Here is a 115343-nt window from a genome sequence, read left to right as displayed (position 1 = left end):
ATCACATCACGGAGGCGGACGTCCTCCAAGCGAGTCGGCAGTTCTCCGCGTGGAAGCTCAAGGACCTGGCCTTGGAGTACCTGGTCGCGCACCCTTTCCTCAAGCACCTCTTCCCGCTCTTTCAGAACACCGGCTATGTGGTTACCCGTGTCGCGCTCAGCAGCCGTTTTATGTCGGCGACCGAGACTCTCCATCGCTTGTTCCCCGCTTACGCGGACGCGCTGACGCTCTCTGGGGTCATCGACATTCTGTATGGGGTGGGCTTCCTCGGAGTCCGGCGCGGAAACGACGTGGTGTTCGCAGGCAACGATGATCTACCAGCGCAACCGCACGAGACTGAGTTCCACGTTCACCCGTGTTTCCGTGAAGCGCTCGGCGCAACCAGTGCGATCGACCTCCGCCACTATGAGCCGCTTCTGGCCAGCGATCGCATCGCCTCCGGCAACATCAGTTTCGCAGCGTCGGCAACAACTGCCCTCAACCGTGACGACCGGCTAGTGCGGGAGCTCATCCGATCCTGCCATTCCATCCTCGCCCAGGTTGGACGCGCTGTGGGCCTGGCACACGATGCCCGGGACGAGATCACTCAGCAGATCAGCCGGGTGCTCGATGACGCCAACGGCATCTCCGCGGGCGACAGCTCCCTTGATGTGGATGCCCATCTCCTCACCACTGCCCACTACTTCATCACCCTGGCTGCACAACTTCTCGCGAGCGGTCTGGATGAGACGGCTGGTGCTGGAGGTGTCGCCCACCGGATCGAGGAAGAGGCCCGCCGTCTGCGTCGTCTGGCAGGCGGCTCTTACGGCAGCTCGGGTGACTCAGCGGGAACCTGAACTGCCAACAAGGGGTGATACGCGTGAAGGCATTCCGGGACAGGCCGTCGCATCATGACGGCAACCCGTCTAGGGGAGAGGGCAGGTATGCGGGGCGTACTGCTCGCTGAGCGGTTTCGGATCAGGAATCGCCTTGGCGCGGGCGGCATGGGCGAGGTCTGGTCCGCCCAAGACGAGCGGATGAAACGTGCGGTAGCAGTCAAACTCGTCCATGCGCTGCCTCGCATCGACGAGGCGGAAACTCAGGCCAGGTTCCAGCGCGAAGTGCAGCTGACAGGGCGGCTCTCCCACCAGAACATCGTCACGGTTCATGACTGGGGTGAAGTGCCGGTCAGGGGGCACCAGACGCTTTACCTCGTAATGGAACTCATCCCTGGTGTCTCCCTCCGCCAGCAGCTCAAGGAGTCCACGCCTCCCTGGCCGATCGCCGTCGGTTGGGCCGCACAGATTGCCCAGGCGCTGCATGTCGCGCATGGCCAGGGCGTCGTCCATCGGGACATCAAGCCAGCTAACGTACTTCTCACACCCGAAGGAACGGCCAAGGTTCTGGACTTCGGTGTCGCGAAGTTCATAGGCGACACCATGAGCGTCCATGCGCTCACTGCCACCGGCGCCACGCTGGGTTCCCCGCCGTATATGTCTCCGGAACAGGCCGAAGGCGTCCAGGAGATCGACCATCGGAGCGACCTCTACTCCTTGGGCTGTCTCCTCTACGAGGCAGTGACCGGCCGCCCGCCCTTCACTGGCACCAGCCCCGTGGCAGTGCTCCGCATGCACCTGGACGAAACTCCGATCGAGCCGCGTGATCTCGTCAAGGACCTCCCCGAACCGCTGAACGACCTCATAATGAGCCTGCTCGCCAAACGGCCCGAGGCCCGCCCGCTGGACGCAGCTGCCGTTCACGACACTCTGAGCACACTGTTAATCGATCACGCCACCCGGCTACCTGGTGGCAATCTGCTGGACGTCGTCCAGCTGGGGCATGCCGACTCCCTCGCCGCACGGGTCCTCAAGAAGTCTTGGCAGGTCTGGCTGCGGACACGGAAGGACAGCGAGGCCAAGGTGGAGGAAGCCGAAGCCCTCTTCGCGGAGGCCGACGCCTACTTCGAGGACACTCGCGCCAAGGCTGCACAGGCAGCCGCCAAGTTCGAGGCTCACCTCGCCAAACGTCGCGAGCAGGCCAAGCAGGCTGACCGCGACCTGGCTACCCGGCAGATCGTGGCCGATCAGCGTCTGGCCGAGATCGAGACTCGCGCTGCGCGACTCTACGCGGAGGCTGAGGAGTCGCGTGCTGATGCCGAGCGCCAAGCTCAGCGAATCGTGGAAAATGCCCGGCGGCAGGCCGAAGACATCGTCGCCGCCGCCAATTCTGAGGCCCTCCAGATCCGTATCGATGCCACGCGTGAGCACACGGTCCGTACCAGCCATTCCACGAAGAGCACAACGAATTCGCCCTTCGGCTTCGAGCTAGTGCGGCGGGGCTACGACTGCGGGCAGGTAAACGACTACATCACCAGACTCGTTGCCGCACGCGATCATGCGCTGAGCCAAATCGCCAAACTGGAAGAGCTCATCGCAAAGCTGGGACAGGATGGCGGCCGGGCCGCGGATGCGCGGCGCCGGGTCACAGACATCATTGCCGAGGTCCATGCTCGTGAGCATCGAGTCGCAGCCCCTGGTTTTGAGTTAGTGCGGCGGGGCTATGACCGCACACAAGTAGACGACTACATCACCAGACTCATTGCCGCACGCGGCCGCGCGCAGGTCCGTATCGCTGATCTTGCAAGGCGAATCGAGGAGCGGCCCTCGTCACCACAAATGTGATCATCCAGTGGGTTGGAGCAGCCTTCGACTTTGCCTCAATAGCTCGGGGACACTGGCAACATCCTCGCTCGATCCCTGCAAGGGATCTCGGACATCGCCCAAGCCGGTCATGGACCGTCGTAGACCCAAGCATGGCCGGTCTGGCGATACTGCTCCACGGGGATGGGTGCGACACCTCTACTCATACGTGCCGTGTACAACAGTCCGTCGAGGTGGTCGATCTCGTGGTGCACAAGGCGGGCGAGGCCGCGTTCGTACACGGTAGTCACGGTCTCACCGGCCAGGGCCGTGGTCTCGACCGTGATCTTCAGGGGACGGGGTACGAGGCCGCGGACGTCGAAGAAGCTCAAGCAGCCTTCGTACTGCTCGTCCAACTGGTTGGAGCAGGTGATGATCCGCGGGTTGAGCAAAACTATGGCGGCGGCGTGACCAGGCGGCTGGACAATAGCGGCGGCGCGTCCAATGCCGATCTGCGGGGCGGCGATTCCCATGCCCTTGGCGAAGGGGTGGACTTGGCCGATTCGCGCCATGGCGGCGAACAACTCGTCCACGACGTGCTCGGCCACGTCTCGCTCGGCGGGCAGGTCGAAGCCGCGGGCCGGTTCGGCGAGGATGCCGGCGCCGCGCTGGACGACCCCGAGGTCTCGCATCTGCTGACTGGGCCGCACGTCAATCACCTGAACTCCCCTTGATCTGTGTCGTGTTCGGGCTGTGCCCGGAACCGCCATTCCAGACGGTACCGAGCGTGCAGGGCGGGTGTGGTCGTGATCCACGCGAATTGCCGTAGGTCGCCGTCGTCGCTGCGTACAGGAGGGGTGCGTAGAGGGGTGGCTTCGGCGGTCATGGAGGTCTCGGTGCCCCACACCGCCGGGTCGAGGTCGGCGGGGAAGACGAGCTGCACTTCGAGTTGCTCGGTGGGGAGGCGTACGGCCCTCTGGAACCAGTTGCCCCACTTGTCGTCGCCGACGGTGTAGGCGTACTCGATCCACACGGACTCGCCGGGGTAGAGGGGGAAGCGGCCGTGTTCGTTGTCGAAGAGCAGCCAGACCTCCTTGAAGGCGTCGCGGTCGTGCTTGGCCTGCCAGCGCATCGTCTCGCCCCGGCAGGTGGCGGTGAGGTCGAGTTCATCCCAGGTCAGCGGGTGTGCTCGGTAGTGGGCGTTCGACCGCTCGGGGTCACCGGGGTAGCGGTCGACCGAGATGCGGATCAGGTAGCGAGTCACCGGCTCCTCGCCTGTGTTCCGCAGCAGCCGCCGCATCGTGAGCCGGTAGCAGCGACCGTCGTACTGGAGCCGGGCGGCGTCATGCTCGACGACGAGGGCGGAGCCGGTCGCGTACGGCTGCTCGGGCCTGCGCGGAGGCGGCGTGGCTGCGGGAGGACGCCGGGCCTGCCCCTCCCTGGCCTTGGCCTGCTCGTAGTCGCACCATCGTCGCCAGATCGCCTTCCCTGCGTTCAGGGCCTCGTCGGCGAGCCGGGCGAACTCCTCACGGGGCCGGTGGCGGCCGGATTCCACGTGGCTGACGTACGACGGGTCGAAGCCCATGGCCTGCGCTAAGGCCCGCTTGGACATGCCGCGCACTTCCCGCCACCGCGCGACCTCTGCCGCGAAGTTCTCGGCCGCCCGTTCAACGGTGATCTCGTCTTCCTGCGCGTCCATCGAAGCCCCGCCCCGCGTCCTCGTTGGTGAGCATGAATGAACCGTGAGTGATCCCAGTTCATCATCCCGTCACGGCTCGCGTCGCCGGTTTCCTTCCCTCACCGACCCGGATCGACCCTTCCGGGCAGATGAGGGAGGCGACGCATCATGCGCGTGCTGTACCTGCTCAACATCTCCAACCCTGACCGGCTGTCCGCGGATTCGGGATGGATCTTCGCGGACCTTCTCGCCCCCGCTCTGGCCGATGCCGGTGCCGAGGTGACCGTCGCGGCTCCGGCTGCGGCCGGGGACGCCCGCTGCGGCTTCCACCAGACGAAGGTGCCGGGGACGAAGTACCGCGCCCGCTTCTCCGCGGACATCGACGAACTGGTGGCGCTGATCCGCGCCGAGAAGCCGGATACCGTCGTGGCCAACCAGATCGAGGAGGCCCCGGCGATCCGCACGGCCCTGTTGGAAGCCGGGTCGGACGCGTTGCTGGCCGGCTACTGCCACTACCTGCCGTTCTCCTTCAGCGGTGGTGGTCAGCTCCTGCTCGATCCGTCGCTAAACGACGTGGGGCTGGGGCGCCCGGTGCTGCTGGCGTTCGCCGCCGGGCTGGCGGCCTGTGACCGGGTGATGGTCCACTCCTCGACGGCTGCCTCATGGGTGTCGGCCGCCGCCGCCCGCACGACGGTGGACATGGGGGACCGGTTGCGAGTGGTCCCCGCGCCGCGTGACGAGCGGCTGGTTCGCGACCCAGCTGCGGTCCAACGTCGGCAGGGCGCTGCGGCGATCGGGGTCTACAACCACAGGCTCTACGCGCACTACGGGACCGAGCGGTTCGTGCACCTGGCCCGCGATCTGGTGGCCTCCGGTGCGGTGCATCTCCAGGTCATGGACCTGTTCGGCCGGCGCCGGCCGGCTCGTACGGGACTGGACGACAGCCCCGAGCGGATGCGCGACGAGCTCGCCGCCCTGCCGCACGTCAAGGTCGTCTCCGACCGGGGTGACCGCGTCCGCTACAGGAATCTGCTGGCCGACGCCCGCTTCGGCATCGCCCCGTTCAGGCCCAGCTGCCCGTGGTCCATGAGCGTGATCGACTGCCAGGGCATGGGCCTGCCGGTCATCGCCCCGCGCCTGGGCTGGCTCGCCGAGCACATCGACCCCGAGCTGTGCTTCACCACTCCGGCCGAGGCCGTTGCCTTGGCCGAACGCCTGGCCACGGACGACGAGTTCCACGCCGTGCACGCCAAGCGCGCTCACACCTCCACTGCCGACTTCGCTCCCGCCCTGGTCGCCGGCCGCTACTTGGAGGCCCTCTCGTGACCGAATTCGATGCGGTCTTCCTCTCCTACGACGAGCCGATGGCCGACCGCCTGCACTCCCGGCTTCAGCGGACCCTCGGCGGCACGGTCAAGCGTCTGCACGGCGTGCACGGGATGCGCCGGGCCTACCGGCTGTGCGCCGAGGTCGTCGACCGCGAGCAGTTCTTCCTCGCCGATGGCGACTTCGCCATCGACACCGGATTCGCCCCGGCTGCCGTCGAGCCGCTGGGCGAGGGCGTGTCCATGCGGGTATGGCGGGCGATCAATCCCGTCAACGGCCTGACCTACGGCTACGGCGGGCTGAAGCTGATCCGCCGCAGTGCCCTGCGCGAGATGGGCGAGGCGGTGGATGTGCTGGCCGCGCTGCCCGGCCGTGTCGAGTTCGCCGAACAGTCCGCGGGTGTCACTCGGTTCAATCAGAGCCCTTTCCATGCCTGGAAGGCCGGCTTCCGCGAGTGCGGGATGCTCGCTCGCGGCAGTGAGTACGGCATGGCGGACGAGGACGCCCGCCACCGGGTAGCGGCGTGGATCAACAGCCGGGATGGGGAGTTCGCCACCTACGCCACGGCAGGGGCCCGTGAGGGCGTCGCCTTCGCTCGCGCGGCTGCCCACGATCCGAAGGTTTTCGACCACCTCAACGATCCGTCCTGGCTGCGGAGCAGGTTCGCCGACGCCCACGGGGATCAGGCCGTGGCCGGATGACCAGCGGCCCCCTTGTACTCATCGAGCCGTACGCCGACCGCTTGGGCGGGCACCATCAGCGCACGCTGGTGGCACTCGCCCAGGTTCGGCCCGGCAGCCTGGTCATCGCTCCGAACGGGATCGCCCGTGACGCGGTCGCAGCCCTGCGCGAGGCAGGCGCCCGGCTGGTGACCACACCGACTGGGCGCTTGGCGACCGTGCTGCTGGCCGCCTCCCGGCTCGCGGCCAGGCTCTCGGCAATCGGGCAGCGGGTCTTCTGCTCGCGCCGCTGGCCGCGCCATCTGCGGCGACAGCCGCACCAGGTCACCCTGGTGGCTCGCTGCCTGACCGAAGCATCCGCCCTGCGGACCGCCCGCCACCTGGAACCCGGCGCCGAGGCGGTGGTGATCATGACCGCGAGCGAGGCCCTGCACGGGGCCGCCGCCCTCCTCAGCGGCCAGCCGCACCTGCGGTTCGTCCACGAGCAGGTCACCACCGAGGACGCGGCCGTGCGGCTGCTCGGCCGGCTCACCCGCCGAGGCGAGGGGCGGACTGTCGCGGTGTACCCGACTCAGGCCGTCGCTGATCAGTGCGCCGCGGCCTTCCCTGAGCTGCCCGGAGTGGTGAGGGCCTTCGCGGTCGACGACAGCCGCCGCCTGACCGCCGCCGAACGCGAGGGCAGCCGGGCGGCCTTCGACATCCCCGCCGCCGAAGCCGTGGTGTGCCTGATGGGCGGCTGGTGGCCATACAAGGACATCGCCACCGTCAATGCTGCACTGATCCGCCTGACCGAGCCGCTACATCTGGTGGTCACAGGCCAGCCGCTCGACGCAGCCGTACTGGAACGGTGGCGGGACCTGCCTAATCTTCACCTGCATATCGTGGTCGGCCCCGTCGCGGAAAGCGTGCTGCGGCTGGTGTACGGCGCCGCCGACGCTGCCCTGGTCGCCCGACATGCGGGTGTCGGCAAAGAATCCGGGCTCGTGATGGATGCCGCCCGCCTTGGCGTCCCCCTGATCGTCTCCGACCACGACCCGCATCTCACTGCCCGCCTACGCGGCCAACCCTGGGCCCTGACCTTCCCCGCCGGCGACCCGGACAGTCTCGCCAACGCTCTGCACGCCGTGATCCGCCAGCCACCCGCACGGCCCGGACCCGAGGCGCCGGGGCTGCTGGGGATGTGGACCGCCACCGAGCAAGCCGACTTCCTCGTCCGGACCTTCGCCTCGCTGCGTACGAAGGAGTCCCGATGCTGACCACGCCTCCCGCTCTGATCGCCGTCATCGGTCCCGTCGAGCCACCTTTGCTGACCGCCTGGATCCGCCACTACCAGCGGCTGGGCATCGAGCGAATCCTGCTCGCCTTCCACTTTCCCGATCACGTCCCCGACGCCCGTCGGCATGAACTCCAGTCCGCCAGCCGCGAGCTGGGCATCATCCCCACCGGCACCAGCACGGGCCCGTGGCACGAGCACACCAACACCCAGCTCCGCGACGCTCTTCGCCACAAGGCCGGACCGGGCTGGCATCTGCTCGCCGACGCCGACGAGTTCCATCAGTACCCCGCCCCTCTCCCGGAGGTCATCACCCAGGCCGAGAGGTCCGGCCACCGCGTGGTCGGTGGGCTGATGCTCGACCGCGTGGCCGCGGGCGGACATCTGGCCGGTTGGGGCCCCGAAGACGGACTCGACCTCGCCTATCCCCTCGGAGGCCACCTCACCCACCGGCTCCTGCACGGCGACCCACGAAAGATCGTCCTTGCCCGCCACGACGTCACCGTGGCCTCCGGCAACCACCGGGCACCCGGTCACCGGCCGGACACCGACCGCATCTGCGCAGTGCACCACTTCAAGTGGCGCTCGGGCATCCTGGACGACCTCCGTCGCCGGGTCGACCACTTCACCTCCGGCACCTGGCAGGAACAGACCCCAGCCGTCCGAGACGAGGCCCGCCGCCTGCTCGCCCACGTAGGCCAGCACCGCGGCGTGATCAACACCAGCGATCCGCGGTTCGCCTTCCGCCGGGTCAGCCTGGACCGGATGCCCTCCAGCTGGCCCGCCGAGGCCCACAGCATCTTCACCACCTGGCGGCCGTACACGCACACCGGCCAGGATTAGAGAGAATGCCCAGGCTCGCGGATACGTCGCGGAAGGGATGACCACGTGCCCCTCGCCGTTCTTCTGGTCGGCCTGACCGGCTCCGGGAAGACCACCGTCGCCAAGGCTCTGGCCGACCACGGCTACATCCGGTTGTCCGTGGACGAGGAGGTGCACCGCCTCCACGGCCGGTACGGCGTGGACTATCCCGAGCACACCTACTTCGAGCGCGAACGCCCTGTCGTCGAGGCGACCCGGGAGCGCTTCATCAAGGAGATCGAGGCCGGTCACGACGTCGTCCTCGACCATGGGCTGTGGCGCCGTAGCGAGCGCGACGCCTGGAGGCAAGCCGCCCGTGAAGCGGGCGGCCACCCCCTCGTCGTCTACCTCCCCGCCGACCGGGAGGAACTGCTCCGGCGCCTCACCGAGCGCAACCAACGTGAGGACGCCAATGCCCTCACCGTGACACCCGAAGCACTCGACGACTTCTTCGCCCGCTTCGACCCACCGGCCGAAGACGAAGAGGTGATCGTCTACACCGGCGATCTGGACGAGCTCGTGGCCGCGCTGTCCTCGGCCAGGTCGAGCTGAAGAGGCAGGCCGTGTTCGTCATCGACGTCGGCGGCGATCCGCGAGCTGTTCGCCCATCGCCGCGGGTGCGGGCTGTGGTGTGGGCGTGGTGCGTGCGGTAGGTGCGGTGCGGCGGGTGCTGCTGGCGCGGGCGGCCTGTGCGCGCCTGTTCGGCTGGGCGGTGATGCGCCAGTTGAGGACTTCGGCGGGCCGTTCGGCGGTGTCGAGTTCTCGGTGGGCGGCCACTTCGGCCAGGAGGTGGCGGGGGCGGTGGCCGGCGGTCTCGGCGCGGGCGAGGGTGGTGGCCAGGGCGGGCCAGGCGGGGTCGGCGAGGATGCGGTCGGCGTGGTCGGGGACAGCTGCCCGCACGTCTGCCTCGAATCGCCGGGCTGTGTCAGGGCGGGGCGCACGGCGGGTGAGGTCCGCCAGGACCGGCTCGGCCGCTTGGCGGTAGCTGTCCTGCAGGTGGTGGACGGTTTGTTCGGCTGCGGCGGCTTGCTGCTCGTGGCCCCGCTGTGCGTGCCACTTGGCGGCGGCGCGGGCCACGTGCAGGGCCGCGAAGACCACAGCGATGGCCAGGCCGCCGGGAAGGTTGGGGGCGTAGGCGAGTTCCTTGGCGGCTCGGCGCAGTTCGGTGGCGGCTTGGTGGTCGGCCCGGATTGCCGAGCGGCGGGCGCGGTTGAACGCCTGGGCTGCCGCTTGTAGTTGCTCCTGGTGCGGGCCGGGTGTGGCGCGGGCGAGGTTGTGCAGGGTGTCACCGAAGGCTTCCAGGTGCCCTTGGGCCACGGCATCGTCGCCCGCATCGAGAACCGTGCGAGCCGTGCGCACGGCGGATTCGGTACGGCGCCACGAGTCGGCCGGGTCCGCCACCTGCTGGGGTCGGTCGGCCACCTCCTGGGTGGGGAGGCGTTCGGTCAGGCGGTTGTAGGACAGGTCGGGGGCGAGTTTGGAGCCGCCGTACCAGATGGTGTCGCCGGGTGCGGCCAGGCTGTAGCCGTCCACTTCGCCGGTCTTGGCGCTGATGCGCGGCTTGACCTGGATGCCGAGCGAGCCCAGCACGGTGAAGTACTCGTCGATGCTGCGTACGGAGGCGGCGACCGCGTACGCCTGCTCGCGCAGCCACTCCCGCGCGGTCACGTCCTGCCCCTGGCGCTCAGCCTTGGCCCGCTCTGCCCCGGTCGGCGTGCGGGGAGCGGTGAGGTCACCGGACTTCAGGCGGCGCAGCCCGAACTCGGCCTCGATCTTGCGGCATTCCTTCTGGGCCCGCCAGCCGTCCCGGTTCGTCCGAGGCCGGCGGCCGTCGGCGCGGACGGTGGTGGCCAGGATGTGGATGTGGTCATCCGCGTGCCGTACCGCGATCCATCGGCAGGCTTTCTCGTCGCCTTCAGGGGCGATGCCGGTGGCGTCGACGACGCGGCGGGCGACCTCGGCCCACTCGGCATCGGTCAGGTAGCGATCACCGGGTGCGGTTCGTACCGGGCAGTGCCACACGTGCTGCGGTGGCTTCTTGCCGAGTTCGCGGGTGCGCAGGTCGACGTGGTGGTCGAGGCGCTTGGCGAGCTGGGTGTAGGTGACCTCGGGGTCGCGGCCGGGGTCGGGGGCGCCGGCCATGTCCCAGGCGGCCACGATGTGAGGGTCGGTGTGCTCGTCGCGCCGGCCCTTGCCGAAGAGATAGTTGATCAGTCCGCGGGTGTCGGAGCCGGTGGAGACGTCAGGCACCATGAGCGGCCCCTTCCTCTATGAGCTGGTCCATCAGCCGGTAACTGGCCTCGGCGGCCTGCTCGATGTGGTCGAGGACGCCCTCCGTGCGCTCGGGTATCGCACCGGAGTGGATGGCGCCCGTGATCTGGTTGAGGTTGGTGCCGATCCGGTTCAGCGCCTTGGTGTGCGCCTCGATGGCTTCCACCAGAGGGCGGATGGGGTCGTCCTCTGGGCTGCCGGCCATGTTCGCCTTGCCGAGCGCTACCGCGAGCGCGGCGTCGCCGACGAACCCGGCGAACGTCAGACGGCGCCGCTCGGCTGCCTCATCAATGATGCGAACCGCAGTCGGGGTGAAGCGGATCTTCTTCTCCCGGTCGCGGTTCTCGGTGGTGCGCTTGCGGTTCATCCGCGCGGGCAGTGCCGGGGCGTCGGGGTCACGCCACGAGAGCTGCTCGACAGGCGGTTCGGTGTGCGAGGTGGCGGAGTCAGCGACGGGGTGCTCGGCGGTCTCGACGGCGGTCATGGCGCTGGTCTCGCCCACCCCTGCTTCAGGCTCGGGTGCCCGCTGGCGCCCGGCCCCCTCGTCTTCCGCCACCTCTGGGGCGGGGGCAAGCGCGGACGAAGCCCCTTTAGGGGCTCGTTCGCTCCAGCTTGCTGCTGTTCGTCGCCCCAGGCCGAACCATCCCCGGCGGCGGTGCGGAGGGGTGCTGTCAGTGGGGTTGTCGTGCATGGTGGTGCTCCAGTGGCAATGGGGGGGTGGGGCTGTGTCACGTCCGTTGCATGCGTCGCATGCCTGGTCAGGACAGGTACGGACACGAGCCCAGGTACGGAGAAGTGCGTCCCGGCGAGAAAGTCCGTCCCCGCGCTGACCTGCGCGGGGACGGTTGCGACGCAGTGCTACGGACTACGCCCCTGGTGGGATCAGAGAGTTCGCTTCGGCCCGGCGGGACCGGCTAGCGGGCCGACGGGCAGCGAACCCGCCGGGGCGGCAGGCGCCTTGCCCTGGGCCGGACGGGCAGGCGCACCGCCGTATGCGGGCTCGGGTGTCGCCTCGGTGAGGTGGGGGCAGTGGCGGGCCCAGGCGTCCAGGAACCGGTTGCGTGTGTACGCCTTGGCCTGCCTGCCGCCCGCGAAGCGGTAGTTTGCTGGACGGATGTCGAAGTCCCGCAGCAGGAAGCCCAGGTGGTGGGCGTTCAGTCCCTTATTGCCGTGCTCCGCCCACGGGGCATCGGCGTCCTGGATCAGAGCGGCGACCAGGTCCTGGCTGGACAGGACCTCGGGATTGTTCGCCCGCTCGAAGATGCGGTGGATGTCGCGCAGCAGCCGCACCTTCACGTTGGTCTGCTCGTCCTGGACCGCCTCGAAGCGGGTCATGGCCACGCACGCGGCACGGGCCTGGGCAGGCCAGTGACCGCCGGCCAGGTCGGCGATGATGACCAGCGGCTCCCAGGTATCCGCCGCCCGGTCCTCCGCCGGCATCTGCGGCACCATACGGGCCGCCGTGCTCCGCAGCGGCCCTAGCCAGGCGGCCAGCCGGCCGCGCAGCGCGTTGAGTTCAGGTGCTGCGTACCGCGAGCGGAACGGGGCGACCTTCTCGCCGGGCTTGCGCTTTTGTATCCGCAGCACGACCGACCGGTCTGTGATGGTGTCGGGCAGGTCACCGATCCCCGCGATCGCGGCCATCGCGAAGGTGGGGAACGGGGTGGGCTTGTGTTCCGGACCGGAGATTCGCCAGGCGGGCCGGTTGCGCTGATGGCCCGCGTTCAGCAGACCGCGCAGGATCTCGCTGTCGCCACTTGCCTTGGGGCCGAAGATGGTGTCCGCCTCGTCCACCAGCAAGGTGGGCGGGATCTTGCCGATGGTGCGGAAGACGACCGCCGGAGAGGTGTTCACCGTCATCATCGGGTCGTGGACGGTCTCGTAGAGCACGTCCAGCACGCGGGACTTGCCGCACCCCTTGGTCGCACTTATCACCGCTAGGCGGGGCGCGTGCTGCAGAGCGGTCTGGATGTGCGTGGCCGCAACCCACAGAGTGACCGCGGTCAGCGCCTCCTGGCTGGGCAGCACCACGTACTTGCCGATCGCCGCCCGCAACTCATCCAGCAGCACCGCCCCGCCACCAGCTGCCTTGACGCCGGCACCTTCATGGTCCCCGATGCCCGATCCCTCATCGGGGACCGAGGCGTTGTGCTGCACGGTCTCCTCCACGGGACCGCCGGTCCCCAGCGACTGCCGCGGATCAGGCTCACGGTCCCCGTTGCGGTCCCCTGGTGCAACGCCCGCATCTTGGGGAGCGGTCCCCGTTTTCGCGCCGCTGTCCTGCACGTTTCCAGCGGACGTGGAGATCGGGACCGCGGCTATCGGGGACCGGGAACCGGGCACATTGCGGGGACGGTCCCCCGCCGCCGCGTCAGCGGCACGCTGGTTCCCGCGCGCTTCCACGCCCGCCGATCGCTTCGCACCTTCCGGTGCAGGGGACCGTGTATCCGCCTGGTCCCCGCGACGCTGGGGGATGCCCTGGCCGGGGATTGCGGCCGTGGGCCAGATCGTGGGGGATGTGTCCGTGGTGTTGGGGGACATAGAGTCCTCCATAGACGTTCCTCTCTGGCAAGGGGCAGGACGGGCTAGGTCCCGCCCCTTGCAGGCTCGTTCGTTCAGGGATGGGTGCTGTGCAGGGGAATCTCCGGCCCTCGGCGTTGGCGCGCCGAGGGCCGCGCTGCTCCGGCGCCGGCTATGCCGTGAGGTCGTACGCGGACTGGGCAGTAAGCCACTCGTCCACCTCCGCCCAGCGGTAGCGGAGGTGTCGGCCGACCTTGAGGGCGTTCGGGCCGATCCGGCGATGGCGCCACTGGTAGAGGGTCTTCACCGGCACGCCGAGGTAGACCGCGACCTCCTCCGGCGTGGCCAGCGGCGCACGGCCCGCACCACCGGCTTCGGTTGACGGGCGGGGGTTTCGGGGCATGGGGCTCCTTCACGGGAATTGCGGGATGGACAAGACAGCCACAGGTTGTCTGCGGCGTCCAGCGGCATTGTGCGGAAATTCCACGGCCGCACCAAACGGCCCTTCGCCGAGTGGGACCAAAACCGTAAACCCGAATCCCCGGTTGCCGAAATCACGCCGGGAAGCGAGGGGCTCTGCCCGATTTCTTCCCGGATCATCTCCACCCCGCGGGGCATGCCAGCCAGCGCCGAAGCACCAGGCCAGAACCACCACGATCCCCCAGACCAGAGTCCATCAGACGCCTCCCCGCTTTCGCGGCGCGGGACCATACCATGGAAATCCGGCTTCGCCGAGCCGCCTAAATAACCGGCGCCAACAAGTTTTCCAGGATGCTTGAGTAACCCCTTGCCATGGCCGGTCTTTTCGAGTTACAGCTATCCGTCATGGCTACCCGACCAATTGAAATAGGCCCCGCCGGAATCCGAACCGCGCGCCATATCGAGCGCCTGCGCCTGGCCCGCGGCCTCTCCCAGCAGCAGCTCGCCGAGCGCTGCACCGCCCTCGGGCGCCCGCTGACCAACACCGCCCTCAGCCGCACTGAACGCGGCCGACGTCGCTGCGACGTAGACGACCTCGTCGTCATCGCCACCGTCCTCGGTGTGCCGCCAGCTGCCTTGCTGCCCTCGTGGACAGCCCACGGCGTCGTCTCTCCCTCCGCAGCCCGGACCCTCAACCGCATACAGGGGGCCCTCCTTGGCTGACGTGTACGACCGATGGCACAAGACCTTCCCCAAGGAAGGCGACGACGAGTGCCCGGAGCACAAGGGCAAGGTCCCCACGGCCGACCACGGCAAGGGCAAGCGCTGGCAGCTGCGCTACCGCGACCCGCTCGGCAAGCAGCGGAAGGAGAACTACGACCGCAAGGTCGACGCCGAGGCGGCTGCGGCAGCCGTCGACAACGACCTGCGCCAGGGCAAGTACGTCGACCCCACGGAGGCGAAGAAGACGCTCAAGGCGTACGCACGCGAGTGGCTCGGCGACGCGACCGCCGGTATCGGCACGGTGGACGCGTACACGGGCATCGTCCGCAACCACATCGAGCCGCACCTGGGCCACCTGGAGCTGCGCGCCCTCAACCGCCCTTCGCTCGTCCAGAGTTGGGTGAAGAAGCTCCAGGGTGCGGGCCTTGAGGCGTCCACCATCGGCCTGGTCAACTCCGTGCTCTCTGCCATGCTGGACGCGGCTGTTGAGGACGGGCTGTTGCCCAAGAACCCGTGCAAGTCCAGCTCGGTCAAGCTACCCAGCAAGCCGAAGCGGAAGATCGTCCCGTGGAGCCTGGACCGCGTGCACGCGGTCAACGCCGCGCTGCCCCACCGCTTCCAGTGCGGCGGCAAGCTGGCGTTCGGCTGCGGCCTGCGCCAGGGCGAGGTCTTCGGCTTCGACGAGGACGCGCTCGACTTCGACCGCGGCGTGGTCCACATCAACCAGCAGATCAAGCTGGTCCGTTCGACGATGGTGTTCGCCCCGCCCAAGGGCAACCGGCTTCGCACCGTCCCCATGTCGGACCGGCTCGCTGCCGCGCTCAAGGCCCATATGAAGAAGTACCCGCCGGTGCTTGTGACCCTGCCATGGATCAAACCCGACGGTGAACCGCGCACGTACCGGCTGCTCTTCACCGACGAGCAGGGGCGCGCGTACCACCGCAGCGTCTTCAACCAGTACGTCTGGAAAGGCGCCCTCGCCGACGCCGGAGTCATCCCGCCGCGCGAGAAGGGCTCACCGCGCTACGCCGCCGCTCCCGACGACGGCATGCACGCCTACCGCCACGCCTATGCGTCCGTCCTCCTCGACGCCGGGGAGAGCATCAAGGCGCTGTCCGAGTACCTCGGCCACTCGGACGCCGGCTTCACGCTGCGCACGTACACGCATCTGATGCCGAACAGCGAGTCCCGTACGCGGCGGGCGATGGATGCGGCGTTCGCCCCAGCGGGCACAGACGCCCCAACCGAAGCGCCCGCGAACGCCGAGGGCACGTCAGCAGAGGCTCCCTCTTCCGGCGTGTGCCCTGCGTGTGCCCTGGCTGCCTGAACGCGGGTGTCAGGATGCGGCGTTGGCGGCCCGAAATTCTCACCGGGTTGACCGTTTCTGCAGGTCAAAGCCCAGATCCTGCCTTGCTCCCCTTACGAAGCCATGGGGAGGGCGGCGCCTTCACGCCACTTGAGGATCTTGTCGAAGCTGACCACCGCGCCGGCTCGGCCGGTGCGGTTGCGGTACTGGACGTGGTCGGTGAGCGCCTCGATCAGAAAGAGCCCCCGGCCGTCCTCGGCGTCGCCGGGGGCCTGCGCGGGGGCGGGGACGGAGACCGGCGGCAGGGCGCGGTCCGCGGCGGTATGCGGCGGGGCGGGACGGCGGAAGCCGGGGCCGGAGTCGGTGACCTCGATGCGACAGGTGTCGCCGTCGATGTAGGCGGTGACGCGGTAGTCGTCGGTGGCGTCGCCGCCGTGCTCGACGGCGTTGGCACAGGCTTCGGAGAGGGCGACCGAGAGGTCGTAACAGATGTCCGGGTCGACGCCGGCGGTCTCCATCGCCCCCAGCAACAGGCGCCGGGCGAGCGGCACACTCGCGGCCTCACGCCGCAGATGGAGGGACCACCAGATGCTCATCGCTCCTGCCTCCTGGCCGCGGCTCGACATACCGATACCTATTGCCGGGCCGCAAGGTCGGTAAGCATCTCCGGGACGTGATACCGCTCATTCGGCGGATGCGAAAAGTGAGCGCACAGGTGTAGGCGTGATACCGGGTATGCGCCTCCGCGCGCCCGGTGCGGGACTCCGAACGCCCCTGGCGGGCGCCCCCGTGAGCCCGTCGCGCCGTAGCCGGGTGAAACCCTGCCGTACGCGGCGAACAGGGGCAGTGGGATGATGGCGCCCGCCATGACTGCCCCCTCCGTCCCGACAGCGCGAGCAGCCGCCGATCTGCGGCTGCTCCGGGCCGCGGTGTTCACCGCGGTCTGCGTCACGCTGTCCGCGGCCGGACACATGGCCGCGTCGTGGGCGACGGTGCCGCTGTGGACGCTCGGTCTCGCCGCGGTCGCGGTGTTCGCGGTGGCGGCCCCACTGGCCGGCCGGGAGCGCTCGCTGCCCGGTATCGCGGCCGGACTGGCGGTCGGCCAACTCGCGCTGCACGCGCTCTTCGCCATGGGCCAGCACCCGATGCCGGTGCTGTCCGGGCGGCCGTCCGGCCTCTCCGACGAGGCGGCGGTGGCGCTGGCCCGGCACCTGACGTGCGGGCTGGACGGCGTCCGGCTCGACGGCGGCACGGCGCGGCGGCTGATCGGCCCCGGCGGGATGGACCTGGCCGGCAGTGCCGGGCTGACCGGAGGGACCGGCGGGCACGCGATGAGCGATGCCGGCGTCCCGATGATGTCGCACTGCCTGGCGCCGTCGATGCCCATGCTGCTCGGGCACCTGCTCGCCGCGCTGGGCCTGGGCTGGCTGCTGCGGCGCGGCGAGGCCGCCCTGTGGCGGCTGGTGCGGCTGTCCGCGCCGGCGGCGCACGAGGTCGCGGCGCGGGCGCTGGTCGGCGCGGTGCGCCGGTCGCTCGCGCTGGTCCGGGTGCTGCTCGCGGCCCTCGGCGCGGCGCAGGAGGAGGGGCGGCGCGCCCCTTCGGCGCAGGCGGACGAGCCCGGTCCGCAGGGTCCGGCGCTCCGGCACAGCGTCATACGACGCGGCCCGCCGGTGGCCGGCCGTCTCGGCCGCCTGGCCCTCGCGGTCTGACGCCACGCGCAGCACGCTCCCGGAGGTTCACCGGGGGACGGACGGCGGCGCGCGGCGGCAGCGTGCGCCGGGTTCGGGCCCGGCCACACCGTCACCCGCAGTCGTCCCGTCCTCTCCCCGTGGAGCGTTTCCCCATGGCCAATAAGTCCGGTATGTCAGAGATTTCGGGCGGAGTGTCATCCTCCGCCGTGCCCGTTGCGCCCGCCGCGCCGTCGGCGGGCGCGGCCCGTCGGCTGGTCCGCCGGCTCCCCGTCGCCGGCGGGATCGCCGCCGGCAGCGTGCTGCTGCTGGCCGGCCCGGCCTTCGCGCACGTCACCGTGCAGCCGGGCACCGCCCCCAAGGGCGGCTACGCCACCGTCAACATCAAGGTGCCCAACGAGCGCGACGACGCCTCGACCGTGAAGGTCGAGGTCTCCCTGCCGACCGACCACCCGCTGGCGTCCGTCATGCCGCAGCCGGTGCCCGGCTGGAAGGTGGACGTCACCAAGTCCAAGCTCGCCAAGCCCCTGGAGATGGAGGGCGAGAAGATCAACGAGGCGCCCTCGAAGATCACCTGGACCGCGGACGGCAAGGGCATCGAACCCGGCCAGTTCCAGCAGTTCCCGCTCTCCGTGGGCAAGCTGCCCAGCGACACCGACCAGCTGGTCTTCAAGGCCCTCCAGACGTACGACAACAAGGAAGTCGTGCGCTGGATCGAGCCGGCCAAGGAGGGCGGCCCGGAGCCGGAGAGCCCGGCGCCGGTGCTCAAGCTCGTCTCGGCCGACGCCCAGGGCACCGGCCAGGGCCCGGCCGACGGCAAGAACGGCGCCAAGGACGGCAGCACGGACGCCGCGGCGGCCACCAGCGACACCACCGCGCGGGTGCTGGCCGTCGGCGGGATCGTCGTCGGCATCGTCGGCGTCGCCGTCGGCGTGCTCGCCGGCCGTCGCCGCAACGCCTGATCCCCCCGCCGCCGGGCGCGGCCGGGCCGGCGCACCCCACGCACCGGTCCGGCACCCGTCGGCACGACCCTCCCGACGCACACCGCCCACGGGCGTCGGGCCACCAGAACACCCCGAACCCACCGGCCCCGAGCCATGGAAAGACCGGTACACATCCGTCATGCGTAGAAGAAAACTGCTGTTGTCCGCCCTGGGGGCGGCCACCGCCCTCGGCCTCACCCTGACCGCCTGCGGCAGCGGCGACGGCGACAAGGCCGTCGCCGAGGTCTCCGGCGGGACGGCGGCCAAGCCGATCGTCACCCTCGACAGCCCGTCGGAGAAGCCGGACCTCACCCTGACCGACACCGACGGCAAGCCCTACGACCTGCTGGAGAAGACCAAGGGCCACCCGACCCTGATCTACTTCGGCTACACCAACTGCCCGGACGTCTGCCCGACGACGATGGCCAACATCGCGGTGGCCGTGAAGCAGCTGCCGCAGGCCGAACGCGACGATCTGCGGGTGGTCTTCGTGACCTCCGACCCCGAGCGCGACACGCCGGCCCAGCTCAAGAAGTGGCTCGGCGGCATCAACAAGGACTTCATCGGGCTCACCGGCCCGTTCAACAAGATCCAGCAGGCCGCCCGGGGCGTGAACATCGGCATCGAGGCCCCGGTCAAGAAGAAGAACGGCGACGTGGTCTCCACCCACGGCGCCCAGGTCCTGCTGAGCTCCCCCAAGGACGACAAGATCCACTGGATGGGGATGCAGGAGGCCACCTCCGACAACTACACCGCCGCACTTCCGAAGATCATCAAGGGACAGAACCCGTGAACCGCCGCACCACCGCCCTCGCCCCCGTCAGCCGCCGAATAGCCCTCGGCGCCGCGCTCGCCCTCACCGCCGGCCTCGCCCTCACGGGCTGCGGCGGCGCGGACGGCAAGCCCCAGCTCTCGGTCAGCGGCGCCTACATGCCGCAGCCGATCACGGCGCAGATGGCCGGCGCCTACTTCGTGGTCAAGAACACCGGCTCCACGGCCGACAAGCTGACCTCGGTCACCAGCGACCTGTCCAAGGACATCACCCTCCACAAGACCACCGGCAACAAGATGGAGCAGGTCGACTCCCTGCCGGTGCCCGCCAACGGGGAGCTCACGCTCAGCGCCGGCGGCAACCACGTGATGTTCATGGGCCTGACCCACAAGCCCACCGCGGGCCAGAAGGTCACCGTCGAACTGCACTTCGCCACCGCCGACCCGGTCAAGGTCGAGGTCCCGGTGAAGCCCGCCGACTACCGGCCGGGGAAGTGACGGCCGCGGCAGCACCGACGAGATAACGCGACGGGCCCCCGAGCGGGCCCGGTGAAGGAACGGACACCTCATGCCAACGGGAAGGGGAGCGAGCATCATGGCCCTCACCGGCATCCGGCCACGACGGCTGCTGGTCGTCCTGGCGGTGCTGTGCGGCGTGTTGGCCGCGGGCATCGCACCGGCCGCCGCCCACGCCGCACTGACCGGCAGCGATCCCGCGCCGGGCTCGGTGGTGGCACACGCCCCCGAGCAGGTCGCGCTCACCTTCTCCGAGGGCGTGGCGATGGGCGACGACTCGCTGCGCGTCCTGGACCCGCAGGGCAGGCGGGTGGACCGCGGCAAGCTGCGCGACCTGTGCAGCGGCAGCGTCGTCAAATACGGGGCGGGGCTGCCGCCGGGGCTCGCCAATGGGACGTACACCGTCGCCTGGCAGGCCATCTCGGCGGACAGCCACCCGGTGTCCGGTGCCTTCACCTTCTCCATCGGGGCGCCGTCCAGGACCGCCGCCGCCGTCCCGCAACAGCAGGTCGGCGGCGGGCTGGTGGGCGCCCTCTACGAGATCGCCCGCTACCTCGCCTACGCCGGGTTCGTGCTGCTGGCCGGCGGCGCGGCGTTCGTGCTGGCGTGCCGGCCGGCCGGCGCCCGGGTGCGGTCGGTGCAGCGGCTGGTGGTCCACGGCTGGGCGCTGCTGACCGGCGCCACGCTGGCGATGCTGCTGCTGCGCACCCCGTACACCGGCTCCGGGAAGCTCGCCGACGTCTTCGACCTCGGCGGGCTCCAGCAGGTGGTGCTGTCCAAGCCGGGGGCCGCGCTGCTCGCCCGTCTGCTGCTGCTCGCCGCGGCGGCGCTGTTCGTGGCGGTGCTCTTCGGGGCGTACGCCCGGGCCCACCGGCCGGACGGCGACGGGCCGGAGGAGGACGGACCGGAGGGGGACGGACCGGACGGCGACGACACGACGGGCGCGGTCAAGCGACGCAGGGACCTCACGCTCGGCCTCGCCGTCGGCGGGGCGGCGGTCGCCGCCGGGCTCGCCACCACCTGGGCGATCGCCGAGCACGCCTCGACCGGGTTGCAGCCCGCCGTCGCCATGCCCGTCGACGTCCTGCACCTGCTCGCGGTCGCCGCCTGGCTCGGCGGGCTGGCGGCCCTGCTGGTGTCCCTCTACGGGGGCCCGCCGATCGAACGGACCGCCGTCCGCCGCTTCTCCCGGATCGCCTTCGGCTCCGTCCTGGTGCTGATCGCCACCGGCACCTACCAGTCCTGGCGCCAGGTCGGCTCCTGGCGCGCGCTGACCGACACCTCCTACGGGCAGCTGCTGCTGGTCAAGGTGGGCCTGGTCGTGGTCATGGTGGCCGTCGCGGGGCTGTCCCGGCGGTGGACGAACCGGCTGGCGGGCACCGCCGGCACCTCCACCGCCGGCACCTCCACCGCCAGCGCCACCGCCGTGGCCGTCCCCGCGGCCGTCCCCGCCACCGGAGCGGACGCCGAGGCCGAGGCCGACGCGACCCGCCCCGGCGCCCCGACCGCCCCCGCCGACCCGGACCGGGCCGCCCAACTCGCCCGCCAGCAGGCCGCGTTGGCCACTGCCCGCAAGAAGCGGGCCCGGGACGCCGACCCGGTGCGACGGGGCCTGCGGCAGTCCGTGCTGACCGAGGCCGCGATCGCGGTGGTGCTGCTCGCGGTCACCACCGCCCTGACCACCACCGAACCGGCCCGCACCGAGGAGGCCGTGAAGGCCGCCACGGCCGGCCGGTCCCCCGACGCCAACCAGCCGCGGGTGCTGACCGTCCCGTTCGACACCGGTGGCCCGGGCGGCAGGGGCAGCGCCCGGATCGACCTCGACCCCGGGCACAGCGGCGGCGGCAACGAGCTGCGGCTGCGGATCTCCGACCCCTCGGGCAAGGCCCGGGACGTCCCCGAGGTGAAGGTCTCCTTCACACTCGACGCCAAGAAGCTGGGGCCGCTCCCGGTCGCGCTGCACCACAGCGGGACCGGCCACTGGACCGCGAGCGACGTCCAGCTCCCCGTCCCGGGGCAGTGGCAGCTCTCACTGCTCGTGCGGACCTCCGACATCGACCAGGTGACCGAGACCAGGAACGTGACAATCAACTGATGAGCAAGCAGCAGGACATCACGGACGCGGCGACGGACGGGCTCCCCGCCGCGGGCGCCACCCTGGAACTCTCCCGCCGCCGCCTCCTGGGGACCGTCGGCGCGGCCGGCGCGGCCGGGCTGGTCGTCGGCGGGGCCGGCGGCGCGCTCGGCGCCTCGGCCGCGCAGGCCGACGCCCCGCAGGCGCTGAGCGCGATCGGGACGACCGAGGTCCCGTTCCGGGCGGCGGGCGCCAAGCACCAGGCGGGCATCACCACGCCGTTGCAGGCCAGCGGCCACCTCGTCGCCTTCGACCTGGCGCCCGGCGCGGGCCGCAAGGAGGCCGCCGCGCTGCTGCGCCGCTGGTCGCGGACGGCCGAGGAGCTGATGGCCGGGCGCGCCCCGGACGCCGACACCGGCGTGGCACTGGACGCCGGCCCGTCCTCGCTGACCGTCACCTTCGGCCTGGGCCGCAGCTTCTTCGACCGGACCGGCCTGACCGCGCGCCGCCCGGTCCAGCTCGACCCGCTGCCCACCTTCTCCGCCGACGCCCTCGACCCCCAGCGCAGCGAAGGCGACCTGTGGGTCCAGATCGGCGCCGACGACGCGCTGGTCGCCTTCCACGCGCTGCGCACGCTCCAGAAGGAGACGGCGGGGGCCGCCCGGCTGCGCTGGCAGATGAACGGCTTCAACCGCACCCCGGGCGCCACCGCGCACCCGATGACCGCCCGCAACCTGATGGGCCAGGTCGACGGCACCAACAACCCCAAGCCGTCCGACCCGGACTTCGACCGGCGGATCTTCGTCGGCGCGAACACCGCGCAGGAGTGGATGCGCGGCGGCTCGTACGCGGTGGTGCGCCGGATCCGGATGCTGCTGGACGACTGGGAGAAGCGTTCCCGCACCCAGCAGGAGCGGGTGATAGGACGGCGCAAGGACAACGGCGCCCCGCTGACCGGCGGCACCGAGACCACCCCGATGAACCTGGACGCCACCGGCCCCGACGGGCTCCCGGTGATCCCCGCCAACGCGCACGCCCGGATCGCCGCCCCCGAGGCCAACCAGGGCGCGGCGATGCTGCGCCGCCCGTTCTCCTACCACGACGGCTTCCGCGAGGACGGCGCCCCGGACGCCGGCCTGCTCTTCGTCTGCTGGCAGGCCGACCCGCTGCGCGCCTTCACCCAGATCCAGCGGAAGCTGGACCGCGGCGACGCGCTCTCGCCGTTCCTGCGGCACGAGGCCAGCGGCCTGTACGCGGTGCCACCGGCCCCGTCGTCCGGCGACTACGTGGCCCAGCCGCTGCTGGAGGGCTGACCCGGCCCGGGGCGGGGGACCACTCCTCGGAACGCGTCCGCCCGCCCCCGGGCCGCTCGGTATCGTGGCAGAGGCAGGGCGGAAGACGGCGGGACACTCCCGCAGGCGCGCGAGGGAGTCCACAGCATGTCGGCCAGTCGCTACACCTATCTCGGTCCCGCGGGCACCTTCACCGAGGCCGCGCTGCGCACCCTCCCCGAGGCGGCGACCCGGGAGCTGGTGCCGATGGTGTCGGTGCCGGCCGCGCTGGACGCGGTGCGGGCCGGCGAGGCCGCGGCGGCGCTGGTGCCGATCGAGAACTCCGTCGAGGGCGGGGTGACCACCACCCTCGACGAGCTGGCCTCCGGCGAACCGCTGATGATCTACCGCGAGGTGCTGCTGCCGATCACCTTCGCGCTCCTGGTGCGCCCGGGCACGGAGCTGACCGACGTGAAGACGGTGACCGGGCACCCGGTCGCCCAGCCCCAGGTCCGCAAGTGGCTGGCCGCCCAACTCCCGGACGCGGTCTGGGAGTCGGCGGCCTCCAACGCCGACGGTGCGCGGCTGGTCCAGGAGGGCCGCTACGACGGCGCCTTCGCCGGTGAGTTCGCGGCGACGACGTACGGCCTCGCCCCGCTGGTCACCGACATCCACGACGCGCAGAACGCCGCCACCCGCTTCGTCCTGGTCGGCCGCCCGGCCCGGCCCGCGGCTCCCACCGGCGCGGACAAGACCTCGGTGGTGCTGTGGCTGGCCGCCGACCACCCCGGTGCGCTGCTGGAGTTGCTCCAGGAGTACGCGGTCCGCGGGGTCAACATGATGCGGATCGAGTCCCGGCCGACGGGCGAGGGCATCGGCCGCTACTGCTTCTCGGTGGACTGCGAGGGCCATGTCACCGATCGCCGGGTGGGCGAGGTGCTGATGGGCCTCAAGCGGGTCTGCCGCGATGTGCGGTTCCTCGGCTCGTATCCGCGGGCGGACGAGGTGAGCGCGAACGTGCGGCCGCAGGTGACCGACGCGGCGTTCACCGACGCCTCGGACTGGCTGGCCCGCTGCCTGGACGGGCGGGGCTGAGCACACCACCGCCCGCTCTCCTCGGGTTACAGGCTGTGACCTGCGCCTTCGGCAGGGCCGGAGGGGCCGGTCCACGGCGCCATCCGACTGCCGCTCCGGTTGTCCACAAAGTTATCCACAGGCTCGCTTCTCGACCTGTGGGTAAGTCGACATGCGAGTCGGACAGAGTCGACATATCCCTCTAGCGACCCCACACCCGTCCACAGCCCCGCACAGGGGATCACCTCGGACCTCGTCAGCACAATTCCAGCAATCAATCCTTTAGAGCGAGGTAATCCCACACGAAAGAGTGCGTGAACACGGTTTGGGCCGAGAATCCATAGGTGGCCATTTCGGGCACAGAATGATCAATTCCGGCTTCCACAGATCTCACACACAGCCTGTGGATAAGAATCCCCAAGCCCCTCCCCCTGTGGACAACCCGGGGGACAACCTGGGTACGACCCCGTGGGCGCACCCCGGGCCGCCGAGAATCCACCGCCACGAATGCCCCCTTTCACACCTTGGGCGAGGAAATCCGCAGGGCCTCACTATGCGTCACGACGGCCACCTGGAAAGAGTTCCGGCGGGTCGGAAAACGCGATTCCCCGCAATGGAATAAATAACCCCAAAACGGGCAAATGGGTGCGGCCGTGAATATCACGTCGAGTGCCGGCTGCCGGCCCCGGTAGCCTGGTGGGGTGATTGACCTTCGCCTGCTTCGTGAGGACCCCGACCGTGTGCGCGCCTCCCAGCGCGCCCGTGGAGAGGACGTCGCGCTCGTCGACGCACTCCTCTCCGCCGACGAGCGGCGCAGGTCGTCCGGCGTCCGCTTCGACGAGCTGCGCTCCGAGCAGAAGGCGCTCGGCAAGCTCATCCCCAAGGCCGGCGGCGACGAGAAGGCCGAGCTGCTGAAGAAGGCCGGCGAGCTGGCCGCCGCCGTCAAGGCCGCCGGCGCCGCGCAGGACGAGGCCAACGACGAGACCCAGGCACTGCTGCTCAAGCTCGGCAACCTCGTCCACCCCGACGTCCCCGTGGGCGGCGAGGAGGACTTCACGGTCCTGGAGACGCACGGCACCGTCCGCGACTTCGCCGCCGAGGGCTTCGCGCCCAAGGACCACCTGGAGATCGGCGAGCTGCTCGGCGCCATCGACGTCGAGCGCGGCGCCAAGGTCTCCGGCTCGCGCTTCTACTACCTCACCGGCATCGGCGCCCTGCTGGAGCTCGCGCTGGTCAACGCCGCGATCGCGCAGGCCACCGAGGCCGGCTTCACGCCGATGCTGACCCCCGCCCTGGTGCGCCCGCGCGCCATGGAGGGCACCGGCTTCCTCGGCCAGGCCGCCGAGAACGTCTACCACCTGGAGCGCGACGACTTCTATCTGGTCGGCACCTCCGAGGTCCCGCTCGCCGCGTACCACATGGACGAGATCGTCGACGCCGAGCAACTGCCGCTGCGCTACGCCGGGTTCTCGCCGTGCTTCCGCCGCGAGGCCGGCACCTACGGCAAGGACACCCGGGGCATCTTCCGGGTCCACCAGTTCGACAAGGTGGAGATGTTCTCCTACGTCGCGCCGGAGGACGCCGAGGCCGAGCACCGGCGGCTGCTGGACTGGGAGAAGCAGTGGCTGACCAGCCTGGAGCTGCCGTTCCAGGTGATCGACGTCGCCACCGGTGACCTGGGCGCCTCCGCCTCCCGCAAGTTCGACTGCGAGGCGTGGATCCCGACCCAGGGCAAGTACCGCGAGCTGACCTCGGCGTCCAACTGCAACGAGTTCCAGGCGCGCCGGCTCTCGGTCCGGATGCGCGAGACCGTCGACGGCAAGCCGAAGGTCAAGCCGCTGGCGACGCTGAACGGCACGCTCTGCGCCGTCCCGCGCACCATCGTGGCGATCTTCGAGAACCACCAGCGGCCGGACGGCTCGGTCCACGTCCCCCAGGCGCTCCGTCCGTACCTGGGCGGCCGTGAGGTGCTGGAGCCCGTCGCCAAGTGATTTCCTCTGCCCCGGCGGGTTCGCCGCTGCCGTACAAGCTCATCGCGACGGACCTCGACGGGACGCTGCTGCGTCACGACGAGTCCGTCTCCGAGCGCACCCGCCGGGCGCTCGCCGCGGCCACCGCGGCGGGCGCGGCGCACATCGTCGTCACCGGCCGGGCGGTGCCCTGGACCCGGCACATCCTGGACGCCCTCGATTACCAGGGCCTGGCGGTGTGCGGGCAGGGCGCGCAGGTCTACCACGCCGGCGAGCGGCGGCTGTTGACGTCGGTGACGCTCGACCGCCAGCTGGCCGGCCTCGCGCTGTCCAAGATCGAGGCCGAGGTCGGTCCGCTCCACCTGGCGGCGAGCCGGGACGGCCTGGCCGGCGAGGTGCTGGTCGGCCCGGGCTACCAGGTCCAGGAGGGCCCGCTGCCCAACGTCCCGATCCACGACCCGGGCGAGCTGTGGTCCGCCCCGCTCAACAAGGTCTACATACAGCACCCGACGCTGGACGACGACGCGCTGGCGCGGGCCGCCCGCCAGGTCGCCGGGGACCTGATCGGCGTCATGGTCGCCGGGCCCCGCATCGTCGAACTGCTGCCGCTGGGCCTGACCAAGGCCACCGGGCTGTCGCTGGCCGCCCGCCGGCTGGGCATCACCGCCAAGGAGACCCTGGCGTTCGGCGACATGCCCAACGACGTCCCGATGTTCGCCTGGGCCGCGCACAGCGTGGCGATGGCCAACGCCCACGACGAGCTCAAGGCCGTCGCCGACGAGATCACCGCCTCCAACGAGGACGACGGCGTCGCGGTGGTGCTGGAGCGGCTCTACTCCTGAGGACCCCCGGGCGGCGGCCCCGGATCGTCGGCGCCGTCGGTGCGGGGAGCGGTGTCCGCCTCCCACTCCTCGACGCGCGCCGCCGGGGTCAGCGGCCAGCACGCGAACCCCATCGACAGCGCTATGGCGTGCCCGAAGTCCGTGAAGGTCGCGCCGGTCACCAGCGGCACCCCGAAGAAGACCAGCACGCCGACGAGGTAGCCGTAGCGCCAGGGCGGCGGCAGCCGGTAGGTCAGCACCCCGGCCGCGGCGGCCAGTCCGTAGGAGACGCCGATGTCCACGACGTGGGTCATCGAGCGCGGCAGCCGGTGGCCCTCGATGGCGAGCAGCACCAGTTCCTGGCTGGCCAGGGTGGCCGCGACGTGCGCCGCGCCGACCGTCAGCAGCCAGCGCCAACTCCCCATCCACCGCTCGACGTTGGCGTGCACCAGCTCGAACATCACCGCGTAGAGCAGGAACGACCCCGGCTTCTCGATCCAGAAACCGCTGATCAGCAGCGAGGTCAGCGGATGCTCGTTCAGCTCGTGGATGTTGCTGCTGTTGCGGTGCAGCAGGAACTGCTCCAGCCCCTCGGAGGCCGAGGCGATCACCAGGCTGGTGATGCCGATGATCAGCAGCCAGATGTGGGTGCCGGGCGTGGACCGGACCCAGTCCCACACCCAGCTCCTCGCCCGGCCGGCCAGGGCCCGGGGCGACGGTGGTTTCATCGGCGGCTCCTCGGAGCGGCGGGGGAGAACGCGAGATACGGGCCCGGCCCCTTGAGGTGCCGGATGCGGGGCGAACTCTCCATCGTCCGCACGCCCGGCAGCGCCGCGACCCGGGTCGTCAGATAGGTGTAGAGCGCGCTGGTGTCCCGGCACAGGACGGACGCGAAGAGGTTGTTCGGTCCGGTGGTGGCGCCGGCGAAGGCGACCTCCGGGTGGGTGGCCAACGCCTCGCCGGTGGCGGCGAGTTCGGCGGGTTCGACGGACAGCCACAGCGCCACCATCACCCCGTACCCGAACAGCCGCAGATCGTAGTCGACGTCGTAATACAGCACGCCGTCCGCGCGCAGCGCCGCCAGCCGGCGGCGGACGGTGGTGGGCGACCAGCCGGTGACCGCGGCGAGCTCGTCGAGCGGGGCCCGGCCGTCCCGGCCGAGCGCCTCGAACAGCCGCCGGTCGGCGTCGGAGAGCACCACCGGCTCGGCTCGGCGCCGGGGCGGGGGCGGGCTCAGCCGGGCGGCCTCCTCGGCGGTCAGCGCACCGGACTTGCTGATCATGCTCTGCGGGCCGCCGTAGAACTCGTGCAGCAGGCAGTGCGCGGCCACCCCGACCACGCTCGGGGTGCGCGGCAGCTTCTGGAGCAGCAGCGCGTCGCTGTGCTCACTGCTCGCCGAGCGGCAGACCGCGGCGATCTCGGTGCCGCCGGACATCAGACTGACCCAGGAGGTGTCCGGGCGGCGGGCCAGCGCCTCGGCGACCGGCAGCGCGGCGTCCGGCGCGCACTGCACCCGCACCAGCCACTCCACCTCGCCCAGCGCCCGCGGCTCAGCCAGCCCCAGCACCCGGAACGCGCCGGAGCCGCGGTGCCGGGTGTAGCGCCGGGCCACCGTCTGGTCGGAGACGCCGAGGACCGCGCCGATCCGGCTGAAGGGGGCCCGGCCGTCGGTCTGCAGGGCGTGGATCAGCCGCCGGTCGAGCTCGTCGAAGGGCGCGGGCCGGCCCGCGGTTCCGTCGGTTTTCACCGCCTGAGGCTAACCCGTGTCGGAATGCGCCGCCGGGAGCGCCGTGGCTGGGGAACGGGCGGCGTCGCACCGAGAGTGGTCATCGGCCGGGCGCCCTGCCCGGAACCCACACCGGAGTACCACCCGACGGAGGACTTGATCATGCGGTACGCACCGGGCAACGCTCCCGGCGGGGACGGCGGCCGTAGCGCCACAGGCAGCAGGAGGCGCGGCGAGCGCCGCTCCGGCGGAGCCGGCGCTCGCGCCGGGAAGTGGTGGCCCCTGATCGCCATCACGCTCGGCAACTTCATGCTGCTCGTCGACGTCACGATCGTGAACACCGCGCTGCCCCGGATAGCCGACGGCCTCGGCGCCTCCTTCACCTCGCTCCAGTGGGTGATGGACGGCTATGCGCTGGCGCTGGCGGCGCTCCTGATGATGGCGGGCTCGGCGGCCGACCTCTATGGCCGGCGCCGCCTCTACGTCACCGGGCTGGCGGTCTTCGCGCTCGCCTCGCTGGCCTGCGGGCTGGCCCCCGGCGCGGAGCTGCTGGTCGCCGCCCGGGTCGGCCAGGGCATCGGCGCCGCGGCGATGTTCGCCACCAACACCCCGCTGCTGATGGCCGCCTACCAGGGCCGGGACCGTGGGGTGGCGTTCGGCGTCTGGGGCGGCACCAGCGGCGCGGCGGCGGCGATCGGCCCGGTCCTGGGCGGGATGCTCACCGAGTGGACCGACTGGCGGGCGATCTTCCTGGTCAACCTGCCGCTGACCGCCGTCGCGGTCTGGCTGACCCTGCGGTACGTGAGCGAGTCCTACGGCGACCTCGGCGCGCGGATCGACTGGCCGGGCGCGGCGTCCTTCACGGTGTGCGCGGGCGCGCTGACGTACGGGCTGATGCGCGGCGGCGAACACGGCTGGACCGAGACCGGGACGCTGGCCGCGCTGGCGGTCGCCGTCCTCGCCCTGCTGGTGTTCGCGGTCGCCGAGCGGCGCGCCGCGCACCCGCTGCTGGACCTGCGGCTGCTGCGCCGCCCGTCGTTCGCGGTGCTGATGGCGGCGGCGCTGCTGATGCAGGCGGCGGCCTTCCCCTACCTGACGTTCGTGGGCCTGTGGGCGCAGGACATCCTCGGCCTGAGCCCGATCGGGGCGGGTCTGGCGGTGACCCCGTTGGCGCTGACGTCGCTGCTGGTCGGTGCGCTGGGCGGCCGGGCGCTGCAGCGGCTGGCGCCGCAACTCCCCCTCGGAATCGGCCTGTTGCTGATCGGCGCGGGCGGCCTGCTGCACGTCGTACTGCTCGGCTCCGGCGCGAGCTGGCCCGCGCTGGTGCCGGGCCTGGCGGTGAGCGGACTCGGCGTCGGCGCGGCGATGCCGGTGCTGGTGTCGGCGGCACTCGGTGCGGCCCCGCCGCAGCGGGCCGGAATGGCGAGCGGGGCGGTGAACACCTTCCGACAGCTGGGGTTCGCGTTCGGGATCGCGGTCCTGGGGACGGTGTTCGGCACCGCGCTGCGGGACTCCGGGGCGCGCTCCGGCGGCCGGGACGCGCTCGCCGCCGGCTACCTCTCCGGGCTGCGGGACATCACCCTGATCTCCGGCCTGGTGGCGCTGGCCACCGGTCTGCTGGTGCTCGCGGTGGTCCGGCGCGCGCCGGGGGCGGACGGCGGACGGCCGGGAGCGGCGGACGGCGCGGACGCCGGGCCCGCCGACGCCCGGCCGCGGGCCCAGGCGCCGGCGGGGGCCTGACGCCGGCGGTACCCGCGGCCCCCGCGGACGGGGCCGTGCGGGCAGCATCGCAAGAGGGCGGGTCGGCACCCGGAACCGCACGGCCGTCCACGGTTCCGGGTTGCCGCCCTGGGGCCCTGGAACGATCGTCCCGGGGCGGCACACCCAAGTCAATCCTCGGGTTTCCTTGCAAACTCCTTAGCCACAACTTGGATTGGCGGGCGGCGGCACCGTAGCGTGACGGGGTGACTCTCGACGATCTGCGCGCCTTCGTGGCGGTCTGCGAGGCGGGCAGCCTCAGCGCCGTCGCCCGCGACCTCGGCTGCACCCAGTCCGCCGTCAGCCAACGCGTCAAGCGCCTCGAACGAGAGGCCGGCGTCGACCTGTTGGAGCGCCGGCCGCGCGGCGTGGCACCGACCGCCGCCGGCCGGATCCTGCACCGCGCCGCCGCCGACGGCCTGGGCGGACTGGACCTGGCCCTGCGCCGGTTGGCCGACCTGCGGCGGGGCGACGGCGGGACGGTCCGGGTCACCACCGGCGCCACCACCGTCCGGCACTTCATGTCCGACGCGGTGGTCGCCTTCCGGGACCGTCACCCGCACGTCAACCTGGAGTTCCACACCGAGAGTTCCAGCCGCCGCTGCTTCGAGGCGGTCGCGGACGGCGACTCCGAACTGGCCTGGATCACCATCGGCCCGCCCGTCCGGGGCATCGAACAGCACCCGGTGATCGGCCTGCCCTGGGTGCTCGCGGTCCGGGCGGGCGATCCGCTCGCCGCCCGCGACCGCATCGAACCGGACGAGCTGGCCGGCCTCCGCCTCATCCGGCTGCCGGAGAACTCCACGTCCCGTATGCGCCTCGACGGACACCTCGGCCACCGGGACGGCGCCCCGGCACCGGATCCCGCGGTGCCCGGCCCCAGCGCCACCAGCGTCGCCGACTGGGACACCGCGCTGCTCCTCGCCGAACTCGGCGTCGGCCCCGCCGTCGTCCCCCGCCTCCCCGGCCACCGGGCCACCGCCGACCACCCCGGCCTGCGGCTGGTGCCGGTCCCGGCGCTGCCGCCGCTGACGACCGGCTGGGCGGTGCGGCAGTGGGCCGCGCTCAGCCCCGCGGCCGTGGAGTTCGCCGAGACCGTGAACCGGCATCTGGTGGGCGGGACCTCGGCCGCCGCGACCGTGCGCCGGAACCCGGCCTCGGCGCTCGGCAGCGCCCTCCCCGGGCCCCGTCCTCAGGCCCGGACGACCGGTTTCTGAATCTCGGTGACCCACTTCCCCTTGTCATCCGGGCACTCCAGATACGGCTCGCGGGCATACCCGGCCGAGACACGGCCGTACCGGGCGAAGTCTCCGAGGGTGGACATGACGCCTTCCAGTGGAGTGGTTTCCACAGTGTCAAGGTCAAGGACGGCCGCAACCCCACGGGGGGCATAGCGGACGCAGTCACGGTCCGTTGCCCGCCCGGGACCGCTCCGCGACCGGAATGCGCCACTCGGCGACGTGCTCCGGCCAGCGGCGGCATCATCGCGTCAAGTCCGGTCCGCAAAACGTCAACGAAGCGTCATGGAGCGGAGGGACGCCCCCCGGGCCGGGCATAGCGTCTGTGCCGAGCCCCGGCGCACGCCTAGTCCATCGGTCCGGGGCCGCCGTCCCGTCGAGGAGCAACGCCGTGTCCCACCATCTCCACGCGGAAGACCCCGAGCCTGCTGATCGTGTCCCGGCCGGGCCTCTCTTCGTTCCCGTCCGGCCGGGACCCGCGGGCTGCACCGCCCGCCTGTTCCGCACCCCGCTCGGCGGCCGCACGGCCGTCGGCTTCACCTCACCGCAGCGGCTGGCCGAAGTTCTCGGCGGCGGCCAGCCCTGGGTGCGGCTCTCCGAGTCCGCGCTGCGCGCGCTGGCCGAGCCGGTCGGCGCGACCACCGTGACCGTCGATCCGCGCTTCACCCCCGAGGCTCCCCGTGAGCCCCGCCGCACCCCCGACGCCGCCCGTGACCCTCGGTTCGCGCCCGGCGTCGTGCGCACCACCCGTGACCCGCTGATCGGCCGCGACGCTCCCCGTGAGCCGCTTTTCACCCCCGACGTCCGCCGCGAACCACGGCTCGCCCCGGGAGTTCCCCGCGCCTCCCGCAGCAGCCACCTCCGCCCGGCCGTCTGAGGAAGGGGCACCCACCATGACCCACACCACGCTGCCCCGGACCACCCGGACCACGACGCCGCCCGCACCACGGACGACCGAGACCCGACCGTCCCCCGCGCCGTCGGCCGCGACCCCCGACCAGGGCCCGGACCCGCTCGACATCTGGCCCGCGTCCACCGTGCCGCTCCCCGACGAGGACCTCGCCGTCGGCGGCGTCCCGCTGACCGAACTCGCCGAGCGCTTCGGCACCCCCGCCTACGTCCTGGACGAGGACGAGGTGCGCCGCCGCTGCCGCACCTACCTCCGCGCCTTCCCCGACGCCGACGTCTACTACGCGGCCAAGGCGTTCCTGTGCCGCGCCATGGCGCACTGGGTCGCGGAGGAGGGCCTGGGCCTCGACGTCTGCTCCGCCGGCGAACTGGAACTCGCCGTCACCACCGGCTTCCCGCCCGAGCGGATCGTGCTGCACGGCAACGCCAAGAGCCCGGCCGACCTGCAGGCCGCGCTCCGGCTCGGCGTCGGCCGGATCGTCATCGACAGCACCTCCGAGATCGCCCGGATAGCCGCCGCGGTCCCGGCCGGCAGCCGGCAGAAGGTGCTGATCCGGGTCGTCCCGGGGATCGCCGCCGGCGGGCACGCCAAGATCCGCACCGGCACCGACGACCAGAAGTTCGGGCTGTCCCTAGCCGACGGTTCCGCGCAGCACGCCATCACCCGCGTACTGGGCCAGCCGCGCCTCGAACTCGTCGGCCTGCACTGCCACTTGGGCTCCCAGATCACCGCCGTCAAGCCCTACCTCTCGGCGGTGCGGCGGCTGGTCGGCCTGCTGGCCCGCGTCCACGAACAGCACGGGATCACCCTCCCCGAACTGGACCTGGGCGGCGGCCACGGCGTCGCCTACCGGCCGGGCGAGCCCGCCCTCGACATCACCGGACTCGCCGGCAAGATCCGCGCCGAACTGGCCGGCGGCTGCGCGGCGGCCGGCCTCCCGGTGCCACGGCTGGCCGTCGAGCCGGGCCGCGCCATCGCCGGCCCGTCCGGCGTCGTCCTCTACCGGGTGCTCTCCGTCAAGCGCACCGGCGTCCACACCTTCGTGGCGGTGGACGGCGGGATGAGCGACAACCCGCGGCCGGCGCTGTACGGGGTGCGCTACGCGCCCCGGCTGGTCGGGCGCCACTCGACCGTCGCGACCGAGCCGGTGACCGTCGTCGGCCGGCACTGCGAGGCCGGCGACATCCTCGCCTCCGACGTCCAACTGCCCGGCGACATCCGCCCCGGCGACCTCATCGCCGTGCCGGTGGCCGGCGCGTACCACCTGTCGATGGCCTCCGGCTACAACCTCGTCGGTCGCCCGCCGGTCGTCGCGGTCACCTCGGGCCACGCCCGGCTCCTGGTGCGCCGGGAATCCCTGGCCGACATCCAGGAACGCGACATCGGCCTGTGAGGGGCTGAGGGGGCGGGGGCTGGCCGGTTCGGGTTCGAGCCCCGGCCCCTGCCCCACCCGGGGGGGGGCGGCTGCCCGTTGCCCGTGGGTGGGGGCTGCCCGTTCCTGCCACTGGTCCGACGCCTCCCCTCCCGATGCCTCCCCTCCCGATGCCTCCGCGTCTCGCCGCAGGGCCCCACACGGTCCGGTGTGGGGCCGCACGCCGACCCATTTAGCTGCACCGTGAAACAAATGGTTGTAGGATGACTGGGCAACCGGGCAAACACGCGCGGGCGGAACCAACAGGAACGGGCACGGGACCACGGCGATGACGCTCAAGGCAGCAGGACGGCAATCCCTCGTCGACACGGTCGTCGAGGCCCTCCGCTCCCAGCTGGCCGCCGGTGAGTGGCAGGTCGGTACCCGCATCCCCACCGAGCACGCCCTCGCCGAACAGCTCCAGGTCGGCCGCAACACCGTCCGCGAGGCGGTACGCGTCCTCGTCCACGCCGGGATGCTGCGCTCGCGCCAGGGCGAGGGCACCTTCGTCGTCTCCACCGCGGACCCGGCCGAGATCATGCGCGGCGTCCAACGGGCCGGCATCCGGGACGTCCTGGAACTGCGCATCGCCCTGGAGGCGGAGGCCGCCCGGCTGGCCGCGCTCCGCCACGAGCCCGCCGACCTGGAACGCATGCGGGCGGCCCTGGACGCGCAGGTCGAGCTGGAGGACTCCGAGGGCCGGCCGCACTCCGGAAGCCTGGAGCTCTACGCCGACCACGACATCGCCTTCCACAAGGCCGTCGTCGAGGCCGCGCACAACACCGCGCTGACGGCGACCTACGGCTGGTTCAGCAGCTCCGTACGGGAGGCGCTGGTCACCGCCCTCGACGACCAGGCGATGCCGAAGGTCGTACACGGCGACCACCGCGCCGTCCTGGACGCGATCGCCCACGGTGACCCGGACGCCGCCGAACGCGCCACCCGCGCCCTCCTGGAGAAGCCCAAACGGGCCGTCGAGGCCCTCCTCGCCGGCGACTGACGCCCGAACCCGGCCTTCTCCGCCTTCTCCGCCTTCTCCGGCCCTCTCCTCCCCGCTTCCCCTCATCCCCTCCCCCGTACGAAGTGCACGATTGGCCAGGTACGCACGCATGTCAGGGACCGACTCGACCGCCCCGGTCGACCTCATCGACGCCGAGGAAGACCTCATCCCGGCCCCTCAGGTGGCCGCCGCCCGGCGCCGGCTGCGGACCCATCCCGCCCTCCTCCTCACCGGCATCGTGCTCGCCGCGGTGAACATGCGCGCGGCGCTCGCCGGAGTCTCGCCGCTGCTCAGCGAGATGGCGCAGCACTTCCATCTGGCCGCCACCGCCAGCAGCCTGGTGACCACCATCCCGCTCGTCTTCATGGGCCTGGGATCGGTCATCGCGCCGCGGGCGGCGCGCCGTTGGGGCACCGAGGCGGCGCTGTGCGGTGCGTTGGTCGCGCTGTGCGGCGGCATCGTGCTGCGGATCGCACCGCCGGTCGCCGCGCTGTTCGCCGGCTGCGCGGTGGTGGGCGCGTCCATAGCCCTGCTCAACGTGCTGATGCCGGGCCTGATCAAGCGGGACTTCCCGGAGCGGGCGGCCAGCATGACGGCGCTCTACTCGACCGCGATGATCCTGGGCGCGACCGTCTCGGCCGCCTCCGCCGTCCCCTTGGAGAACGCGCTCGGCAGTTGGCAGGGCTCCCTGGTCTCCTGGTCGCTGCTGGCCGCCGTCGCCGCCCTCGTCTGGCTCCCGCAGGTCGTGATCGCCCGCCGCGGCACGCACCACGGCGAGGCCGCGGCGACGCCCGCCCACACCACCGGGCGCGGCCCGAAGCTGACCCGCTCCCCGCTCGCCTGGCAGGTGACGCTCTTCATGGGCTCGCAGTCGCTGATCGCGTACGTGATCATCGCCTGGATGCCGACGATCTTCACCGACCACGGCATGGGCAAGAGCGAGGCGGGGCTGGTCTTCGCCTTCAGCACGCTGGTGCAGATGGTCGGTTCGTTCGTGGTGCCGATGCTTGCCGGTCGGATGCGGCGTCAGCGGCTGCTGGGCGTGGCGGTCTCCGCCCTGATGGCCTGCGGTGTCACGGGGTTGCTGATCGCGCCGGTGGCCGGTGCCTGGCTGTGGGCGGCGATCCTCGGCATCGGTCAGGGCGGCGCCCTCGGCCTGGCCCTGACGATGATGGTGCTGCGGTCCGGCGACGCACACACCGCGGCCCGGCTCTCCGGCATGGCCCAGACCGGCGGCTACCTCCTCGCCGCCGTCGGCCCGCTGGCCCTGGGCGCCGTCCACCAGGCCACCGCCGGCTGGAGCGTGCCACTCGTCCTGCTGCTCGCCGTCTGCGCCGGCCTCGCTCTCCTGGGCCTGGGCGCCGGCCGCGACCGCCGCATCGGGGAGACCCTGGTCGGCTGACGGCGGCTGCTGACGGGGCGGGCGATGGGCCCCGCGGTCGGACCTCGACAGTCGAAGCCCGGTGGTCGGGGTCCGGCGGTCGGGGTCCGGCGGTCGGGGTCCGGCGGTCGGGCCGCGGCGGTCTCGGCGGTCTCGGCGGCCGGACGGTCGGGGCCGCGGCCCGAGAGGCCGACTGCCGACCGCCGACCGCTAACCGCCGCCCGCTGACCGCCGTACGCCCCGGCCGCCCCACCAACGGGCTATCGGCACACGCGCCACACGCCGCACGCCCTGCCGACCCGCGCGCGTATGCCGGGACCGGTCGGGTGGGCGGGCGACGCCCGTCCCGGCCCCGCCACCAGCCATGATCCACCGTGATCCGGTGCGACGGGATGGCCCCACATCGCATCCGGCTGCCCTACCGTGCCCCCATGAGCGATGTTCAGCACGCCGGTCGCCGGCCCGGACCGCGGTTCTCCCGCGTCGGCTGGCTCGTCCTTGTCGCCGTTCTGTGTGTCGTGGTCGTCCTCGCCGTGCTGTTCGTGCCACGGCTGCTGCGCGAGCGGCAGTACGGGCAGCTCACGGTCCCGGAGGGGCAGCGGGCCTCCCAGATCTACGCGGCCGTCGACCAGGCCCTGAAGGTGCCCGAGGGGACCACCGCACAGGCCGCCAGAACCGCGCACCTCGACCTGCCCGCCGAGGCGAAGGGCAACCCCGAGGGCTACCTCTTCCCGGCGACCTATCCCCTCCGCAAGGACACCACCCCGGCGTCGCTGCTCTCGTACATGGTCAAGACCGCCGACCAGCGGCTCACCGCCGACCGCATCACCTCCTACCGCACCGTGGTGATCGCGAGCATCGTGCAGGCTGAGGCGGACCGGCCGGCCGACATGGGCAAGGTCGCCCGGGTCATCGACAACCGGCTCGCCAAGAACATGCCGCTGCAGATGGACTCGACGATCAACTACGCGCTCGGCCGCAGCACGCTCCGCACCAGCCACGCCGACATCCGCACCAACAGCCCCTACAACACCTACAAGTTCGAGGGCCTGCCGCCGACCCCGATCGACAACCCGGGCGCCGACGCCCTGAAGGCGGCGGCCGCACCACCCGCGGGTGACTGGCTCTACTTCGTCACCGTCAAACCGGGCGACACCCGCTTCACCGCCGACTACCAGGAGCACCAGCGGAACGTGCGGGAGTTCAACGACGCGCAGAAGAACTCCGCGTCCGGCGCCTCCACCTCCAGCGGCCCCGCTCCGGGCGGCTCCGCTTCGGGCGGCCCGGCTTCGAGTGCGTCCGCTTCGGCTGGCTCCGCCAACAGTGCCGCCACCGGCGGATAGCCCCGCCCCGTCCAACCGCGCCTCCGGCCGACCGATCGGGCCGTCACCTTGTCCCGGTCGCTCGGCCGAATGCCTTCCCAGTTGGCTGCCTTCCCAGCCAACTGCGTCTCCCGGCCGCCGGGGGGCCGTCCGCTCCCCGGCGGCCGCAGCCGCCTACTCCTCCCCGGCCAGCGTCAGCGCCTTCAGCCGGCGCGCCGCGTACCAGGTCGCCAGTCCGGTGACGGCCACCAGCAGGCAGAGCGCGAGCGGCAGCTGGACCGCGGAGTTCAGCGCCCCCTCGGCGCCCACCTTCTGCCCCACCGCGAGCGCCCACTGCTGAACGCTGAGGGTCCGCGCCCCGGGGACGATGTTCCCCACGAACGCCTCCCAGACCAGGGCGTAGACCAGGCCGAGGACCACGGCGTGCCGGGTGACCGTGCCGAACAACAGGAACAGAGCGCTGTAGGCGACCGAGGCGACGGCGGCCGCCACCGCGTACGCCACGGCTATCTGCTGGCTGTTGCCGTTGAGGATGAATCCGGCCACCAGGACCGGTATCGCCGAGAACGCCGCGGTCACGCCGATCGAGACCAGCAGCTTGGTGAAGATGATCGTCGAGCGGCGGACCGGCTTGGCCAAGAGGTAGATCACCGAGCCGTCGTCGATCTCCGGGCCGATCGCGCCCGTCCCCGCGATCACGCCGATCAGCGGAACCATCGTGCCCAGCGCGAACCCGCCCAGGATGCCGCCGGCCGTGGCGTCATCGGCGCCGGTCAGCGCCCGGACGATCACCGCGATCGCCACCAGGAGGGCGGGCAGCGCGAAGAGGATCAGCGCGCGGCGCCGGCCGAGCAGCGCCCGGTAGGTGAGCCGGGCGACGGTCGGGTGGAAGAGCGTGGCCTTGGGCGCGGCGGCGGGCGCCGGCGGGGCCACGGGAGAGGTCGTGGACATGCTGCCTCAGGGCTCCTTTCTGGCCTCAGGCCGCTACGAGGTACGAGAAGACGGATTCCAACGACTCGTCGGAGGGCGAGACCGTCAGCAGGCGGATGCCGTGGTCGCGGGCGACCCGCGGCAGCAGTTCGGTGAACCGGCCGAAGTCGACGGCCTGGATGCGCAGGGCGCCCTCGACGACGTCCACCTCGATGCCGGCCGTCGACGGGTTGGTTATCAGCGCCCCGGCCAGCGCCCGGTCGTCGTCGGACCGGACGAGGTAGCGGTGCGGGCGGTCGGTCATCAGCCGGCGGATCTTGCGGAAGTCGCCGGAGGCGGCATGCCGGCCGGCCACCACCACCTCGATGTGCGAGGCCAGTTGCTCGACCTCTTCGAGGATGTGCGAGGAGAACAGCACCGTGCGCCCCTCGTCGCCCATCCGCCGCAGCAGTTCCATCAGCTGCATCCGCTGCCGCGGGTCCATGCCGTTGAACGGCTCGTCGAGCAGCAGCACCGACGGGTCGTGGACCAGCGCCGAGGCCATCTTCACCCGCTGCCGCATGCCCTTGCTGTACGTCGAGATCTTGCGGTCCTGGGCGTACTCCATCTCGACCGTGGCCAGCGCCCGGGCCGCCGCGGCCCGGCCGAGACCGTGCAACTCGGCGTTGGCGAGCACGAATTCACGGCCGGTGAGGAAGTCGTACATCGCCTCGCGCTCCGGGACGATGCCGATGTGGCGGTAGCTCGCCGCGTTGCGCCAGATCGTCGTGCCGTCGAGGGTGACGGTGCCGTTGGAGGGGGCGAGGAAGCCGCCCATCATGTTGATGAGGGTGGACTTGCCGGCGCCGTTGGGACCGAGCAGGCCGGTGACACCGGGGGCGATGGTCATGGTGATGTCGTTGACGGCGACGACGTTCCCGAACCAGCGCGAGACATGGTCGATGCGAAGAGTGCTCATGGGCGCAGCCCATTCCTTGAGGGGTGGTGGGTGGCGGGAGACGGCGACGGGAAGGGGCGGCGCGCGGCGCTTCGTGCCGGGCGGGCGGTCACAGCCCGGCCTTCCGGTAGCGGCGCATCAGCAGGCCGTAGCAGCCGGCGATGACGAGCAGCGAGACGAGGAGGTAGACGAATCCGGCGCCGGTGGTGGGCTCCAGTCCGTTGGGGAAGGAGCTGGTGCCGCCCAGGAACGTGGCCTGCACCCCGTCGACGAGGGTGATGGGCGAGAACAGCCCCAGCCACCCGACGGCCGGTTCGCTGCCCTGGAGGCTGGCGATGCCCTGGATGGCACTGACCGCGCCGTAGGGAATGGTCAGCACGGCGATCACGGCGGCGACCCCGAAGCCGCGACGCGGGGTGAGCGCCGAGACGACCAGTCCTATCCCGGCGAACAGCACCGAGAGCAGCGCGACGCAGACCAGTCCCTGCCCGAACCCCTTGGTCTGGTCGACGAAGTCCAACTTCCCCAGCAGCGCCCCCACATAGAGGATCACCAGCGGGGCGGCGGTCAGGATGAACAGCGCGCTCGCCATCGCCGCGAACTTCGCCACGACGTAGTCGACCCGCTCGATCGGCCGGGAGAAATACAGCGGGATGGTCTTGAAGCGCAGGTCGCGGGAGACGGACTGCGGGGCCTGGGACGCCAGGTACAGGCCGATGACGGCCTGGAGGTAGATGGCGTACCGGGTGTAGCCGATCGGAAGACTGCTGGCCTTGGTGAACATCGTCACCGCGACCATGATCCCGGCGGGCATACACATCACCGCGAAGAGCAGCATCGGCAGCACCTTGCTCTTCGCCGACCGCCCGAGGCCGTACGCGCCGCGCAGGCTCTGTGAGAACAGCGACCGCCGGGCGTAGGCGCGGCCCAACCGAGGGCCGTCGTAGTGGCGGTAGCCGATGTTGTGGATGTAAGCGCCACCCGGCGTGGTTTCCGTACTCATCCTGCGTTCCCTCCGCCCACGGTGGTGGGGCGATCGGTGTTCTGCCCGGCCGTCGCGTCTCTGTCCGCCGGTGCGCCGCCGGCCTGCGCCGGTGCACCGACCGCCGCCTGCGCGTCCGCGTCGCGGAACACTTCGGCGATCTGATGCCGCCGCTGCTCCATCCGCACCAGACCGAGCCCGAGCCCGGCCACGGTGTCGCGCACCAGGTCGTACGTCTCGTCCCCGGTCGCCTCGACGAAGAGGACGTGCCCGGGGGAGGCCAGTCCCTCGGCGCCGGGTGCGCCGGTGGTCACCGCTGCGCCGGCCGCGGCCAGCGCAGCGCGCAGCGCTCCGGTGCCGTCCGGATGGGCGTCGGTGTCGGTGACCTCCACCGCCAGCGAGGTGGTGACCTTGGTGAACTCCGTGGTGGAGGACGAGCGCAGCAGCTTGCCGCCGTCGACCACGACGACGTGGTCGCAGGTGCGCTCCAGCTCCCCCAGGAGGTGGGAGGTGACCAGGACCGAGATCCCGAAGTCGGTGTGGACGCGCCGGATCAGGCCGAGCATCTCGTCCCGGCCGACCGGGTCCAGGCCGTTGGTGGGCTCGTCCAGGAACACCAGCTGGGGATCGTGCACCAGCGCCTGGGCCAGCTTCACCCGCTGCTTCATGCCGGTGGAGTAGCCGCCGATGGGGCGGTACCGCTCCTCGTAGAGCCCGACGTGGCGCAGGGTGTCGGCGGTGCGCTCCCGGGCGGCGGTCGGCGGCAGGCCGGCCATCCGCGCCATGTGCACCACGAACTCGGTGGCGGAGACGTCGGGCGGCAGGCAGTCGTGCTCGGGCATATAGCCGACCCGCTCACGAATGGTGCTGCCGTCCTTGGTCACGTCCAGTCCGAGGACGTGGGCGGTGCCCTCGGTGGCCGGAGCCAGACCGAGCAGGATCTTGATCAGGGTCGACTTTCCGGCACCGTTGGCACCCACCAGGCCCGTTACGCCGGGGGCGATGTCAACGGAGAGCCGGTCCAGGGCGGTCACCCTCGGGTACCGCTTGGTCAAGCTTTCGGTCACGATCACAGTCACGTGTTCGAAGGTAGTGGCGCCGGGCACCCCCGTCGTCAACCCCAGCGGTGGTCTTCGCGTAGCCCTCCGGTACGAGATGCCCGTAGGGGTTCTCCTGCTTCAGCGGCACAGAGGTCGGGGGCGGGCCGTGTCGTTGGCCTCGTCCGCCGCACACCTCTTGACGCAGCCGCCAACCATTGTCACATTCATCACTGGCAAGTTACGGGCACGTACCGCGATGAACCGCTTACGGACGGACGGTTGGCGATGGCCTCAGTCACCTCAGCGACCGCAGCAGCGACGGGAGAACTCACCGCCGAGCTCAAGGGATTCCGGGAGGTACAACGACTCGCCTACGCCTGCGCGGAAGCCGTGGCCGCCCAGCTCAAGCCCGGGGTCACCGAGCGCGCGGCGGCGCGGATGCAGCGCGAGTGGCTGCACGAGCGCGGCGTACGGGACTGGTTCCACCTGCCGTTCGCGTGGTTCGGCGACCGCACCGCGTTCGTGAACTTCCGTGTACCGCTGCAGTTCTTCCCCACCAACCGCGAACTGGAACCGGGCATGCCGTTCATCCTCGACATGGCCCCGGTCCACAACGGCTGCACCGCCGACATCGGCTACTCCGGCTGCCTGGGGCTCAACCCCGTGCACGACCGGCTCCTCGCCGACCTCGAAGCCCACCGCGACCTGATCCTGCGCGAGGTGCGCGAACGCCGCCCGCTGCGCGAGATCTACGAGGACGTCGACCGGCTCATGGTCCGGCAGGGGTACGCCAACCGGCACCGCGCCTATCCCTTCGGCGTCATCGCGCACAAGGTCGACCGGGTGCGGCAGCGCCGCTGGTCCCCCACCCTCTTCGGGTTCGGCACCCAGTCCCTCAAGGGCCTCGCCTCGGACGCGCTGCACGGCCACCGGGAGGGCTGGTCCCCGCTGTGGAGCCCGTACACCTTCTCCGATCACCCGCCGCAGCCCGGGCTGTGGGCGGTGGAACCCCACCTCGGCTTCCGGGGCACGGGGGCGAAGTTCGAGGAGATCCTGGTCGTCACGGACTCCAGGGACCCGCAGGAAAGCGCCTTTTGGCTGGACGACGATCTGCCGCACGTGCGGCGCTGGCAGGAGGAGAGGGCCGCGTGAAGACAGGACCTGGACGGGACGGACAGCAGCGCCGGGGCGCCGGAAGGCCGGCGCCGACCGGGACCGGGCTCCCCGAGGCCCAGGAGCGCTGGGTGCGCACCGGTGGCATCGAACTGTGCGTCGCCGAGCTCGGTGATCCGGACCGGCCCACGGTGATGTTGGTGCACGGCTATCCGGACAGCAAGGAGGTCTGGTCCGAGGTCGCCCGCCGCCTGGCCGACCGCTTCCACGTGGTGCTCTACGACGTCCGGGGCTGCGGTCGCTCCACCGCGCCGCGGCCGCTGCGCGGCGGCTTCACCCTGGAGAAGCTGACCGACGACTTCCTGGCCGTCGCGGACGCGGTCAGCCCAGACCGGCCGGTCCACCTCGTGGGCCACGACTGGGGCTCCGTCCAGGCGTGGGAGTTCGCGACCGTACGGCGCACGGAGGGCCGGATCGCCTCCTTCACCTCCATGTCCGGGCCGTCCCTGGACCACTTCGGCCACTGGATCAAGAAGCGGCTCGGGCGCCCCACCCCCGGGCGGGCCGCCCAGCTGCTCAACCAGGGCGCCAAGTCCTGGTACGTCTACCTGCTGCACACCCCCGCTCTGCCCGAACTGGCCTGGAAGGGCCCGCTCGGCAAGCGGTGGCCGGGAATCCTCCAGCGGGTGGAGAAGGTACCCGGCGGCGACTACCCCACCGCGTCACTGCCCACCGACGCGGCCCACGGCGCCTGGCTCTACCGCGACAACGTCCGCGCCCGGCTCCGCCACCCGCGTGCCGATGCCTACGCGCACTGCCCGGTCCAGCTCATCATCCCGACCGGCGACGCGTTCCTCTCCCAGCGGCTCTACGACGACCTCGACCGGTGGGCGCCCCAACTGGTGCGCCGCACCCTCCCGGCCAAGCACTGGGTGCCGCGCACCCGCCCCGACCAACTCGCCACCTGGATCGGTGAGTTCGTCACCGCCAAGGAGGAAGGCGACCCGGCGAAGGACGTCGCGGCCTCCGGTCCGTACGCCGACCGCTTCGGCGGCCAGCTGGTACTGGTGACCGGCGCGGCCAGCGGGATCGGCCGGGCGACCGCGTTCGCGTTCGCGGAGGCCGGCGCGCGGATCATCGCCGTCGACCGGGACGCCGAGGGCGCGGCCCGCACCGCCGACATGGCCCGGCTGATCGGCGCCCCCGAGGCATGGGGTGAGACCGTCGACGTCTCCGACGAGGCGGCGATGGAGAAGCTCGCCGACAAGGTCGATGCCGAGTACGGCACGGTGGACGTGCTGGTCAACAACGCCGGCATCGGACTGTCCGGCTCCTTCCTGGACACCACCTCCGAGGACTGGAAGAAGGTCCTGGACGTCAACCTGTGGGGCGTCATCCACGGCTGCCGGATCTTCGGCCGGCGGATGGCGGACCGCGGCCAGGGCGGCCACATCGTCAACACCGCCTCGGCCGCCGCCTACCAGCCGTCCCGGATCCTGCCGGCCTACAGCACCTCCAAGGCAGCCGTCCTCATGCTCAGCGAGTGCCTGCGCGCCGAGCTGGCCGGACAGGGCATCGGCGTCACCGCCATCTGCCCCGGGCTCGTCAACACCGGCATCACCGGCACGGCCCGCTTCACCGGCGTCTCCGAGGAGGAAGAGAAGCGCCGCCAGGCCAAGGCCGCCCGGATGTACGGGATGCGCAACTACCCGCCGGAGAAAGTCGCCGACGCCATCCTGCGCGCGGTGGTCCACAACCAGGCGGTGGTCCCGGTCACCCCCGAGGCGCGCGGCGCCCACCTGCTGTCCCGCTTCGCCCCACGGACGCTGCGCGCCCTCGCCCGGCTCAAGCCGCCCGTGTGACCGGCCCGCGCCCCCACCCCGCACGCCCGCACCACGGTCCGCACCCGGTGTACGGCCGGGCCGCACACCCCGGCCCGGCCGCCCGCCCCGCCCAGGTCAGGAGAACCGCGCACGTCAGGAGCCGCTGATGAGCACACCACGCCCCCAGGAACACCACCCCATCGCGCCCCGTCGGGTCGCCTTCGACTGGCGCGAGACCCCGCTGCACTGGATACCGGACGAGCCCACCGCCACCCATGTGATCAATGTGCTGCACCTGCTGCTCCCCGCCGGCGAGCGGTGGTTCGTCAAGGTCTTCAAGGAAGCCCTCCCGCTGGTCCGGGACGAGCACCTCCTCAAGGACGTGAAGGGCTTCATGGGCCAGGAGGCCACGCACAGCGTCCAGCACGCCCACGTCCTGGACCACCTGGCCCATCAGGGCCTCGACACCACCCCGTACACCCGGCACGTCGACTTCCTCTTCGAGTACCTCCTCGGGGAGCGGCCCCCCTTGGGCGTCCCGATCCCCGAGCCGGAGTGGCTGCGCTTCCGGCTCGCCCTGATCGCCGCCATCGAGCAGTTCACCGCCGTGCTCGGCAGCTGGGTCCTGGGCGCGGACGGCCTGGACCATGCCGGCCCCGATCCGGTGATGCTCGATCTGCTCCGCTGGCACGGCGCCGAAGAGGTCGAGCACCGCGCGGTCGCCTTCGACATGTACCAGCACACCGGCGGCGAGGACCCCGCCCGCTACGCCCGCCGTGTCCTGGCCATGGCCGTGACCGCCCCCGTCCTGCTCTACCTCTGGTGCTGGGGCGCGACCTATCTCCTGCGCCACGACCCTCGGCTGTCCGCCCCCTCCCGCTATTCGCTGCGCGCGCACAACCGCGCCGTCCGCAAGGGGCTGTTACCCAGTTGGAGGCAACTGGGCGCGGCGATCCCCCGCTACGTCCGACGCTCCTACCACCCCTCCCAGGAAGGCTCGCTGCGTGCCGCCGTCGCCTACCTGGCCTCCTCCCCGGCCGCCCGGACCGCAGCCGGCGCGATAGGTCGCGCGGCCCTCCCGTAACGGCCTCCGTGTCGGGCGGCATCAGCCGGGCCGCGTCCGCCGTCACGGACCGCCTCCGCCCGACACGCGCCCGACCGATCGCCCCGGCTGACGTAGGGGGACCGCCCGCGTCCCGGCCGGCGTGCCAAGCCGTCCCGTGGTCCGAGCCGGTCGCACCGACCGTCCCGTGCGGGCGGCCACCCCGCCCCGACGCCGATCAGGCGGCCGTATCGTGGCACCGCCGCACCCGGCCCGTGGCGGTACCGACGGTGGCCGGCCACGGCCCGTGGCACGCCCGGCCCCGGCACGGCCTCCGTGGGCCACCGCCTCGTAGCAGCCACCCCGTGATGGCTGACCGGTAACGCGGCCTCCTCGATGAGGCGGCCGTCCCGTAAGGAGCACCACAGTGACGCCCGAGCAGCCGCCGACGGCCGAGTACCGCATCGAGGACCTGGCCCACCTCAGTGGCGCCACGGTCCGCACCATCCGCGCCTACCAGGACCGGGGGCTGCTACCCCGCCCCGAGCGTCGCGGCCGTGCCAATGTGTACGGCGACGCCCACCTGACCCGGCTGCGACAGATCACCGACCTGCTCGACCGCGGTTACACCCTCGCCAGCATCAAGGAACTCCTCGAAGCCTGGGACGCCGGCCGTGACCTGGGCGGGGTCCTGGGTCTGGTCGCCGAGATCGACGGACCGTGGACCGACGAGAAGCCGACCCGCATCACCCGCAACGACCTGAACGCCGCCTTCGGCGGTACCCCCAACGAGCAGGCGGTGACCGAGGCCGTCGAGCTCGGCGTCCTGGTGCGCGTGCCGGGCCGGGACGACGAGTTCCTGGTCCCCAGTCCGCAGGAGCTCGCGGTCGCCTCCGAACTCCATGCGGCGGGTGTGCCGCTGCTGGCGATCTCCGGCCACCTGCGAGAGCTGCGCGGCCAGGTCGAACACATCGCCTCCCGCTTCCTGGACTTCACCGCCGAGCACGTCTTCCAGTCGTTCCTGAACCATCCGCCCACCGAGGCGGAGACGGCGGAGGCCACGGCCCTGGTGCGTCGTCTCCGTCCCCTGGCCCAGCAGACCATCGACGCCGAACTCGCCCGCGCCATGCGGACACTGGCCACCCGATACATCCACCACCACCTCGCCGAGGCCCTGTCGTCGGGAACGGCGGGCGCGTCGGGGCCATCGGGGCCGTCCGGCCTGCAGGAGCCCGCCGGACTCGTGCCGGAGCCGGAGCTCCTCCCCGGGGCAGCGGTGGCCTCCGGGCCCGCCGCGGACCCCCGTCCCGCGACCGGCTCGGAGGCCGTGCTGCTCCCCGTCGCGGCCGTTCAGGCCGTACGTGACCTGGTGGGCCCGGAGAACACGGCCGCTTTCATCGCCGCCGCCGCACAGCGCGAGGCGCACGCCCGCGCCATGGACGCCCTGGCAGCGGCGGCCCGGGGCACCCGGCCCGCCGCGGAGGACACCCCCGGGCACTGACCCGTCCGGGGCCCCTTCCCCGGACGGCTCTCCCCCCACGGCCGGCCCGCCCGGGGCCCGCCTCGCCTGCTTCCCTCTCCAGTTGTCAAGGATCACGCCGGGCGGCCCGTCCGCCCGGCCACCCCGGCGGGTCGCCTCAACCCGCCGGATCCGGCAGCCAGTTGCCGTGGAATCCGTACGGCACCCTGCACGGCAGGGAGACCGTCGCCACCGGGCCGGCGGTGATGTCCTCGGCGTCGAGGATCACGAGGTCGCTGGTGTCGGTGGTGGCGTCGTAGACGTAAGTGATCAGCCAGCCGGGACCGCCCGGACGGTCGTCGGCGGGGGCGAACGCCGCCTCGCCCGGGGTGCGCCCCGGGCCGAAGTCGTAGCGGGCCACCCCGCCGGTCCGCAGGTCGTAGCGGAGCAGGGCGCCGGGTATCGCACCGGTGCCCGGTGCCTCCGCGGCCGTGACATGGCCGAACCGGGCAGGCAGCCCGGCCAGTCGGTCGTCTATCCGGGGGAACTCGCCCAACTGGTCGTCGATTTGCTCCTCCGCCACCGTGCCCGCGGCGAGGTCGATCGTCCAGCGCCACAGGCAGGGCGGCGCATGACCGGCCAACGTGGCGTAGCGGGAGACATAGAGGACGATCCGCTGGTCGCCGTCGTCATGGGCGTTCAGCGAGTGGAAGACATAGCAGGGGTCGATCTCCAGCCAGCGGACCTCGCCATGGGGGTCGTCCCGGCGCAGTACCCCGAGGCGGGCCCCGTACTCCGGATCCCAGCGGTAGGGCATGCCGGCGTGGTCGCGGTCGTGGACCATCGGCAGGTCCATGAAGATCACATGGCGTGCCGTCAGTTGAAAGTCATGCATCATCGTGGCGCCGGGCACGTCGATCGGGCGGCTGACCACCAACTCACCGGCCGCGTCGGCCCGGTGATACGTCAGATAGGGCGCGCTGGAATGGCCGTACCCGAAGAAGTGCAGCTCGCCGGTGGTGGGACAGGTCTTGGGGTGGGCGGTCATGGCGGTGGCGAGCCGGCCGCCGAAGTCATGGGGGCCGAGGGTCTCCAGCTCATGTCCGGGCCGGCAGTCGATCTCGTAGGGGAAGGACGACTCGACCAGCGCCAGCGTGCGACCGGCGTGCCGGACGACATGGGTGTTGGCGGCACCGGCGGCCAGATTGCGGCGGCCCGACCCGTCACCGAGGCGGATGCCGTCGGTGAAGGTCGAGGTGCGGACCCAGCGATTGCGGTACGAGACGGCCCGGCCGCCCTCCAGGCGCACACCGTGGACCATGCCGTCGCCGAAGAACCAGTGCCGGCTGGCGGCGTCCTGCGGGTTGGGGCCGTTGCGCAGATACCAGCCGGTGAGCTCCGGCGGGATGGTGCCGGCCACCGGGAGGTCGTAGGCGGTCAGTTCGTCGGTGACCGGCGCGAAGTTGCCGGCCAGATGCGGTGGCGGTGCGGAGGATTCGGATACCGCAGTGGATGGGGTGGCGGTCATGAGGCCATACCTCCTTGGGCGTCGAACCGGGCGCCGGACTGCTGCAGGAAGCGGGCGCGGGCCCGGTCGGGATACGTGGCGGTGAACCGGACAGGAAGAACGAATCCGGCGACCTGGACGACGATCGAGAAGACGGTGCCGAGGTCGTAGGCGGATATGGCGACCTGGGCGAGCGCGGACAGGGTCAAGGACAGCGCCCAGGCCTCGGTGATCACGATGTTGATGCGCCGGAACAGCGGGGTGTCCCAGACCTCGGGCGGGGCCATCCGCCGGGCGATCGCCAGGGTGAACGGGCGCCGGACGGCGATCGACACCCAGGAGATGAGCGCCAGCCAACCCACCGACATCGCGCCGCTGTAGAGCTGGAGGGCGCTGTCGGGGCGCATGAAGGCCAGCGCGGAGAGACCGAGGAAGTAGACGATGGTGCCGTACTCCAGCAGCCGGTTCTCCAGCGAGAGTCCCGTCGCGCGGTCCGCTATCAGCAGCACCACCGAGGCCACCAGTCCGGCGAGCGCCCCCCACTGCCAGCCGGCGGTGGACACCCCCGCGAAGACCAGCCATGGAACGAAGCTCCGCAGGTAGTTCATGATCCCCCCATTTCGGTTGCGCCCGATCACCACGGACGGCTGCTCGACGGTGCGACGGGCCGACGAACGCGGCCACAACGCGTGCTGACTTCGGGCTCTCCCCGCCCCAGCGACATTCCAACTTTGACATGTCGAAGATGGAAAGTCCAGCTTTGACATGTCACTTGTGGAAGGTAAAGTGCAAGTCATGAGCCTGAGACACGCGGTACTGGGCCTGCTCTCCGAGTCCCCGGCGAGCGGCTACGACCTGATGAAGCTGTTCAACGCCTCGCTCACCAGCGTCTGGCCGGCGACCCAGAGCCAGGTGTACGGCGAACTCAACAAGCTCACGACCGCCGGCCTGGTCGAGGTCGCCGCCCACGGCCCGCGCGGCCGCAAGGAATACGCGATCACCGACGACGGCCTGGCCGAGCTGCGCCACTGGCTCACCGAGATCGCCCCCACCGGCCCGCAGCGCCACGACGGCCTGTTGCGGGTGTTCTTCCTCGGCATCCTCACGCCGCTGGAGGCGCAGTCGTACCTGCTCACGCAGGCCGAGACCGCCGCCCGCGCCCACACCGCGTACGAGCAGATCGACCGGACCGCGGAGTGGGACGACGAGATGATCTCCGTCTACGGGCGCATCGCCCTGGAATACGGCCTGCGGATGACCACGACGATGGAGGAGTGGGCCCGCTGGGCCGCCGACGAGGTGACCAGCGCGAAGGCTCGGAAGGCCGGCGAACTGGCCCGCGCACAGCGCGGCAGGGAGCGGCCGGAGCAGGACGAGCAGCCGGCGGGGGAGCGGCCCAGCGGCGACTGACGCCCGTGCCGGGGCGCGCCCCGGCGATGGCCGCCCACTCGCCGACCCCGAGCCTCCGCCTCCGAATAGCAGGTGCCGCGGCGACCGCTCCACGGCATCCTGAAGGCATGAACCACCAGCGCTCCGTGCGCATTTCGAAGTACCTCGCCAAACACCTGCGCCACGAACCGGAGCGGATCGGCATCGTCCTCGACGCTCAGGGCTGGGTCCCGGTGGCCGCGCTGCTCGACGCCGCCGCGCGGCACGGATTCCCCTTCTCCCGAGCCGAGTTGGAGGCCGTGGTCGCCGACAACGACAAGCAGCGCTACACCCTGGAGAACGGCCGCATCCGCGCCAATCAGGGCCATTCCGTGCGCGTCGACCTCGGTCTGCCGCCGGCGGTGCCACCCGGCCTCCTCTTCCACGGCACGGTGGCCCGCAGCGTCGCTGCCATACGGGAGGAGGGGCTGCGGCCGATGTCGCGGCTGGCCGTGCACCTCTCACCGGACCGCGAGACCGCGTCCCGGGTGGGCGCCCGGCGCGGCAAGCCGGTGGTGCTGACCGTGGACACGGGGGCGATGCACCGGGCCGGCCATGTCTTCCGCGTCAGCGCCAACGGCGTCTGGCTGACCGGCCATGTGCCGCCGGAGTTCCTCCGTTTCCCCGGCTGACCCCTCCCCTTGCCCAACGTCTCAGGAAACCCGCAGGTCAGAGCCCTGGTGCTCCCCACACCGGGAACCACCGGGAAAGATCCTTCTCGATCGTCAGATCGTCCCCGAGCATCGCCCGCACCTGGAGTTCGAGCGGGTTGTCGCGCTTCTCGGCGTCGCCGGTGTGCGGCGCGAAGGGGTAGAACGTGCCGCGTTTGTAGAGGTAGACCAGCGCCAGCGACCGCTGTCGCGCATCGCGGAATCCCAGCAGCGAGCACAGCAGCTGCGGGCCGAACCCCGCCTCCTCCAGGGAGGTGTTGACCGCGTGCAGATCGTTGACCAGACCCGCCACGTCCTCCCGGGCGTGCCGCACCAGCAGCCATGTGTAGCCGTACGCGTCCTGTGTGAACTCCACCGTGCCGTCCAGGAGCGCACGCGCCTCCTCCTGGATCCGTGCGAACGCCCCGCCCTCGACGCTCGCGAAGCACACCGATCCCAGCCCGGTCGGGGTGAATCCGGCCGCGGCCTCCAGGGTGACCGCGGCGGACGGCAGCGCGAAGAGCTGGTCCAGATCAGGCCGTACGGGCTTGCTACGGCCGAGAATGGCGTCCAGAAATCCCATGCGCGGCTTGCTCCTTGATTCCTTGCTCCGGTGACGCGATGGCGTGTTTCACGGGAAACATCGCCACGCGCCGCTCACTGCCGTCCCTCCGACGCCGCCGCTCAGGGCCGCCCCAACTGCGCCGCTATCCGTCCCAGCTGGTCGAGCCGCTGCTCCAGCGTCGGGTGCGAGGACAGCAGCTGGTTGAAGCTCTCCTTGTTGAACGCCGGGGCGAAGTAGAACGCGTTGAACGGCTGGGCCTTGCGGAGGTCCTCGGTCGGGATCCGCGCGATCTGGCCGGTGACCTTGGTCAGAGCGGAGGCCAGCGCCGAGGGGCGGCCGGTCAGGAGGGCGGCGGCCCGGTCCGCGGACAGCTCGCGGTAGCGGGAGAGCAGCCTGGTCAGCAGGAAGCTGATGGCATAGACGACGACGCTGACGGCGGTGACGATCAGGACGGCGATGGCGGCGTTCTGATCGCGGTTGTTGCGCCCGACACCGCTCCACAGGGCGGCGCGGGTGATGATGCCGGCCAGCACCCCGAGGAACGACGCGATGGTCATCACCGCGACATCGCGATGGGCGACATGCGACAGCTCGTGGGCCAGCACGCCCTCCAGCTCCTCCGGCTCCAGCCGCCTGAGCAGCCCGGTCGTCGCGCAGACCATGGAGTTCTGCTGGTTACGGCCGGTGGCGAAGGCGTTCGGTACATCGGATTCGGCGATCGCGACCCTCGGCTTGGGCATATCGGCCAGGGCACAGAGCCGGTCCACGGCACCGTGCAACTCGGGCGCCTGTTCCGGCGTGACCTCGTGCGCCCCCATGCTGTAGGCCGCGATCCGGTCGCTGAACCAGAACTGTGCGACGAACATGCCCCCCGCGATCAGCAGCACCACCACCCAGGCGCCCTTGAGCAGTACCACCAGCGCGCTGACGACCACGACGTACAGCAGCCCGATGAAGAACATCGTCATGACCATGCGCGAGGTCAGCCCGCGGTCCGGGGCGAATCGGGTCTGTGCCATGGCTCCTCCACAACGCACCGCATTTCGCACAGTGCGCCGGCCCGGGCACGCAGTCGTCTCCGCGCGCCGGGTCCCGCACACTGCACCGCTGCCCCAATTCTCCCTCTTGCCGGCTATATACCGGGTAAAGCCCCGGCCGGGATACCGGGGTGAATCGGGATGTACGTCCTGAAGTCGAGGATGGGTGGCTAGGTCATGTCCGCAAAGTCCCGTCGTTCGCCCGGAAGGCAGGGCTTTGCGGACACTGCCTAGGCGCCGAGCTGCGCCAGCCCCTCGGTGGCGATCCGCTCGAAGACCGCCGGGTCGGCCGCGAAGACCGAATCCGCGATCGGCCAGTGGATGACCACCTCCTCGATGCCCAGCTCGGCGTGGTGCCCGGCGAAGTCCACGAAGGCGTCCACGGAGTCCAGCGGCTGGTCCGGGGTGAAGCCGGTCAGCATGATCTTGTGGAGCTCGGCGAAGTCCCGCCCCTGGTCGGCGCACGCCTTGGCCAGCCCCTCGACCTGCCTGCGAATGGCCTCCCGCGACTCGGCCGGGGTGCCGCCCGCGTTCGACACCTTGGGGTCACCGGTGGTCACCCACGCCTGCCCGTAGCGGGCCGCCAGCTTCAGCCCGCGCGGGCCGGTGGCCGCCACCGCGAACGGCAGCCGCGGCCGCTGCACGCAGCCGGGGATGTTCCGCACCTCGTCCGCGGAGTAGTGGGTGCCTTCGTAGGAGACGGCGTCCTGGGTCAGCAACTGGTGCAGCAGCGCTGTGAACTCGGCGAAGCGGTCCGCCCGTTCGCGCGGCGACCAGGGCTCCTGGCCGAGCGCGGTGGCGTCGAAGCCGTTGCCGCCGGCGCCGATGCCCAGCGTGACACGGCCCTCGCTGATGTCGTCGAGCGAGATCAGCTCCTTGGCGAGAGTGACCGGGTGCCGGAAGTTCGGCGAGGTGACGAGGGTGCCCAGACGTATCCGCGAGGTCGCGGCGGCAGCCGCGGTCAGCGTCGGGAGGGCGCCGAACCACGCCTGGTCGCGGAAGCTCCGCCAGGACAGGTGGTCATACGTGTACGCAGCGTGGAACCCCAGTTCCTCGGCGCGCTGCCATACCTCCTTGCCGCCATCGGACCAACGTCGGACGGGCAAGATCACTGTGCTCAGTCGCATATCCCCGAGCGTACGGTGACTCCGGAGAAAGCCCGCCCGGCCGCATCCTCGCCCCAGCTCATGTGTGATACCCACCGCACGCCTGTACGTGCCGGTACGCGAAGATGGCCCCGTGACTGATGCCTCCGCCGCGCCGCCTAGGCCCATCCGGCTTATCGCCACCGACCTCGACGGCACGCTGCTGCACGACGACAAGACGGTCTCCGACCGGACGATCGCCGCGCTCGCCGCCGCGGAGGCAGCGGGCATCGAGGTGTTCTTCGTCACCGGGCGCCCGGCCCGCTGGATGGACGTGGTCAGCGACCATGTGCACGGCCATGGCCTGGCGATCTGCGCGAACGGCGCGGCCGTCGTCGATCTGCACCGGGGCTCCCGCTTCGTCGAGGTCAGCCCCCTGGACCAGGGAGTGGCGCTCGACGTCGTCCACGCCCTGCGTGACGCGGCCCCCGGCACCACCTTCGCCGTCGAACGCACCGGCGGCATCCACTACGAGCCGCAGTACCCGCCCTTCCTCTTCGACCCGACCGCGGTGATCGCACCGGCCGAGAAGCTCCTCGCCGAGGGGTTCGCCGCGTCCCCGGCCCCCGCTCCGGCGGACGGCCCCGGCACCGACGGTCCGTATTCGACCGACTCCGATATGCCCGGACCGGGCACCGCGGCCGCCACCCGCGCGCACAGCGACGCCGGCACCTCCGGCCAGCCCGTGCTCAAGCTGCTCGCGCACCACCCCGACCTGGACCCCGATGCCTTCCTCGCGCTGGCCCGGACCACCGCGGGCCACCTGGCGTCCTTCACCCGGTCCAGCCCCACCGCGCTCCTGGAGATCAGCGGCCTGGGCGTCAGCAAGGCCGGCACTCTCGCCCGCTGCTGCGCGGAACGCGGGATCTCACCGGAGGAGGTCGTCGCCTTCGGCGACATGCCGAACGACATCGAGATGCTCACCTGGGCCGGCACCTCGTACGCCATGGCCAACGCCCACCCTGACGTACTGGCGGCCACCACGCGCCGCACGGAATCCAACAACGACGACGGCGTGGCGGTCGTGATCGAGCGGATTCTCCAGGGGCGTTGAGCCTGCCGCGACGGCGACAGGAGAACGGTCCGTTCGACGGGTCCGTGGTTTCACGTGAAACCACAACTGCGCGTCGTCCCGGACCGTTTCACGTGAAACCACGCCCCTCCCCGGTCCGCGCATGTTTCACGTGAAACGCTCAACTCCCGTGGTCGGCCGTGGACATGGGGTGCGGACCCGGCAGGGTCACGGCGCGCCTGACACAGGAACCCGCAGAAGGAGCGACCAGGACGATCGCCGCCCTTCTGGCGCGGAAGCCCGAGCGACCGTAGGCCCCGCTCCCCTCACAACGGCGCCTCCCACGTCACCATCGTCCCCTTGTCGCCCGCGCCCAGCCCGGGGCCGTAGGTGCTGGAGCCGCCCAGGGACTCCGCGCGCTTGGCGAGGTTCTTGAGGCCGCTGCGCCGGCCGCCCCGCGCGATGCCCACCCCGTCGTCGGCGACGGTCAGCCGGACGCCGGGGGTACCGTCCGGCAAGTTGACCGTGGCGTCCACCACGACCTCGATCCGGGACGCCTCGGCGTGCCGGAAGGCGTTCGACAGCGCCTCGCGCAGCGCGGCGATGAGGTTCTTGCCGGCCAGTTCCCCGACCCGGGAGTCGACCGGGCCGACGAACTGCGCCGACGGCTGGAAACCGAGCGGCACGGCGGCGGTGCCGACCTCCCGCAGCACCCGGGTCCGGAGCCCCGACGGCGCCTCGGCCGGGCTCTGCTGAAGGGCGAAGATCGCAGTCCTGATCTCCTGGATGGTGGTGTCGAGTTCGTCGATGGCCTTACCTACCCTCCGGGCCACCTCCGGCACCACCGTCTTGCGCTGAGCGCTCTCCAGGATCATCCCTGCCGCGAACAGCCGCTGGATCACCAGATCGTGCAGGTCGCGGGCGATCCGGTCACGGTCCTCGTAGACCGCCAGCCGCTCCCGGTCGCGCTGTGCGTCGGCCAGCACCAGTGCCAGCGCGGCCTGCGCGGCGAACTGGGTGGCCAGGGTCCGCTCGGCGGCGGAGAACGGGCGGGCCCCACGACCCCGCGGTGTGGCGAGCGTGCCGAGCACCCGGCCGCCGCTCTTGAGCGGCAGCATCATGCTCGGGCCGAAGCGCGGCGCGAGGTGGGTGACCATCCGCGGATCACTGGCCGAGTCGTCCACGAACACCGGCTCACCGGCGAGGAGTTGCTCGGTCACCGGGCTCTCCCGCGGGATCTGGGTCCCCATGATCCCGGTCGGGTCGTCGGCCGACACCGCGACGATCTCCAGCCCGCCCTCCTCGTCCGGCAGCAGCACGATGCCGGCCGCCGAATCCGCCAGCTTCTTCGCCTGCTCCGCGACCACCGCGAGCGCGTCGTCGACATCGCTGCCGGCGAGCAGTTCGGTGGTCACCGCCACCGACCCGTCGATCCAGCGCTCCCGCTGCCGGGTCGCCGCGTACAACCGGGCGTTGCCGATCGCGATACCGGCCTCGGTGGCCAGCACCCGCACCATGTGCAGGTCCTCTTCGCTGAACTCGCCGCCGCGTTTCTCGGTCAGATAGAGATTCCCGAAGATCTCGCCCTGGACCCGGATCGGTACCCCGAGGAACGACCGCATCGGCGGGTGGCCCGGCGGGAAGCCGGCCGAACGCGGATCCTTGGCGAGGTTGGCCAGCCGCACCGGCTTCGGGTCATGGATCAGCGCGCCGAGCAGGCCCTTGTGGCCGTCGGGCAGCGCGCCGATGCGCTCGTGCTGCTCCCCGGTCACGCCGTAGGTCACGAAGTCCGACAGCCCCTCCCGGGCGTCGTCGATGATCCCGATCGCGGCGTAGCGCGCATTGGCGAGCTCGGCGGCGGTCTCCACGATCCGGTCCAGCGTGATGTGCAGGTCCAGCCCGGCGCCGACCGTGCGCATCGCCTCCAGCAGCTGCGGCACCCGCGCGGTCAGCTCGGACGACAGCCCCCGGAGACTACGGGTGGCCTCGGTGGCGGCGTCCATGGGGTCCGGGCGTCCGATATCCCTCCCGATGTCCGGGGGGTCCGGGCGCGATCCTGCCGTGGCTGCCATGCCCCGAGCCTAATAAGGGCCCATTTCCGAGGAAAGTGCAGTTATCCGGCGAGGCCCGGCCACAGGGAGACGGCCAGGTGGGAACAGCCGGGCGGGCGCCCCGCAGAAGGGCCTCCGGTGCGTCACGCGGTCAGCGCCGACACCCCGACGGGCGCCCGACCGGCGTCCGCCGCCGCGCCCCCGGCGGCCCCCGTCCGCGGGTACGCCGCGTCCACCGCCCGTTCGCGCTCCAGCATCCGCCGGAACGGACCGTCGGCCGTGGCCAGCTCCGCGTAACCACCGCGCTGCACCACCCGGCCCCGGTCCAGGACCAGCACCTCGTCGACCGCGTCCAGGCCGGCGAGCCGGTGCGTGATCAACACCGTCGTCCGCCCCTCGGTGGCGGCCAGCAGATCGGCGGTGAGCGCGTCGGCGGTGGCCAGGTCGAGGTGCTCGGCGGGCTCGTCCAGCACCAGCACCGGGAAGTCCGCGAGCAGCGCACGCGCCAGGGCCAGCCGCTGCCGCTGGCCGCCGGACAGCCGGGCGCCGTGCTCCCCGACCATGGTGTCCAGGCCGTCGGGCAGCCCGCGCACCCAGTCCGCCAGCCGCGCCCGGCCGAGCGCGTCCCAGAGGTCCTGGTCGTCGGTACCGTCCGGGCCGCCGCTCCGGTCCCGCCGGGCGAGCCGGAGGTTCTCCCGCAGCGAGCTGTCGAAGATGTGCGCGTCCTGCGCACACAGCCCGACCAGCCGCCGGACCGCGTCGCCGGCCATCTCCTGGGCGTCGGTGCCGGCCAGGGCGTACGCCCCCGCTTCCCGGTCCAGGAAGCGCAGCAGCACCTGCGCGAGCGTGGTCTTGCCGGATCCGGACGGGCCGACGACGGCGAGCCGGCGACCGGCGGTCAGGGTGAAGCCGACGCCGTCCAGGGCCGGGCGGTCCTGACCGGGGTGCCGCGCGGTCAACTCGCTTACGGTCAGCGGGAACGGCTCCTCGGGCACGGTCGCGGGGACGTCCGGTTCGCGGACCGGCTCCGGGGCGTCCAGCACCTCGAAGACCCGCTCGGCGGCGTGTCGGGTGCGGCGCCGGTACTGCGCGGCCAGCGGCAGCCCGGCCACCGCCTCGAACGCGGCGAGCGGAGTGAGCACGACGACGGCCAGTGCCACCCCCGCCAGCCGGCCCGTGTGCACCGCCTGGATGCCGACCACCGCGGCGGCGGCCACCGTCAGCCCGCACAACAGTGCCGAGAGGCCGGCCCCGGCACCGGCCGCGGCGGCCGAGCGGGACGCGATCCGGGTCAGGTCCCGATCCGCCCGGCGCACCTCTTCCGTGCGCGCCCGCACGGCACCGGCGACCGTCAACTCGGCGGTCCCGGTGAGGAGATCGACGACGCGGGTGGAGAGCACCCCGCGGGCCGGCGCCAGCCGGCGCTCCGCACGCCACGCCAACGCACTCGACAGCGCCGGCACCCCGGCCCCGGCGAGCAGCAGCCCGACCGCGAGGACCACCCCGGCCTCCGGCAGCAGCCAGCCGGTGAACGCGACGGTGCCGGCGCCGACCAGCAGTGCCGCCCCGACGGGCAGCAGCCAGCGCAGGAAGTAGTCCTGCACCGCGTCGACGTCCGCCACCAGTCGCGACAGCAGATCGCCACGGCGGCGCTCCTTCAGCCCGGCCGGGGCCAGCCGCTCCAGCCGCCGGAAGACGGCCACCCGGACGTCGGCGAGCATCCGGAACACCGCGTCGTGCGCCACCAGCCGCTCGGCGTACCGGAACACCGCACGCCCGATGCCGAACGCCCTGGTCGCGGTCACCGCCACCATCAGATACAGCACCGGCGGCTCCTGCGAGGCCCGCGAGATCAGCCAGCCGGAGGTCGCCATCAGGCCCACCGCGCAGCCCAGCGCGAGGCTGCCGAGCAGCAACGCCAGCCCCAGGCGCGCCCGCCGCGCACGGGCCAGCCCGCGCAGCCGCCGCAGCGCGTTCCCCGCGGCGGCACCGGGAACGGCTTCCCCGTCCGGCGACGGAGCGACGTCCGCCGCCCGGCCCGGCCCGGCGGCGGAGACCGCGGCGGCCCCCGCGCCCGGCCCGGCGGCCGCCGCGTCCGCCGACTCCACCGGCCCGGCGCCCGACTCCGGCCCCGCCAGCCGCACCGTCCGGTCGGCCACCGCCAGCAGCGCCGGCCGGTGGACGACCATCAGGACCGTGCGTCCCGCCGCGAGCCGCCCCACGGCCTCGACCAGGGTCTGCTCGGTCTCACCGTCCAGATTGGCGGTGGGCTCGTCCAGCAGCACGATCGGACGGTCGGCGAGGAAGGCGCGGGCGAGCGCGATGCGCTGCCGCTGACCGGCGGAGAGCCCGGCGCCGGATTCCCCGAGCCGGGTGGCCGTGCCGTCCGGCAGCGCGTCAACGAAGTCCAGCGCCCCGGCCTCGCCCAGGGCCGCGCGGACCGCCGCGTCATCGGCGTCCGGCCGCACCAGCCGGACGTTCTCGGCGATGGATCCGGCGAAGAGGTGTGGATGCTGCGGTACCCAGGCGATCCGGCCGTGCCAGCTGTCGGGGGAGAGGTCGGCGGTGTCGTGGCCGTCGACGAGGACCCGTCCCTCGGACGGCGCGGTGAAGCCGAGCACGGCGCTCAGCAGCGTGGACTTGCCGGCGCCCGAGGGGCCGACCAGCGCGACCGTCTCCCCGGGCAGGACCTCGAACGAGGTGGCCGGCAGCGAGGCGGCGGTGCGCCCGGGGTGGCGGACCACCAGCCCCTCGACGGTCAGTCCGGTGCCGTCCGGCGCGGGCGCGGTGCCGGGCGTCCGCGGCCGGGTCTCCAGTACGGCGAAGATCTCGTCCGCCGCCGAGAGCCCCTCGGCCGCGGCGTGGTACTGCGCCCCGACCTGCCGCAGCGGCAGATACGCCTCGGGTGCCAGCACCAGCACCATCAGCCCCGTGGAGAGGTCGAGTTCACCATGGACCAGGCGCATGCCGATGCCGACCGCGACCAGCGCGACGGAGATGGTGGCAAGGAGTTCGAGCGCGAAGGACGAGAGGAAGGCGATCCGCAGCGTGCGCAGGGTGGCCCGACGGTAGGAGCTGGTGATCGCGCGGATGGAGGCGGCCTGGGCCTTGGCCCGGCCGAAGACCTTCAGCGTCGGCAGCCCCTCGACGACATCGAGAAAGTGCCCGGACAGCCGGGAGAGCAGCCGCCACTGACGGTCCATCCGCGACTGGGTGGCCCAGCCGATCAGCACCATGAAGAGCGGGATCAGCGGCAGGGTGATCACGATCGTCAGCGCGGAGATCCAGTCGCCGGTGACGATCCGGGCCAGCACCGCGACCGGCACGACGACCGCCAGCCCCAACTGCGGCAGATAGCGGGCGAAGTAGTCGTCCAGGGCATCGATGCCGCGAGTGGCCAGCGTGGCCAGTTCCCCGGTCCGCAGCTCCAGGGTGCCGGCGCCCTCCGCGCGACGGATTTCCGCCCCGGGCCCCAGCGCCGCCGCCCGCTCGACCAGCCGGATCCGCAGTTCGGACTTGACCGCCGCGCTGGCCCGGTGCGCGGCCAGTTCGGTGAGCCAGGAGACCAGCCCCCGGCCGACCGAGACCGCGGCGAGCAGTGCCACGGGGGTGGCCAACGCCCCGAGGGTGCGCTCGTGTTGGAAGGCTCCGACCACGATCTCCGCGATCAGCATGGCCTGGCCGACGACCAGGCCCGCTCCGGCAAGCCCGAGCACCACCACCGCGACGAGGAATCCGCGGGTGGCACGGGCGTATCGGAGCAGGCGCGGGTCGACCGGTTTCACGTGAAACCTTCCGTTCTCCCGAGCCCCGCCCTGGCGGGGCGGGGCGGGACTCAGCTAGTGGGCTTCGGCGATGTGCTGGGTGCCGATCCGCTTGCGGAACACCCAATAGGTCCACCCTTGGTAGAGCATCACGATCGGCGCGGCGATGGCGGCGCACCATGTCATGATCTTCAGGGTGTAGGGGCTGGACGAGGCGTTGGTGACCGTGAGGCTCCAGCTCTCGTTCAGCGTGGACGGCATGACGTTCGGGAAGAGCGTCAGGAACAACATGGCGACCGCCGCCGCGACGGTGATGCCGGAGAAGGCGAACGCCCAACCCTCGCGCCCGAGCCTGTTGGCCCCGAGCGCGGCGACCAGCGCCACCACCGCGACGATCATCGCGACCAGGCTGCCGGCGTCGCCCCTGTCGGCCTGGGTCCACCCCAGGAACGCGACCGCGAGCACGGCGGTGATCAGCCCGAGGACGCCCGCCATCCGGCGCGCCCGCTCCCGGATGTCGCCCACGGTCTTCAGCGACGCGAACACCGCACCGTGGAAGGTGAACAGCGCCAGCGTGACCAGGCCGCCGAGGATCGCGTACGGGTTGAGCAGGTCGAGCACGCCGCCGACGTACTCCTTGTGGGCGTCGATCTTCACGCCGTGGACGATGTTGCCGAAGGCCACGCCCCACAGCACCGCGGGCAGCAGCGAGGTCCAGAAGATCGCGTGCTCCCAGTTGCGTTGCCAGTGCTCCTCGGGCCGCTTGGCGCGGTACTCGAACGCGACACCGCGCACGATCAGGCAGACCAGGATCACCAGCAGCGGCAGGTAGAAACCGGAGAAGAGGGTGGCGTACCACTCCGGGAAGGCGGCGAAGGTCGCCCCGCCCGCGCTGAGCAGCCAGACCTCGTTGCCGTCCCAGACCGGCCCGATGGTGTTGATCAGCACCCGCTTCTCGCTGCGGTCCCGGGCGAGCAGCTTGGTGAGCACGCCGATCCCGAAGTCGAAGCCTTCGAGGAAGAAGTACCCGGTCCACAGGAAGGCGATGATGACGAACCAGATGTCATGGAGTTGCATGGTCGCCTCCTAGTACGAGAAGGCCATCGGCCGGTCGGCGTCGGTGGGGTCGCCACCGATCTTGGTGGGCGGGTTGAGGTCGGACTCGGAGAGTTCCTGGGGTCCGGCCTTGATGTACTTCGCCAGCAGCTTGACCTCGACCACGGCGAGGATCGCGTAGAGCGTGGTGAAGACGACCAGCGACGTGATCACCTCGCCCTGTGTGACGCCCGGCGAGACCGCGTCCCGGGTGCGCAGCACGCCGTAGACGACCCAGGGCTGGCGACCCATCTCGGTGAAGATCCAGCCCCACGAGTTGGCGATCAGCGGGAAGCCGAGGGTGACGAAGGCCAGCCGCCAGTACCACTTGGTCAGTCGGGCGCCCAGCGTCCTGTTCTTCGTGAGCGCGAGGTGCGGTGGTTCCTCGTCACCGGTCCGCAGCCCGGGCGCCAGCCAGAACTTCTTGCGGGTGAGCCACAACCCGGCCAGACCGATGGCGAAGGACGTCATCCCGAAGCCGATCATCCAGCGGAAGCCCCAGTAGGTGACCGGGATGTTGGGCCGGTAGTCGCCGGGCCCGAACTTCTGCTGCTCGGACTTGTTGACGTCGTTGATGCCGGGGACCGGCGAGGAGAAGTCGTTGTGCGCGAGGAAGGAGAGCAGGCCGGGTATCTCGATGGCGACCTTGTTGTGCCCCTTGGCGACATCCCCGTACGAGAAGACCGAGAACGGCGCGGGCGCCGCCTTGTCCCACAGTGCCTCGGCCGAGGCCATCTTCATCGGCTGCTGCTTGAACATGACCTTGCCGAGGCTGTCGCCGCTGACCGCGGTGAGCAGTCCGGCGACGACCAGGGTGACCAGCCCGAGCCGCAGCGACGTCCGCATGACCTTGACGTGCTTCTTGCGCATCAGGTGGTACGCGGAGACGCCGACCATGAACGCGGCACCGGTCAGGAAGGCGGCGGTCAGGGTGTGGAAGACGACGACCAGGGTGGTGTCCTGGGTCAGCACCTTCCAGAAGTCGGTCAGCTCGGCCCGCCCGGTGGCGCGGTTGTACTTGTAGCCCACCGGGTGCTGCATCCAGGAGTTGGCCGCCAGGATGAAGTACGCGGAGAGCACGGTGCCGATCGAGACCATCCACATGCAGAAGCAGTGGAGCTTCTTGGGCAGCTTGTCCCAGCCGAAGATCCACAATCCGATGAAGGTGGATTCGAAGAAGAACGCGATCAAGGCTTCGAAGGCGAGCGGCGCGCCGAAGATGTCCCCGACGAATCGCGAGTAGTCCGACCAGTTCATGCCGAACTGGAATTCCTGGACGATGCCGGTGACGACACCCATCGCGATATTGATCAGAAACAGTTTGCCCCAGAACTTGGTGGCCTTGAGGTACTTCTGCTTACCCGTTCGCACCCATGCGGTCTCAAGCCCGGCCACCAGAGCGGCGAGGGAGATCGTCAAGGGAACGAACAGGAAGTGGTAGACGGTCGTGATGCCGAATTGCCATCGCGCCATAGTCTCTGGCGCCAACGCCAGTTCCATGTCGCGGCCTCCTTACGTCCTTGCGTCACCGTTTCGGAACGGCTATGTCCCTTTTGTGCCGCATAAAGCGGCACATACCAGGACGCGAGCTTGTGAACGCGTTCACATTCACAAGCATTATCTCCCATGGGTGCCGCGCCTTGAGGAAGGGGGGGTACGTGACTGCGGTCACGCTCGAATCCATGGCCCGTGAATGCTTATGCCGAGGTTATGTGCGCACCCTTCCGCAGGGCTTCAACATATTGTTGAATGCGTCGCCATGAAGATCCGCGTCTCCTGGCCCACCGGGCATGTGACCGCCACGCTCGACGACACCCCGACCGCCACCGCGCTGCTCGCCGCCCTGCCGCTCCAGGCCACCGCCCACACCTGGGGCGAGGAGGTCTACTTCGACACCGGGCTCGCCCCCGCGCTGGAGACCGACGCCCGCCAGGTCGTCGAACCCGGCACGGTCGCCTTCTGGACCGAGGGCAACGCCCTCGCGCTCCCCTACGGCCCCACCCCGATATCCCGCGGGGGAGAGTCCCGACTCGCCTCCCCCTGCAACGTGTTGGGCCGCATCGACGGCGACCCGCGCGCACTGGCCACCGTCCGCAGCGGCGACGCGATCCACGTCCGGAACGTCTGAGGCCACCGACGACCGAGGCCGCGGGTCCGGCGGACCCGCGGCCTCGGAACACACCACCGCGGGAAGGCACGACGCCTTCCCGCGGACCGGAAACCGGCTACCGCGCCTTGCGGAACTCCTCGGCCGCCTGCAGGAACAGGTCCATCGCCGGCTTCTCCCCGATCGTCACCCGCACGCCCTCGCCCGCGAACGGCCGCACCACCACGCCGGCCCGCTCGCACGCCTCGGCGAACGCGGTCGTCCGGTCCCCCAGCCGCAGCCAGACGAAGTTCGCCTCCGACGTCGGGACGGTCCAGCCCTGCGCCACCAGCGCGTCGCATACCCGGGCCCGCTCGGCGACCAGCGCGTCGACCCGCTCCAGCAGCGCCGCCTCGCTCCGCAGCGACGCCACCGCGGCCTCCTGCGCGAGCTGGCTCACGCCGAACGGCACCGCGGTCTTGCGCAACGCCGCGGCCACCTCCGGGTGCGCCACCGCGAAGCCGACCCGCAGCCCCGCCAGGCCGTACGCCTTGGAGAAGGTGCGCAGCACACACACGTTGGGGCGGTCGCGGTACAGCTCGATCCCGTCCGGCACGTCCTCGTCGCGGATGAACTCGCGGTACGCCTCGTCCAGCACCACCAGCACGTCGCTCGGCACCCGGTCCAGGAAGGACTCCAGCTCCGCACGGCGCACGACGGTGCCGGTGGGGTTGTTGGGGTTGCAGACGAAGATCAGCCGGGTCCGGTCGGTGATCGCCGCCAGCATCGCCTCCAGGTCGTGCACCTCATCAGAGGTCAGCGGCACCTGCACGGGCGTCGCGCCGGAGACCCGGGTGACGATCGGGTACGCCTCGAACGACCGCCAGGCGTAGATCACTTCGTCGCCGGGCCCGGCCGTCGACTGGACCAGCTGCTGGGCCACCCCGACCGACCCGGTGCCGGTCGCCAGGTGCTCCACCGGCACCGAGAACCGGTCGGCCAGCTCCGCCATCAGCCCCGTACATGCCATGTCGGGGTAGCGGTTGAACGATCCGGCAGCCGCCACCGCGCTCTCCAGGACGCCCGGCAGCGGCGGATAGGGGTTCTCGTTGGAGGACAGCTTGTAGGCGACCGGGCCGCCGACCGCCGCCGGTCGCCCCGGCTTGTAGGTGGGGATGCCGTCCAGCGCAGCACGCAGCCTCGGGGTCTTCTCGCTCACCGCAGGTCCTCCTCAACCATCCAATCGACTCCAATACTGCACACCTTATGAGGATTACCCCGTCCGGCGTCAGGCCCGCGACGGACAGCCTTTCCGCGGGCACCCGCCGTAGTGGGCGCCGGGCGCGCACTACGAGGGGAGCGCTATGCGGGACTCCGCGCGCCGGTGGCTCGCTCCGTGGCGCGCATCCCTCGTCAAGGTGACTTGAGACCTGTTCGAGACCTGGGCGGATCGCCAGGCGGAGCGGCTACCCCTCCCCTTGAACAATCCGAAAGGGCGACAACACCCTTACATTTGAAGGCAATTGAGGGTCAGTTGCCATGCAGAAACGTACCTTCTCAACGCCGTCGTGGGTCCACCGCGAATGGCCGTACCGAGCCCTACTATCGGCTCGCCATGACAGCAGCAGGGAAGCACCAGGTGGGCCGGTCGACCGGTCGCCGACTGGGACGCGCGGGTATCCGGGACGTGGCCGCCGCAGCCGGTGTATCGATCACGACCGTCTCCGACGCGCTCAACGGCAAGGGCCGGCTTCCGGACGCCACCCGTAGCCACGTCCGCGAGGTGGCCGACCGGCTGGGCTACCGCCCCTCCGCCGCCGCCCGCACCCTCCGTACTGGCAAGTCGGGCCTCATCGGTCTGACCGTGACCACCTACGGGGATGAACCTTTCACCTTCACCGAGTTCGCGTACTTCGCCGAGATGGCCAGAGCCGCCACCTCCGCCGCGTTGGCCCGCGGATACGCCCTGGTCATCCTGCCCGCGACCTCCCGCCACGACGTCTGGTCCAACGTCGCCCTCGACGGCACCGTCGTGATCGACCCGGCCGACGGCGACCCCGTGGTCACCGAGCTCGTCCGGCACGGCATCCCCGTCGTCTCCGACGGACGCCCCGGCGGCTCCCTCCCGGTCACCGGCTGGGTCGACAACGATCACGAGGCGGCCGTCCTCGGTCTGCTCGACCACCTCGCCGAGGCCGGCGCCCGCCGCATCGGGCTGCTCACGGGCACCACCACCGACACCTACACCCGACTGTCGACCACCGCATACCTCAACTGGTGCGAGCGGGTCGGCCAGGACCCGGTCTACGAGTCCTATCCCGCCTACGACCCGCGCGCGGGCGCCGTGGCCGCGGACCGGCTGCTGGCCCGCCCCGACCGGCCGGACGCGGTCTACGGGCTCTTCGACCCCAACGGCACCGACCTGCTCGCCGCGGCCCGCCGCTACGGTTTACGCGTGCCGGACGATCTGCTGCTGGTCTGCTGCAGCGAGTCCACCGTGTACGCCACCACCGATCCGCCGATCACCACGCTCTCCCTCAAGCCGCGGCGCATCGGTACCGCCGTGGTCCAGATCCTGATCGACGCCATCGAGGGCCTCGACGACAGCTGCCCCATCGAGCAGGTGATACCGACCGACCTGATCGTGCGAACCTCCTCCCAGCGACGCTCCCCGCGGACGACGGTCAGCCCGCCACGCGGCCCGGCCGGCGACTGAGCGTGCCGCCGGCACGACGGACCGGGCGTACGGGCGCTCTCCGGGCGCCCGCTCGACCGAGGAAAAAACAGGGCGATCTCGGGAGGAATCCATCGCGAACACCGGGCTTCGCGGGATTGATCACCCCCGGGTGCGTCACAACCCGCGAGCGGCGTTCCTATGATGGGCGCACGACACCGCGGACCGCCGTCGACCAGGCAAGGTCCGAGAGGTGCACGGCGGCGCAACGGTGGAGGGGTCGATGACTCAGGGGGCCAGTCAGGGACCCATGGTGTGGACCATGGGGGCACAACCTCCGGCGTCCGTTCCACCGCCCGGAGCCCCCGCGGGACCGCCGGCCGGGCAGCCGCTCCACCCGTCCGCCGCGCCCCCGGTCGCGCCGCCCTCCCCCGAGCTCTCGACGCCGGTCGAGCAGGGGGGACCCCCGGCACTCCCGGTGCAGCTGCCCGAGGCGTACACCCCGACCGCCCGCGACCTGCCGGTCATCAGTCGCACGGACACCCTCGTCGACCACCCGTCCGTGGTGCCGGCCCAGGAGCCGTCACCCACTCCCGACGGCCCTGGCCCGCTGTACGTCGTCGGCGACGTGCACGGCTACTACGAGGAGCTGCGCGCCGCGCTGGAGGCCGAAGGGCTGATCGACGCCGACGGCACCTGGGCGGCCGGCAACGCCCGGCTCTGGTTCCTCGGCGACTTCACCGACCGCGGCCCGGACGGCATCGGCGTCATCGACCTGGTCATGCAGCTCTCCGCCGAGGCCGCCGCGGCCGGCGGCTACTGCAAGGCCCTGATGGGCAACCACGAGCTGCTGCTGCTGGGCGCCAAGCGGTTCGGGGACACCCCCGTCCAGTCCGGCGCCGGCACCGCCTCCTTCCAGGCCGCGTGGCTCCTCAACGGCGGCCAGAAGACCGACATGGACCGGCTGGAGGACCACCACCTCCAGTGGATGGCCCGCCTGGACGCCGTGATGGAGGAGGACGGACACCTGCTGGTGCACTCCGACACCACCGCCTACCTCGAATACGGCGACTCGATCGAGGCGGTCAACGACACCGTCCACGAGGTGCTGACCCGCAGCGACGCCGACGAAGTCTGGGACCTCTTCCGCAAGTTCACCAAGCGATTCGCCTTCCGCGACGAGGCCGCCGGCGGGCAGGCCGTCCGCGAACTCCTCGACGCCTACGGCGGCCACCGCGTCGTGCACGGCCACAGCCCGATCCCGTACCTGCTGGGCGAGGTCGGCGCGGAGGACGGCGAGGGCGACGGCATCGCGGTGAACGGTCCGCACGTCTACGCCGACGGTCTGGCCATCGCGATGGACGGCGGTATCACGATGGCCGGAAAGCTGCTGGTCTGCCAACTCCCCCTGGTCGGGTGACGGTTCGCCGGAGGCGCGGATACCGCTCCGTCGGGTGACATGCCGCGGCGGGTTCCGGTCACACCATCCCGCAAATTCCGCAAACTCTCTGTCACCCTGCGCCGGAGGCCCTCTACCATCGGTCTATCCGTAGCAGGCTCTCCTCCGTTCCCGCCCGGCGCCCGGCCCTGGCCGGCCCGTACGGCCCTACGGAGCATCGGGGGATCCACATGAACAGCGCTCCGCACCTGCTGAACGAGGACCGCGCGGAATTCGCGCGGATCCTTGATGACGCGCTGCGTACCGCCGCACACCGCCCGGACGGCCTCACCGCCACCACCGGAAACCGGCTCAGCACCGAGCAGTTGCGCACGATGGCGCTCAGCGCGACCAGCGCGATCGCCGCCTGCGCGACGGCCGAATACCAACGCTACATACAGCTGCGTGCCGAGCTGCGCGCACCGGCGCCCGCCGCGTCCGCCGCCGGTGCGGGCACTCCGTCAGCGGACCAGACCTCTGACGAGCAGACCGGACCGGCCACCGCGGACGACGACCCGGCCGCCGAGACGACCGGCTTCGGGCTTGCGGCGATGGCCACCGTCCTCGTTCCGGTGCTCGCCGGGATCGCGGCCGTCCTCTTCCTCGTCATCGGCTATGTGCTGCTTGCCGTCGACCCGGACCCGGCCGTCTCCCGGCCGCTGGTCAGCGTCGGTTGGATCTTCGCCGCGCTGGCCGCCGCCGGTGCGCTGGTCGCCATGGGCTGCGTGGTCGTCACCGCGCTGCGCAACGGCGTCTCCCGGGACACCGCGGCCGAGGCGCGGGCCGCCGCGCTGGACAGCGCCCGCGAGACCTGGCGACAGGCCCTGCTGGACCGCGGACTGCTGCCCTTCCTCCGTGAGGCGCTGGCCGATCCCTCGGCCGACCCTTCGGACGATCCGGTCCAGTACGTCCCCCGCCCCGTGGCGGCCCCTGAGCGCCGCACCCCCACGCTCGGCTACACCCGCCCGCGGTTCAGCAGCCCCGACGCCGGCACCTCCTGGTCCCGTCCGCGCTACTCCAGCCCGGACTTCACCAGCCCGGACTACGGCGGTCCGGACCACCGGCCCGAGTAGCGGAGCGGCGGACACCCGAGCAGCAGGAACCCGGGCCGTCCGCCCACGGCGGCACGGGCGCTGCCCTCCGCCTCGGCCATCCGCCGGCGCTCACCGTGAGGGCGGGAAGGAAAGCGGGGCAGGTCCGGCCACTTCACGGCCTGCCCCTCACCTTCCTCAGTCAGCCATGGGCAGGTACACCCGGTTGCCGGCCGCCGCGAACTCCTTGGACTTCTCCAGCATCCCGGCCTTGACCTCCTCGGGGGTCGCACCCTCGCCGCCGCCGAACTGCTCCGTGATGCTTCGGCTGATCTTCATCGAGCAGAACTTCGGCCCGCACATCGAGCAGAAGTGGGCCGTCTTGGCCGGCTCCGCGGGCAGTGTCGCGTCGTGGAAGGCGCGGGCGGTGTCCGGGTCGAGGGCCAGGTTGAACTGGTCCTCCCAGCGGAACTCGAAGCGCGCGTCGGAGAGCGCGTCGTCCCAATCCTGGGCGCCCGGGTGGCCCTTGGCGAGGTCCGCCGCATGGGCCGCGATCTTGTAGGTGATCACGCCGGTCTTGACGTCGTCGCGGTCCGGCAGGCCCAGGTGCTCCTTGGGCGTGACGTAGCAGAGCATCGCGGTGCCCCACCAGGCGATCATCGCGGCGCCGATGCCGGAAGTGATGTGGTCGTAGGCGGGCGCGATGTCGGTGGTGAGCGGGCCGAGCGTGTAGAACGGGGCCTCCTCGCAGATCTCCTGCTGGAGGTCGATGTTCTCCTTGATCTTGTGCATCGGGACGTGGCCCGGGCCCTCGATCATGGTCTGCACGCCGTGCCGCTTGGCGATGGTGTTCAGCTCTCCGAGGGTCCTCAACTCGGCGAACTGCGCCTCGTCGTTGGCGTCCGCGATGGAGCCGGGCCGCAGACCGTCACCGAGGGAGTAGGTGACGTCGTAGGCGGCGAGGATCTCGCAGAGCTCCTCGAAGTGCGTGTAGAGGAACGACTCCTGGTGGTGCGCCAGGCACCAGGCCGCCATGATCGAACCACCGCGGGAGACGATGCCGGTCTTGCGGTTGGCGGTGAGCGGGACGTACCGGAGCAGCACACCGGCGTGCACCGTCATGTAGTCGACGCCCTGTTCGGCCTGCTCGATGACGGTGTCCTTGTAGATCTCCCAGGTCAGCTCCTCGGCCTTGCCGTCGACCTTCTCCAGCGCCTGGTAGAGGGGGACGGTGCCGATCGGGACGGGGGAGTTGCGCAGCACCCACTCGCGGGTGGTGTGGATGTTGCGGCCGGTGGAGAGGTCCATGACGGTGTCGGCGCCCCAGCGGGTCGCCCAGGTCATCTTCTCCACCTCCTCCTCGATCGAGGAAGTGACCGCGGAATTGCCGATGTTGGCGTTGACCTTCACCAGGAAGTTCTTGCCGATGATCATCGGCTCGATCTCCGGGTGGTTGATGTTGGCCGGCAGCACCGCGCGGCCGGCCGCGATCTCGTCCCGCACGAATTCGGGGGAGACGTTCTCGCGGACGGCGACGTACTCCATCTCCGCGGTGATCTCGCCGCGCCGGGCGTATGCGAGCTGGGTGACCGGGGCACCGTCCCGACCACGGCGCGGCTGACGCGGACGGCCCGGAAAGACCGCGTCGAGGTTCCGGAGGCCACCGCGCGGTGAGGTGTGCTTGACCCCGTCGTCCTCGGGCCGCATCGGACGGCCCGCGTACTCCTCGGTGTCGCCCCGGGCGATGATCCAGTTCTCCCGCAGCGGGGCCAGGCCGCGGCGGACGTCGGTTTCGATCTGGGGGTCGGTGTACGGCCCTGACGTGTCGTAGAGCGTCACGTGCTTGCCGTTGGTGAGGTGCACCCGCCGGACCGGGACCCGGAGGTCGGGACGCGTTCCGGAGACATAGCCCTTGTGCCAGCCGATTTGCGACTTTTCGCCGTCGGTCGGGCCGTTTTCAGGCGTGCGTGCATCCTGCAGAGTCATATAGACCCAACTCCCTACGCCGGCATTACCCGGTAACAGGTTCGGCGGTCGACGCAGCGGCTTCCGTCGTCCGGTGTTTCACGTGAAACACCGCTGGGACGGAGGTCAGCGCCCTCTCAGCCCGGTGCTCCGAGCTCCCGCGATTGCAAAGGTGTCACCACGGTAGCGGCCGATGCGGCGATGTGAACAGGGGGCCCACCGCTTCTTGCGATGATCGGGCGGTGAGCCCTCCCGACGCCCCGCATCCCGCCGCCGGCCACGCGCACGCGCACGGCCATGGGCCGGCCGCCCCCGTCTCCCGGCATCTGCGCAAGGTCATCGCCGCCGTCCTGATCCCGTTCGCGGCGGCGGTGGCGGTCGGCCTGATCGTTCTGTGGCCGGGCGGTGCGCCCCCGCACAAGCCGTCCGGCGTGGGCTTCGACCAGCCCACGGAGCAGGCGCGGATCATCAAGGTCGAGGAAGTGGACTGCGCGGCGGTGCACGCCGCGCAGCAGCCGCAGCCCACCGCACCCGGAGGCCAACCACCGGCCGGGGGAGCGGCCCCGGGCAAACCCTGTGAGCAAGTGACGGTCAAGGTCACGACCGGCGAGAACGCCGGCCGGACCTTCCAGACGGTGGTGACGCCGGACGCCCTGCGGCACTACACGACGGGCCAGGACGTCGTCGTCTCCTACTCCCCCAAGGCGCCGAAGGATCTGCAGTACGCGGTGACGGACGTCGACCGCACCGTGCCGATGTGGATGCTGGCCGCGATCTTCGCCGGTGCCGTGGTGATCGTCGGTCGACTGCGCGGGGTGCTGGCACTGGTGGCGCTGGCCGCCAGCTTCGGCGTGCTGACGCTGTTCATCCTCCCGGCGATCCTCCAGGGCTCCGATCCGTTGGTGGTGGCGGTGATCGGCGGCAGCGCGATCATGCTGATCGCGCTCTATATGTGCCACGGGTTGACCGCCCGCACGTCCGTGGCGGTGCTCGGCACCCTCGCCTCGCTGCTGCTCATCGGGCTGCTGGGCACGGTGTTCATCAACTGGGCGCTGCTGACCGGCAATACGGACGACACCACCGGTCTGGTGCACGGGCTGTACCCGAACATCGAGATCCGCGGTCTGCTGCTGGCGGGCATCATCATCGGCTCGCTGGGGGTGCTCGACGATGTGACGGTGACGCAGACGGCCGCGGTCTGGGAGCTGAAGGAGGCCGACCCGACGGCGGGTTGGCGGAAGCTGTACGGCGCGGCGATGCGGATCGGGCGGGACCACATCGCTTCCGTGGTGAACACCCTCGTCATGGCCTACGCGGGCGCCTCGCTGCCGCTGCTCCTGCTGTTCTCCATCGCACAGAGCAGCGTCGGCACGGTCGCCACCAGCGAGGTGGTCGCGGAGGAGATCGTCCGCACGCTCGTGGGCAGCATCGGGCTGGTCGCCTCGGTGCCGGTGACCACCTTGCTGGCGGCACTGGTGGTCGCGGCGGACCGCCCCGTGCCGAGTGCGGCGGGGCTGGCGCCGGCCGCCGGGGGGCGCGGAGGGCGGCGCGCGGCACACGGACGGCGCCGTAAGCGCTGAGCGCGCGGCAGGCAGCACGGAGGGAGCGGGTCGGGGCGGGTGAACGCGGTGGGCGGGCGTCGATGCAGCGGGGCAGGGGCGCCGACGGCCGGCCGGTCGGCGGTGAGGTGGGGCGGCGTGGGATGAACGGGCCGGCGGCCGGCGGGATCAGCCGGCCGGGGCCTCCGTCAGGATCCGGTCCAGCGCGGCCTCCAGGGTGTCGCAGACCTCCTCCTTGCCGAGCGGAACGATCCGGTCCGTGCGGTCCAGGAAGGCGATCAGCGGCGGCGCACTGGCCCGGAACAGGGCGCGCTCGGCGCCGACTTGCAGGCTGATGTAGACATCGCTGAGGTGCTCGGGGGAGGTCGGCTCGACCCGGACGTCCCCCTCGCCGGCCGGCCGGCTGAGCCCGTCCAGCAGCAGCTCACGGCCGAACACCCAGGTCACGGGCGCATCGCCGGGGAGATCGAAGGTGAGCCGGACGGCGTAGGGGTCGGCGCTGTCGAAGTCCAGCTCCACCGGAATCCGGAAGGCGAGCTCCTCCGAGACGAGGAAGCTCATGATCACTTCTGCCTGAATCGCGTCGTTCATCAACCACTGCCCCGCACTTGATCGGAGATGGCCGGGAATCATCCCCGGAAGCCCTATTGACGCCATCGTCGGTCACAGGCAGGCAGATCACAAGGAGTGAGTTTTCAGATACTGATAGAGAAGGCGAGTGTCGTTAGTACCTCCTCCGCCATTTTCCGTAGTCGTTCCGTAACTGGCTGCAATCGGTGCACCTCCTTCGCCGGAAGGGAAACCGCCAGCGTCGCGGCGGCCGAGCCGACCCGGATGGGGATCGCCGAGCACACCGTGCCCAAGGCATATTCCTGACGGTCGTAGGCGACCTGGCCGCGACGCACCGTAGCCAACCGACTGAGAAGATCGTTCTCGGAGCGCACCGAAAAAGGCGTTATCGACTGCACGGGATAGCGGGCAAGATGTTCTTTCCGGGACGCCTCGTCGAGCTGCGCCAGGAGGCATTGCCCGATCGCGTGGGTATGGGCGCTGGACCGGAAGTCGACCCATTCCTCGACGGGCGGCCGCGCCGGATCGTCGGTTATCGCCACCACCTCCACCTCGCCCTCCCGGTAGACGGCGAAGTAGACGGCGGCGCCGAGCTCGCGGCCGGCCACGGCCAGCACGTCGGCCAGTTGCCGGCGCTGCCGCCGCCGGGCCCCGGCCCGACCGATGGACTCGGCGCCCTCATCGATGACGAAGACACCGCTCTCCCGGCGGAGATAGCCCTCGTGGGTCAGCGTCCGCAGCAGGTGGTAGGTCGTGGGGAGCGGAAGTTGGGCCTCCCTGGCCAGTTGCTTGGCGGGCGCCCCGTCCGCGTGCGCGGCCACCGCCTCCAGGAGCCGCAGCGCCCGCTGCACCGACCCGATCAGGGTGGGATGCGAGCTGGATTGGTCGTTGCCGATCGCCAACGCAACCCCCAGGTCCGAGCGCCATGGTCCCGCGGCCCCGGCCACAGGACCCGCTCCCGCGACCGCGCGTCTCCCAGGACGTCCCACCCGACGCCCGGCCGATCACTCGGTACATTCCGGAACGCCAACCTCCGGAAGACGCCTGCGTCCGCACTGTAACCCGGGCGATCCGGAACGGGAGCCGAAAGCCCGGGAGTTAACCCGGCCGTCCACGTCCCCCTGGGCGCGATGACTCTACGGAGCAACGCACACACCGTTGGTGAACAGGGGGAACGCCTCGGGCGTCCGGCGCGCGGAAACAGTGAACGAGCCGCTTTCCGACCCACGTTCGACGCGGCGATGGGTGTGTCGGTGGGGGACGCCGAACGCCGGACGCCCTGCTCCCGAGCGGGGGGCAGGGCGTCTTCGGACGGTGCGGGTCGGACAGGACCGGTCGGTCAGGGGCTCGGCCTACCAGTCGCTCTTCGACGAGGACGAGGACGAGGACGAGGAACCGGTGAACCTGCGCACGAGATAGATGACGCCGGCGATCAGGGCTGCCGCGATCAGCACCTTGAAGAGCAGGCTGACCAGGAAGCCGACCGCGGTGGCGATCAGCCCGCCGAAGACGGCGATCAGGATGACGGGCACCACGACCCAGGTGACCCACCACGGAAGTCCTGCGAGTATCCCCTTACCAGCCACTGCTCTGCCCTGCTTTCTGTCTGTCGCGCTGTTGTCGGTCTCTGCCGCTCCGGTGGCACCGTCCGCGGTCTCCGCGTCTCCGGTTCCCCTGTACACCAACGATGCTAGGGCGCCTGAGGGCGCCATGGGGGCCCGACAGCCCCGGCTCGCCCCTGAGCCGACCCCTACGGGTTCCGGGGTCCGTCCCTCAGCTTTCGGGCGGAGAGAACACCACCACGACCCGGAGGTCCTCGCTGATGTGGTGGAACTTGTGGGGCACCCCAGCGGGCACATAGACCACGCTGCCGCGGGCCACCGACTCCGTCTCCGTCCCCACCGTGATCGCCCCTCGGCCGCTCACCACCAGATACACCTCGTCCTGGGCGTGCGGCTGCTGCGGATCGACGGTGCCGGCGTCCAGCCCGTACAGCCCGACCGACATGGTGCGCTCCCGGAGGAACTGCAGATACGCGCCGTTGTTCGCGAGCCGTTCCGCTTCCAGTTCATCCAGCCGGAAAGCCTTCATCCCGTTCGCACCTCTCACCAGTAAGCAGTCGTCTGCGACGATCTCACCATGAAGCATTTCGTGGTCAAGACGCTCGCCAATGCCGCGGCCCTGGCCGTGGCCATCTGGCTCCTCAAAGGCGTCACGCTCACCGGAGAGAACACCGGCCGCAAGGTGTTCACGCTGGTCCTGGTGGCGCTGATCTTCGGGTTGGTGAACTTCCTGGTCAAGCCCGTGGTGAAGGTGCTCTCGTTCCCCCTGTTCATCCTCACGCTCGGCCTGATCACGCTGGTCGTGAACGCGCTGATGCTGCTGTTGACCTCCTGGGTCGCCGGCAAGGCCGACCTCGCCTTCCACGTGGACGGCTTCTGGACGGCGCTGCTCGGCGGCGTGATCGTCTCCATCGTCTCCTGGGCGATGCACGTGATCCTTCCCGACAAGGACTGACGCTTGACCACCCGCTACCGTGTCTGCTTCGTCTGCACCGGCAACATATGCCGCTCGCCGATCGCCGAGTCCGTCTTCCGTGCCCGGATCGCCGAGGACGGACTCGACGGGCTCGTCGAGATCGACAGCGCCGGCACCGGCGGCTGGCACGAGGGCGACGGAGCCGACCCCCGCACCATCGCCGTGCTGCACGCCGGCGGCTATCCGACGGCGCACACCGCCCGGCAGTTCCGCGCCTCCTGGTTCGCCCGGCGCGACCTGGTCATCGCACTCGACGCGGGCCACCTGCGCGAGCTGCGCCGGCTGGCCCCGACCCCCGAGGACGCCGCCAAGGTCCGCCTGCTGCGCTCCTACAGCTGCCGCACCGGCCCGGCCTCGGATCCCGCGGACCTCGATGTGCCGGACCCGTACTACGGCGGCTTCGCCGGCTTCGAGGAGTGCCTGGAGATGATCGAGACGGCCTGCGACGGCCTCCTGGAGGCGGTCCGCGCCGAGGTCACCTCCGGCGCTCCGGGCCCGGCCGAGCCCCGGCCGGGCCTGCACCACCCCCACCACAAGGAGAGCGCATGACCGGCGACGGCACCCGCGTCGTGCGGGCCGGGCTCCCGGAGCCGGCGGCCTACGAACCGGCCCTCCCCGGCCCGGTGTTCGCCGCCCACTTCCACCTGCCAGGCGAGGCCGCCGGCCCGTACACCTACGGCCGCGACAACAACCCCACCTGGACCCGGCTGGAAGCCGCCATCGGCGAACTGGAGTCGCCGGGCGAACCCGCGCACACCGTCGCCTTCGCCTCCGGGATGGCGGCGATCACCGCGGTGCTCTTCTCCCAGCTGCGCGCCGGCGACGCGGTGGTGCTCCCCGGCGACGGCTATCAGCTGCTGCCCGCCGTCCGCACCCGCCTGGAGAGCTACGGCATCGAGGTCCGCACCGCCCGCCCGTCAACCGACGGTCGCGCCTCAACGAGCGCGCCGCACGCCTCCGTTGATCGCACCCACGACGCCCAACCGGACGTCCTCGACGGCGCGCGACTGCTGTGGATCGAGACGCCCTCCAACCCGGGGCTCGACGTCTACGACATCCGGCGACTGGCCGACGCGGCACACGCCCGCGGTGCGCTGGTCGCCGTGGACAACACCCTCGCCACCCCGCTCGGCCAGCGCCCGCTGGACCTGGGCGCGGACTTCTCGGTCGCCAGCGGCACCAAGGCGCTGACCGGCCACGGCGATGTCCTGATGGGCTACGTCAGCACCCGGGATCCGGCGCTGGCCGACGGCGTCCGGCTGTGGCGCAAGACGGTCGGCGCGATCCCCGGCCCCATGGAGAGCTGGCTCGCGCACCGCTCGCTCGCCACCCTGGCGCTGCGCGTCCGCCAGCAGGCCGAGGGAGCGATGGCGTTGGCCACCGCGCTGGCCGACCGCCCCGAGGTCACCGGGGTGCGCCATCCCGGCCTGCCGTCGGACCCGTCCCATGCGCTCGCCGTCCGACAGATGCGCCCCGGCCGCTTCGGCTGCGTGGTGTCCTTCGTCCTCCCGGACCGGGCACATGCGGAGCGCTTTCTGACCGCGCTGACGCTGGTGGACGACGCGACCAGCTTCGGCGGCGTGCGCTCCACCGCCGAGCGGCGCGGCCGCTGGGGCGGCGACGACGTGCCGGAGGGCTTCATCCGCTTCTCCGTCGGCGTCGAGGACCCGGAAGATCTGGTCGCCGACGTGCTGCGGGCGCTGGACGCGGCGAAGGCGTAACACCGCGGCGCTACGGCGCTGAATCGGCCGGCAGGGTATCCCCCCTCGTCACCCTGCCGGCCGGCGGTTCCCGTGAGTCCGGTCCGGACGTCTCACAGACCGATGTTTCACGTGAAACGAACCGCTTCAACAAGGCTAGTTGACTGAGCGTCAGTGTCCAATCACGCTAGCGACACAGCCCTATCGACAAATTTATAGTTGGCCCGCGACCAGGCTTCCGAGGGGCGCAGGAGGTACGCGATGGATCTGGCACTGCTGCGTACCTTCGTGACGGTCCACCGGGCCGGCTCGTTCACCCGGGCCGCCGCGCTGCTCGGACTCTCCCAGCCCGCGGTGACCAGCCAAATTCGCACGCTGGAACGCCGGTTGGGCCGCCCCCTCTTCGTCCGCTGCGCCCGTGGCGTCACCGCCACCACCTTCGGCGACGAACTCGCCCACAAGGCCGCGCCGCACCTCGACGCCCTCACCGAGATCACCGAGGCCGGGCTGGACCAGGACTCCCCCACCCGCACGCTCCACCTCGGCGGCCCACCGGAGTTCACCGCCGAGCGCGCGTTACCGGCCCTGAGCCCGCTCATCACCCAGGGCCTGTCCATACGCACCGCCTTCGGCGACGCCGACGAGCTGCTGAACGGCCTGGCCGCCGGCCACCACGACCTGACGGTCACCACCACCAGGCCGCGCGGCGGGCTGCTCACCGCCACCCCGCTGTGCGACGAGGAACACGTGCTGGTCGCCGCGCCCCACTGGGCGGTCCGGCTGGGCGACCCCGACGTCCTGCAGGCCCGCGGCATCCGCGCGCTGGACCCGGTCCCGCTGGTCGAGGTCCACGAGAGCCTGCCGCTGATCGCCCGCTATTGGGCCGCCGTCTTCGACGCCAAGCCCACCGCCTCCGCCGCGGTCGTCGCCGGCGACCTGCGGGCGGTGCTGTCCTGCGTCACGGCGGGCGCGGGACTGGCCGTCCTGCCCCGCTATCTGTGCGCCGAGGCGCTGGCCAGCGGCGCGGTGGTCGCCCTCCTCGACCCACCGGTGCCCCCGCTGCGCACCTACTTCCTGGCCGTACGGACCGGGACCCTGGGGCTACCGCACATCGCGCGGGCGCACGAGTGGCTGCTGCGCACCGCGGCGCACTGGTGACGTAAGCGCTGGGACAGGGGTTTCACCAGGCCGTGACCGCGGCATCTGTCCCCTATGACCGTACGGCCAGTCGTCAAACGCACCGCCCGCGCGATTCTGCTCGACGGAGCGGATCTCGTACTGATCAAGCGCACCAAGCCGGGTCGAGCCCCGTACTGGATCACTCCGGGCGGCGGCGTGGAGCCCGGGGACGCCACGGTCATCGAGGCCCTCCACCGTGAACTGGACGAGGAGCTGGGCGCCAAGGTCACCGATGTGGTGCCGGTCTTCGTCGACACCGTCGAGCACATCACCGACGGCGGCGTGGACGGCGTCAAGGTGCAGCACTTCTTCGTCTGCCGGCTGGACTCGATGGATCCGTCCCGCCGGCACGGCCCCGAGGTCGAGGAGCCGTGCGGCGAGTACGAGATCGTGCGGGTGCCCTTCACCCGGGTCGGGATCGCCTCGGTCGAGGTCGTCCCGCTGTCCCTGCGGCACTACCTGGACGGCAACATCGAGGGCGTGCGCGCGATGCACGCCCCCGATCTGGGCTAGGGCCCGCCCCGACCGCGCTCCGGGTCAGCCGCCGCGCCGGTCGAACCAGCCGCGGAACTCCGGGGCGTCCTCGGCGGGGCGGCGCGGCTGGGCGCGCGCCAGCACCTGCTCGACCCGGTCGAGGAACTCCCCGTTCAGCTCCGCGGCCAGGCCGCCCCGCAGGGGGCTCCGCGGGCCGGGCAGGGCCGCCGGTTCGGCCCCGTACCCGTGCTCCGGCGCGTCCTCGTGCAGCCCGCCGCGCAGATGCTCGTTGGCGCGCTGCGGACGCCGGAACAGCGGCCGCTGCTCCGCTTCGGCGGCGGCCCCGAAGAAGTCGCCGCCCTTGCGCCTGACGTCGTCGGTGCCCCAGGCCCGGGCGCCGCGTTCCTTCGCCGGGACCTTCTGCAGATGCGGAATGTGCTTGGCGCAGTGGATGTACGCCTCCTCGACCTCGACCGTCACCCACAGCTGCGCCCGCCGCCCGGGGACCGGGTCCACCGGCAGGCCCGGGTAGCAGGCCCGCATCTCCTCGTCGAGCACGACCCGGGCCCGGCCGTTGACGTGCAGCCCGATCCGGTCGCGGGTGAAGTCGATCATGAGGATGGCCAGTCGCGGGTTCTCCGAGATGTTGCCGATGGAGGCCATCACGCCGTTGCCGCGGTACTCCGGGTACGCCAGCAGCCGGTCGTCCAGCACCTGCACGAATCCGGGCGGCCCGGCGCGGAAGGTGGAGTCGCACTCGCCGTGCCGATCCGCCGTGGCCAGGAAGAACATCTCCTGGCGGGCGACGAACTCCTGCATCCGCACGTTGAGGTGGTCCAGGACCTGGTCCGCGTAGAAGCGGTCGGCACGCGCGGTCGTCCCGAGTCTCTGCTGCACCAGGTGCTCACCATCGCTCCCGGGCCGCTCCACCGGCAGGCGAAAACCCCGTCCCTCCTTCGCCCGGCCGTGTTCCCCGTCAACTGCCAAGACCTCAGTCTCCCGTCGATACCAGCTCTTCGATGGAGTCGTGCCGTATCCGCTCGGCCCGGACGCCGACCCCCACCAGTGCCTCCACACCGCTGCGGATCAGTCCCGGCGGACCCGACAGGTACGCGTCGTATTCCCGGTACGGGCCGTACTTCCGGACCGCGTCGGGGAGTTGGCCGGTGACCGTGGCGGGGCCGCCCCGGGTGCCCGGCCCGATGGCGACGACCGGGCGGACGGTCAGCCAGGGGTGGGTCTGCTCCAGCCGCAGCATGGTGTCGATGTCGTAGAGCTCGTGGTCGCTGCGCGCGCCGTAGAAGACGTCCACCGGGCGCCGGGAACCGTGGCCCGCGATGTCCTCGATCAGTGCCTTGATGGGTGCGATGCCGGTGCCACCGCCGACGCACAGCAGGCCGTTGCCGGCGGAGTGGTCGACGGTCATCGAGCCGGCCGGCCCACCGAGCCGCAGGACGTCGCCGGGCCGGGCGCGATGCACCAGCGCGTTGGAGACCCAGCCGGCCGGCACCGCCTTCACATGGAACGAGAGCAGGCCGTCGGAGCGCGGCGCCGAGGCGAAGGAGTAGTGCCGCCAGACCCGCGGCCACCAGGGGGTTTCCAGGCTGGTGTACTGCCCGGCGAGGAACGGGTACGGCTGGTCCGGGCGGACCGTCACCACCGCGGTGTCGGGGGTGCGCAGCTCGTGCGCGACGACCTCGGCCTGCCACCAGGCCGGGGCGACGGCCTCGTTCTCGGCCGCCGCGTCGATCATGATCTGGGAGATCGCGGTGTACGCGCGCACCCACGCGTCCTCGGTCTCCTGGCTCCAACTGGACGTGGCATAACGAGACAGCGCACTCAACAGGCACATACCGACTGCCGGGTAGTGGTCGGGCTGGGTGCCGTACTTGCGGTGCCCGCGGCCGAGTTGCGAGAGGTACTGGGTGAGCACCTCGGCGTTGTCGACGTGCTGGGCGGCGGTGAGCAGCGCCTTGAAGAGCCGGTCGCGCTGGGCGTCCATCGAGGCGGGGAACAGCGCCCGCAGATCGGGGTGCTGGACGAACAGCAGCGCGTAGAAGTACGAGGTGACCTTGTCGGCCACGGGCTCGATCTCGGCCATGGTGCGCCGGATGAGGACCGCGTCGGGAGAGGCCCCCTCGTCGGACGAGCCGGTGGCCTGCAACGTGGCCAGGGAGGGTTCCGCGGCGGGTGGTGCCGGAGGTGGGGATGGCGCGGGGGAGGCCGCGGGGGCGGACGGAGCGGCGGGGGCCGGAGAGCCCTCAGGGGCCGAGGGCGCGGGAGGCGCGGGAGGAGCAGGGGGCCTGGAAGGAGCTGCGGGGGCAGGCGGGGCCGGCGGGGCTACAGGAGCCGCAGGAGCCGCAGGAGCCGCCTGGACCGGAGGGGCCACGGGGGCCGGAGGGGCCATCGGGGCCATCGGGGCAGAGGCAGCGTAGCCGGCCGTCGCCGTGCGCGGGTCGACGAAGCCGAAGGCGTCGAACGGGGTCCGCGCGGCGGGCTCGTGGACCGGTTCCGGCTCGACCACGGGGCGCGGGGCGGCGGGTTCGGGCCGCTCGACGGGAGCGCCGGTGGTGGCGGGGCCGGGCTGCTGTCCCGTCTCCCACCCCGGCTGCGGACCCTGTCGCGGCACCCGCTGCGGCTCCGGCTCGGTCTCCCGCTCGGCGGCGGTGCCCACCGGCCGTATCGGGTTGACGGGACGGCTGGGTATCCGTTCCCTTTCGGCGCGTTCGCCCGGCTCGTCACGGTCGGCCCGTGGCGCTTGCCGCCCATCCTGGTTGTTGTTCCGGTCCTGTTGATCTCCGGAAGATTTTTTCGCCGGCGGAGTGAACCAACCCCAATCGCCACTGCTGCCGCCAGAAGAGCCGCTATCGGCCGACGTGGTGGTCGGAGCGTCCATGGTCTGCCTCGCCTCGAACGTCTTTCGGTTGTCTTTGCCGTTCCACTGACTGGAACTGCCCGCAATTCCCCCGTCCTGCCCGGAATTCTTAATCGACTCAAGCGATTCCGGCAACAACCCTTAAAGCGGACACGTCTCACTTCCTTGCGACAAGTGGTGCAGATGCCATCCCGTCAGCATGCCACCCAACCCCACAACACCGGACGAACAGCGGGAAGTCCGGGTACCACGGGCCGCTTCCCCGCTAGGCTGACGAGCTTTGCCCGGCTGTCCACGAGCCCACGGAGCCCCTCACCCCCGCCAAGCCGGACTCGACCATACCGGCAGTAGTTGAAACCACAAGCCCCGATCTGGGAACACTCGGCGCGGCCCCGCCAATAGCAGTGATCCTCCCCACAGACCGCAATTTCCGTGCCCACAGCGGACGAATCCACCGGGGAAAGCACGTGGCCCATCGAATTACTCGCCGGTACGCACCAGTTCGTAAGCCTCGCGCAGATCACGTCCCGTGTACGCATATGTGGCCAGGTCACTGACATGGTGATCCGCATTCACCGCCACCGACTCCGTTACCACCGCGAAGAGTTCGGCGTCCGACATGGAGTCGCCGTACGCCACGCAGTCGCCCCGGGTCAGCCCGTACCGCGCGCAGAGGTCGTCCGTGATCCGCACCTTCGCCGACGACGAGAGGATGCCGGACGGTTCCAGCGGTTCCCGGAGCGGCACCGCGGGCCATCGGGAGCCGTGCGCGGTGTCGACACCCCACGCCAGCAGCCGTTCGACGAAGAATCCCGGCGAGAGAGAAATCACGGCACATCGCTCGCCACGCGCCCGGATGTCGGCCCACACGTCCCGGATGCCGTCCATCCACGGCGCGCCCTCGAAGGCCGCCTGCACCTGATCGTCGGTCAGGTCGACGGCGGCCCAGAGCACGCAGGCCCGCTGCGCGAAGCCGGCCGGGGTCAGCTCTCCGGCCGCGAAGGCCCGCTCCAACTCGGCGATCTCCCGGTCCAGCCCCAGCTGCCGGGAGATCTCGACGGCGGCCGCGGAGCCATGGAGCAGAGTTCCGTCCATGTCGAACAGATGCAGCTTGCTCATGAGCGGAGCCTAGGGCCTGTCCCGTGGGCCCGGTGGGGCGGGCGGCGAACACGTGGGCGGCGGTTCTCCGCGGCCCGTACTCGCCGCCGCGTAGGCGCGAATACTCCCGTCGTCAGATGCCCGGCCGGGCGCCGCCCGCCACCGTGGAGGCATGCAGCTCAGCCGGCCCGTCCGCCGGGCCCTCCTCGTCGTCCACGTCGCCGTGTCCGTCAGCTGGCTGGGGCTCACCGCCGGACTCCTCACCCTCCGCATCGCCGGCTTCACGGCCGGCTCCGCGGAGACCGCCGTGGCCGCCTACCGGGCGATGGGGGTCCTCACGGACTTCCTGGTGCTCCCGGTGGCGGCGGCCTCACTGGCCAGCGGTGTCGCGCTCTCCCTCGGTACCCACTGGGGGCTGGTCCGGTACCGCTGGGTCCTCACCAAGTTCTGGTCGACGCTCCTGGCCGTCGGGCTGACGCTGCTCGCGCTCCGTCCCGGCATCGCCGGCCTCGCCGCGGCGGCCGCTGCCGGTCGTCCGGCGCCCGATCCCGGCGTCCTGGTCGCACCGGCGGTCGCCTCCGCGCTCTACCTCTTCCTCACCGCCATCTCGGTCCTCAAGCCGTGGGGACGCACCCGACGCGGCGGCCGACCGCGCGGGGCACGGTCGGCCGGGAACCGGGAGCGGGTGTGCGCCCCGTCCTGAGCGGCCCTGAGGGCGGGCCGCTGCCGTGCGGCCTACCGGGTCGGGCGACCGGAACGCTCAGCTCCGCGCCACCGGAACGGTCTCGTCGGCGGTCACGGCCGGGCCGCCCGCGGCCACCACCCGTCCACCGCCCCGCTGCCGGCGCTCCAGGTAGGAGGCCAGCACCGCCACGCCCAGCGCCGCGACGGTCATCAGCGCGCCCACCCAGTTGGTCGCGGTCAGGCCCAGACCGGCCGAGATCACCAGGCCACCGAGCCATGAGGCCAGCGCGTTGCCGAGGTTGAAGGCCGCGATGTTGCCGGCCGAGGCCAGGGTGGGGGCGGCCGCCGCGTGGTCGAGCACCCGCTTCTGGAGCGGCGGCACGGTCGCGAAGCCGAAGAAACCGATCAGCGCGACGGTGACGAGCGCGGCGATCTTGTGGTGCGCGGTGTAGGTGAACGCGGCCAGCACCACCGCCAGCCCGGTCAGGGACGCGTACAGCATCGGCATCATGGCGCGGTCGGTGAACCGGCCGGAGACGAGGTTGCCGCCGACCAGCCCGAGCCCGAAGACCGCGGTCAGCCAGATCACGGAGGACGGTGCGAACCCGGTGACCTCGGTCATCGTCGAGGCGAGGTAGGTGACGGCCGCGAAGACCCCGCCGAAGCCGAGGACGGTCATCAGCATCGCCAGGCCGACCTGCGGGTTGCGGAAGACCGCCAGCTCGCTGCCGATCCGGGCGGCCGCCCTGGCCCGCTGCGCCGGGACCAGCTTGACGATGCCCAGCAGCCCCAGCACGCCGAGCACGGCGATCGCGTAGAAGGTGGTGCGCCAGCCGAACTGCTGGCTGAGCAGGGTGCCGACCGGCACACCCACGACGTTGGCCACGGTCAGGCCGCTGAACATCAGCGAGATCGCGGCGGCCCGCTTCTCCGGGGCGACGAGGTCGGCGGCCACCAGCGAGCCGATGCCGAAGAACGCGCCGTGCGTGAACGCCGCGACGACCCGGCCGGCGAGCATCAGCCCGAAGGTGGGCGCGAGACCGGTGAGCAGGTTGCCCACGACGAACAGGCCCATCAGCAGCATCAGCATCTGCTTCCGGGTGAAGCGGGTGCCGAGCACGGTCATCAGGGGCGCGCCGACCACCACCCCGAGGGCGTAGACGGTGGTCGCGTAGCCGGCGAGCGGAATGGAGACACCGAAGTCGGCCGCCATGTCGGGCAGCAGGCCCATGACCGCGAACTCGGTCGTGCCGATCCCGAAGGCGCCAATGGTGAGCGCCAGGAGAGCGAGAGGCATGACGGATCCTTCCAATTGATTGCATCCATCCCTAACCAGCGCACACATTAATTGCAGACGACTTTACTTGCAAGAGCCTTATATTTTAGATGTGCCATATCCTGGTCCCACGACGGATGAGGAGGTCTGCGATGGCGCAGCGGACACAGGAGACGGCCACGACGACGCAGGGCACCACCTCCGGGAGCCTCGCCCAGGGCTGGTGCGCGCTCTCCGCCCTGCACGGCCGCATCGAGTCGCACATCGAGCGCGCCCTCCAGGCCCAGCACGACCTCAGCGTCCGGGAGTTCTCGGTCCTCAACGTCCTCAGCGAGCAGCACGACGGACCGGGCGGCCACCTGCGGATGCACCAGGTCGCCGACTCGGTCGTGCTCAGCCAGAGCGCCACCACCCGACTGGTCACCCGGCTGGAGGAGCGCGGGCTGCTCTCCCGCTACCTGTGCCGCGACGACCGGCGCGGTATCTACACCGACGTCACGCCCGACGGGCTGCGCCTCCTCGAAGAGGCCCGGCCCACCCACGACACCGCCCTGCGCGAGTCCCTCCAGGACGCCGCGCAGCGCCCCGAGCTGGCACCGCTGGTGACGGCGGTCGAGACGCTGGGCGCCTCCGCGTAGCGGGACAGACCACCCCATACTCGTAGGGGCGCCGGGCAGCACCCAGCCGATGTCCTGGGCCGACCCGAAGCCGCGGCATAGGGTCACGCCCATGAGCGACCTTGAGATACGACGCGCCGCCGAAGCCGACCTGCCGGCCATCGTCGCGATGCTCGCCGACGACCCCCTGGGCGCCGGCCGCGAGTCCCCCGACGACCTCGCGCCCTACCGCACCGCGTTCGCCACGCTGGACGCCGACCCGAAACAGCACCTGGTCGTCGCCGAGCGGGACGGTCGCGTGATCGGCACGCTCCAGCTCACCGTGATCCCCGGCCTCTCCCGGCGCGGCGCCACCCGCACGATCATCGAAGCGGTGCGGATCCACGCCGACGAGCGCGGCTCCGGCCTGGGCACCGAGCTCATCGAGTGGGCGGTCGCGGAGTCCCGCCGCCTCGGCTGCCAGCTCGTCCAGCTCACCTCCGACGCCACCCGCCTCGACGCGCACCGCTTCTACGAGCGCCTCGGCTTCGAGGCGTCCCACCTGGGCTTCAAGCGCCAACTCTGACCGGCCGGAAGGCGGTCAGCCGCGGTCCGGGGGAGCGGTACGACGCGCCCGCGCCCGGTGGGCCTTCTGCCGACAGGTCCCGCCGCAGTACCGCGCGGGCCGTCCGGTGCGCGCCACCACGAGCGCCGCACCGCACACCGGACACCGGGTTTCGTGACGCATCGGCGCGGCAACCGGCAGTTCCGTTACGGACCGGTCGGCGCGCAGCCCGTCGAGCATCAGCGCCGTCATCCGGCCCATCGGCGCCGCGTCGGGCGCCGGGTCCGGCCCCGCCGGGCCCCGCCCGCCCGACCGCCGGCGTTCCATCGCCAGACACCCGGCCAGCAGCGTGCGGACGTCGTCCAGATCGACGTCCGCCCGTACCGCGCCCGCCTGTTGGGCCCTGGACAGCAGCACGCCGAGGGCCACCAGGAACTCCAGATCCGGACCCGCCGGCCCCTCGTCCGCCGGTGCCGGGCCGCCCTCCCCGGCCACCTCCAACACCTCGCACAGCGCCCGGTTCGGGGCGGCCAGCCGCACCACCGACGCCAGGAAGCGGAAGAACACCCCGCCGGGGTCGTCCGCGTCGACCAAGTCCCCCGCGGCATCGGCGAACAGCCACATCCGGTCCTTGACCGCTTCCCTGAACAGGGCTTCTTTGGAGGGGAAGTGACGGTAGACGGTCCCCGCACCGACCCCGGCCCGTCGGGCGATCTCGTCGAGCGGGACCGCCAACCCCCGTTCCTCGAAGGCGGATCGGGCCGCCTGGAGCACCAGCGCACGATTCCGCCGGGCATCCGCGCGGGCGACCACCGGTCGGCCGTCCGCACTCCGCACGCCTCCTGATACCACCCTGCTCCTCCGCGTTCCACACCCGGAGGGACAACCGGGCTGAGCGTTCCGATTCTACGAGGGCGTTAAAACATGCGTGCGGATCGGCACGCGGAGGAAGGACCACCGGGCCGGGACCGGGGAACGGGACGACAGGAAGAGGAGGCGGCTGCCGCGACGCGGAGACGAGGCGAAGGAGGCGGCGGCTGCGACGCGGGACGACGAGGCGGAGACGACGAGACCGGAGACGACGAGCTGGTGGCCGAGAGCTGGGCTGGGGACCTGGAGCTGGACGCGGGGCGCGGAGCGCGGAGCGCGAGCGGTGGGCACGGGCACGGGCACGGGCAGCAAAAAGGGTGTGGTCTGTTTCACGTGAAACAGACCACACCCGGGGCCCTCCTGTCGAGGGCGCGTCCGACGGCCGAGAAGGCGCCCGACGGGTCAGCAGTCAGCAGAACCGCACGGCTCAGGCCGCGGCGATGACCTCATCCCATGCCGCGCCTGCCGCGCCGGCCGCCGCGTCCTCGTCGACCTCCACCCCCAGCGCCCGCAAGCCGGTCGCCAGCGCCGCCAACGAGGCAAGCACCACCGCGCGGTCCGCGGCCTGCCCGTAGTGGTTCACCCGGATCATCTCCGCCGCCAGGGCACCGGCGGCGGCCTGCACCGGAACCGCGCCGTCGGCGGCGATCGCGGCGGCGACCACCTCACGGGCGTCCACCCCTGCCGGCGCGCGGAGCGTGGTGGCGGCCGGCGCCGCGTGCTCGTCCCGGATCACATAGGGCACCGGCCCGCCGAGCACCGCGACACCCGCCCGGACGGCCGCGGCAGCGGCCCGGTGACGGGCGATGACGCGGTCCAACCCTTCCGCCTCGATCCGGTCCACGGCCTGTTCCAGCGCCAGCATCTCCAACTGCGCCGGGGCGTGCGGCAGGGCGGTGCGCCCGGCGTCGATCCAGCGCTCCTTCCAGTCCAGCAGCGAGAGGTACGAGCGGCGCGGCGCCTGCTCATTGGCCGCGATGCGCTCCCAGGCGCGGGCGCTGACCGACACCGCGGAGACCCCGGCCGGCCCGGCCAGCGCCTTCTGACCGCCGATCACGCACAGATCCACTCCCCACTCGTCGGTGAGCAGCGGCTCGGCACCCACCGAGGCGACCGCGTCGAGCATCAGCAGCGCCCCATGCGCACGCACCACCGCACCGATCTCGGCGACGGGGTTGGTGTTGCCGGTCGCCGCCTCGGCGTGCACCAGGCTCACGAAGTCGATCTCGGGGCGCTCCCGCAGGGCGTCCGCCACCTGCTCGGCGGTGACCGCGCCGGTGAAGGGCGCGCTGAGGGTGACCACCTCCGCGCCACAGGAGCGCAGCCAGCCGCCGAAGGTCTCGCCGTAGGGGCCGGTGATGATGTTGAGGGCGGTGCTGCCGGGCCGCACGGCCGAGCGGATGCATGCCTCCAGGGGCAGCAGCGCCTCGCCCTGCGTCGCGACGACATCGCAGCGGGTGCGCATCAGCGCCGCGACCTTGTCCTCGATCCGCGCGAAACGGGCGGCGTCGAGCGGAGGCAGATCGAGCAGGACCGGGGCGTCGACATTCGCAGTCACGGCAGTCACAGTGGCCTTCCAGCGGTAGCGAGCCGCGCACTGCGGCGGCTCCTGACATCTCGCTCGACTGTACGTCCGCCCGGAGAGTGCCCGCCGTACGGGCCCGGGCCGCTGCCTCGGACCCTCGGCTCACCCGCGGGCGCGGAACCGGCCGCCCGGCCCCGCGCCCGCTCCGCACCCCTCGCCGGGTCAGACGCCCCGCCAACCTTCGGGGTCCACGCCGCCCGGCACCGGCCCGGCGGGCTCGTAGGGCCCACGCGTGAAGACGAAGGTCCCCAGGTCGAGGTGGGTGACCGTACCGTCCGGTGCCCGCTCCACCCTCAAGGTCTCGCCCGCGTAGTACCCGTCCAGCCCGGTCCAGGTGCCATCGGCCTCGGCGCGGAAGCGCGAGGTGCGCCCCACGCCGGACAGCGTGACCAACTCCAGCCCGCGGGAACCCGTCAGCCGCAGCGCGAACGGGTTCGCGCCCCAGTACCAGGGCCCGGTCAGGGCCAGCAGGTCCTCGTCCACCGCGCCCGGCAGCGGGCGCCACGGCTCCGGGATCCGCGGTTCGTGGTGCGCGACGATCTGCAGGAGGTCGGCCGCCACCGTGCCGATCGGGATGCCCGAGGTGCAGTTCGCCAGCGCAAGTGCCGCGGTGTCCTCCTCCGGATCGACCCACAGCACCGCCAGGAACCCCGGCATCGACCCGGTGTGCCCGGCCAACCGGCGCCCGCTCCGCCGGACGAGCTGGGTACCCAGGCCGTAGCCCGCGTCCCAGCCGTCGCCCTCCGGCGGCACCGCGGGGGTCCGCATCTCGGCCAAGCTCGCCGCACTCAGCACCCGTTCGTCGCCCCGCAACAGGAACGCCGCCCACCGGCACAGGTCTTCAGTCGTTGACCACAACTGCCCGGCCGGGCCCATCAGCCCGGTGTCGTGCGCCGGCTCCGGCAGCACCACATCGGCCCAGGGATGGACCGCCCAGCCGCCCGCATGCGGCATCTCCGGCCGGAGCGTCGTGCGGGCCATACCCAGCGGCTCCAGCACCTCACGGCGCAGCACCTCGCCCCACGGCGTCCCGTCCCGCAGCCGCTCGACCAGCGCCCCGAGCACGGCGTACCCGGGGTTGGAGTAGTGGTGCCGCCGCCCCGCCGGGTGCAGCCGCGACCGCTCGCCGAACAGATCGGCGGGCTCGGGCCGCAGTTCGCCGGCGGTCCGTTCCCACCACGGACCACGGGATTCGGCCGCCAATCCCGCGCTGTGCGACAGAAGTTGGGCGATCGTCGCCTCGGGCACCGGGACGTCCTTCAGATGGGTCCCGATGGGGTCGTCCAGCCGCAACAGCCCCTCGTCCCGCAGCCGGAGCACGAGCACGGCCACGAAGTTCTTGGTCAGCGAGCCGATCCGGTACTGCACATCGCCGTGCGGCACCTCACCGTCCACCGCGCTCCGGGCACCCGTCCAGACCACCTGGCCACCGCGGACCACCGCACCCATCATCGACGGCGCCCGCCCCTCGGCCTGCGCGATCGCCAGCCGTCGCAGCAACGCCCGCCGCGTCTGCGGCATCAACTCCGCATACGCCTCGGCCGAATCGACGATGGCACCGCCGCGCGGGACCACCTCACGCGCCCCTCCCTCACACGACTCGGGCTCCTGCGACTGCGCGGACTCCACCACCGTCATGACGCTCCTCAACAAGACTTCTCACCCAGCAGGACCGGCTCAGCGGGCCCGCGCCTGCGGCGAGCGACTACCCACCGCGCCGCCATCCTGCCCTGACCGCCGCCCCCGGCACCTCCCTGTTTCACGTGAAACAGCCACGCGTCACCGGGCCGCCGTTTCACGTGAAACATCCGCACGCCGCGGCCCCGGCGTTTCACGTGAAACCTCCACGCGTCATCGCACGGCGAACGCCCCCATCGCCTCCTCCAGCAGGCTCTGTTCGCCCTCGGGAAGCCAGCGCGCCGCGTGCACCATGTGCAGCGCACTCCGCAGACGCACCCGGTCCTCGTCCGTCCCCAGATATCCCAGATACGCCGGGAGCATCAGCCCCAGCGCCTTGAGGTCGCCCCGCTCGCACCACCGCAAGAACAGCTCCCGGACCGGCCGCTCGACGCCCTCCGCGACGCCCCCTCGCGCACCGGCCTCCTCGTCCCCTTCGGCAGCCGCCGCGTCCGCGGTGTCCCGCAGTCCCTCCGCGATCGCGAAGCGGTTCCAGTCGCCGTACTGCCCCTCAGGCGCAACGGCCGCCCGCTCCGCCGCCCGCACGAAGTACCGGTGGGACACGGCGAGTTGACCGAGTTCCCGATGCGCGTTCCCGATGTTGACGTACAGCGACGGATAGAAGTCCCGTACCCGCTCGTCGCCGACCCGGTCGGCACGGTCCAGGCACTCCTGGTTCCAGCGCAGCGTCTCCGCGGGCGAGTCCTGATGCCGCGCGAGGTAGTGCGCGGCGATGCATGCCTCGTAGTCGTCGCGGGCACCGTCCCACGCCTGTTGGAAGAGGTCCCGCGCCGCCTCCGCCCGCCCCTCCGCCTCGGCCTGCATGCCCGCCACGCACAGCCGCACCACCGGCAGCTCCGGATCCATCCGCTCGCTTCCCCTCCCGACCATCGGCCGCACCCGCCGTCCGGGGCCCGTACCGTCTCCGTTTCCGCACCGTTCCGCTCCGGCCGCCAGCCCTCGCCGCTCTCCCTCAACGGCCCCGCACCGGCATCACCACCGCCGTGAAACTCCCCTGGTCCGCGGACCGGACGACGACGGGTTGGTCCGCCGACGCGATCTCCAGCAACACATCGGGCCCCACCCCGGCCTCCAACACCGGCACCAGGACCGCCGGGTCGAAGGCGATCCGCAGCCCGGGCCCGATGCGGACCGCGGGCAGCCGGACCGCGTCGGGCTCCCCGCCCGACACCTCCAGCGCCCCGTCCGTGGCACCCTCCGCAACCGGCGCCACGACCGCCCCGAACGCCAGCGACACCACAGCCCCGCCCCGGTCCGCCACCGCGTCCCGCAGCCCTGCCCGGTCCACGATCACCCGGTGCCGCGCATCAGCCAGCCCCGTCAACATCAGCCGGTAGTCCGGGAACTCCCCCGGCTCGCCCACTCCGGCGGCCCCCGTGCCCGGGGCCCCCGGCTCCCAGGGCTCCGCCCCGCTCCACAACCGCACCCGCGCGACTCCGGAAGCGTCCACCACGGCCGGACACTCCACCTCGACCGCCCGCTGCCGCACCGCCCACTCCGCCATCCGGCGCGCGGCATCCACCGCGATCAGCACCCGCCGCGGTCCGCCCTCGAAGACCTCCGGTCGCAGCCCGCGCACCGCCAGCCGATAGCGGTCGGTGGCCACCAACCGCACCTCTCCGTCGGCGAGTTCGAGCAGCACGGACCCCAGCACCGGGAACTCCTCCGCCGCCGCACCGACCGCCGCCGCGGGCGCCACCTGCCGCACCGCGCTGGCGAGCTCCGGCCCGTCCACCCGAGCCCGCGCCGCACCGACGCGAGACACCGGCCCCTCGGGCGTCTCGTACAGAAAGCCCTCCGCCACGGCCCGTGCCTCGTCCGCCGCCCGCCGGGTCCGCTCCAGGTGGGCCCGCAGCACGTTCCGGGCCGCGTCCTCGGGACCGTCGAGCACGGTCTCGACGTCCACCAACGGCAGCCCCGCCGCCCGCAGTTGCCGCAGCTGTGCCGCCCGCGCCACCTGCCGGGCCGCATAGCGCCGGTACCCCGTGGCAGCGTCCACCCGGTCCGGCCGCAGCACCCCGCAGTCGTCGTAGAAGCGCAGCGCGCTCGGCGTCAGTCCCACCCGCCGGGCGAACGCGCCGATGCCCAGGAGTTCCCCGTCGTCGTCCATGGCGGCGATTCTGGGGCTTCGACCAACCTGAAGGTCAAACCGGCCGCGCCCCGGCGCACCGTTCGGGCCCGTCCCCGGCCGCGCCAGCAGCCGGTCGAGCGCCCGCCGGACCCGTCCCGCTCGTCTCCGCGTCAGAGCGTCTTGATCGTGCCACCGTCGATGACGTAGTCCGCGCCTGTGATGTTCCCGGCCACGTCGGAGAGCAGGAAGGTGATCAGCGCCGCCACCTCCCGCGGTTCGGTGATCCGCCCGCTGGTGATCGCGAACGCCTCCGGGAGCTGCCGGAGGAACGCCGCGTGCTCCGCACCGGCGTTCGCCGCCACCTTGCCGCCGAAGCTCTCCGGGTCCTCCCAGATGGCCGTCCGCACGACGCCCGGCGAGACGGTGTTCACGCGTACGCCCCGCGGCCCGAACTCCTCGGCCAGCGACTTCCCGACCGCGGCCAGGGCCGCCTTGGCCGCGCTGTAGGCGACCGGACCGGCCGCGGGCAGCCGGGAGTTGATGGAGGAGACGTTGACGATCGCGCCACGGCGCTCGATCAGGCTGGGCAGCGCGGCGCGGGCGGCACGGACCGCGCTCAGCAGATTGAGGTCGAAGATGGCGCCCCACTGGGCGTCATCGGTGTCCATGAATCCGACGGGCTCCACGGCGTCCCCGGCGCCGACGTTGTTCACCAGCAGGTCGATCCCGCCCAGCTCCGCGAAGGCGCTGTCCATCAGGGTCGCCACGCCGTCGGCGGTGCTCAGGTCGGCGGAGACCGCGAAGGCGCCGCTCTCCTTGAGCTCCGGGGTGAGGGTGCGGGCCGCTCCGACGACCCGTACCCCCTCGTCGATCAGCGCCCGGACGGTGGCCAGTCCGATGCCGCGGCTGGCACCGGTGACGACGGCGGTCTTGTCGGTGAGGTTGAGCTGCATGACACTCCGATCCTGACATCAATTCTTGAACTGTGGGTACAAAATTTGGGCAGCGCGAGACCCGCGGAAACCCCGAGGTCCCAACGGGTCAGAGGGAGTCGATGGTCGCGTCGATCACCCTGGAGAGCCGGTCCGGCCCCTCGGCGACCCGGGCCAGCAGCCGGAGGCCGACGGCGGTCGCCAACAACTGGCTCCCGATCGCCCGGGCATCACGGCCGGACGCGACCTCGCCCGCCCGCTGCCCCTCCTCGATCAGCGCGCGGAACGCGCCCTCGGTCCGGTCGAACATCCGGCGGACCAGCTCGGTCGCGGCCTCGTCGGTCATCGCGCGCTCCGCCGCGGTGTTGACGGCCAGACAGCCACGACGGTCCGGATCACCGAGGTCCAGCTCCACGAGAAGGCGCAACGCGTCGCGCAGCCGGTCCTTCACCGACCCGGACTGCTCCAGCAGGTCGATCAGGGCCTGCGCCTGGCCGTCCCGGTAGCGGACCAACGCCCGCTCGAACAGCGCGTGTTTGCTGCCGAAGGCGTTGTAGAGACTGCCCTTGCCGATACCGAGCGCGTCGACGAGGTCCTGCGGCGTCGTGGCGGCGTACCCCTTGCGCCAGAACACCTGCATGGCCTGCTCGACGGCGGCGTCCGGATCGAACTGCTTCGGCCTTCCCATGCGCAGCACAGTAGCACCATTCTTGACTCCGAGGTCAAAAATAGACCGGGCCCGCACTCCCCACGAGGAGATCCCCGCTCGGCTCAGGTCTGCGCCATGTCCACGAAGCGCGAGTAGTGGCCCTGGAACGCCACGGTGATCGTCGCCGTCGGGCCGTTACGGTGCTTCGCCACGATCAGGTCGGCCTCACCGGCCCGCGGCGACTCCTTCTCGTAGGCGTCCTCGCGGTGCAGCAGGATGACCATGTCGGCGTCCTGCTCGATGGAACCGGATTCACGCAGGTCGGAGACCATCGGCTTCTTGTCCGTACGCTGCTCGGGGCCACGGTTCAGCTGCGAGAGCGCGATCACCGGGAGCTCCAGCTCCTTGGCGAGCAGCTTGAGGTTACGGGACATGTCCGAGACCTCCTGCTGACGGCTCTCGGCGCGCTTGGAGCCGCCGGACTGCATCAGCTGCAGGTAGTCGATGACGACCAGCTTCAGCTCGTTCCGCTGCTTCAGCCGCCGGCATTTGGCGCGGATCTCCATCATCGAGAGGTTCGGCGAATCGTCGATGTAGAGCGGGGCCGCCGAGACGTCCGGCATGCGGCGCGCCAGCCGCGTCCAGTCGTCGTCGGTCATGCTGCCGGAACGCATGTGGTGCAGCGCCACCCGCGCCTCCGCTGACAGCAGACGCATCGCGATCTCGTTGCGCCCCATTTCGAGCGAGAAGATCACGCTCGGCAGGTTGTTCTTGATCGAGCAGGCCCGCGCGAAGTCCAGCGCGAGCGTCGACTTACCCATGGCCGGACGGGCCGCGATCACGATCATCTGGCCCGGATGCAGACCGTTGGTCAGCGCGTCGAGATCGGTGAACCCGGTCGGCACGCCCGTCATCTGGCCCTGCCGCGAGCCGATCGCCTCGATCTCGTCGAGCGCGCCCTCCATGATGTCGCCGAGCGGCAGATAGTCCTCGCTGGTCCGCTGCTCGGTGACGGCGTAGATCTCCGCCTGGGCCTTGTTGACGATCTCGTCGACGTCGCCGTCGGCGGCGTATCCCATCTGCGTGATCCGGGTGCCGGCCTCGACGAGGCGGCGGAGCACGGCCCGCTCGTGAACGATCTCGGCGTAGTACTCGGCGTTGGCGGCCGTCGGTACGGACTGGACCAGGGTGTGCAGATACGAGGCGCCGCCGACCCGGGCGATCTCACCGCGCTTGGTGAGCTCGGCCGCGATGGTGATCGGGTCGGCCGGCTCGCCCTTGGCGTAGAGGTCGAGGATCGCCTGGAAGACCAGCTCGTGGGCGGGACGGTAGAAGTCCTCGCCCTTGAGGACCTCGACGACGTCCGCGATGGCGTCCTTGGACAGCAGCATGCCGCCGAGCACGGACTGCTCGGCGTCGAGGTCCTGCGGCGGGACCCGCTCGAAGCCACCGGCCCAGGAACCGCCGCCGTCGTCGTCACGGTCCGGGCGGTCGCCGCGGCCCCGGCCCTTTCCCTCGCCCCGACGGGAGCGGGCGGCCGGCAGCAGGTCGCTGGGACCGGAGTCCGCCCAGGGGTCGTCCATGGGCTCGGGAATGCTCACCCCGGCACCTCCTCCCGTCCGCGACGCGGACCTTGCTGTGCGGTTCTTTCTACGGCACAGCCCTGACATTCGAGACGCCCGACTCCGGTTACGGCGCGTCGAGTTCGGACAGGTCTCACGGCCGGAACGGGGCGGTGGGCGCCGGTCCACGGTAGGCCCGCGCGCACCGTCCGCCAATCTGGTTATCCACAGGCCATGTGGATGACCGGCCGATAGCTGTGGAGAAGTCCCCAGATCCTGTGCACGGCCTGGGGGAAACTTCTGTGGACAAGCACACAATCACGCCACCCACACCCATCTGACCTGCACTTTTCTCATCCATAGGCTGTGGGGGAGAAAAACTTCGGCAACCTGTTCATGATCGCCGCGAACGCCACGCAGAAGGCGCCCCCACGCAGCACAAAGTAAGGATCACAGCACAGTTGCATCTATTACCTGTGGACGATTAGATTGCCCCTCATGACATCGGCCCCCGCGACGCCACGGCGCGCTCTCCGCCGCCATGACCGCGAGATCGTCGCGCTAGCCCTGCCCGCCTTCGGTTCCCTCGTCGCGGAGCCGCTCTTCGTCATGGTCGACAGCGCCGTCATCGGCCACCTCGGCACCCGCCAGCTCGCCGGTCTCGGCGTCGCCGCCGCCCTCCTCACAACCGCCGTCTCCGTCTTCGTCTTCCTCGCCTACGCCACCACCGCCGCGGTCGCCCGCCGGGTCGGCGCCGGCGACCTCCCCGCGGCGATACGTCAGGGCATGGACGGCATCTGGCTCGCCCTGCTGCTCGGCGCAGCCGTCATCGTCGTCGTCCTGCCCGCCGCCCCCTGGCTCGTCGACGTCTTCGGCGCCTCCCCGGCCGCCGCCCCGTACGCCACGACCTACCTGCGGATCAGCGCGCTCGGCATCCCCGCGATGCTGGTCGTCCTCGCCTCCACCGGAGTGCTCCGCGGCCTCCAGGACACCAGAACCCCGCTGTACGTCGCTATCGGCGGCTTCACCGCCAACGCCGCCCTCAACGCCGGACTGGTCTACCTCGCCGGACTCGGCATCGCCGGCTCCGCCTGGGGCACCGTCATCGCCCAGTGCGGCATGGCCGCCGTCTACCTCACCGTGGTGATCCGCGGCGCCCGTCGCCACGGCGCCTCGCTCCGCCCGGACGCCGCCGGGATCCGCGCCTGCGCCCAGGCCGGCGTCCCCCTGCTGATCCGTACGCTCTCGCTGCGTGCGGTGCTGATGATCGCCACCGCGGTAGCCGCCCGGCTCGGGGACGCCGAGGTCGCCGCCCACCAGATCGTCCTGTCCCTGTGGCAGCTCCTGTCCTTCGCGCTGGACGCCATCGCCATCGCCGGCCAGGCCATCATCGGGCGCTACCTCGGCGCCGGGGACCGGGACGGCGCTCGCGCCGCCTGTCGCCGGATGGTCCAGTGGGGCATCGTCTCCGGCATCGTCCTCGGCGCGCTGGTGGTGCTCGCCCGGCCACTGTTCATCCCCCTCTTCACCACCGATCCCGACGTCCGGCACCCGCTGCTCCTCACCCTTCTGGTCGTCGCGGTCACCCAGCCGGTCGCCGGCATCGTCTTCATCCTCGACGGGGTCCTCATGGGCGCGGGGGACGGGCCGTACCTCGCCGGGGCCATGGTGGTGACCCTGGCCGTGTTCGCCCCCGCGGCCCTCGCCGTACCGGCGCTGGGCGGCGGTCTGGTCGCACTGTGGTGGGCGATGGCGCTGATGATGACCGTGCGGATGCTGACGCTCTGGCTGCGCGCTCGCTCCGGACGGTGGATTGTGACCGGAGCCTCCCGCTGAAGCACCCACCGAACCCTGTCCCCGTGCAGATAATGACCTTGTGCGCTCGCTTGCCAGGAAATCGATCCTGCCCCTGACGCTCGTCATCGTGGGGGCAGCCGCAGTGGTGGGCTACGCAGCGGAGGAAACTCACCCGAGCAGAACCACCGGCGGCCACACCGGCTACGGCAAGTCCGGCGAGTCCGGCCACGCCCCCCAGGACCAGGAGCCCTCGGCCACCGCCGTGCCTCAGGACGGCAACGCCTACACCCCGCGCAGGACCGAGGAGAACGCCCGGATCGGCACCGTCTTCGAGAAGGACGACCACGGCGCCCACTTCTGCACCGCCAGCGTGGTGCAGAGCCCGAGCCGGAACATGCTGATCACCGCGGCCCACTGCGCCTTCGACCCGGACACCGGCAAGCCGGTGGACGACTTGGTCTTCGCCCCCGACTACCGCAACGGCGACGAACCCACCGGCCTGTGGAAGGTCAACAAGGTCGTGGTCGACGACCGCTGGGCCAAGTCTCAGGACGAGGACCTCGACGTCGCCTTCCTCGCCCTCGGCTCCAAGGACGGCAAGGAGATCCAGGACATCCTCGGCGGCAACACCCTCGGCATCGACCGCGGCTTCGACAACGAAGTCAAGATCACCGGCTATCCCACCAGCCGGGACACCCCGATCTCCTGCCAGAACCGCAGCACGAAGTTCAGCGACACCCAGATGCGCATCCAGTGCACCGACTTCGAGGGCGGTACCAGCGGCAGCCCCTGGCTGGCCGACTACGACCCCAAGAGCCACACTGGCACGGTCATCGGCGTCCTCGGCGGCCACGAGGGCGGCGGCGACGAGGACGACGTCTCCTACGCCGCCTACTTCGACGAGGACATCGCCAATCTCTACAAGCGCGCCCAGGACGAGGACTGACCCGCGCACCTGACCACCCACCCAACGCGAAGGGCCGTACCCCACGAGGGAGTACGGCCCTTCGGCGTTCAGCTGCGAGCTACGCTCAGGCGGCGATGACCTCGACGCCGAGCTTCGCAACGACCTCGGCGTGCAGACGCACCGAGACCTGGTGCGCGCCCAGGGTCTTGATCGGCGTACCGAGCTCAACGCGGCGCTTGTCGACGTCCGGACCACCAGCGGCCTTGATCGCCGAGGCGACGTCGGCCGGGGTGACGGAACCGAACAGACGGCCCGCGTCGCCGGCACGAACGGCCAGCTTCACGTTGACGCCCTCGAGCCGAGCCTTGACCTCGTTGGCCTGCTCGATCGTGGCGATCTCGCGGATCTTGCGACCGCGACGGATCTGCTCGACGTCCTTCTCGCCACCCTTGGTCCAGCGGATCGCGAAACCGCGCGGGACCAGGTAGTTGCGGGCGTACCCGTCCTTGACGTCAACGACGTCGCCGGCGGTGCCGAGGCCGGAGACCTCGTGGGTGAGGATGATCTTCATTTGTCGGTCACCCTTCCCTTATCGCGCGGTGGACGTGTAGGGCAGCAGCGCCATCTCACGGCTGTTCTTCACGGCCGTGGCGACGTCACGCTGGTGCTGAGTGCAGTTGCCGGTGACACGACGGGCACGGATCTTGCCGCGGTCGGAGATGAACTTCCGCAGCAGGTTCGTGTCCTTGTAGTCGACGTAGGAGATCTTCTCCTTGCAGAACACGCAAACCTTCTTCTTAGGCTTGCGAGCAGGCGGCTTCGCCATTGTCTCTCTCCAGTGAGTTCAAGAAGTATGTGCTGACGCCCTCAGGCCCCAGGCGACTCTCCGACCTCGTTTCACGTGAAACGTGCCGTTTCACGTGAAACATCGGTGGAAGAGCCCGTCGCCCGGACCTAGAAGGGCGGCTCGTCCGAGTAGCCGCCGCCGGAGCCGCCGGAGCCGCCGCCCCAGCCACCGCCGCCGCCACCCTGGCCACCGCCGGAAGGACCGCCGGTCGCCCACGGGTCGTCGGCCGGAGCGCCGCCACCCTGCTGACCGCCGCCGGGGCCACCGCCCCAGCCGCCGCCCTGCTGGCCGCCGCCCTGACCGCCGCCGAAGCCGCCACCGCCCTGGCCACCGCGACCGCCGGTCTTGGTGACCTTCGCCGTGGCGTTCCGCAGGCTCGCGCCCACTTCCTCGACGTCGAGCTCGTACACCGTGCGCTTCACGCCCTCGCGATCCTCGTAGGACCGCTGCTTGAGACGGCCCTGGACGATCACGCGGGTACCCCGCGTAAGGGACTCGGCGACGTTCTCCGCCGCCTGACGCCACACCGAGCAGGTCAGGAACAGGCTCTCGCCGTCCTTCCACTCATTGGTCTGACGGTCGAAGGTGCGGGGAGTGGACGCGACGCGGAACTTCGCGACCGCCGCACCGGACGGGGTGAAGCGCAGCTCGGGGTCGTCGACAAGATTGCCGACAACCGTGATGACGGTCTCGCCTGCCATTAGGGGAACCTCTCGGCGGGTGTGCTGCTGGCTGCTGGTGTTGCTGCTACTCGAACCCGGTTACCGCTGGACGCGTACGCGCTCAGTGGGTCTCGGGACGGAGGACCTTGGTCCGAAGAACCGACTCGTTCAGGTTCATCTGACGGTCGAGCTCCTTGACGACCGCAGGCTCGGCCTGCAGGTCGATGACGGAGTAGATGCCCTCGGGCTTCTTGTTGATCTCGTACGAGAGACGACGACGGCCCCAGGTGTCGACCTTCTCCACCTTTCCGTTGCCCTCACGGACGACGGAGAGGAAGTTCTCGATCAGGGGGGCGACAGCGCGCTCCTCCAGATCGGGGTCGAGGATGACCATCACCTCGTAGTGACGCATGGTGAACCCACCTCCTTTGGACTCAGCGGCCACGGTCGTTCCGTGGCAGGAGGGTCGTGATGCGTTCCGCGCCCGGCCCGCCGGATCGTCCGGGCAGACATGGGCGCAGACCGTACAGAGTACCTGCCTCCGCGCTTCCGGTTGAAATCCGCCCACCAGACCCCCCAATCTGGAACACAACGGGTGTGAGCGGCGTTACAGTGCGCCGCCCTGTCAGTGGAGGTGCCGCATGGCACAGGCAGCACGGACCCAACGGAATCTGCTCGCGATTCTCAACAGCGACGGCCAACCCCATCCCGTAGAGAACACCCTCGCGGTCGTGACCTTGGTGTTCGGCGCGATTGCCGCCCTCACCGCGCTCTCCCCCGGCCTGCACCTGGTCAGCTCATGGGTGGGCCTGATCGGCATCGGCACGGGCCTGTGGGGCCAGTACATCTCCTCGACGACGGCGGAACGCTTCCTGTTGATCATCGGGCTCGGCGCGTCGGGCGTCGGCTTCTACATCGGCCTGGCGCACGGCGGGCTCTTCGGCGGCGTCCTCGGCTAACCCGCACGCCACGGCATACGGGGCCCGGTCCCGTACGGCCCAGACGGGGCGCTCCCCGGTCACAGTAGGCTTCGGCGCGAGAGCCGGAGCCCCGACCAAGGGGACACACCAGCCGAGGAGCGCCCCGCATGAGCCTGACCCTGAGGACCATCAGCCGAGAGCAGCATCTGGCATACATCCAGAGCCTGCCCGCGGCGAGCCACATGCAGGTCCCGGCCTGGGCGGACGTGAAGGCCGAGTGGCGGTCCGAGAGCCTGGGCTGGTTCGACGCGTCCGGCGAGCTGGTCGGCGCCGGGCTGGTCCTGTACCGCCAGCTGCCCAAGATCAAGCGATACCTGGCCTACCTCCCCGAGGGCCCGGTCATCAACTGGTTCGCGCCGAATCTTGAGGAATGGCTGCGGCCGATGCTCGCCCACCTCAAGCAGCAGGGCGCCTTCTCCGTGAAGATGGGCCCGCCGGTCATCATCCGCCGCTGGGACTCCACCGCGATCAAGGCCGGCATCCAGAACCCCGACGTCAAGCGGCTGCGGGACGTCGAGGCCAGCCACATCGAACCGCGTGCCTTCGAGGTCGCCGACCGCCTGCGCCGCATGGGCTGGCAGCAGGGCGAGGACGGCGGTGCCGGCTTCGGCGATGTGCAGCCCCGCTACGTCTTCCAGGTGCCGCTGGCCGACCGCCCGCTGGAGGAGATCCACAAGGGCTTCAACCAGCTGTGGCGCCGCAACATCAAGAAGGCCGAGAAGGCCGGCGTCGAGGTCGTCCAGGGCGGCTACGAGGACCTGGCCGAATGGCAGCGGCTCTACGAGATCACCGCGAAGCGCGACCAGTTCCGGCCGCGTCCGCTCAGCTACTTCCAGCGCATGTGGTCCGCCCTCAACACCGAGGACCCCGACCGCATGCGGCTCTACTTCGCCCGCCACAACGGGGTGAACCTCTCCGCCGCGACCATGCTCATCGTCGGCGGGCACGTCTGGTACTCGTACGGCGCCTCGGACAACATCGGCCGCGAGGTCCGGCCCTCCAACGCGATGCAGTGGCGCATGCTGCAGGACTCCTACGCGGCCGGCGCCTCCGTCTACGACCTCCGCGGCATCAGCGACTCGCTGGACGAGAACGACCACCTCTTCGGTCTGATCCAGTTCAAGGTCGGCACCGGCGGGCAGGCGGCGGAGTACCTCGGTGAGTGGGACTTCCCACTCAACAAGCTCCTGCACAAGGCGCTCGACATCTACATGTCGCGTCGCTGACCGCTTCACCGCACCGTCCGCACTCCTGACACACCCTTGCCACGAGAAAGGTTCCGGGCCGGCCATGGCGCTCACCCTCTACGTCGACACCGCACGCTGGCGGGCGCATCAACAGAGCGTTCTCCAGCAGTTCCCCGGGCTGGTCCCGGTCTGCAAAGGCAACGGCTACGGCTTCGGCCACGAGCGCCTCGCCGAGGAGGCCACCCGGCTCGGCTCCGACATCCTCGCGGTCGGCACGACCTACGAAGCAGCCCAGATCAAGGACTTCTTCAGCGGTGATCTGCTGGTCCTGACCCCGTTCCGGCACGGCGAGGAGCCGGTGCCGCTGCCCGACCGGGCGATCCGCTCGGTCTCCTCGGTCGAAGGCGTGGGCGGGCTGGTCGGCGCCCGGGTCGTCATCGAGGTCATGAGCAGCATGAAGCGGCACGGCGTCAAGCCGGAGGACCTGCCGAAGCTTGCCGCGGCCATCGAGGACGTCCGGCTGGAGGGATTCGCGATCCACCTCCCGCTGGACCGCACCGACGGCTCCGACTCGGTCGACGAGGTCATCGGGTGGATGGACCAGCTGCGCGCCAACCGCCTGCCGCTCCACAGCATGTTCGTCAGCCACCTCAAGCCCGACGAGTTCGCCCGCCTCCAGCAGCAGTTCCCGCAGACCCGCTTCCGCGCGCGGATCGGCACGCGGCTGTGGCTCGGCGACCACGAGGCCACCGAGTACCGCGGCTCGGTGCTCGACGTCACCCGCGTCGCCAAGGGCGAGCGGTTCGGCTACCGCCAGCAGAAGGCGACCGCCGACGGCTACCTCGTCGTGGTGGCCGGTGGTACCTCGCACGGCGTCGGCCTGGAGTCGCCCAAGGCGCTGCACGGCGTGATGCCGCGCGCCAAGGGCGTGGCCCGTGCCGGCCTGGCGACCGTCAACCGCAACCTCGCACCGTACGTCTGGGCCGGCAAGCAGCGCTGGTTCGCCGAGCCCCCGCACATGCAGGTGTCGATCCTGTTCGTCCCGGGGGACGCCCCCGAGCCCAAGGTGGGCGAGGAGCTGGTGGCCCATCTGCGGCACACCACCACGCAGTACGACCGCGTCGTGGACCGCTGAGCCGACCGGCCCGGCGCCCACCGACGTCCAGGGCCCGGTGCGGCGGAACGTTCCGCTGCACCGGGCCCTGACGCTTGTGCCGTCCCGCTCAGTCCCGTACGGCGCCCCAGCTCACCCGTGGCGCACCCTCGAAGTGCACCGCGTGCCGCGGCGCGCGGTGCGCCTGCCCGAGCACGAACACGTCGGGCCTCCGGTCCAGAACGCCCCCCGACGGGTCGTCGTCGCCGTCCCTGCGGACCACGTCGCGCTCCGGCAGCAGGATGTCCCGGACGACCACGGCGCACAGGTAGAGCGTGCCGAGCAGGTGCAGCGCGATAGCCAGTTGATAGCCCTCGGGCGGAAGCCCCTGATGCTTGTCGCCGTTGCCGGTGTAGGCCAGGTACATCCAGATCCCCAGGAAGTACATGACCTCGCACGCCTGCCAGATCAAGAAGTCCCGCCAGCGCGGGCGGGCCAACGCCGCCAGCGGGACCAGCCACAGGACGTACTGCGGCGAGTAGACCTTGTTGGTGAGGATGAACAGCGCCACGACGAGGAAGGCAAGTTGCGCGAAGCGGGGCCGGCGCGGTGCGTAGAGCGTCAGCAGCGCGAGACCGCCACAGCCCAGGATCATCAGCAGCGACGCGTAGAGGTTGGCGTTCTCCAACGGGTTGCCGGTGCGTTGCGAGATCAGCAGCCAGATCGAGCCGAAGTCGATGGGCCGCTCCTGGCTGAAGGTGTAGAACTTCGCCCAGCCCTCCCGGATGTGGAACCCGGCCCCGTCGTGGACGAGCATCACCGGAAGGTTCACCGCCAGCCAGGACACCACCGCGCCGAGGACGGCCCGCCCGTACGCGCGCCACGTGCCCGCACGCCAGCACAGCACCAGCAACGGGCCCAGCAACAGCACCGGATACAGCTTCGCCGCGGTCGCCAGCCCGATCAGGACGCCGGCCGCCAGCGGTCGGCTGCGAGACCACAGCAGCATCCCGGCGGCCGTCAGCGCGACGGCCAGCAGGTCCCAGTTGATGGTCGCGGTCAGGGCGAAGGCCGGTGCCAGGGCCACGAGCAGCCCGTCCCAGGGGCGCCGGCGGTGGGTACGGGCCACGCACACCGCGATGACGGCCGCGCAGACCATCAGCATGCCGGCGTTGACCAGCCAGTAGATCTGCTCCCGGTCCTGGATCGCCCCGCCGTGCGGGGTCACCCAGGAGGCGATCTCCATGAAGAGCCCGGTCAGCACCGGGTACTCCAGGTACTGCATATCGCCAGGGAGCTTGTCGAAGTACGGAATCAGCCCGTCGGCGAAGCCCCGGCCCGCGTAGAGGTGGGGAATGTCCGAGTAGCAGGCATGGATGTACTGGCTGGTGGCGCCGAAGAACCACCCCCCGTTGTAGCAGGGCAGCTTCTGCACCATGCCGAGCGCGAACATGCCGATGGCGACGAGCGCGACGACCCGCACCGGCGTCAGCCAGTACGTCCCGAGCAGCGCGCGCCGGCCGATCGGCCCGCCGATCAGCTCGCTGCCGGCCGCGGCCACCTCATCCCGTCTCGTCGGCCGCACGGGCTCGTCCTGTCGCAGGCTCGTCATGGCCCCATCCTGCCGTACGCGACGGGGACGAACGCGACGAAGCCCCCGCCCGGTCGCACCGGGTCGGGGGCTTCGTGGAGCCGTGTTTCACGTGAAACGGCGGTCGTTTCACGTGAAACGCTCAGCGGATATCAGCCGCCTGTGGGCCCGCCGAAGATGCCTCCTCCGCCAGTGCTCCCACCACTGGTCGGGTCGGGCGAGGTCGGCGGCGTCCCGCCGGTGTCACCACCGGGTCCGCCGGGGCCACCGCCGGTGCCCCCACCGTTGTGCCCGCCGTGGTTCTTGCAGCGGACGTCCCAGGGAGTGCAGGTCTCGGTCGGAGTCGCAGTCGGGGTCTGCGTCGGGGAGGCCGAGGTGCTGGGCGTACTCGACGGGGTCGGCGGCGCCAAGGTCGGGGTGGGCGTCGGCGTGGGCGACGGCATACCGGTCTCGTTGATGACCTGCCCGATCGGCTGGGCCGCGGGGAAGTCCGTCGAGGGAAGACCGTCCATCGCCTGCAACATGTACTGCGTCCACACCTCGGTCGGCAGCGCACCACCGTGGATCGAGTCGAAACCACCGACGCCGTTCATGGACAGCTGGCGCGGGTTCTGGGCGTCCTCACGGAACATGGTGATGGCCGTCGACAGCTGCTTGGTGTAGCCGACGAACCAGGCCGACTTGTTCTCGTCCGTGGTACCCGTCTTGCCCGCCGCCGGCTTCCCCAGCTTCTTGGCCGCCTTGCCCGTACCGTTCTGGATCACGTTCTCCAACACGTCGGTGACGTTGTTGGCGATGTTCGGATCGATCGCCGAGCGCGCCGAGGGCTTGTCGAAGCCATCCAGCTCCTTGCCCTCGGAGGTCACCTTGATCACCGAGTAGGGCTCCGCCTGCATGCCGGAGGCGGCGAAGGTGGCGTAGGCGTCGGCCATCCGGATCGCGCTCGGCGTGGACGTGCCCAGCGCGAAGGACGGGTTGAGGTTCCTGTCGAAGCTGCTCGGCGCGATGCCCGCGGTCTGCGCCATGTCCCGCACCTTGGCCATCCCGACGTCCATGCCGAGCTGGACGAACGGGGTGTTGACCGACTGCTCCATCGCCTTCCGCAAGGTGATGTAGCCCCAGGGATGATCGCTCTCGTTCACCTGGTAGAAGGGCGTGTTGTCCTTCTTGAGGACATAGGTACCGTCCGGCTTCCTCACCTTGAGGTGGTCGTCGCCGTTGTACTTGCTGTCCGGCGAGAGCGCCTGACCGTCGCCGACCTTCCCGTACTTCATCGCAGCGGCGAGGACGAACGGCTTCCAGGTCGAGCCGACCGGCACGCCGTAGGTGTCGGCGTTGTTGCTGAAGTGCCCCTGGTCGTATCCGTCACCGCCGTACAGAGCCACGATCTTGCCGTCTCCGGGCACCACCGAAGCACCGCCGAACTGGACGTACTTGTCCTTTTCGGGACGCAACTTCGGGTTGATGTAGCGGTCGTTGACCTGCTTGACCGCGGCGGCGAGTTCCTTGGTCTTCTTCTCGTCGAAGGTCGTCTGGATCGTGTAGCCGCCCTTGTCGAAGCGCGCCTCGCTGATGTCCGGGCGGTGCTTGAGGACGTACTTCTTGGCGACATCGATCAGATAGCCGATCTGGCCGCCCTTACTGGCCCCCGCCTTGGGCTTCTGCGGCATCGGGAAGCCCTTGGCCTTCCACTTGGCTGCCTCCGCCGCCGGCAGATGGTGGTTCTCCACCATGCGGTCGAGGATCCACGACCAACGCTCCTTGGCGCGTGCGGTGTTCAGGGCCGGGGTGGCGTTACCCCCTATACCGCCTGCCGGGTCGTAGAGGTTCGCGCCCTTGAGCGTGGCGGCCAGGAAGGCCGACTCGCTCGCGTTCAACTTCGGGGCGTCCTTGCCGTAGTACGCCTGGGCCGCTGCCTGGATCCCGTAGGCGCCACGACCGAAGTAGCTGGTGTTCAGGTAGCCCGCGAGGATCTCGGGCTTCGTCTGCTTCCAGCCGACCTTGATCGAGATGAAGAGTTCCTTGAACTTCCGGGTGATGGTCTGTTCCTGGCTCAGCATGGCGTTCTTGACGTACTGCTGAGTGATGGTCGAGCCACCCTGGGTGTCACCGCCCCGGGCCATGTTGACCAGGGCCCGGAGGATGCCCATGGGGTCGACACCGTGGTCCTGCCGGAAAGACGCGTTCTCTGCCGAAATCACCGCTTCCTGCATGGACACCGGGATTTCGCTGATACCGACCACCTGGCGGTTGGTCTCGCCGTCACGGGCCATGACCTTGCCATCGGCCCAGAGGTAGACGTTGTTCTGCGACATGGCGGCCTTGTTCACGTCGGGCACCTGCACCAACGCGAGACCGACGCCGGCCACGCCGACGACCAGACCGGCGACCGCGACGCACATGCTGGCCACCTGTTTCCAGGACGGCATCCACCGCCGCCAGCCGGTGCGGTTGGAGCGCGGGTAGTCGATGAAGCGCTTCTTGGGCGGATTGCCACCGCCACGACCGCGGCCCCGGCCCCCTTCTCCACCACCTCCGCCGCCGCCACGGCGACCCCCGCCGCCATGGCCGACGCCGCCGCCGGAAGCCATCTCCGCAGCATCGGGAGCCCGCCGACGACTGCCTCGTTGGGCAGCCCGACGGGCCTCGGCACGCCCGCCCGGCCGCGGCTGCGGCGGCGGGGGCGTGGCACCAACACCCGGCGAAGGGGCAGCGCGACGTCCGGAAGGCGCTCCGGCGCGTCTGGCAGCGGCACGCCCGCCACCTTGCGGCTGGGGTGGTTTGCGACGGTGCTCGCTCATGGAACGAATACTCCTCGGGCAGGCGCGCTCTCTCGTCGCCTGAAGGCGGCAGTTCTCTTCAGGTACCCCCGATGCACGACCCGCTCCTGACGCGCGGGCCGCATTACACCGAGGTCAGGGACGTCACGTATAGGCCCACGGTTCCCGGCAGTCTGCATGCCGCACAGACTACGCACGGCCAAAACCTGCCCAGTGTTGAAATTCACTCCAAATCAGTCAGGTTGGATCGCACGAATAAGTGATGTGACGCCGTTCACCGTCCGACTACTTGTCCCACCCAGGGCCCCGTTCTATCGTCTGGATGTATCGAGTCGATACATCAGCACGAGATAAAGACCGCACAGGACCTAGGAGGCGGAGGATGAGCAGGCGTTCGGGGATCCTCGAATTCGCCGTCCTCGGTCTCCTCCGGGAATCCCCGATGCACGGTTACGAGTTGCGGAAGCGGCTCAACACCTCGCTCGGGGTCTTCCGCGCGTTCAGCTACGGCACCCTCTATCCCTGCCTCAAGGCGCTGGTCGCCAACGGCTGGTTGGTGGAGGAAACGAGCGGCGGCCCGGAGGATGTTCCCGCCACGGCACTGACCGGGCGCCGAGCCAAGATCGTCTACCGGCTGACCCCGGCGGGCAAAGAGCACTTCGAAGAACTGCTCAGCCACTCCGGTCCCGATGCCTGGGAGGACGAACACTTCGGTGTCCGCTTCGCGTTCTTCGGCCAGACGTCGCGGGACGTGCGGATGCGCGTGCTGGAAGGCCGCCGCAGTCGGCTGGAGGAGCGCCTGGAAAAAATGCGCACCTCCCTGACCAGGACCCGCGAGCGGCTGGACGACTACACCCTCGAACTGCAGCGGCACGGCATGGAGTCCGTGGAGCGCGAAGTCCGTTGGCTGAACGAGCTCATCGAGAGTGAGCGCGCCGGGCGCGATCAGCGCGCACCGGAAGCTGCAGCGCAGGACGAGCACAACCAGTCAGGAGACACGGGCGGCCCGCCCCGGCACCGGGGCGGTTCCCGGCTGGATCCGTCCGAATGACACCACCACATGAGGCCCTGCCGTGCAGGCCCTCATCGAGATCACAGGGAGCAACCGGAATGGGTTCGGTTCGCGTAGCCATTGTCGGCGTGGGCAACTGCGCCGCCTCGCTGGTACAGGGCGTCGAGTATTACAAGGACGCCAACCCGGACAGCCGCGTGCCCGGCCTCATGCACGTGCAGTTCGGCGACTACCACGTCCGTGACGTGGAGTTCGTGGCCGCCTTCGACATCGACGCCAAGAAGGTCGGCCTGGACCTCGCGGACGCCATCGGCGCCAGCGAGAACAACACCATCAAGATCTGCGACGTGCCGAACACCGGTGTCCAGGTCCAGCGTGGCCACACCCTCGACGGGCTGGGCAAGTACTACCGGGAAACGATCGAGGAGTCCTCGGAGGCCCCGGTCGACGTCGTCCAGATCCTGAAGGACAAGCAGGTCGACGTCCTGGTCTGCTACCTCCCCGTCGGCTCCGAAGACGCGGCGAAGTACTACGCCCAGTGCGCCATCGACGCCAAGGTCGCGTTCGTCAACGCCCTCCCGGTCTTCATCGCCGGCACCAAGGAGTGGGCGGACAAGTTCACCGAGGCCGGCGTGCCGATCGTCGGTGACGACATCAAGTCGCAGGTCGGCGCCACCATCACGCACCGTGTGATGGCCAAGCTCTTCGAGGACCGCGGCGTCATCCTCGACCGCACGATGCAGCTGAACGTCGGCGGCAACATGGACTTCAAGAACATGCTCGAACGCGAGCGCCTGGAGTCCAAGAAGATCTCCAAGACGCAGGCCGTCACCTCCCAGATCCCCGACCGCGAGCTGGGCGAGAAGAACGTCCACATCGGCCCGTCCGACTACGTGGCCTGGCTGGACGACCGCAAGTGGGCCTACGTCCGCCTCGAAGGCCGCGCCTTCGGCGACGTCCCGCTGAACCTGGAGTACAAGCTCGAGGTCTGGGACTCCCCGAACTCCGCGGGCGTCATCATCGACGCGCTGCGCGCCGCCAAGATCGCCAAGGACCGCGGCATCGGCGGCCCGATCCTGTCGGCGTCCTCGTACTTCATGAAGTCCCCGCCGGTCCAGTACTTCGACGACGAGGCGCGGGAGAACGTCGAGAAGTTCATCCGCGGCGAGGTCGAGCGCTAACACGCTCCCCGCACCCTCCCTCCGCCGGCCTCCGGGTATTCCTCCCGGAGGCCGGCGGGCTGTGTGAGGCTGTGCCTCATGCATGCTGTGCGCGATCTCCGCGTATTACTCCGGCTACGCGACTTCCGCTCGCTCCTGGCCGCACGGCTCCTCTCCCAGGCCGCCGACGGCGTGTTCCAGGCAGCACTCGCCACCTTCGTCATCTTCTCGCCCGAGAAACAGGCGTCCCCCGAGGCGATCGCCTCCGCCATGGCGATCCTGCTGCTGCCGTACTCCCTCCTCGGGCCGTTCACCGGTGTCCTGCTGGACCGCTGGCGCCGGCGGCAGGTCCTGCTGTACGGCAATCTGCTGCGCACCCTGCTCGGGGTGATCACCGCGGTGCTGATCGCGGCACAGGTCCCGGATTGGCTCTTCTACGTCTCCGCACTGCTCGTGACCGCCGTGAACCGCTTCGTCCTGGCGGGCCTTTCCGCCGCGCTGCCGCGCGTGGTCGACGGCGGACAGCAGCTGGTGATGGCCAACTCCCTTGCTCCCACGGCCGGGACGATCGCGATGACCGCCGGCGGCGGACTCGCCTTCGGCATCCGGCTGGCCGGCGCGAACGTGGACACGTACGTGGTGATACTGGCCGCGCTGCTGTACCTCTGCTCCGCCCTCACCGCACTGCGGATGGCACCGCAGCTGCTCGGACCGGACACCTCGGTCCTCCAACCCCACGTGAAAGAAGCCGTGTTGAGCACCGTGCGGGGACTGGTGGAGGGGTTGCGCCATCTCGCCGCGCGTCCCACCCCGGCCGGCGCGCTCGCCGTGATGACGCTGGTGCGCTTCTGCTACGGCGCGCTGACGGTCATGGTGCTGATGCTGTGCCGGTACGCCTGGTCCAGCAGCACGTCCCAGGGCCTGGCCCTGCTCGGGATAACCGTCGCCGTGTCAGGAGCCGGCTTCTTTGCCGCCGCGGTGGTCACTCCCTGGGCCGTCGCACGGCTCACCGCCTTCGGCTGGATGGCCAGTTGTGCCGCGGCGGGCGCGGTGCTCGCTCCCGCGCTCGGGCTGTTCTTCCACCCGGCACCGATGCTGGTGGCCGCGTTCGTCCTCGGCCTGGGCACCCAAGGAACCAAGATCACCACGGACACGGTGGTCCAGTCCTCGGTCGACGACGCCTTCCGCGGCCGCATCTTCGCCATCTACGACGTGCTGTTCAACGTCGCCTTCGTGGGCGCCGCCGCGGTCGCCGCCCTGATGCTGCCGCCCGACGGACGGTCCGCGGTACTGATCGTCGTGGTGGCCGCGCTCTACGCCGTGGTGGCGGTGGCCCTGCTCCGCTTCGGACGTCCGTTGCACGCCGCTTCCCGGTAGACGGCCGCCTCGCCCGTGCGGCACAACGCCGGAGCGGATACGTTACGGGCGTCATTCAGACGTTCGGACACATCGTTTCGGACACACCGCTATCGGGGGAACTCGCATGACCACACCGCCGCACGGGCACAACCCATACGGCCAGACCCCATACGGGCAGCAGCCATACGGCCAAGCTCTCTATCCGCAGGCCCCTCAGCCGCCCCAGGCTCCGTATGGTCCGCCCCCGGTCGGGCAGCCGCAGGGCGGGTACGCCTACCCCCAGCAACCCCAACCGCCGTACGGGCAGCAGCCGCAGCCGGGTTACCCACAGACCCCGACCCCGCCCTATGTGCAGGGTGGGGGCCCGGTGCCTCCGCAGCCCAGCCGCCCTTCCCGGTCGCCCAAGGCCGTCCTGAAGGCCATCGTCGCGGTCGTCGCGCTGATCGGTATCGGGGTGATCTGGGTCAGCAGCTGGAGCGACGCCGACAACGCCGAGGTCGGCAACTGCATGAAGAACGAGGGCAACGCGATCAAGCCCGATCTCAAGGTGGTGGACTGCGGTACGGCAGAGGCCAAGTACAAAGTGACGGCCGTCCACTCCAACACCACGAACATGGAGCTCTGCCCCAAGAACACCACGGCCTACGCCGAGAGCCAGCGCCATCGCCGGTCCACCACCCGGTTCGTGCTCTGCCTTGAGACGCTGAAGTAGAGCCCGGTCCCGACCCTCGAACGCCGCGGGGCGGTGTTTCACGTGAAACGGCCGGTCATGTGCCGCCGTGTTTCACGTGAAACACCGCCCCGTCGCGCTCAGCCCGGTTTCACGTGAAACATCGCCGGTTTCACGGTCGCACAGGCTTCGGCGGCCTCAACTCTGAGCAGCCCACCACTCCTTGAGGGCAGCCACCGCGGACTCATGCTCCATCGGGCCGTGCTCCAGCCGCAGCTCCAGCATGTGCTTGTACGCCTTGCCGACCTGCGGGCCGGGCCCGATGCCCAAGATCCCCATGATCGCGTTGCCGTCCAGGTCCGGGCGGATCGCGTCCAACTCCTCCTGCTCCTGAAGCAGCGCGATGCGGTCCTCCAGGCCGTCATAGGCCCGCGACAAGGCAGACGCCTTGCGCTTGTTGCGGGTGGTGCAGTCCGAGCGGGTCAGCTTGTGCAGGCGCTCCAGCTGCGGGCCGGCGTCCCGGACATAGCGGCGAACCGCGGAGTCCGTCCACTCGCCCGTGCCGTAGCCGTGGAACCGCAGATGCAGCTCCACCAGGTGCGAAACGTCCTTGATCAGGTCGTTGGAGTACTTCAGGGCGGTCATGCGCTTCTTGGTCATCTTTGCCCCGACCACTTCGTGGTGGTGGAAGGAGACCCGACCGTCCTTCTCGAAGCGCCGCGTCCTGGGCTTGCCGATGTCGTGCAGCAGCGCCGCCAGCCGGAGCACCAGGTCGGGCCCCTCGTCCTCCAGGTCGATGGCCTGCTCCAGCACCGTCAGCGTGTGCTCGTAGACGTCCTTGTGACGGTGGTGCTCATCGCTCTCCAGACGCAGTGCGGGCAGCTCCGGCAGCACCCGGTCGGCGAGCCCGGATTCGACCAGCAGCCGCAGGCCCTTGCGCGGGTTCGGGGCGAGGATCAGCTTGTTCAGCTCGTCACGGACCCGCTCCGCGGAGACGATCTCGATGCGCTCCGCCATCTCCCTCATCGCCGCGATGACCTCGGGCGCCACCTCGAAGTCCAGCTGGGCGGCGAAGCGGGCGGCCCGCATCATCCGCAGCGGATCGTCGGAGAACGACTCCTGAGGCGTCCCCGGGGTCCGCAGCACGCGGGCCGCCAGGTCCTCCAGACCGTTGTGCGGGTCGACGAACTCCTTCTGCGGCAGCAGCACCGCCATGGCGTTGACCGTGAAGTCCCGACGGATCAGATCGTCCTCGATCGATTCGCCGTAGGAGACCTCGGGCTTGCGCGAGGTCCGGTCGTACGCCTCGGAGCGGTAGGTCGTGATCTCAATGTCGAACGAGTCCTTCTTGCAGCCGACCGTGCCGAAGGCGATGCCGACCTCCCAGACCGCGTCCGCCCACGGCCGGACGATCTTCAGCACGTCCTCCGGCCGGGCGTCCGTGGTGAAGTCCAGGTCGTTCCCGAGCCGGCCGAGCAGCGCGTCCCGGACCGACCCGCCGACCAGGGCAAGCGTGAACCCGGCCTCCTGGAAGCGACGGGCCAGGTCGTCAGCGACGGGGGACACCCGTAGCAGCTCGCTCACGGCACGGCGCTGGACGTGGTTCAGCGCGTCCGTCGGCTGCGGAGTCCGCTCGGGCTGCGGGGTGGGGAAGTCATTGTTGGCGTTCGGCACAACAGAAAAGGGTACGTGGCCGCGCACCACCCCGACGTCACGTTATTAAAGGGGACAAGGGTGCACGGACCCCCAACGCAATGATCATGTGGCGCAGTCCCCGGCACTACGGCGCGCCGGGCCTCGTTACCATTCGTGGACGCACATTCCGACGACCACTGACGACGACGAGGGACGGGCGAGCGCGTGGCCGATGCGGCAGGGTTCCAGGCGACTGAACGGCCGCGTGGCCGGTGGCTGCGAAGGACCGTGACGCTGCTCACCGGTGTGCCCCTGCTCGTAGGAACGCTGCAGGTCCCACACGCCTCCGCCGCCGACGCAGCCTCGGACGCCTCGCACCCGGTCAACGTGACGATCAACGCGATGTCGCCGGCCGCTCCCGGCAAGGACGACACCGTCACCGTCTCCGGGACGCTGACCAACGACAGCAAGAGCGCGATCACCAACGCCCACGTCGGGCTGCACCGCGGCGCCGCGCTCAACGACCGCAGCTCCATCGAGGCTGTGACCAAGCGCACCGGCTATCTGCCGGGAGCCGACGGCAAGGAAATCGGCGACCACACCGAGAAGATCGACAAGCTGGACCCGGGCACCAGCCGGACCTTCACCGTGAACGTCCCGGTCAAGGACCTCGGCCTCAGCGACGACGGTGTCTATCCGCTCGGGGTCACCCTCTCCGGCCACGCCCCCGGCTCGTCCTACGACCAGGTCCTCGGCATCGACCGGACCTTCCTGCCCTGGCAGGACGCCGCCCCGGCGAAGAAGACCCAGCTCACCTACCTGTGGCCGTTGATCTCCAGCACCCACCTCACGGCCGAGACCGGTGCCGACGCCCAGCAGACGCCGGTCTTCCGGAACGACGACCTCGCCGCGGAGATCGCCGACGGCGGCCGGCTCCAGAAGATGGTCGAGCTCGGCAAGAACCTCCCGGTGACCTTCGTCATCGACCCCGACCTGCTCGCGACCGTCGACGCGATGACCAAGCCGTACCGCGTGCACGGCCCGGACGGTCCGATGGGCAAGAACCAGGCCGTCGCCAAGCAGTGGCTCAACGACCTCGAGAACGCCGTGAAGGGCCATGAGGTCGTCGCCCTGCCGTTCGGCGACCCGGACCTGGCCTCGCTGGCGCACCACGGCAAGAGCGTGCCCAGTGCACTCAGCCACCTCGGCCCGGCCACCGAGCTCGCCTCGAAGACCGTGGACACCATCCTCAGCGTGAAGCCGCGAACCGACTTCACATGGCCGGTCAACGGCGCGATCGACTCCTCGATCATCGATGTCGCCACCTCGGCCGGCGCCCACAACGTCATCACCCGCAGCGACAGCCTCCGGGACAACAGCCTGTCGTACACCCCGACCGCGGCTCGGCCCATCGGCGGCGGCAACACCGCCATCGTCACCGACACCCAGCTGTCCCGGGCCTTCGAAGGCGACATGTCGAAGTCCGGGAACGCCAGCCTGGCGATCCAGGAGTTCCTCGCCGAGGCCCAGATGATCGGCCTGGAGAACCCGGAGCAGCAGCGCAGCATCGTCGTCGCGCCGCAGCGGATGCCCTCGGTCAGCCAGGCGCAGGCGATGGCCGGCGCGCTGCGGAACCTGGAGTCGGCCGGCTGGGCCCAGCCGACGAAGCTCGGCGACGCCGCCAAGGCCAAGCCCGACCCGGACGCCAACCGCCAGATCCCCGGCCGGGCCGCGTACCCGTCGCTGCTGCGCCAGCAGGAGCTCCCCACCGACGCCTTCCGACAGATCGAGGACACGCAGGCCGCGCTGGACGACTTCCGAGTGGTCCTGGCCCAGCCGGAACGCGTGGTCACCCCGTTCGGCAGCGCCATAATGCGCGAGATGTCCACATCGTGGCGGGGCGACCCCAAGGGCGCGGCCGCCTTCCGCGCCTCGGTCCGCAGCTACCTCGACGGCCTGACCAAGAAGGTCCATCTGATCCCGAAGTCGGAGGCGACGCTCTCCGGGCGCAGCGCCACGATTCCGGTGACGGTCCAGAACAACCTCCTGCAGGGCGTCCAGGGACTCACCCTGCGGCTGACCTCGTCGCAGCCCAACCGCCTGGACGTGGGGAAGTCCCAGCAGATCAAGGTGGACGGCGGGCACAGCCAGTCGTTCAAGTTCGAGACCACGGCGAACGCCAACGGTCTCGCCTGGGTGACCGCCCAGCTCTACACCTCGGACGGCAAGCCCTACGGTGAGCCGATGACGTTCCGGGTGAACGTCACCGAGATCACCGCGACTGTGATGCTCGTCATCGCAGGCGGCGTCCTGCTGCTCGTGCTCGCCGGCGTCCGGATCTACCTCCAGCGCAAGCGGGCGGCGGCAGAGGACACCGAGGACGAGGAAAACGGCGAGGACAACGGCGGTTCCCCCGCCGAAGACCAGGACGGCGACAACGGCGGCACGGGCGGTGAGGGCCCCGAGCAGCCGAGTGACCCGGCGCCGGACACCGGATCTGAGAAGTCTGGGCCGTCCGGCTCAGGTGAGAAAGTGGACCGTTGATAGACGACGGGGCCGGAGGGCCGGCGACGGATGAGGTGGGGCAGCGATGAATGCGCCGTATGACGGTGGCCGCGGCCGGGGCGCCCATGGCGATCCCTCGGGGGCGGTCCCTCCGACGCCGCCGTTGCCCACGGACCAGGACCACTACGTCCAGGACGCCTACCGCAACGATCCGCACCAGGCACCGGCACCGGCACCGGCCCACGATCTTGCGCACGGCGATCCTGACGCGACGGTGCAGTTCGCCGGCGGCGACGCGCTGATGGCCCAGGGC

Annotated in this window: 104 protein-coding genes (2 of these 104 running past the window's edge); 56 read left to right on the top strand and 48 right to left on the bottom strand. The window is 71.0% G+C overall.

The window, feature by feature from the left end:
• Positions 1–836 carry the 3' end of a P-loop ATPase, Sll1717 family gene (locus JNO44_RS22890; RefSeq protein ID WP_205365897.1) on the top strand. Its footprint begins 1069 nt before the window's first position, so the window shows 836 of its 1905 coding nt (coding positions 1070–1905); the start codon falls outside the window, past its left edge; the stop codon is at positions 834–836.
• 87 nt (positions 837–923) lie between these two features.
• Positions 924–2660: a protein kinase domain-containing protein gene (locus JNO44_RS22885; protein ID WP_205365896.1), complete on the top strand. Its 1737-nt coding sequence runs from the start codon at positions 924–926 to the stop codon at positions 2658–2660.
• A gap of 107 nt (positions 2661–2767) precedes the next feature.
• Here JNO44_RS22885 and JNO44_RS22880 read toward each other — a convergent pair whose 3' ends face one another.
• Both JNO44_RS22880 and JNO44_RS22875 read right to left on the bottom strand, forming a co-directional pair.
• On the bottom strand, positions 2768–3337 hold the full coding sequence (locus JNO44_RS22880) for a peptide deformylase (protein ID WP_205365895.1): 570 nt from the start codon (positions 3335–3337) through the stop codon (positions 2768–2770).
• The gene (locus JNO44_RS22875) at positions 3334–4317 is read right to left on the bottom strand and encodes a helix-turn-helix domain-containing protein (protein WP_205365894.1); all 984 of its coding nucleotides are present in this window, start codon (positions 4315–4317) and stop codon (positions 3334–3336) included. The genes JNO44_RS22880 and JNO44_RS22875 overlap by 4 nt, the downstream gene beginning before the upstream one ends.
• Before the next feature lie 147 nt (positions 4318–4464).
• On the opposite strand from JNO44_RS22875, the gene JNO44_RS22870 reads away from it, so the two are divergent.
• Genes JNO44_RS22870 through JNO44_RS22850 form a run of 5 tightly spaced genes read left to right on the top strand, consistent with a single transcriptional unit; the run spans position 4465 to position 8988 of the window.
• Complete coding sequence (locus JNO44_RS22870) at positions 4465–5622, top strand: glycosyltransferase (protein WP_205365893.1); 1158 nt, start codon at positions 4465–4467, stop codon at positions 5620–5622.
• Positions 5619–6323 (top strand): hypothetical protein, encoded by a 705-nt coding sequence (locus JNO44_RS22865; RefSeq protein ID WP_205365892.1) that lies wholly within the window; start codon positions 5619–5621, stop codon positions 6321–6323. The genes JNO44_RS22870 and JNO44_RS22865 overlap by 4 nt, the downstream gene beginning before the upstream one ends.
• Positions 6320–7558: a glycosyltransferase gene (locus JNO44_RS22860; RefSeq protein WP_205365891.1), complete on the top strand. Its 1239-nt coding sequence runs from the start codon at positions 6320–6322 to the stop codon at positions 7556–7558. Before JNO44_RS22865 ends, JNO44_RS22860 begins: the two co-directional genes overlap by 4 nt.
• Positions 7552–8418 carry a glycosyltransferase family 2 protein gene (locus JNO44_RS22855; RefSeq protein WP_205365890.1) on the top strand — a complete coding sequence of 289 codons (867 nt, stop codon included), beginning with the start codon at positions 7552–7554 and terminating at the stop codon, positions 8416–8418. The genes JNO44_RS22860 and JNO44_RS22855 overlap by 7 nt, the downstream gene beginning before the upstream one ends.
• A gap of 45 nt (positions 8419–8463) precedes the next feature.
• Entirely contained in the window at positions 8464–8988 is a 525-nt protein-coding gene (locus tag JNO44_RS22850) for a P-loop nucleotide/nucleoside kinase family protein (RefSeq protein WP_205365889.1), read from the top strand.
• An 18-nt stretch (positions 8989–9006) separates the two neighbouring features.
• Here JNO44_RS22850 and JNO44_RS22845 read toward each other — a convergent pair whose 3' ends face one another.
• The 4 genes from JNO44_RS22845 to JNO44_RS22830 form a co-directional block, all read right to left on the bottom strand.
• Positions 9007–10689, bottom strand: coding sequence for a relaxase/mobilization nuclease domain-containing protein (locus JNO44_RS22845; RefSeq protein ID WP_205365888.1), 1683 nt, complete (start codon positions 10687–10689; stop codon positions 9007–9009).
• A complete protein-coding gene (locus JNO44_RS22840) occupies positions 10679–11191 on the bottom strand; it encodes a hypothetical protein (protein ID WP_420882752.1) in 513 nt (170 codons plus the stop codon). Before JNO44_RS22840 ends, JNO44_RS22845 begins: the two co-directional genes overlap by 11 nt.
• Positions 11192–11589: 398 nt before the next feature.
• Positions 11590–12864, bottom strand: a complete 1275-nt coding sequence (locus JNO44_RS22835; RefSeq protein WP_205365886.1) for a DUF3631 domain-containing protein — start codon at positions 12862–12864, stop codon at positions 11590–11592.
• Positions 12865–13399: 535 nt separating this feature from the next.
• Complete coding sequence (locus JNO44_RS22830) at positions 13400–13630, bottom strand: helix-turn-helix domain-containing protein (protein ID WP_205365885.1); 231 nt, start codon at positions 13628–13630, stop codon at positions 13400–13402.
• A gap of 422 nt (positions 13631–14052) precedes the next feature.
• Between JNO44_RS22830 and JNO44_RS22825 the strand changes: the two genes are divergently transcribed.
• A complete protein-coding gene (locus tag JNO44_RS22825) occupies positions 14053–14370 on the top strand; it encodes a helix-turn-helix domain-containing protein (RefSeq protein ID WP_205365884.1) in 318 nt (105 codons plus the stop codon).
• Positions 14363–15697, top strand: a complete 1335-nt coding sequence (locus JNO44_RS22820) for a tyrosine-type recombinase/integrase (RefSeq protein ID WP_240167622.1) — start codon at positions 14363–14365, stop codon at positions 15695–15697. Before JNO44_RS22825 ends, JNO44_RS22820 begins: the two co-directional genes overlap by 8 nt.
• Before the next feature lie 92 nt (positions 15698–15789).
• On the opposite strand, the gene JNO44_RS22815 is transcribed toward JNO44_RS22820, so the two are convergent.
• The gene (locus tag JNO44_RS22815; protein WP_039634547.1) at positions 15790–16272 is read right to left on the bottom strand and encodes an ATP-binding protein; all 483 of its coding nucleotides are present in this window, start codon (positions 16270–16272) and stop codon (positions 15790–15792) included.
• A gap of 270 nt (positions 16273–16542) precedes the next feature.
• Between JNO44_RS22815 and JNO44_RS22810 the strand changes: the two genes are divergently transcribed.
• From JNO44_RS22810 to JNO44_RS22770, 9 genes are all read left to right on the top strand, one after another.
• Positions 16543–17385, top strand: a complete 843-nt coding sequence (locus tag JNO44_RS22810) for a hypothetical protein (RefSeq protein WP_240167621.1) — start codon at positions 16543–16545, stop codon at positions 17383–17385.
• Between the two features lie 134 nt (positions 17386–17519).
• Positions 17520–18326 (top strand): YcnI family copper-binding membrane protein, encoded by an 807-nt coding sequence (locus JNO44_RS22805; RefSeq protein WP_205365882.1) that lies wholly within the window; start codon positions 17520–17522, stop codon positions 18324–18326.
• Between the two features lie 160 nt (positions 18327–18486).
• Positions 18487–19140 carry an SCO family protein gene (locus JNO44_RS22800; protein WP_205365881.1) on the top strand — a complete coding sequence of 218 codons (654 nt, stop codon included), beginning with the start codon at positions 18487–18489 and terminating at the stop codon, positions 19138–19140.
• Positions 19137–19616 carry a copper chaperone PCu(A)C gene (locus JNO44_RS22795; protein WP_205365880.1) on the top strand — a complete coding sequence of 160 codons (480 nt, stop codon included), beginning with the start codon at positions 19137–19139 and terminating at the stop codon, positions 19614–19616. The genes JNO44_RS22800 and JNO44_RS22795 overlap by 4 nt, the downstream gene beginning before the upstream one ends.
• Positions 19617–19713: 97 nt before the next feature.
• A complete protein-coding gene (locus JNO44_RS22790) occupies positions 19714–21729 on the top strand; it encodes a copper resistance CopC/CopD family protein (protein ID WP_205370265.1) in 2016 nt (671 codons plus the stop codon).
• A complete protein-coding gene (efeB, locus tag JNO44_RS22785; protein WP_240167620.1) occupies positions 21729–23021 on the top strand; it encodes an iron uptake transporter deferrochelatase/peroxidase subunit in 1293 nt (430 codons plus the stop codon). The genes JNO44_RS22790 and efeB overlap by 1 nt, the downstream gene beginning before the upstream one ends.
• A 126-nt stretch (positions 23022–23147) precedes the next feature.
• Positions 23148–24074 carry a prephenate dehydratase gene (pheA, locus tag JNO44_RS22780; protein WP_205365879.1) on the top strand — a complete coding sequence of 309 codons (927 nt, stop codon included), beginning with the start codon at positions 23148–23150 and terminating at the stop codon, positions 24072–24074.
• 680 nt (positions 24075–24754) lie between these two features.
• Positions 24755–26044 (top strand): serine--tRNA ligase, encoded by a 1290-nt coding sequence (gene serS / locus JNO44_RS22775; RefSeq protein ID WP_205365878.1) that lies wholly within the window; start codon positions 24755–24757, stop codon positions 26042–26044.
• Entirely contained in the window at positions 26041–26865 is an 825-nt protein-coding gene (locus JNO44_RS22770; protein ID WP_205365877.1) for an HAD family hydrolase, read from the top strand. Before serS ends, JNO44_RS22770 begins: the two co-directional genes overlap by 4 nt.
• Here JNO44_RS22770 and JNO44_RS22765 read toward each other — a convergent pair.
• Together JNO44_RS22765 and JNO44_RS22760 are read right to left on the bottom strand one after the other, a co-directional pair.
• Entirely contained in the window at positions 26856–27572 is a 717-nt protein-coding gene (locus tag JNO44_RS22765; RefSeq protein WP_205365876.1) for a rhomboid-like protein, read from the bottom strand. The two genes, JNO44_RS22770 and JNO44_RS22765, sit on opposite strands and share 10 nt — an antisense overlap.
• The gene (locus JNO44_RS22760) at positions 27569–28591 is read right to left on the bottom strand and encodes an Lrp/AsnC family transcriptional regulator (RefSeq protein WP_205365875.1); all 1023 of its coding nucleotides are present in this window, start codon (positions 28589–28591) and stop codon (positions 27569–27571) included. The genes JNO44_RS22765 and JNO44_RS22760 overlap by 4 nt, the downstream gene beginning before the upstream one ends.
• A 141-nt stretch (positions 28592–28732) precedes the next feature.
• Between JNO44_RS22760 and JNO44_RS22755 the strand changes: the two genes are divergently transcribed.
• Both JNO44_RS22755 and JNO44_RS22750 read left to right on the top strand, forming a co-directional pair.
• The gene (locus JNO44_RS22755) at positions 28733–30310 is read left to right on the top strand and encodes an MFS transporter (protein WP_240167619.1); all 1578 of its coding nucleotides are present in this window, start codon (positions 28733–28735) and stop codon (positions 30308–30310) included.
• Positions 30311–30534: 224 nt separating this feature from the next.
• Positions 30535–31545 (top strand): LysR family transcriptional regulator, encoded by a 1011-nt coding sequence (locus JNO44_RS22750; RefSeq protein WP_205365874.1) that lies wholly within the window; start codon positions 30535–30537, stop codon positions 31543–31545.
• On the opposite strand, the gene JNO44_RS44495 is transcribed toward JNO44_RS22750, so the two are convergent.
• The gene (locus JNO44_RS44495) at positions 31521–31652 is read right to left on the bottom strand and encodes a hypothetical protein (protein ID WP_275695764.1); all 132 of its coding nucleotides are present in this window, start codon (positions 31650–31652) and stop codon (positions 31521–31523) included. The two genes, JNO44_RS22750 and JNO44_RS44495, sit on opposite strands and share 25 nt — an antisense overlap.
• A 305-nt stretch (positions 31653–31957) precedes the next feature.
• Here JNO44_RS44495 and JNO44_RS45180 point away from each other — a divergent pair, with 305 nt between their 5' ends.
• The 5 genes from JNO44_RS45180 to mltG all read left to right on the top strand — a co-directional run bounded on the left by JNO44_RS45180 (position 31958) and on the right by mltG (position 37611).
• The gene (locus tag JNO44_RS45180) at positions 31958–32443 is read left to right on the top strand and encodes an SAV_915 family protein (protein ID WP_205365873.1); all 486 of its coding nucleotides are present in this window, start codon (positions 31958–31960) and stop codon (positions 32441–32443) included.
• A 16-nt stretch (positions 32444–32459) separates the two neighbouring features.
• Positions 32460–33869, top strand: a complete 1410-nt coding sequence (gene lysA / locus JNO44_RS22735; RefSeq protein WP_240167618.1) for a diaminopimelate decarboxylase — start codon at positions 32460–32462, stop codon at positions 33867–33869.
• A 307-nt stretch (positions 33870–34176) separates the two neighbouring features.
• A complete protein-coding gene (locus JNO44_RS22730) occupies positions 34177–34887 on the top strand; it encodes a FadR/GntR family transcriptional regulator (protein WP_205365872.1) in 711 nt (236 codons plus the stop codon).
• A gap of 109 nt (positions 34888–34996) precedes the next feature.
• Entirely contained in the window at positions 34997–36289 is a 1293-nt protein-coding gene (locus tag JNO44_RS22725) for a CynX/NimT family MFS transporter (protein ID WP_205365871.1), read from the top strand.
• 410 nt (positions 36290–36699) lie between these two features.
• Positions 36700–37611 (top strand): endolytic transglycosylase MltG, encoded by a 912-nt coding sequence (mltG, locus tag JNO44_RS22720; RefSeq protein WP_205365870.1) that lies wholly within the window; start codon positions 36700–36702, stop codon positions 37609–37611.
• Between the two features lie 153 nt (positions 37612–37764).
• On the opposite strand, the gene JNO44_RS22715 is transcribed toward mltG, so the two are convergent.
• From JNO44_RS22715 to JNO44_RS22700, 4 genes are all read right to left on the bottom strand, one after another.
• Positions 37765–38541 (bottom strand): ABC transporter permease, encoded by a 777-nt coding sequence (locus JNO44_RS22715; RefSeq protein ID WP_039634578.1) that lies wholly within the window; start codon positions 38539–38541, stop codon positions 37765–37767.
• Positions 38542–38566: 25 nt separating this feature from the next.
• Positions 38567–39478: an ABC transporter ATP-binding protein gene (locus tag JNO44_RS22710; RefSeq protein ID WP_205365869.1), complete on the bottom strand. Its 912-nt coding sequence runs from the start codon at positions 39476–39478 to the stop codon at positions 38567–38569.
• A gap of 88 nt (positions 39479–39566) precedes the next feature.
• Positions 39567–40460, bottom strand: coding sequence for an ABC transporter permease (locus JNO44_RS22705; RefSeq protein WP_205365868.1), 894 nt, complete (start codon positions 40458–40460; stop codon positions 39567–39569).
• Positions 40457–41512 (bottom strand): ABC transporter ATP-binding protein, encoded by a 1056-nt coding sequence (locus tag JNO44_RS22700; protein WP_235096048.1) that lies wholly within the window; start codon positions 41510–41512, stop codon positions 40457–40459. Before JNO44_RS22700 ends, JNO44_RS22705 begins: the two co-directional genes overlap by 4 nt.
• A 252-nt stretch (positions 41513–41764) precedes the next feature.
• Between JNO44_RS22700 and JNO44_RS22695 the strand changes: the two genes are divergently transcribed.
• The 4 genes from JNO44_RS22695 (at position 41765) to JNO44_RS22680 (ending at position 46958) form a co-directional block, all read left to right on the top strand.
• Positions 41765–42631, top strand: coding sequence for a M24 family metallopeptidase (locus JNO44_RS22695; protein ID WP_205365866.1), 867 nt, complete (start codon positions 41765–41767; stop codon positions 42629–42631).
• A gap of 92 nt (positions 42632–42723) precedes the next feature.
• The gene (locus JNO44_RS22690) at positions 42724–44454 is read left to right on the top strand and encodes an SDR family oxidoreductase (protein WP_205370235.1); all 1731 of its coding nucleotides are present in this window, start codon (positions 42724–42726) and stop codon (positions 44452–44454) included.
• A 127-nt stretch (positions 44455–44581) separates the two neighbouring features.
• Complete coding sequence (locus tag JNO44_RS22685) at positions 44582–45499, top strand: metal-dependent hydrolase (RefSeq protein WP_205365865.1); 918 nt, start codon at positions 44582–44584, stop codon at positions 45497–45499.
• A gap of 385 nt (positions 45500–45884) precedes the next feature.
• On the top strand, positions 45885–46958 hold the full coding sequence (locus JNO44_RS22680) for a MerR family transcriptional regulator (RefSeq protein WP_205365864.1): 1074 nt from the start codon (positions 45885–45887) through the stop codon (positions 46956–46958).
• A 136-nt stretch (positions 46959–47094) separates the two neighbouring features.
• On the opposite strand, the gene JNO44_RS22675 is transcribed toward JNO44_RS22680, so the two are convergent.
• Complete coding sequence (locus JNO44_RS22675; protein ID WP_205365863.1) at positions 47095–48444, bottom strand: carotenoid oxygenase family protein; 1350 nt, start codon at positions 48442–48444, stop codon at positions 47095–47097.
• The gene (locus JNO44_RS22670) at positions 48441–49031 is read right to left on the bottom strand and encodes a hypothetical protein (RefSeq protein WP_205365862.1); all 591 of its coding nucleotides are present in this window, start codon (positions 49029–49031) and stop codon (positions 48441–48443) included. The genes JNO44_RS22675 and JNO44_RS22670 overlap by 4 nt, the downstream gene beginning before the upstream one ends.
• 187 nt (positions 49032–49218) lie before the next feature.
• On the opposite strand from JNO44_RS22670, the gene JNO44_RS22665 reads away from it, so the two are divergent.
• On the top strand, positions 49219–49833 hold the full coding sequence (locus tag JNO44_RS22665; protein WP_205365861.1) for a PadR family transcriptional regulator: 615 nt from the start codon (positions 49219–49221) through the stop codon (positions 49831–49833).
• 107 nt (positions 49834–49940) lie between these two features.
• Complete coding sequence (locus JNO44_RS22660; RefSeq protein ID WP_205365860.1) at positions 49941–50483, top strand: RNA 2'-phosphotransferase; 543 nt, start codon at positions 49941–49943, stop codon at positions 50481–50483.
• Between the two features lie 37 nt (positions 50484–50520).
• Here JNO44_RS22660 and pspAB read toward each other — a convergent pair whose 3' ends face one another.
• From pspAB to JNO44_RS22645, 3 genes are all read right to left on the bottom strand, one after another.
• A complete protein-coding gene (gene pspAB / locus JNO44_RS22655) occupies positions 50521–51084 on the bottom strand; it encodes a PspA-associated protein PspAB (RefSeq protein ID WP_205365859.1) in 564 nt (187 codons plus the stop codon).
• A 101-nt stretch (positions 51085–51185) separates the two neighbouring features.
• Complete coding sequence (gene htpX, locus JNO44_RS22650) at positions 51186–52085, bottom strand: zinc metalloprotease HtpX (RefSeq protein WP_039634601.1); 900 nt, start codon at positions 52083–52085, stop codon at positions 51186–51188.
• Positions 52086–52333: 248 nt separating this feature from the next.
• On the bottom strand, positions 52334–53230 hold the full coding sequence (locus JNO44_RS22645) for an LLM class flavin-dependent oxidoreductase (protein WP_205365858.1): 897 nt from the start codon (positions 53228–53230) through the stop codon (positions 52334–52336).
• Between the two features lie 112 nt (positions 53231–53342).
• On the opposite strand from JNO44_RS22645, the gene JNO44_RS22640 reads away from it, so the two are divergent.
• The gene (locus JNO44_RS22640) at positions 53343–54302 is read left to right on the top strand and encodes an HAD family hydrolase (RefSeq protein WP_205365857.1); all 960 of its coding nucleotides are present in this window, start codon (positions 53343–53345) and stop codon (positions 54300–54302) included.
• Positions 54303–54586: 284 nt separating this feature from the next.
• Here JNO44_RS22640 and JNO44_RS22635 read toward each other — a convergent pair whose 3' ends face one another.
• The 4 genes from JNO44_RS22635 to JNO44_RS22620 form a co-directional block, all read right to left on the bottom strand.
• Positions 54587–56263, bottom strand: a complete 1677-nt coding sequence (locus JNO44_RS22635; RefSeq protein ID WP_235096046.1) for a sensor histidine kinase — start codon at positions 56261–56263, stop codon at positions 54587–54589.
• A gap of 191 nt (positions 56264–56454) precedes the next feature.
• Positions 56455–60096 (bottom strand): thiol reductant ABC exporter subunit CydD, encoded by a 3642-nt coding sequence (cydD, locus tag JNO44_RS22630; RefSeq protein ID WP_205365856.1) that lies wholly within the window; start codon positions 60094–60096, stop codon positions 56455–56457.
• Positions 60097–60150: 54 nt separating this feature from the next.
• On the bottom strand, positions 60151–61152 hold the full coding sequence (gene cydB / locus JNO44_RS22625; protein ID WP_205365855.1) for a cytochrome d ubiquinol oxidase subunit II: 1002 nt from the start codon (positions 61150–61152) through the stop codon (positions 60151–60153).
• 9 nt (positions 61153–61161) lie between these two features.
• Complete coding sequence (locus JNO44_RS22620) at positions 61162–62670, bottom strand: cytochrome ubiquinol oxidase subunit I (RefSeq protein ID WP_189858558.1); 1509 nt, start codon at positions 62668–62670, stop codon at positions 61162–61164.
• 259 nt (positions 62671–62929) lie between these two features.
• Between JNO44_RS22620 and JNO44_RS22615 the strand changes: the two genes are divergently transcribed.
• Entirely contained in the window at positions 62930–63298 is a 369-nt protein-coding gene (locus JNO44_RS22615; RefSeq protein ID WP_205365854.1) for a cyclophilin-like fold protein, read from the top strand.
• A gap of 97 nt (positions 63299–63395) precedes the next feature.
• Here JNO44_RS22615 and hisC read toward each other — a convergent pair whose 3' ends face one another.
• On the bottom strand, positions 63396–64475 hold the full coding sequence (gene hisC / locus JNO44_RS22610; RefSeq protein ID WP_205365853.1) for a histidinol-phosphate transaminase: 1080 nt from the start codon (positions 64473–64475) through the stop codon (positions 63396–63398).
• A gap of 396 nt (positions 64476–64871) precedes the next feature.
• Here hisC and JNO44_RS22605 point away from each other — a divergent pair, with 396 nt between their 5' ends.
• From JNO44_RS22605 to JNO44_RS22595, 3 genes are all read left to right on the top strand, one after another.
• Positions 64872–65972, top strand: a complete 1101-nt coding sequence (locus JNO44_RS22605) for a LacI family DNA-binding transcriptional regulator (protein ID WP_205365852.1) — start codon at positions 64872–64874, stop codon at positions 65970–65972.
• Between the two features lie 280 nt (positions 65973–66252).
• A complete protein-coding gene (locus JNO44_RS22600; RefSeq protein WP_240167617.1) occupies positions 66253–67350 on the top strand; it encodes a metallophosphoesterase in 1098 nt (365 codons plus the stop codon).
• 209 nt (positions 67351–67559) lie between these two features.
• On the top strand, positions 67560–68441 hold the full coding sequence (locus JNO44_RS22595; protein ID WP_205365851.1) for a hypothetical protein: 882 nt from the start codon (positions 67560–67562) through the stop codon (positions 68439–68441).
• 156 nt (positions 68442–68597) lie between these two features.
• Here the strand turns inward: JNO44_RS22595 and thiC are convergent, their stop codons facing one another.
• Entirely contained in the window at positions 68598–70385 is a 1788-nt protein-coding gene (thiC, locus tag JNO44_RS22590; RefSeq protein ID WP_240167616.1) for a phosphomethylpyrimidine synthase ThiC, read from the bottom strand.
• Between the two features lie 221 nt (positions 70386–70606).
• Between thiC and JNO44_RS22585 the strand changes: the two genes are divergently transcribed.
• Positions 70607–71944: a YibE/F family protein gene (locus tag JNO44_RS22585; RefSeq protein WP_205365850.1), complete on the top strand. Its 1338-nt coding sequence runs from the start codon at positions 70607–70609 to the stop codon at positions 71942–71944.
• A gap of 147 nt (positions 71945–72091) precedes the next feature.
• On the opposite strand, the gene JNO44_RS22580 is transcribed toward JNO44_RS22585, so the two are convergent.
• The 4 genes from JNO44_RS22580 to JNO44_RS22565 all read right to left on the bottom strand — a co-directional run bounded on the left by JNO44_RS22580 (position 72092) and on the right by JNO44_RS22565 (position 74584).
• The gene (locus JNO44_RS22580; RefSeq protein ID WP_205365849.1) at positions 72092–72514 is read right to left on the bottom strand and encodes an SsgA family sporulation/cell division regulator; all 423 of its coding nucleotides are present in this window, start codon (positions 72512–72514) and stop codon (positions 72092–72094) included.
• Between the two features lie 104 nt (positions 72515–72618).
• Positions 72619–73395: an IclR family transcriptional regulator gene (locus tag JNO44_RS22575; RefSeq protein ID WP_205365848.1), complete on the bottom strand. Its 777-nt coding sequence runs from the start codon at positions 73393–73395 to the stop codon at positions 72619–72621.
• Positions 73396–73845: 450 nt separating this feature from the next.
• A complete protein-coding gene (locus JNO44_RS22570) occupies positions 73846–74079 on the bottom strand; it encodes a DUF5326 family protein (protein WP_180990457.1) in 234 nt (77 codons plus the stop codon).
• Positions 74080–74266: 187 nt separating this feature from the next.
• Entirely contained in the window at positions 74267–74584 is a 318-nt protein-coding gene (locus JNO44_RS22565) for a cupin domain-containing protein (protein ID WP_039634631.1), read from the bottom strand.
• Positions 74585–74632: 48 nt separating this feature from the next.
• Between JNO44_RS22565 and JNO44_RS22560 the strand changes: the two genes are divergently transcribed.
• From JNO44_RS22560 to JNO44_RS22540, 5 genes are all read left to right on the top strand, one after another.
• A complete protein-coding gene (locus JNO44_RS22560; protein WP_205365847.1) occupies positions 74633–75010 on the top strand; it encodes a phage holin family protein in 378 nt (125 codons plus the stop codon).
• A gap of 3 nt (positions 75011–75013) precedes the next feature.
• Complete coding sequence (locus JNO44_RS22555) at positions 75014–75580, top strand: low molecular weight protein-tyrosine-phosphatase (protein ID WP_205365846.1); 567 nt, start codon at positions 75014–75016, stop codon at positions 75578–75580.
• Complete coding sequence (locus JNO44_RS22550) at positions 75577–76752, top strand: cystathionine gamma-lyase (RefSeq protein ID WP_205365845.1); 1176 nt, start codon at positions 75577–75579, stop codon at positions 76750–76752. The genes JNO44_RS22555 and JNO44_RS22550 overlap by 4 nt, the downstream gene beginning before the upstream one ends.
• A 240-nt stretch (positions 76753–76992) precedes the next feature.
• Entirely contained in the window at positions 76993–77889 is an 897-nt protein-coding gene (locus JNO44_RS22545) for a LysR family transcriptional regulator (protein ID WP_205365844.1), read from the top strand.
• A 54-nt stretch (positions 77890–77943) separates the two neighbouring features.
• Positions 77944–78423: an NUDIX domain-containing protein gene (locus JNO44_RS22540; RefSeq protein ID WP_067349125.1), complete on the top strand. Its 480-nt coding sequence runs from the start codon at positions 77944–77946 to the stop codon at positions 78421–78423.
• A 24-nt stretch (positions 78424–78447) separates the two neighbouring features.
• Here JNO44_RS22540 and JNO44_RS22535 read toward each other — a convergent pair whose 3' ends face one another.
• The 3 genes from JNO44_RS22535 to JNO44_RS22525 form a co-directional block, all read right to left on the bottom strand.
• Positions 78448–79281: a pyridoxamine 5'-phosphate oxidase family protein gene (locus JNO44_RS22535; protein WP_205365843.1), complete on the bottom strand. Its 834-nt coding sequence runs from the start codon at positions 79279–79281 to the stop codon at positions 78448–78450.
• Positions 79282–79375: 94 nt separating this feature from the next.
• Positions 79376–81280: a globin domain-containing protein gene (locus JNO44_RS22530; RefSeq protein ID WP_205365842.1), complete on the bottom strand. Its 1905-nt coding sequence runs from the start codon at positions 81278–81280 to the stop codon at positions 79376–79378.
• Between the two features lie 459 nt (positions 81281–81739).
• Complete coding sequence (locus JNO44_RS22525) at positions 81740–82378, bottom strand: HAD family hydrolase (protein ID WP_205365841.1); 639 nt, start codon at positions 82376–82378, stop codon at positions 81740–81742.
• Positions 82379–82529: 151 nt separating this feature from the next.
• Here JNO44_RS22525 and JNO44_RS22520 point away from each other — a divergent pair, with 151 nt between their 5' ends.
• Positions 82530–83060, top strand: a complete 531-nt coding sequence (locus tag JNO44_RS22520; protein ID WP_205365840.1) for a DUF2269 domain-containing protein — start codon at positions 82530–82532, stop codon at positions 83058–83060.
• 57 nt (positions 83061–83117) lie between these two features.
• Here JNO44_RS22520 and JNO44_RS22515 read toward each other — a convergent pair whose 3' ends face one another.
• Positions 83118–84338 carry an MFS transporter gene (locus tag JNO44_RS22515; protein WP_205365839.1) on the bottom strand — a complete coding sequence of 407 codons (1221 nt, stop codon included), beginning with the start codon at positions 84336–84338 and terminating at the stop codon, positions 83118–83120.
• Between the two features lie 131 nt (positions 84339–84469).
• Here JNO44_RS22515 and JNO44_RS22510 point away from each other — a divergent pair, with 131 nt between their 5' ends.
• Both JNO44_RS22510 and JNO44_RS22505 read left to right on the top strand, forming a co-directional pair.
• Positions 84470–84955 (top strand): MarR family winged helix-turn-helix transcriptional regulator, encoded by a 486-nt coding sequence (locus tag JNO44_RS22510; protein ID WP_205365838.1) that lies wholly within the window; start codon positions 84470–84472, stop codon positions 84953–84955.
• A gap of 91 nt (positions 84956–85046) precedes the next feature.
• Positions 85047–85499 carry a GNAT family N-acetyltransferase gene (locus JNO44_RS22505; protein WP_205365837.1) on the top strand — a complete coding sequence of 151 codons (453 nt, stop codon included), beginning with the start codon at positions 85047–85049 and terminating at the stop codon, positions 85497–85499.
• Positions 85500–85514: 15 nt separating this feature from the next.
• On the opposite strand, the gene JNO44_RS44490 is transcribed toward JNO44_RS22505, so the two are convergent.
• The 8 genes from JNO44_RS44490 to dnaB form a co-directional block, all read right to left on the bottom strand.
• Positions 85515–86315 (bottom strand): TetR/AcrR family transcriptional regulator, encoded by an 801-nt coding sequence (locus tag JNO44_RS44490; RefSeq protein WP_275695762.1) that lies wholly within the window; start codon positions 86313–86315, stop codon positions 85515–85517.
• Between the two features lie 460 nt (positions 86316–86775).
• Positions 86776–87915 (bottom strand): pyridoxal-phosphate-dependent aminotransferase family protein, encoded by a 1140-nt coding sequence (locus JNO44_RS22495; RefSeq protein ID WP_205365836.1) that lies wholly within the window; start codon positions 87913–87915, stop codon positions 86776–86778.
• Between the two features lie 180 nt (positions 87916–88095).
• Positions 88096–89454, bottom strand: coding sequence for a serine hydrolase domain-containing protein (locus tag JNO44_RS22490; RefSeq protein ID WP_205370218.1), 1359 nt, complete (start codon positions 89452–89454; stop codon positions 88096–88098).
• A gap of 330 nt (positions 89455–89784) precedes the next feature.
• Positions 89785–90477: a hypothetical protein gene (locus JNO44_RS22485; RefSeq protein ID WP_205365835.1), complete on the bottom strand. Its 693-nt coding sequence runs from the start codon at positions 90475–90477 to the stop codon at positions 89785–89787.
• A 106-nt stretch (positions 90478–90583) separates the two neighbouring features.
• Positions 90584–91741, bottom strand: coding sequence for a MerR family transcriptional regulator (locus JNO44_RS22480; protein ID WP_205365834.1), 1158 nt, complete (start codon positions 91739–91741; stop codon positions 90584–90586).
• A gap of 131 nt (positions 91742–91872) precedes the next feature.
• Positions 91873–92655: an oxidoreductase gene (locus tag JNO44_RS22475; protein ID WP_205365833.1), complete on the bottom strand. Its 783-nt coding sequence runs from the start codon at positions 92653–92655 to the stop codon at positions 91873–91875.
• 88 nt (positions 92656–92743) lie between these two features.
• Entirely contained in the window at positions 92744–93322 is a 579-nt protein-coding gene (locus JNO44_RS22470; RefSeq protein ID WP_205365832.1) for a TetR/AcrR family transcriptional regulator, read from the bottom strand.
• Positions 93323–93405: 83 nt separating this feature from the next.
• A complete protein-coding gene (gene dnaB / locus JNO44_RS22465; protein WP_039634668.1) occupies positions 93406–94866 on the bottom strand; it encodes a replicative DNA helicase in 1461 nt (486 codons plus the stop codon).
• Between the two features lie 477 nt (positions 94867–95343).
• On the opposite strand from dnaB, the gene JNO44_RS22460 reads away from it, so the two are divergent.
• Positions 95344–96681, top strand: coding sequence for an MATE family efflux transporter (locus JNO44_RS22460; RefSeq protein WP_205365831.1), 1338 nt, complete (start codon positions 95344–95346; stop codon positions 96679–96681).
• An 88-nt stretch (positions 96682–96769) separates the two neighbouring features.
• Positions 96770–97588 carry a trypsin-like serine peptidase gene (locus JNO44_RS22455; RefSeq protein WP_240167615.1) on the top strand — a complete coding sequence of 273 codons (819 nt, stop codon included), beginning with the start codon at positions 96770–96772 and terminating at the stop codon, positions 97586–97588.
• Between the two features lie 85 nt (positions 97589–97673).
• On the opposite strand, the gene rplI is transcribed toward JNO44_RS22455, so the two are convergent.
• The 4 genes from rplI to rpsF form a co-directional block, all read right to left on the bottom strand.
• Positions 97674–98120, bottom strand: a complete 447-nt coding sequence (gene rplI / locus JNO44_RS22450) for a 50S ribosomal protein L9 (protein WP_189858611.1) — start codon at positions 98118–98120, stop codon at positions 97674–97676.
• Between the two features lie 18 nt (positions 98121–98138).
• A complete protein-coding gene (rpsR, locus tag JNO44_RS22445; RefSeq protein WP_003978893.1) occupies positions 98139–98375 on the bottom strand; it encodes a 30S ribosomal protein S18 in 237 nt (78 codons plus the stop codon).
• A 128-nt stretch (positions 98376–98503) separates the two neighbouring features.
• Entirely contained in the window at positions 98504–99097 is a 594-nt protein-coding gene (locus tag JNO44_RS22440; protein WP_205365829.1) for a single-stranded DNA-binding protein, read from the bottom strand.
• A gap of 82 nt (positions 99098–99179) precedes the next feature.
• Complete coding sequence (rpsF, locus tag JNO44_RS22435) at positions 99180–99470, bottom strand: 30S ribosomal protein S6 (RefSeq protein WP_018542659.1); 291 nt, start codon at positions 99468–99470, stop codon at positions 99180–99182.
• 229 nt (positions 99471–99699) lie between these two features.
• On the opposite strand from rpsF, the gene JNO44_RS22430 reads away from it, so the two are divergent.
• The 3 genes from JNO44_RS22430 to JNO44_RS22420 all read left to right on the top strand — a co-directional run bounded on the left by JNO44_RS22430 (position 99700) and on the right by JNO44_RS22420 (position 102360).
• The gene (locus JNO44_RS22430; protein ID WP_067349171.1) at positions 99700–100017 is read left to right on the top strand and encodes a hypothetical protein; all 318 of its coding nucleotides are present in this window, start codon (positions 99700–99702) and stop codon (positions 100015–100017) included.
• Positions 100018–100145: 128 nt separating this feature from the next.
• Positions 100146–101264 carry a lipid II:glycine glycyltransferase FemX gene (locus tag JNO44_RS22425; RefSeq protein ID WP_039634685.1) on the top strand — a complete coding sequence of 373 codons (1119 nt, stop codon included), beginning with the start codon at positions 100146–100148 and terminating at the stop codon, positions 101262–101264.
• 64 nt (positions 101265–101328) lie between these two features.
• Positions 101329–102360 carry an alanine racemase gene (locus tag JNO44_RS22420; protein ID WP_205365828.1) on the top strand — a complete coding sequence of 344 codons (1032 nt, stop codon included), beginning with the start codon at positions 101329–101331 and terminating at the stop codon, positions 102358–102360.
• Between the two features lie 88 nt (positions 102361–102448).
• Here the strand turns inward: JNO44_RS22420 and JNO44_RS22415 are convergent, their stop codons facing one another.
• The gene (locus JNO44_RS22415; RefSeq protein WP_205365827.1) at positions 102449–103930 is read right to left on the bottom strand and encodes a glycosyltransferase family 87 protein; all 1482 of its coding nucleotides are present in this window, start codon (positions 103928–103930) and stop codon (positions 102449–102451) included.
• A 131-nt stretch (positions 103931–104061) separates the two neighbouring features.
• Positions 104062–106710, bottom strand: coding sequence for a transglycosylase domain-containing protein (locus JNO44_RS22410; protein WP_420882668.1), 2649 nt, complete (start codon positions 106708–106710; stop codon positions 104062–104064).
• 361 nt (positions 106711–107071) lie between these two features.
• Between JNO44_RS22410 and JNO44_RS22405 the strand changes: the two genes are divergently transcribed.
• The 4 genes from JNO44_RS22405 to JNO44_RS22390 all read left to right on the top strand — a co-directional run bounded on the left by JNO44_RS22405 (position 107072) and on the right by JNO44_RS22390 (position 110932).
• Positions 107072–107740, top strand: a complete 669-nt coding sequence (locus JNO44_RS22405) for a PadR family transcriptional regulator (protein ID WP_205365826.1) — start codon at positions 107072–107074, stop codon at positions 107738–107740.
• Positions 107741–107799: 59 nt separating this feature from the next.
• Positions 107800–108882: an inositol-3-phosphate synthase gene (locus JNO44_RS22400; protein WP_205365825.1), complete on the top strand. Its 1083-nt coding sequence runs from the start codon at positions 107800–107802 to the stop codon at positions 108880–108882.
• A 78-nt stretch (positions 108883–108960) separates the two neighbouring features.
• The gene (locus JNO44_RS22395; RefSeq protein ID WP_205365824.1) at positions 108961–110238 is read left to right on the top strand and encodes an MFS transporter; all 1278 of its coding nucleotides are present in this window, start codon (positions 108961–108963) and stop codon (positions 110236–110238) included.
• Positions 110239–110587: 349 nt separating this feature from the next.
• Complete coding sequence (locus JNO44_RS22390; protein WP_205365823.1) at positions 110588–110932, top strand: LppU/SCO3897 family protein; 345 nt, start codon at positions 110588–110590, stop codon at positions 110930–110932.
• A gap of 156 nt (positions 110933–111088) precedes the next feature.
• Here the strand turns inward: JNO44_RS22390 and JNO44_RS22385 are convergent, their stop codons facing one another.
• Entirely contained in the window at positions 111089–112564 is a 1476-nt protein-coding gene (locus JNO44_RS22385) for a CCA tRNA nucleotidyltransferase (RefSeq protein WP_205365822.1), read from the bottom strand.
• A gap of 249 nt (positions 112565–112813) precedes the next feature.
• Between JNO44_RS22385 and JNO44_RS22380 the strand changes: the two genes are divergently transcribed.
• The gene (locus JNO44_RS22380; protein WP_205365821.1) at positions 112814–115069 is read left to right on the top strand and encodes a DUF6049 family protein; all 2256 of its coding nucleotides are present in this window, start codon (positions 112814–112816) and stop codon (positions 115067–115069) included.
• A 46-nt stretch (positions 115070–115115) separates the two neighbouring features.
• On the top strand, positions 115116–115343 hold the 5' portion of the coding sequence (gene murJ, locus JNO44_RS22375; protein WP_205365820.1) for a murein biosynthesis integral membrane protein MurJ. 1836 nt of this gene lie beyond the right edge of the window; 228 of the gene's 2064 nt are visible here — the first part of the coding sequence; its start codon is at positions 115116–115118; the stop codon falls past the right edge of the window.

Origin of the sequence: Streptomyces noursei (assembly GCF_016917755.1) — a bacterium.
In the GTDB taxonomy this organism is placed as follows: Bacteria; Actinomycetota; Actinomycetes; order Streptomycetales; family Streptomycetaceae; genus Streptomyces; species Streptomyces yunnanensis.
The sequence above is the reverse complement of the archived record's forward strand: the minus strand, read 5'-3'. Positions and strand labels throughout refer to the sequence as shown.

Excerpts from the sequence above, each read along its gene's own strand:
- JNO44_RS22885 (WP_205365896.1), top strand. The coding sequence starts at position 924 with ATGCGGGGCGTACTGCTCGCTGAGCGGTTTCGGATCAGGAATCGCCTT.
- JNO44_RS22875 (WP_205365894.1), bottom strand. The coding sequence starts at position 4,317 with ATGGACGCGCAGGAAGACGAGATCACCGTTGAACGGGCGGCCGAGAAC.
- JNO44_RS22870 (WP_205365893.1), top strand. The coding sequence starts at position 4,465 with ATGCGCGTGCTGTACCTGCTCAACATCTCCAACCCTGACCGGCTGTCC.
- JNO44_RS22860 (WP_205365891.1), top strand. The coding sequence starts at position 6,320 with ATGACCAGCGGCCCCCTTGTACTCATCGAGCCGTACGCCGACCGCTTG.
- JNO44_RS22855 (WP_205365890.1), top strand. The coding sequence starts at position 7,552 with ATGCTGACCACGCCTCCCGCTCTGATCGCCGTCATCGGTCCCGTCGAG.
- JNO44_RS22845 (WP_205365888.1), bottom strand. The coding sequence starts at position 10,689 with ATGGTGCCTGACGTCTCCACCGGCTCCGACACCCGCGGACTGATCAAC.
- JNO44_RS22840 (WP_420882752.1), bottom strand. The coding sequence starts at position 11,191 with ATGACCGCCGTCGAGACCGCCGAGCACCCCGTCGCTGACTCCGCCACC.
- JNO44_RS22830 (WP_205365885.1), bottom strand. The coding sequence starts at position 13,630 with ATGCCCCGAAACCCCCGCCCGTCAACCGAAGCCGGTGGTGCGGGCCGT.
- JNO44_RS22825 (WP_205365884.1), top strand. The coding sequence starts at position 14,053 with ATGGCTACCCGACCAATTGAAATAGGCCCCGCCGGAATCCGAACCGCG.
- JNO44_RS22815 (WP_039634547.1), bottom strand. The coding sequence starts at position 16,272 with ATGAGCATCTGGTGGTCCCTCCATCTGCGGCGTGAGGCCGCGAGTGTG.
- JNO44_RS22810 (WP_240167621.1), top strand. The coding sequence starts at position 16,543 with ATGACTGCCCCCTCCGTCCCGACAGCGCGAGCAGCCGCCGATCTGCGG.
- JNO44_RS22805 (WP_205365882.1), top strand. The coding sequence starts at position 17,520 with ATGGCCAATAAGTCCGGTATGTCAGAGATTTCGGGCGGAGTGTCATCC.
- JNO44_RS22800 (WP_205365881.1), top strand. The coding sequence starts at position 18,487 with ATGCGTAGAAGAAAACTGCTGTTGTCCGCCCTGGGGGCGGCCACCGCC.
- JNO44_RS22790 (WP_205370265.1), top strand. The coding sequence starts at position 19,714 with ATGGCCCTCACCGGCATCCGGCCACGACGGCTGCTGGTCGTCCTGGCG.
- efeB (WP_240167620.1), top strand. The coding sequence starts at position 21,729 with ATGAGCAAGCAGCAGGACATCACGGACGCGGCGACGGACGGGCTCCCC.
- pheA (WP_205365879.1), top strand. The coding sequence starts at position 23,148 with ATGTCGGCCAGTCGCTACACCTATCTCGGTCCCGCGGGCACCTTCACC.
- JNO44_RS22765 (WP_205365876.1), bottom strand. The coding sequence starts at position 27,572 with ATGAAACCACCGTCGCCCCGGGCCCTGGCCGGCCGGGCGAGGAGCTGG.
- JNO44_RS22755 (WP_240167619.1), top strand. The coding sequence starts at position 28,733 with ATGCGGTACGCACCGGGCAACGCTCCCGGCGGGGACGGCGGCCGTAGC.
- JNO44_RS44495 (WP_275695764.1), bottom strand. The coding sequence starts at position 31,652 with ATGTCCACCCTCGGAGACTTCGCCCGGTACGGCCGTGTCTCGGCCGGG.
- lysA (WP_240167618.1), top strand. The coding sequence starts at position 32,460 with ATGACCCACACCACGCTGCCCCGGACCACCCGGACCACGACGCCGCCC.
- JNO44_RS22730 (WP_205365872.1), top strand. The coding sequence starts at position 34,177 with ATGACGCTCAAGGCAGCAGGACGGCAATCCCTCGTCGACACGGTCGTC.
- JNO44_RS22725 (WP_205365871.1), top strand. The coding sequence starts at position 34,997 with ATGTCAGGGACCGACTCGACCGCCCCGGTCGACCTCATCGACGCCGAG.
- mltG (WP_205365870.1), top strand. The coding sequence starts at position 36,700 with ATGAGCGATGTTCAGCACGCCGGTCGCCGGCCCGGACCGCGGTTCTCC.
- JNO44_RS22715 (WP_039634578.1), bottom strand. The coding sequence starts at position 38,541 with ATGTCCACGACCTCTCCCGTGGCCCCGCCGGCGCCCGCCGCCGCGCCC.
- JNO44_RS22710 (WP_205365869.1), bottom strand. The coding sequence starts at position 39,478 with ATGAGCACTCTTCGCATCGACCATGTCTCGCGCTGGTTCGGGAACGTC.
- JNO44_RS22705 (WP_205365868.1), bottom strand. The coding sequence starts at position 40,460 with ATGAGTACGGAAACCACGCCGGGTGGCGCTTACATCCACAACATCGGC.
- JNO44_RS22695 (WP_205365866.1), top strand. The coding sequence starts at position 41,765 with ATGGCCTCAGTCACCTCAGCGACCGCAGCAGCGACGGGAGAACTCACC.
- JNO44_RS22685 (WP_205365865.1), top strand. The coding sequence starts at position 44,582 with ATGAGCACACCACGCCCCCAGGAACACCACCCCATCGCGCCCCGTCGG.
- JNO44_RS22675 (WP_205365863.1), bottom strand. The coding sequence starts at position 48,444 with ATGACCGCCACCCCATCCACTGCGGTATCCGAATCCTCCGCACCGCCA.
- JNO44_RS22670 (WP_205365862.1), bottom strand. The coding sequence starts at position 49,031 with ATGAACTACCTGCGGAGCTTCGTTCCATGGCTGGTCTTCGCGGGGGTG.
- JNO44_RS22665 (WP_205365861.1), top strand. The coding sequence starts at position 49,219 with ATGAGCCTGAGACACGCGGTACTGGGCCTGCTCTCCGAGTCCCCGGCG.
- JNO44_RS22660 (WP_205365860.1), top strand. The coding sequence starts at position 49,941 with ATGAACCACCAGCGCTCCGTGCGCATTTCGAAGTACCTCGCCAAACAC.
- pspAB (WP_205365859.1), bottom strand. The coding sequence starts at position 51,084 with ATGGGATTTCTGGACGCCATTCTCGGCCGTAGCAAGCCCGTACGGCCT.
- htpX (WP_039634601.1), bottom strand. The coding sequence starts at position 52,085 with ATGGCACAGACCCGATTCGCCCCGGACCGCGGGCTGACCTCGCGCATG.
- JNO44_RS22645 (WP_205365858.1), bottom strand. The coding sequence starts at position 53,230 with ATGCGACTGAGCACAGTGATCTTGCCCGTCCGACGTTGGTCCGATGGC.
- JNO44_RS22635 (WP_235096046.1), bottom strand. The coding sequence starts at position 56,263 with ATGGACGCCGCCACCGAGGCCACCCGTAGTCTCCGGGGGCTGTCGTCC.
- cydB (WP_205365855.1), bottom strand. The coding sequence starts at position 61,152 with ATGCAACTCCATGACATCTGGTTCGTCATCATCGCCTTCCTGTGGACC.
- JNO44_RS22620 (WP_189858558.1), bottom strand. The coding sequence starts at position 62,670 with ATGGAACTGGCGTTGGCGCCAGAGACTATGGCGCGATGGCAATTCGGC.
- JNO44_RS22615 (WP_205365854.1), top strand. The coding sequence starts at position 62,930 with ATGAAGATCCGCGTCTCCTGGCCCACCGGGCATGTGACCGCCACGCTC.
- JNO44_RS22605 (WP_205365852.1), top strand. The coding sequence starts at position 64,872 with ATGACAGCAGCAGGGAAGCACCAGGTGGGCCGGTCGACCGGTCGCCGA.
- JNO44_RS22600 (WP_240167617.1), top strand. The coding sequence starts at position 66,253 with ATGGGGGCACAACCTCCGGCGTCCGTTCCACCGCCCGGAGCCCCCGCG.
- JNO44_RS22595 (WP_205365851.1), top strand. The coding sequence starts at position 67,560 with ATGAACAGCGCTCCGCACCTGCTGAACGAGGACCGCGCGGAATTCGCG.
- thiC (WP_240167616.1), bottom strand. The coding sequence starts at position 70,385 with ATGACTCTGCAGGATGCACGCACGCCTGAAAACGGCCCGACCGACGGC.
- JNO44_RS22580 (WP_205365849.1), bottom strand. The coding sequence starts at position 72,514 with ATGAACGACGCGATTCAGGCAGAAGTGATCATGAGCTTCCTCGTCTCG.
- JNO44_RS22565 (WP_039634631.1), bottom strand. The coding sequence starts at position 74,584 with ATGAAGGCTTTCCGGCTGGATGAACTGGAAGCGGAACGGCTCGCGAAC.
- JNO44_RS22560 (WP_205365847.1), top strand. The coding sequence starts at position 74,633 with ATGAAGCATTTCGTGGTCAAGACGCTCGCCAATGCCGCGGCCCTGGCC.
- JNO44_RS22550 (WP_205365845.1), top strand. The coding sequence starts at position 75,577 with ATGACCGGCGACGGCACCCGCGTCGTGCGGGCCGGGCTCCCGGAGCCG.
- JNO44_RS22545 (WP_205365844.1), top strand. The coding sequence starts at position 76,993 with ATGGATCTGGCACTGCTGCGTACCTTCGTGACGGTCCACCGGGCCGGC.
- JNO44_RS22540 (WP_067349125.1), top strand. The coding sequence starts at position 77,944 with ATGACCGTACGGCCAGTCGTCAAACGCACCGCCCGCGCGATTCTGCTC.
- JNO44_RS22530 (WP_205365842.1), bottom strand. The coding sequence starts at position 81,280 with ATGGACGCTCCGACCACCACGTCGGCCGATAGCGGCTCTTCTGGCGGC.
- JNO44_RS22525 (WP_205365841.1), bottom strand. The coding sequence starts at position 82,378 with ATGAGCAAGCTGCATCTGTTCGACATGGACGGAACTCTGCTCCATGGC.
- JNO44_RS22520 (WP_205365840.1), top strand. The coding sequence starts at position 82,530 with ATGCAGCTCAGCCGGCCCGTCCGCCGGGCCCTCCTCGTCGTCCACGTC.
- JNO44_RS22515 (WP_205365839.1), bottom strand. The coding sequence starts at position 84,338 with ATGCCTCTCGCTCTCCTGGCGCTCACCATTGGCGCCTTCGGGATCGGC.
- JNO44_RS22510 (WP_205365838.1), top strand. The coding sequence starts at position 84,470 with ATGGCGCAGCGGACACAGGAGACGGCCACGACGACGCAGGGCACCACC.
- JNO44_RS22505 (WP_205365837.1), top strand. The coding sequence starts at position 85,047 with ATGAGCGACCTTGAGATACGACGCGCCGCCGAAGCCGACCTGCCGGCC.
- JNO44_RS22490 (WP_205370218.1), bottom strand. The coding sequence starts at position 89,454 with ATGCCGCAGACGCGGCGGGCGTTGCTGCGACGGCTGGCGATCGCGCAG.
- JNO44_RS22485 (WP_205365835.1), bottom strand. The coding sequence starts at position 90,477 with ATGGATCCGGAGCTGCCGGTGGTGCGGCTGTGCGTGGCGGGCATGCAG.
- JNO44_RS22480 (WP_205365834.1), bottom strand. The coding sequence starts at position 91,741 with ATGGACGACGACGGGGAACTCCTGGGCATCGGCGCGTTCGCCCGGCGG.
- JNO44_RS22475 (WP_205365833.1), bottom strand. The coding sequence starts at position 92,655 with ATGCAGCTCAACCTCACCGACAAGACCGCCGTCGTCACCGGTGCCAGC.
- JNO44_RS22470 (WP_205365832.1), bottom strand. The coding sequence starts at position 93,322 with ATGGGAAGGCCGAAGCAGTTCGATCCGGACGCCGCCGTCGAGCAGGCC.
- dnaB (WP_039634668.1), bottom strand. The coding sequence starts at position 94,866 with ATGGACGACCCCTGGGCGGACTCCGGTCCCAGCGACCTGCTGCCGGCC.
- JNO44_RS22460 (WP_205365831.1), top strand. The coding sequence starts at position 95,344 with ATGACATCGGCCCCCGCGACGCCACGGCGCGCTCTCCGCCGCCATGAC.
- rplI (WP_189858611.1), bottom strand. The coding sequence starts at position 98,120 with ATGAAGATCATCCTCACCCACGAGGTCTCCGGCCTCGGCACCGCCGGC.
- rpsR (WP_003978893.1), bottom strand. The coding sequence starts at position 98,375 with ATGGCGAAGCCGCCTGCTCGCAAGCCTAAGAAGAAGGTTTGCGTGTTC.
- JNO44_RS22440 (WP_205365829.1), bottom strand. The coding sequence starts at position 99,097 with ATGGCAGGCGAGACCGTCATCACGGTTGTCGGCAATCTTGTCGACGAC.
- rpsF (WP_018542659.1), bottom strand. The coding sequence starts at position 99,470 with ATGCGTCACTACGAGGTGATGGTCATCCTCGACCCCGATCTGGAGGAG.
- JNO44_RS22430 (WP_067349171.1), top strand. The coding sequence starts at position 99,700 with ATGGCACAGGCAGCACGGACCCAACGGAATCTGCTCGCGATTCTCAAC.
- JNO44_RS22425 (WP_039634685.1), top strand. The coding sequence starts at position 100,146 with ATGAGCCTGACCCTGAGGACCATCAGCCGAGAGCAGCATCTGGCATAC.
- JNO44_RS22420 (WP_205365828.1), top strand. The coding sequence starts at position 101,329 with ATGGCGCTCACCCTCTACGTCGACACCGCACGCTGGCGGGCGCATCAA.
- JNO44_RS22415 (WP_205365827.1), bottom strand. The coding sequence starts at position 103,930 with ATGACGAGCCTGCGACAGGACGAGCCCGTGCGGCCGACGAGACGGGAT.
- JNO44_RS22410 (WP_420882668.1), bottom strand. The coding sequence starts at position 106,710 with ATGAGCGAGCACCGTCGCAAACCACCCCAGCCGCAAGGTGGCGGGCGT.
- JNO44_RS22405 (WP_205365826.1), top strand. The coding sequence starts at position 107,072 with ATGAGCAGGCGTTCGGGGATCCTCGAATTCGCCGTCCTCGGTCTCCTC.
- JNO44_RS22400 (WP_205365825.1), top strand. The coding sequence starts at position 107,800 with ATGGGTTCGGTTCGCGTAGCCATTGTCGGCGTGGGCAACTGCGCCGCC.
- JNO44_RS22395 (WP_205365824.1), top strand. The coding sequence starts at position 108,961 with ATGCATGCTGTGCGCGATCTCCGCGTATTACTCCGGCTACGCGACTTC.